The organism is Promicromonospora sp. NPDC052451 (assembly GCF_044547525.1).
In the GTDB taxonomy this organism is placed as follows: Bacteria; Actinomycetota; Actinomycetes; order Actinomycetales; family Cellulomonadaceae; genus Promicromonospora.
In genome coordinates, this window is sequence record NZ_JBIUAP010000001.1 from 286,146 (window position 1) to 400,357 (window position 114,212).

The window sequence follows — 114,212 nt, forward strand, 5'->3', positions numbered from 1 at the left end:
CGCGCTCGGCGCCGCCGTCGACGACGGGACGCTGCTCAAGTCGGCGTCGCCCGGCCGCGAGCGGTCCGTGGCCATCGGGTCGGACGGCGTGGGGCGGCTCGCGCAGCTCTTCCTGGAGGGGTCGGTGCGCTGGGCCGGTGCCGAGGTGCCCGTGAACGGCCTGAACGTCACCGCGCTCCCCGCCGGGGGCGTGGCCGTGTACGACGCCGCGTGGGGCGACTTCACCCGGACCCGTCCGCTCGCGTCCGGCGAGCAGGGCGTCGAGGTGCAGGTAGGTCCGGACGGCACCGTGACCGCCGTCGGGCAGCCGGGCGCAGGACAGCTTCCCGACGGCACGCGTGCCGTCGTGGCCCGCCCCGGTGCGGCGGCCGACGCACTGGCCGGCCTGCGGGCCGGGGACCGGGTGGACGTGGCGTACGGCCTGCGCGAGGACGCGGGCGAGGTCGCCGTCGCGATCGGGGGCGGGACCGAGGACCCCCTGCTGGAGGACGGCGAGGTCACCTCGGCGACCGGCGACCACGTGGAGCTGCGGCACCCGCGGACCGCGATCGGCTTCGACGAGTCGGGCACCCGCGCCTACCTCGTCGTGATCGACGGCCGGCAGACCCACAGCACCGGCATCGACCTCTACGACCTGGGCGAGCTCATGGCCCAGCTCGGTGCCGACGACGCGATCAACCTCGACGGCGGCGGCTCGACCGAGATGGTCGCGCGGTTCCCCGGCGACACGGGCACCACCATCCTGAACAGCCCGTCCGACGGCTACGAGCGCGCCGACGCGAACGGCCTGGGCCTGTTCGTACCCGCCGGCTCCGGCCGCGTCGCGGCCTACGACGTGCGCACCACCGTCCCGGCCGCCGACGCCGGTCGTGTCTTCCCGGGCCTGCACCGCACCCTCACCGGCAAGGGGTACGACGACGTCATGGCGCCGGTCGCCACCGAGCCGTCGTCGTGGCGTGCCCGAGGGTCGGCGGCGTCGGTGCGCGACGGTGTCGTCACGGCACGTCGGCCCGGTACCGCGGTCGTGACCGCCGCATCCCTGAGCCGCTGGGGCCTCGCCACCGGCAGCACGGAGATCGAGGTGCTCGGCGACCTGGTCCGGACCGGGGTGGACACCCCGGTGATCGGGCTGGAGAACGGCGACGCGACCGTACCCCTGGTGCTCACCGGGTACGACGCGCAGGGCTTCTCCGCGCCGGTCGAGGCCCGCGATGTCAGGGTCACCGCGGTCGAGCCGGGTGAGCCCCGGATCGCCGGAGTGCGCGCGACCCGCGAGCCGGTGGCGGAGCTCGTCCCCGCCGCCGACGGCTCCTTCACCGTGCGGGCGCTCGCGGACGTGGGCGCCACGACCTTCGAGCTGTCCGTCCGCGGGCGTGACGGCGAGACCTTCACGACCGAGGTCGCGGTGACCGTGAGCCTGGAGGAGGACGTGGTCGCGGACTTCGCCGACGCGGCCGCCTGGACGTCGGCGCACGACCGCGCCCCGGGCGGTTCGGTTGCCGCCGCGGCCGGGTACGACGGCGCGGCCGGCCTGCGCCTGACCTACGACTTCACGCGGTCCACGGCCACGCGTGGTCAGTACGCCGTGCTGCCGGAGGCCGCGGCGGGCGGGCGTGAGCTGCCCGGCGCGCCGCGGGCCGTGACCCTGTGGGTGGACGGCGACGGGAACGGCGCCTGGCTGCGGCTCCAGGTGCGGCAGGGCGACGGCGTGGTGACGCAGCTCGACGGCCCTGAGGTCACCTGGACCGGCTGGCGGCAGGTCACCTTCCCCGTGCCCGAGGGCGTCGCCTTCCCGCTGCGGTTGCAGCGGGTCCGTGCCCTGGAGACCACGGCGGGCGAGCAGTACGCGGGCGCGCTGACGCTCTCGACGATCGCGGCCCAGGTGCCGCCCGCCGTGGACGCGCCCGAGGTGCCGCGCGTCGAGGACCCGGTCGTCGTGGCCGACGGTGCGACCGACGACGCGCCGCTGCGGGTGGCGGTCATGTCGGACGCCCAGTTCGTCGCGCGCGACCCGGGATCGGGTGCGGTGGCGGGGGCGCGGGACGCACTGTCCGAGATCGTCGCGGCCGAACCTGACCTCCTGGTCATCAACGGCGACCTGGTGGACGAGGCCTCGCCCGAGGACTTCGGCCTCGCCCGGCGCGTGCTCACCGAGGAGCTCGCGGACGCGGACTTCCCCTGGTACTACCTGCCCGGCAACCACGAGGTGATGGGCGGCTCGATCGCCAACTTCGAGGCGGAGTTCGGCGAGCGGACCCGTGTGCTCGACGTGCCCGCGCCCGGCCGGCGCGGCGGCACGACGCGGCTCGTCATGCTCGACTCGTCCTCGGGGCGGCTGGGCACCGACTTCGCGCAGGTCCGGATGCTGCGCGAGGCCCTCGACGACGCCGCGGCCGACCGCGCCGTCACCGGGGTGCTGGTGTTCGCCCACCACCCGCTCGACGACCCGCTGCCCACGAAGGCGAGCCGGCTCACCGACCGGCTGGAGGCGGACACGCTGCGCGGCTGGTTCGAGGACTTCGAGGCGACGTCCGGCAAGTCGATCGCCTCGGTCGGCTCCCACGTGGGCGTGTTCCACGCGAGCACCGAGGACGGCGTGCAGTACCTGGTGAACGGCAACTCGGGCAAGAGCCCGGCCAGTACGCCGGCCGACGGTGGCTTCACCGGGTGGTCGATGCTGGGCGTCCGCCCGGCGCAGGGCACGGCGTCCGGCTCCCGGGATCCGTGGCTGGAGTGGGAGGTCAGCACACGCGCCGAGAACGTCACCGTCACCGGACCGCGGTCGCTCGGGGTCGGTGAGTCGGGGGCGGTCGGCGCCGTCGTGCTGCAGGACGGGACGCGCGAGGTGCCGGTCGCATGGCCGGTCTCCGCGACCTGGGGCGGCGAGGGTGTGTGCGTCACGGACGAGCGGGGCCGGGCCGCCCTGCGGGAGTGCCCGCGCGGTGCGGTGCTCGCCCTCGACCCCGCCACCCACGAGGTGACGGCGCTGCGCTCCGGCGAGGCCACCGTGCGGGTCACGGTCAACGGGCGCGCGGGCGGGCTGGCCGTCACCGTCCCGCGGGCCGGACGGTAGATTTGCCCTCATGAGCAACTTCGAGGTGGCCCGCAGGCAGAAGCAGGAGCCCACGGCGACGCTGGTGGTGCGGTTCGTGGCGTGCTTCGCCCTGTTCCTGGGTGGGTTCGCGCTGATGGCCGTCGGTTCGATCGGTGACTCGGCGTCGTCGCCGTATCTGTTCGTGGGCGGCATCCTGGCCGTCGGGCTCTCGTTCGGGCTGCCGATGATCGGCGCCACGGAGCGCTGAGCCTCAACGTTCCGGTTCTCCCGTCCGTACCGGGTGGTGAGGCCTGACGGCGAGTGATTGCTCGCCGGGACAGGCTCCCTCGACGGACGGGAGAACCGAGATGTCTCAGTACCACCCCACCACGTGGCGCCAGGGCCTGACGGCGTTGGCCGCCGCGGTCGTGCTGCTCGTCACGGCCCTCGTGGTCGCCCCTGCCGCCCAGGCGGCGCTGCCGCTCGTCGATGCGAGCGAACGCGACGGCACGGTCGTCACGACCCGGATGACCGCCGCCGGAGCAACGATCACCGGCAACGCGGCCACCGACAGGATCGAGCCCGTCACGTTCTGGTACGAGCTCGACCTGCGCTGGACCGGCGGCGAGCTGCGGTCGTTCGACGGCGAGGTGACGCTCCAGGGCGTCGGCGCCACGCACGTGCGCCGCTACCCGGTCACCCTCGACGCCGACGGCGACCGGTTCGCGAAGATCCGTCTGCCCAACCGCGTCACCCCCGGCTTCTACGCCGTCGGAATCGAGTACACGGCGGCCGTCGAGCGGCCCGACGGGAAGCTCGTGCTGCACCACGTCGAGGTCGACCGGGCGAAGAAGATCTCGGTCCGGCGCGACGTGCGCTTCCAGGGTGAGATCACCAACCCCAAGGCCACGGACGGGCGGCCTTCGCGGATCACGGGGCAGTTCCAGTGGCTGCGCATCAGCGGCGACGGGGACCTCTCGTGGAGCCCGGTGCGGAACACCACGGTGCGGCTCTACCGCGACCCGGACGGCGTCTTCGAGGACGAGCGCGAGCCGGTGTTCGTGCGCACGCTCACCGCGGGTCCGGGCGGGAACATCTCGACGGTGGTGCCGGCACGGGAGGGGGCCTGGCAGCTGCGGTACGCGGGCAACGCCTGGACGGTCCCGCGGTACGGCGTGATCCTCCAGGGCCGCAGCGGTGGAGGGTGCGGCTGCTGACCGGATCGGCGTCGTCGTCGTCGGGCGGGCGTCGTCGAAGGGGCCGCAGCCGCGTGCTGCGGCCCTTTTCGCTGCCCGCGGTGCGCCCCGCGACGGCTTGATGACCGGTGTGTCACCCGGAGGTCACAGGTTTGTTAGAACCATTGACAGATTACGCGGCCTAGTGAAAACGTGACCTGCACCACCACGAAGGAGAGGGAAGGTCATGGCCCAGTACAAGAGGCTCGGCGGGATCATGGCGATCACGCTGGCCACGGCAACGGGACTCACAGCCTGTGGATTCGGCGGGTCGTCCGGGGAGGAGAGCGGCGGTGCAACGACGCTCGACCTGCTCGTCCCCAGCTACTCCGACGCCACCCAGGGCCTCTGGAACGACGTGATCGCCGGGTTCGAGGAAGAGAACCCGGACATCAAGGTCAACCTCCAGGTGGAGTCCTGGGACAACCTCGAGTCCGTCATCGCCACCAAGATCCAGGGCGGCGACGCACCCGACATCTACAACGGCGGCCCCTTCGCGGGCTTCGCCGAGGACGAGCTGCTGTACCCGGTCGAGGAGGTCACCTCCGAGGAGACCTACGCCGACTTCCAGCCCACGTTCCTCGAGAACGCACAGGTCGGCGGCACCACGTACGGTCTGCCGTTCATCGCGTCGGCCCGTGCGCTCTTCGTCAACGATGCGCTCCTGGAGGAGGCCGGCGCCGAGGTGCCGACCACCTGGGACGAGCTGCTCGAGTCGGCCAAGAAGGTCTCCGAGCTCGGGGGCGGTGTGGCCGGCTACGGCATGCCGCTCGGTTCCGAGGAGGCCCAGGCCGAGGCGGCCGTCTGGCTGTGGGGCGGCGGCGGCTCGTTCGGCGACGCCGAGCAGATCACGATCGACACGCCCGAGAACCTCCCGGGCGCCGAGTTCGTCAAGACGATGATCGACGAGGGCGCCACGCAGGCCGACGCCGGTGCGACCGACCGCAGCCCGCTGTTCGACATCTTCGTGCAGGGCAAGATCGGCATGCAGGTGGGCCTGCCGCCGAGCGTCGGGCAGATCGAGTCCGACAACCCGGACCTGGAGTACTCGATCCACCCCATCCCCACCGAGGACGGCTCGCCGTTCACGCTGGGCGTGGCGGACCACCTCATGGCGTTCCAGAACGACGGCGACAAGCAGGAGGCCATCACCGCCTTCTTCGACTACTTCTACACCGCCGACGTCTACGTGCCGTGGGTCCAGGCCGAGGGCTTCCTGCCCACCACGGTGTCCGGCTCGGAGGAGCTCGCCGACGAGGAGGCGCTCGCGCCATTCCTCGAGGTGCTGCCCGACGCGCAGTTCTACCCGACCACCAACCCCGACTGGAACGCCGCGGACTCCGCGTTCAAGGCGCTCTTCGGCCAGCTCGACAGCACCAAGTCCGCCAAGGACGTCCTGGCCGAGATCCAGGCGCAGGTCGACGCGGGCTGATCGGAAGACTGTCGTGAAGGACCTCGTGAAGGCCCTGCCGTGGATCGGGCCCGCGGTCGCACTCATCGCGGCCGTGGTCCTGTTCCCGGTGGGCCTGATGTTCTGGAACTCGACCCGTGACATCAGCCAGAGCGGTGTCGACGGCGGCGGAGTGGGCCTCGGCAACTTCGCGACCGTGGTCGGCTTCCAGTACTTCTGGCCGATCCTCGGGCGCACCGTGGTGTGGGTGGTGGTGGTCGTCGCGTTCACCCTGCTCGGGTCGCTGGCGATCGCGGCCCTGCTGAACAAGGCGTTCCCGGGCCGCCGGCTGGTGCGCATGGCCGTCATCGTGCCGTGGGCCTCCAGCGTGGTCATGACCACGCTGGTGGTGCACTACGGGCTCGAGCCGTACTTCGGCATCATCAACTCGTTCCTCGTGGACGTGGGGCTGATCAGCACGCCGGAGGGCTACGGCTGGACCCGGCACCCGGGCACGGCCTTCGCGTGGGCCATGGCGGTGGCGGTGTTCGTGTCGCTGCCGTTCACGACGTACACGATCCTGGCCGGCCTGCAGACGGTGCCCGGCGAGACCGTCGAGGCCGCGCGGATCGACGGCGCCGGCGGGCTGCGCACCTACTTCAGCGTGGTACTGCCGCAGCTGCGGGGCGCGATCTCCGTGGCGGTGCTGATCAACATCATCAACGTGTTCAACTCGCTGCCCATCCTGCGCGTCATGACCGGGTCCATCCCCGGGTACGACGCCGACACCGTGATGACCATGATCTTCAAGTACATGCAGAACCAGCGGCAGATCGACCTGGCGAGCGCGCTGTCCGTCATCGCGTTCCTCGTGGTCATCGGCATCGTGGCCGTCTACGTGCGGGTCGTGCGCCCGCTGGAGGAGGTCTGATGGCGGCGCTCACGGAGACGGCCACGACACGGCGTGCGGCCACCCCGCCGCCGTCCGGAGGGCGGCGGGTGCGCAAGTACACCGCCGACCAGGTGCCGCTCGGGTCGTTGCTGCTGCGGATGCTGGCCGGGCTCGTGGTGCTGACGGTGTTCCTGCTGCCGTACCTCATCATGTTCTTCGGCTCGGTGAAGACCAAGGCGGAGATCCGGTCGGTCGACCCGACCTACTTCCCCACGGAGTGGCACTGGGAGAACTACGCCACGATGTGGTCGACGCCCGAGACGCCGCTGCTGCAGAACCTGATCTCCACCCTGGTGATCTCGTTGTGCGCCACGCTGCTGGTGCTCGCGGTGGCACTGCCCGCGTCCTACTACACGGCGCGGTTCCGCTTCCCCGGGCGGCTCGTGTTCCTGTTCCTCGTGATCGTGACCCAGATGGTGCAGCCCGCGGTGCTGACGTCGGGCCTGTTCCGGCAGTTCATCACGTGGGGGATCCTCGACACCTGGGCCGCCATGATCCTGGTGAACGCGGCGTTCAACCTGTCGTTCGCCGTCTGGATCATGCACAGCTTCTTCGCGGGCATCCCGAAGGAGGTGGACGAGGCGGCGCAGCTCGACGGCGCGGGCACCTTCGCCGTGCTGACCAGGATCAACCTGCCGCTCGTCTGGCCGGGGATCGTGACGGCCGTGGTGTTCACGTTCGTCGCGTCCTGGAACGAGTTCGCGGCCTCGCTCGTGCTGCTCACCACGGCGGGCAACCAGCCGCTGTCCGTGGCGCTGACCAAGTTCGTGGGTCAGTACGAGACGTCGTGGCACTACGTGTTCGGCGTCTCCGTCGTGGCGATCGTGCCCGTGGTGATCCTGTTCATGATCATCGAGAAGCGCCTGGTGGGCGGCCTGGTGGCCGGTTCCGTGAAGTAGCGGGCGGCCCGGTCCACGCGGGGTGGACCGGGCCGTCTCGCCCGTCGGACGAATTCTGTCCCATTGCTGGACGACCGCTTAGCATGGTAGCGAACCCCATCCAGAGCGGTCGAGAGTCCTGGCTCCCTGACACCGCAGCAACCTGCCGACCCGCCGCGGTGCGAGGGAGGCAAGGTGCTCACGCCAGGTTCGATGGAGCAGCCATGGTCGCCGAGGTACCCACGCACCGCCCCACCGTCTCGTTCGAGCTGATGCCGCCGCGCCGGCCGGAAGCGGCCCCGAACTTCTGGGAGACGGCCGAGCGGCTGGTGGGCGCGCGGCCGGACTTCGTGTCCGTCACGTACGGTGCGGGCGGGGGCGACCGGGCGACGTCGCGCGAGGTGCTCGCCACGCTGCTGCGGGGTACGCCTGTGCTGCCGGTGGCCCACCTGACCTGCGTGGGCGCGTCCCGGGAGGACGTCTCCGAGGTGATCGAGGAGTTCCTCGAGGCCGGGGTCCGCTCGTTCCTGGCCCTGCGCGGCGACCCGCCGCGCGACGAGCCCGACTGGGTGCCGCCGTCGGACGGCGTGCGGTCCAGCGTCGACCTGGTCCGGCTGCTGCGCCAGGTCGACGAGCGCCGCTGCGCCGCGGACGCCAGCGCCGCGCTGCGCTCGGCCGCCCGCCCGCTCGCGATCGCCGTGGCGACGTTCCCGGACGGCAACCCGGGTGCGGGCACCACGCGCGAGCAGGAGGTGCGGCGGCTCCTGGAGAAGCAGGAGGCGGGTGCGAGCTTCGCGATCACCCAGTTCTTCTACCGCGCCGACTCCTACACCGGGTTCGTCGACGCGGCCCGCGCGGCCGGCGTCACCATCCCGATCCTGGCCGGTCTGCTGCCCACCACGGAGGCGCGCCGGCTGCGCCGCGTCGAGGAGCTCACGGGCGTGGCCGCGCCGTCGGGCCTGCTGCGGGACCTCGACCGGCTCACGGCACCGGACGGCTCCGTCGATGCCGAGGCCCAGCACGAGCACGGCGTGCGCTACTCGGCGGCGCTCGCGCGCGAGGTGCTCGACGCCGGGGCGCCGGGCCTGCACGTGTACACCTTCAACAAGCACCGCCCGGCCCTGGACCTGCTGGACCGCGTCGGACTGACGGGCCGCGCTGCCGCCTGAGGGCGCCGTGCGACCCGCCGTTCCGGTCGCCGCGACACGACCGGACAGGGCTTGGCACTCTCGGGGTGAGAGTGCCAGAATTGGGCTGTAGCCAGGCGGCGGTCCAGGCCGTCGCCGATCGCGCGGCCCTGGAAGGGCCAGGGCCGCATCGTCGTAGGAGGTGGTGCGCGATGGCTACCTACTGGGACCCGTTCCAGGAGATGGACCGGCTGTTCAGCTCGTTCGCGAGCAACGCCCGACAGTCCGGCGCCATGCCGATGGACCTCTTCCGCACGGGTGACCACTACGTCCTGTCGATGGATCTGCCCGGCGTCGACCCCGGCACCATCGACGTCTCGGTCGAGGACCGCACCCTCACCGTGCGGGCCGAACGCACCCAGCGGTCCGACGCCGACGCGCAGTGGCTGGTGCGCGAGCGGTCCACGGGCACGTTCGCCCGGCAGCTCACGGTCGGCCGCGGTCTCGCGCTCGACAGGATCTCGGCCTCGTACGCCGACGGCGTGCTCTCCCTGACGATCCCCGTGAGCGAGGACGCGAAGCCCCGCAAGATCGAGGTGGCGCACGCGGCGGGCTCGACGCCCATCGGCCAGGGTTCGTCCGAGAGCCACCAGACGATCGAGTCCTGAGAGCCCCGACCCGGGCGCCGGGACACGCCGGTCCCCTCCACACCGGCGTGCTCCCGGCGCCCGGTCGGCGCGCGGCCTATAGCGTGCGCTGATGTACCGGATGTGATGTATCGGGGAGCTGTGCGGTCGGCCGATACTACGGATGAAATCGGCACGTTCCAGCGCGACCGACCCGTGGAGGCAACCCGTGCACGACCACGTCCCCAGCTCCACCGATCACCATGACCACGACCACGCCGCACTCGACCGGCGTGACCTGCTGCGCGGCGCCGTCGTGCTCGGCATCGGCGCCGCGGGCGCGACCGTGGCCGCAGCCGCCCCGGCCGCCGCGGCGCCCCTGTCCGGCGGGGCGGCGGCCGTCCGGTCCGGCGACGCCCCGCCGTCCCTGGCGCCCGACCCCGACGCCCCGGCCGACGCGCCCGCAGGAGCACTGGCGGGTGTCGAGGTCGCCGCGCCGACCATCGCGAGCTGCGCCACCTGGGGCGCGGCGGCGGCCCGGGGCACCATCGACACCGTCTCGACCAACCCGAACAAGATCCTGATCCACCACACCGCATCGGCCAACGTCACCGACTACTCGCAGGCCGCCGGGTACCAGATCGCGCGGGACATCCAGCAGTGGCACTTCGCCAACGGCTGGGTGGACACCGGGCAGCACCTCACGGTGAGCCGCGGCGGGTACGTGATGGAGGGCCGGCACGGCTCGCTGTCCCGGCTGCAGAACGGCAGCGGCATGGTGGTGGGTGCGCACGCCCCCGGCCAGAACAGTCAGGCGATCGGCATCGAGAACCAGGGCACCTACACCAGCGCGACGCCGCCCGCGCAGCTCTGGAGTCGACTGGTGGAGCTGTGCGCGTACATCTGCGACCAGTACGGGATCGCGCCCACCCAGATCTACGGGCACCGGGACTACACGGCCACGGCCTGCCCGGGGGACGTCCTCTACTCGATGCTGCCGCAGCTCCGTTCCGAGGTGGCCGCGGCGCTGTCCGGCACGAGCTGGTCCGTGATCGTCGACAACACGTCCGCGGGCTTCTCCGCGGGCTCCTCGTGGCTCACGTCCTCGTTCTCGGGCGAGCGGTACGGCGCCGACTACCGCTATGCGACGCCGGCCGAGGTGAGCGACCTCGCGACGTTCTCGGCGACCATCCCGTCGAACGGCTCCTACCGGGTCGAGGCCTGGTTCCCCGGTATCGCCGGGTACAACACGTCGACGCCGTTCATCGTCTACACCGGCACCGGGTCCTCGACCGTCCGCGTGGACCAGTCCACGGGCGGCGGCGCCTGGCTCTCGCTCGGCACCTACGCGATGACGGCGGGCACCCGCACGGTCGTCGCCGTCAGCCGCTGGACCCAGGGCACGGCATACGTGGTCGCGGACGCGATCCGGATCACCCGCCTCTGACCCCGCACGTGTCAGGCCCGCGGGTCACCCAGGTGACCCGCGGGCCGGACGCATTCGGGAGCCACGTGGCAGCTCAGTCCGCGCGCTCCTGGCCGCTCATCGCCTGGATCGACTGCATGACCTGTTCCGTCAGCTCGCGCCGGGCCTGCGCGGGCTTGGTGCCGGCTGCGATCTGGCGGGACGGGTCGATCGGCGGCCCGAAGTGCACCTCGACGCGCGCCAGGCGCGGCATCTTGCCGATGGGCTTGACCTTGTCGGTGCCCAGGAGCGCCACGGGGACGACGGGCGCCTTGCCGGTCAGGGCCAGCCAGGCGACGCCCGTGTGCCCCTTGTGCAGCTTGCCGTCACGGGAGCGCGTGCCCTCGGGGTAGATGCCGAAGGCGCCGCCACGCTGGAGCACGGCCAGCGCGTCCTCGAGCGAACGCTGCCCGGCGCGCGGGTCGTCGCGCTGCACGGGGATGTCGCCCATCTTGGTGAAGAACCAGCGGGAGAACCGGCCCTTGATGCCCTTGCCGGTCCAGTACTCGGCCTTGGCCAGGAAGGCCACGTGGCGCGGCGCCATGATCGGGATCAGCAACGAGTCGATGAACGACAGGTGGTTGCTCGCGAGGATCACGGCGCCCTGCTTCGGGATGTTGTGCAGGCCGGTGACGCGCGGGCGCAGAAGCACGAGCACGAGCAGCGAGAGGATCAGCTTGAGGAACCGGTACGTCACCGGCCTATTGTGCACCTCTCAAGCGCCTCTGTGGACGAGGTGATATGTGGTGAAAAAGACTAAAGAGAACTGCAAGGTGCCGTGTCAGACATGCAGGTCACCCGGCTGACCTGCATGTCTGACACGTGGCGGAGGGTTCAGTCCGTCGGCTTCTCGAAGGCCGCCGGACGCACCTGCACGGCGCGCACGCGGTCCACGTCGAGCTTCACGCTGCGGTCGAACCGGTAGATGCCGTTCTCCTCCTGGAACACGTCGGTGAGCTGCGTGTAGCAGTAGCCGAACATGAGCGGGTCGTCCAGCAGCGCGTCCGTCAGGCCCGCGAACCGGGTGTGGAACTCCTCCTCGTCCGCGACGCGCTGGCCGTAGCCCCACGAGTCGGGCGAGCTGCCCGAGGCGCTCGCCGCCGTCTCCGGGTTCCACCAGATGCCGCCGTACTCGCTGACGAAATAGGGCTGGCCGTTGTACGGCTGGGAGATCGGCGTGCCGTTGTCCCGCTCGTTCCCGTAGGGCTTGCCGTCCGCCAGCCCGCCCACCAGCTCCGTGAACTTCGCCGGGTCCTGCTCGTACAGGTGCGAGTCCCAGACGTCGGTCTCCGGCACGCGGTGCGCGTAGCCGCTGGCGTCCAGCACCGGCCGCGACGGGTCGGCGGCCTTGGTCGCGAGCCACATGCTGCGGGTCACGTCGTCGAGCTGCGTGATCCGGTCGTGCAGGTCCTGGTGCGTCTCGTTCAGCGGGCACCAGCCGATGATCGCCGGGTGCGAGTAGTCGCGCTGCAGCGCCTCCAGCCACTCGGCCACGTACGACGTCGTGGGCCGCTGACCGTCCTGCGGCGTGCCGTAGCCGCTGACGCCCCAGTCGCCGAACTCGCCCCACACCAGGTACCCGAGACGGTCGGCGTGGAACAGGTAGCGCTCCTCGAAGACCTTCTGGTGCAGGCGGGCCCCGTTGAACCCGGCCTCCAGACCCAGCTCGATGTCGCGCGCGAGGGCCTCGTCGGACGGCGCCGTCATGAGCGACTCCGGCCAGTAGCCCTGGTCCAGCACCAGGCGCTGGAACACGTGCTCGCCGTTGATCCGGATGGCGTGCCCGTCGATCGAGACGGAGCGCAGTCCGCCGTAGGACCGCACCGAGTCCACGACGGCGCCCGACGCGTCACGCAGCTCGACGTCGATGCCGTACAGGTGCGGGTCCTCCGGACCCCAGGTGCGCACCCGGTCCGCGGGGATCACGACGCGCAGCGCCGGGGCCAGGTCGAGGTCGGCGCGCGCGGTGGCGCTCGCGACCTCGCCGTCGGCATCGGTCACCGTCACGGCCACCGTGTGCCCGCGTCGGTTCGCCGACAGCGGCACGACGACGTCGAACGCCGAGCTCGACAGGTCCGGCGTGATCCGCGGGCGGCGCAGGTGCGTGGCGGGCACCGGCTCCAGCCACACGGTCTGCCAGATGCCCGTGGTGCGCGTGTAGTTGCACTCGAAGTTCGCGTAGCGGTTGCTCTGCTTGCCGCGGGCCTGCGGCCCGTGCCGCGTGTCCCGCGCCCGCACGACGACGGTGACCGTGTCGCCCGGGCTCGCGACGCCGTGCAGGTCGGCCGTGAACGGGGTGAACCCGCCGCGGTGCCGCACCACCTCGGTGCCGTCGACCCAGACGGTCGTGTCGTGGTCGACCGCGCCGAAGTGCAGCAGCACGTGCGGGTCGTCGCCCACGGCGGCCCACTCGGCGGGAACCGTGACCTCGCGGCGGTACCAGACCGCCTCCAGGAAGTCGGTGTTCTCGATGCCGGAGAGCTGCGACTCCGGGGCGAAGGGCACGGTGATCTCGTCCCGCAGCGGCTGCTCGACGAGACCCCGCTCGAGCCCGGAGTCGCCCGGGTCGATCTCGAACTGCCAGGTGCCGTTGAGGTTGAGCCAGCGGTCGCGGGCCATCTGCGGGCGGGGGTACTCGGGACGCGGGACGGCGGTGGGTGTCGCCGCGCCGGCGGGCGAGAAGCGGTCGAGGAAGGTCATCAGCTGCTCCATTGCGTCTACGACAGGTGCGCGGCGATTCAACACGCCTTCGCGAAAGAATGCAACGTTGTATCAACCTGGGATCGTGCCGACGACCCGCTCACCCCACCCCACCACGTCAGACGCGGCTGCTCTCGCGGACCAGCAGGCGGTGCGGCACGAGCGCGTCGACCGGCTCGACGGAGGGCTTCTCGACCTGGGCGAGGATGCGGTCCACGGCGGTCTCCGCGATGGCCCGCAGGTCCGGCGCCACGGTGGTCAGGGACGGGTTCGAGAACCGGCCGTCCTCGGTGTTGTCCCAGCCCGTCACGGCCAGGTCGGCGGGCACGCGGACGCCGTTGAGCCGCAGGACGTGCAGGGCGCCCAGCGCCAGCTCGTCGTTGGCGCAGACCAGCCCGTCGATCTGGTCGATCCGCGGCAGCACCGCCTCCACCGTCGCAGCACCCGAGGGCCGGGAGAACTGGTCGACCTGGAGCACCCAGCGCTCGTCCACGTCGACCCCGGCGGCGGCGTGGGCGTCGACAAAACCCTGGACGCGCTGCGCACCGGTGCGGCCGGCGCCGCGCGGCTCGGCGCCGAGGAACCCCAGCCGGTGCCGCCCGGCCTCCAGCAGGTGCGCCGTGACCTGCGCGGCCGCGGCCACGTTGTCGATGCTCACGTGGTCCGTGCGGCGTTCGCGCGACGGGTCGGGATCGGCGCGCTCACCGAGCAGCACGAGCGGCACCGGGCCCCGGACCTCGTCGATCTCGGCCGGGGTGAGCTCCAGCGGGGAGAAGATGATGCCGTCGATCGCCTGCACGTCGAAGCCGCGCGCCACCTCCAGCTCGGTGTCCCGCGAGGAGCGCGTCTCCTCGATGAGCACCCGGTACCCGCGGGCGCCCGCGACGTCGATCAGCTCGTGCGCCAGCACCGAGAAGTAGGGGGCGTGCACCCACGGCACGGCGAGGGCGAGCGTGTTGGTGCGGCCGCGCCGGAGCTGGCGACCAGCCAGGTTGGGCCGGTAGCCGAGGTCCGCGATCACCGCCTCCACCCGGGCCCTGGTGGCCTCGCCCACCCGGCCCGTGCCGTTGACCACGTTGGACACGGTCTTCCAGGAGACCCCCGCGGCAGCGGCGACCTCCTTGATGCCTACCCGACGGCCTGTTCGTTCCGACAACCCTTCACTTCCTTCCGCCCCTTCGCCCCTTGACGGGACGCGCAGCCTAGTCCATCGTGATCCAACGTTGGAGCGCAACGTTGCACCATGGGAGGTCGATGATGACCGTGTTTCGAGGACGCGGCAGCGCGGGGCAAGGAAGCCCCGCGCCCGGGTCGAGTGCCCGCCTTCGCGCGGGCAGTTCTGCAGGAATGAGCCGGCGCGACCTGCTCAAGGCGGCCCTCGTGGGCGCCGGAGGCGTCGCGCTGGGCGGCACGCTCGCCGGGTGTGCCACACCCAGCGCCGCGGGCGCGGGCAAGACCGCGGTGATGATCTGGGACCTCTTCTCGGGCGGTGACGGCGCGCTCATGCAGGAGATGGTCGGCACCGTCGCGGCGGCCAACCCGGACATCGCCGTCCAGTCGACCACCCTCGCCTGGGGGCCGCCCTACTACACCAAGCTCGCCATGGCCTCGTCCGGCGGACGTCCGCCGGAGGCCGCCGTCATGCACATGTCACGGCTCGCCGGGTATGCGCCCGGCGGGCTGCTCGAACCGTTCGACCTCGACGCGCTGGCGGAGCTCGGGATCACCGAGGCCGACTTCGCGCCGGCGGTGTGGGAGAAGGCGCAGTACGACGGGCAGCTCTACGCCCTGCCGCTCGACACCCACCCGTACATCATGTTCAACAACCCGGCGATCATCGCGGACGCGGGCCTCGCCACGGCGGACGGTCTGCTCGACCTCGATGCCGTGGCGGGCGCGGACAACTTCCTCGACGCAGGCCGCGCGATGGCCGAGGTGACCGGCGAGACCGGCGTCGGCTGGGGCTACCAGCGTGACCCCGCCGGCTGCTGGCGCATGTTCTGGGGCCTCTACTCCCAGAACGGCGGCGAGTACGAGCTGACGCCGGGCCGCCCCGCGGCGCTCGACGAGGAGGCCGCCGCCGAGGTCTTCGAGTTCCTCCAGGCGATGGTGGACGGCGAGGTCGCCGCCAAGAACCAGGACGGCAACGCAGCGTCCGCACGGTTCATGTCGAACCGCACCGGCGCGATGTTCGCCGGCGAGTGGGACCTGCCGATGTTCCGCGACGCGAACCCCGACGTCGGTGCCACGCAGTTCCCGGCGATCTTCGACACCCCCGCCAACTACGCCGACTCCCACTCGTTCGTGCTGCCCAAGCAGGGCACGCCCGACCCCGCCGCCCGGGAGGCCACCTACCGGGTGCTCGCCGGGATCCTGAAGGAGGGGCTGACCTGGGCCTCCGCCGGACACATCCCGGCGTACCAGCCCATCGTCGCCGAGCCCGCCTACCAGGAGCTCACGCCGCAGCGCGACTACGCGCCCGCGGCCGAGGTCGCCGTCTTCGACCCCGACGCCTGGTTCACCGGCGGCGGGAGCGACTTCCAGACCCGCATGGCCGACGCCATGACCGACACCCTGGCCGGCGTGGCCCCGCCGCGCACCGCCGTGACCCGGATGCTGAGCGAGATGGACCGCTTCCTCGCCCTGCCCAACCCCGCCTGATCGAGAGGACGACGACGATGACTGTCTCGAACGCCAGCGTCACCGCTGTCCCCGGCCGGGCGGCGTCCGGCCGGCGGACCTCTGCGGACCGGGCCCGTGCGGCCACCGGTCCGACCAGCAAGTCCCTGCGTGAGCGGGACCGTTCCGGCTACCTGTTCGTCGCGCCGTTCGCCGTGGCGACGGGGCTCTTCCTGGTGCTGCCGACGCTCTACGGCCTGTGGATGAGCTTCACGAACCAGAGCCTCACCGGCACCGGCAGCGAGTTCATCGGGTTCGCCAACTACGCCGAGGCCTTCAGCGACCCGCAGGTCTGGCAGACGCTCTGGCACACCGTGTGGTTCACGATCCTCAGCACCGTGCCGCTCGTGCTGGTGGCGCTCGTCATGGCGCTGCTCGTGCACACCGGCCTGCCGGGGCAGTGGGTGTGGCGCATGTCGTTCTTCGCGCCGTACCTGCTGACCAGCGCCGTCGTGTGGCACCTGAGCAACTGGATGTTCCAGCCCGACATCGGCCTGCTCGACACCTGGGTCGCCGCGATCGGCCTGGAGCCCATCGGCTGGCTCACCGACGAGAACGTCGCGATGTTCTCCATCGCCGGGGTCACCGTGTGGTGGACCGTGGGCTTCAACTTCCTGCTCTACCTGGCCGCCCTGCAGGGCATCCCGCAGCAGCAGTACGAGGCGGCCACCATCGACGGCGCGGGCGGCTGGCGTCGCCTGTTCTCCATCACGCTGCCGCAGCTGCGCACCATCACCGGCGTCATCCTGGTGCTCCAGCTGCTCGCCTCGCTCAAGGTGTTCGACCAGATCTACATGCTGACCGCGGGCGGTCCGAACGGCAGCACGCGGCCGATCCTCGAGTACATCTACGACACGGGATTCACGAACTACCGGCTCGGCTACGCCTCCGCGATCTCGTACGTCTTCTTCGCCCTGATCCTCGTGTTCACGCTGGTGCGGCTCCTGCCGACCCGGAAGGAGGCCTGACATGGCCGTCGCCGACATGGCCGTCGCCCGCCGGGCGAAGGCACAGCAGACCCGTGCCGAGAACCGGGCGCTCACCCGGCTGACGATCGGCCCCTCGCCCTGGGCCCGTGCCGGAGCGATCGCCGCGCTCGTGGTCATCGCCGCGGCGTGGCTCGTCCCGATCGTGTGGGGTGCGATCACGAGCTTCAAGCACGAGGCGGAGGCAGCGCTGCCCGCCTCGCTGCTGCCGACGATGGGCTGGACCGTCGAGGCCTACCAGAAGGTGCTCGGCAACAGCGACCTGCCGCTGTGGATGTGGAACAGCCTGGTCGTCGCCGTGCTCGTCACCGCGCTGACCGTGCTGATCTCGGCGATGGCGGCCTTCGCCTTCTCGCAGACGGTCTTCAAGGGCCGGGCGCTCATGCAGTGGCTCACGCTCGCGGCGATCATGATGCCCGGGCAGATCCTCATCGTGCCGCTGTTCCGGGAGATGCAGGTGCTCGGGCTCGTGGACACGTTCGCGGGCATCGTGCTGCCGCAGGTGGTGGCACCCGTCATGGTCTTCATCCTCAAGCGCTTCTTCGACGCCATACCCCAGGAGCTGCTCGACGCCGCCCGCATCGACGGCGCCAACTCCTGGCGGCTGTTCTGGACCATCGTGCTGCCGCTGTCGCGGTCGATCCTGGTGGCCGTGGCGATCTTCGTGTTCATCGGCGCGTGGAACAACTTCCTGTGGCCGTTCATCGTCACGACCGACCCGCAGTTCATGACCCTGCCGGTGGGTCTGTCCACCGTCAAGGACGCCTACGGCGTGCAGTACGCGCAGAACATGGCGTCCGCGATGATCGCGGCGCTGCCGCTGCTCGTGGTGTTCATGCTGTTCCAGCGGCGCATCGTGCAGGGCGTCGCGACGACGGGCATGGGCGGGCAGTAGTACGCCAGAATCGGGACGTGGCCACCCCGACCCCGCATCCCTCGCAGCGTCCGCACCTCGCCGCGGTGGTGGAGGACCGCCTCTACGCCGCGGCGGGGTGGCTGCTCGGCCACCTCGGCTGGCGGCCCCGGCTGGAGACGTACACCGGGTACGGCACGCCGGACCGGGTGCGGGTGCTCGCGCGCGTGCTGCTCGCACCGCGCGGGCACGCAGGCCCGGAACGGGAGCGGGCCCGCGCCGCCCGGCGCGGGTTCCGCCACTTCCTGACCGTCCCGGCCCCGCACCGGACCGTCGTGCTGCGGCTCGGGGACAACATGTCGGAGATCGTCAGCGACCGGGCCGGCTACGTCGACGTCGAGCTGCCCGTCACCGGGCCGCTGTCCGCCGGTAGCCGCACCGCGGTGCTGGAGTGCCCGGACGGTCCCGGACTCGTGCGGGCCGAGGCCGAGATCCTGGTGCTCGGCGACGACGTCCGGTTCGGCGTGGTGAGCGACATGGACGACACGACCATGGTGACCGCGGTGCCGCGCCCGCTGCTCGCCGCCTGGAACACGTTCGTGCGGCACGCCAGCGCGCGCCGCGCGGTGCCGGGTATGGCCGAGCTGTACCGGACCGTGCGCGAGGCGCACCCGGACGCGACCTTCTTCTACCTCTCCACCGGCGCCTGGAACACCGCCGGCACGCTGCGGGCCTTCCTCGCCCGGCACGGGTACCCGGCCGGGCCGCTGCTGCTCACCGACTGGGGGCCGACCCTGACCGGCTGGTTCCGGAGCGGCCCCGCGCACAAGGAGGCGAGCCTCGACCTGCTGATGTCCTGGTTCCCGCAGGTGCGCTGGCTGCTGGTCGGCGACGACGGGCAGCGTGACCCCGAGATCTACGACCGGGTCGTGCGGCGGTGGCCCGGCCGGGTACGAGCCGTCGCGATCCGGCAGCTCACCGGAGGCGAGCAGGTGCTCGCCGGGAACGCGCCGAGCAGTGGTGAGAGCCCTACCGGCGGCGAGCCGGTCCCGACCGTCGCCGGGCGGGACGGCGTCGAGCTCGCGCGGAGGCTGGGCGAGGTGCCGGGGGTGCTCTGAGCGCCTCCGGCCTCGTTCCTCGGCCCCTACCCTGCGCTGCGCCTCCGGCTCAGGCTCTTCTGGTGGCCGCCTGAGCCTGCGGCTTCGCTCCGGGCGGGTGCCTCGTTCCTCGGCCCCCACCCTGCGCTGCGCCTCCGGCTCAGGCGGTGACCAGGTAGTCGTCGGCGTCGTCGTCCCAGGCCAGCGAGACCGTGCCTGCCGTCTCCGCCGCCTTCGCGAACTGGAGGAACCCGCGGAAGCCGAGCGCCTTCTCGGAGAAGTCGGGGCGCCGCTTGCGCACCGCGTTCTTCAGGCCGGACAGGGCGGCGGAGCCGTTGGCCTCCTGCACGACGTCGCGCAGCAGCGCGAACGCGGCGTCCGTGTCGCCCTGCTCCGGCAGCGACACCTCCGGGTCGCCGGCCGACGGGCCCGCGGCGAGCTCGACGAACCCGCGGTCCGCGAGGAACCGCAGGAACTCGCCGAACGTGCGGAAACCGTAGTCCGACTCGCTGAACGTCGGGTCCTTGCGCAGCAGGGTGCGCTTCAGGGCGGAGGCCGTCACGGCCCCGCTCGTAGAGGACTGCAGGTCGGCCAGGGTCTGCGCGACGCGCACCTCCATGGGCACGTCGTCCTCCGGCTCGGGCACGTCGGCCTCCGCCTCCGGCGCGGCCTCGACCGGCGCCGGTGCGGGCTCCGCCTTCTTGCGCCGCCGGGTGGCGGGCCTGGCCTCGGGCTCGGGCGCCGTCTCCGGGGTGGTGGTCTCGGCGACCGCCTCGGCCACGGCTTCCGCCACGGCCTCGGCCGCCTTGGTGCGCCGCGAGGTCGACGGTGCCTTCTGCGTGCCGGACCGCTCGGTCGTCGCGGGGGCCTTGCGCGCCCGCGAGCCGCGCTTGGGGGCCGGGGCACCCTGGTCCTCGTCGGGCACCTCGACGCCCTCGAGGCGGTCGTAGAAGAGGAACTCGTCGCACGCCGCCGGCAGCAGGCGCGACGTCGACTTCTCGACGCCGACACCGATGACGCGCTTGTTCAGCTCGCGCAGCTTGTGGACGAGCGGGGAGAAGTCGCTGTCGCCCGTGCACATGACGAACGTGGAGATGTAGTCGCGCTCGAAGGCCATCTCGATGGCGTCGACCACCATCTTGATGTCGGCGGCGTTCTTGCGGGAGGCGCCCATCCGCTGCGTCATCTCGATCAGCTCGACCTGGTGTCGCGTCAGCATGCGCCGGTCCTCGTCGAAGTACGACCAGTCCGCGTAGGCCCGCCGTGCCACCACGCGCCCGCGCACGGCGAGGGCGTCGGCGATCGGTCCGAAGTCGAACTGCATCCCGCCCAGGTGTTCCCGGGCGCCCAGCGCCAGGTTCTCGTAGTCGATGAAGACTGCCAGGCGTTCCTCGAGGTCCATGTCCGCCACTCTAGGGGGTTTCGTCCACCGGGAGCTGTCGGCGGGCCGGCCCGCCGCCGCCGGAGGCGCTCCGCATGCAGAAATCGGTGAGCGGGTGAAACGTTGTCGCGGGACCCTGTTTCGCCCGCACCGTGACGTGTCCGTTACCTAGGATCGGTACATGGCCGAGACGACCGTGGTGCGTGAGGACCCGATCTCCAGCCGGAGCCGGATCATCGCGGCTGCGGCACGGCTCACGTGCGCCGACGGCTGGTCGAAGGTGACGATGGGCCGCCTCGCCACCGAGGCCGGGGTGAGCCGGCAGACCGTCTACAACGCGGTGGGCAGCCGGGAGGACCTCGCGGAGGCCATGGTGCTGACGGAGTCGGCCAAGTTCATCGTCCAGATCGCCGAGGGATTCGACGAGCACCCGGACTCCTTGCTGTCGGCCATCCGCGCGGTCCTGGAGAAGACGCTGCTCCTCGCCGAGGGGAACGCTCTGCTGCGTGCCGTGGTCTCCGCGACGCACGGGGCCGACACCGAGCTGCTGCCGCTGCTGACCACTCACGCGGAGTCGCTGCTCGGCACGGTCAAGGTCGTGGTGCAGGACAGGGTGGACCAGTACGAGGTCGACCTGGAGCCGGAGCGGGTCGCGGCGGTCATCGACCTCGTGGTGCGGTCGGCGTTGAGCCATGTCATGCAGCCGTCCGGGACTCCGCGCGAGACCGCCGAGCAGATCACCTGGGTCGTGGCCCAGGTCACGGGGCGCCGGGCCGGCACCGTCGCCTGATGGCCGGTCCCGCTTGACGCCGCCGGGCGGCGGAGGAGGATCGAGGCATGCGAATCGGCACACACTTCATGCGCTTCGACTCCATGGACCCCGCCGGCATGCGCACCGAGCTGGCGGACGCCGCCCGGTACGCCGACGACGGCGGCGTCGCGTGGATCTCCGTGATGGACCACTACTTCCAGATGGAGCACCAGGGCTTCCCGGCGTCGGACCCGATGCTGGAGGCCTACACGACGCTCGGCTACCTGGCCGGTGTGACCGAGAAGGTCCAGCTCGGCGCCCTGGTCACGGGCGTGACCTACCGCTACCCGGGCCTGCTGGCCAAGATCGTGGCGTCGCTCGACGTGGTCTCGGGCGGACGGGCGACCTTCGGCATCGGCGCGGCCTGGTACGACAAGGAGCACGCGGCGCTCGGAGTGCCGTTCCCGCCGGTCCGGGAGCGTTTCGAGATGCTCGAGGAGACGGTCCGGATCGCGCGCCAGATGTACGACCCGGACAACGACGGCCCCTTCGAGGGCAAGCACTACCGGCTCGCCGAGACGCTGTGCTCGCCCCAGCCGCTGTCGAAGCCCGAGATCATGATCGGCGGTTCCGGCGAGAAGAAGACCCTCCGGCTGGTGGCGCAGTACGCGGACGCGTGCAACCTCTTCGCCGAGACGCCGGAGCGGCTGCGCCACCTGCTCGACGTGCTGCACCGGCACTGCGACGACGTCGGCCGCGACCCGGCCGACATCCGCGTGACGATGCTGCACCGCGGTGCCCCGATCGGTCCCGGTGACACCGCGGCGTTCGTCGAGGAGATGCGCGGGTTCTCCGGGAACGGCGTCGACACCGTGATCCTGCGGCCGCCCGCCACGTCGCTCGCCGCCTGGGTCCGCGACGCGGTGCTCCCGGTCGTCGAACCGTGCGCCGAGCTGTGACGACCGGCCGGCCCGCCCCTACCCGGTCGTGGTGACGCGGCCGAGCACCACGGGGCACGTGGCCAGGTGGTCGTCCACCAGGCCGCAGGCCTGCATCGCCGCGTAGGCCGTGGTGGGCCCGATGAACCGGAAGCCCTCCTTCTTCAGGGCCTTGCTCAGGGCCTTCGACTCGTCGGTCGACGCCGGTACCTCGCCGAAGGTGGCGGCCCGGCGGCGGTCCGCCGGTGCGGGAGCGAAGGACCAGAACAGCTCGTCCAGCGTGCGGCCCGAGTCGTGCAGGGCCACGACGGCGCGCGCGTTGTCGATCGTCGCCTCGATCTTCATCCGGTTGCGGATGATGCGGCTGTCGGCGAGCAGCCGTTCGACGTCGTCCGTGCCGAACGCGGCCACCCGTTCCGGGTCGAAGTCCGCGAACACCTCCCGGAACGCGGGTCGCTTGCGCAGCACGGTGATCCACGAGAGCCCGGACTGGAAGCCCTCCAGCGCGATCCGTTCCAGCAGGGCGGACTCCCCGTGCACGGGGACACCCCACTCGGTGTCGTGGTAGGTCTCGTAGAGCGGGTCGCCGTCGCCGAAGCAGCGCACCGCGACGGTGGTCTCCGGCCCGGTGCCGGTCAGCTGGTCACTTGTCACGGCACCACTCTGACGCACACCACTGACACTCCGTGGGCTCAGGGCACCTGCCTGTGCACGACGTCCGAAATCCGCTGCTTGTGGACGCACTGGCCCCGGCCCGTCGCCTCAGGACGGTCTCACTCGTCGGCGGGGAGTGCACCGCGCCGTCGTAGATATGCCTCGATGCCGTCGAGCAGCACGGTGATCCCGAACGAGATGTCGTCGTCGGTCGGCGCACTCGCCCCGGACCTGCTTGCCCCGGATCCACCCGGTGCCGCGAACGCCGCGAGCAGGTGCGGATAGGTCGCAGGGTCGGCGAACCGGACGAGCATCGCGTCGAACCCGGCGTAGGGGTCGGCCGCCTCGATCGCCGCGGGGTCCAGGTCGGACTCCGGCGTGTCGTCGGGCAGGCCGGCGGCATGCCGGGCCTGACGCACGGCGGCCCGGCGGGACTCCACGTGCACTCGTGCCTCGCCCAGGACGTGCTGTGCGAGCAGGCCCACGACGGCGAGCTTCTCGTCCGCCGGCAGGTCGACCGTGCGGAGCACGCCGAACGCCTGGTCCATCCAGCGCAGGCGGTTGGGTCCGGGCAGGACGGCGGACAGCGGCAGCTCCAGCATCCACGGCCGGGCCAGGCTGACGTCGATCTGGGCGCGGGTCCAGGCCTCCAGCCCGGCACGCCAGCCGTCGTCGGTCGGTATGTCCGGCAGGTCGGCGGCCACGGCGTCCGCCATGAGGACCAGCAGCTCGTCCTTGTCGGACACGTGCCGGTACAGCGCCATGGGCGTGTAGCCGACGGCCTCGGCGATGCGCGCCATCGAGACGGCGGCGAGCCCTTCGGCGTCGGCCAGCTCCATCGCGGCGCGCACGATCCGCGCCGTCGACAGGGCGGGCCGGGGCCCGCGCCGCCGTGGCGCCGGTGCGCCCCAGAGCCGGCGCAGGACGGCGGGCGGCTCGTCCGCCGGGCCGGCACCGCGCGGCGGTTCGGTGGGTTCGGGCGTGCTGTCGGTGCTCATCGGTTCCCATCCTGCCTCGATCGGACCGCTGACCCGGGACGAAACTCTCTTGACCGCATACTGTTTACGCCCCACACTAAAACGCGTAGGACATAAACAGTAACTGTCGAGAGGAAGACCATGGCTGCCATCGTCACCGCGGAAGGGCTGCGCAAGTCCTTCGCCCGGCGCGGCTCCGCGAGCCCGCCCGTGCTGGACGGGCTCGACCTGGAGCTCGGCGAGGGCGAGGTCCTCGCGCTGCTCGGGCCCAACGGCGCGGGCAAAACCACCACCGTCCGCATCCTGTCCACGCTGCTGCGCCCGGACGCCGGCCGCGCGACCGTCGGCGGGTACGACGTCGTGCGGGATGCACGGCGGGTCCGCGAGATCATCAGCCTCACCGGTCAGCAGGCCGCCGTCGACGACAAGCTGTCCGGGGCGGAGAACCTCACGATGATGGGGAACCTCGCCCACCTGCCGCGCCGGGTCGTGCGCGGCCGGGTCGACGAGCTGCTCACCGCGTTCGACCTCACCGCCGCCGCCGGTCGACGGGTCGGCACCTGGTCGGGCGGCATGCGACGGCGCCTCGACCTGGCGTCGGGCCTGCTGACCAGGCCCCGGGTCATGTTCCTCGACGAGCCCACCACGGGCCTCGACCCGCGGTCGCGGCTCGCCCTGTGGGAGGTCGTCCGCGGCGTGGTGGCCGACGGCACCAGCGTCTTCCTCACCACGCAGTACCTGGAGGAGGCCGACCGGCTCGCCCGGCGCGTGGCGCTCGTCGACGGCGGCCGTGTGGTCGCCGAGGGCGGTCCCGCCCGGCTCAAGCGCGAGGTCGGCGAGGCCGGCGTCGAGCTCGTCCTCGCCTCCGTGCCCGACGCCGCCCGCGTCGCCGCCGGGCTGGCCTCCGGCACGGTCGACGGCGCCCGGGTGCGCGTGCCCACCGACGGTTCCGTGGGACACGTGCGGTCGGTGCTGGCCGCGGTCGAGGCGACCGGCGTCACGCCCGAGCACTGGGAGGTGCGGGCGCCGAGCCTCGACGACGTCTTCCTGGCGCTGACCGGGCACACCGGTCGGGCGCGCCCGGCGAGCTCCGCGGGGGTGGCGGCATGACGTACCTGCTCAGAGACGTCTCGACGATGACCGTCCGCGGGCTGCGGCTCGTCTCGCGGGACGTGGACGCCATGATCACCGCGGTCGTGCTGCCGGTGGTCATCCTGCTGATGTTCGTGCTCGTCTTCGGCGGCGCGGTGGACATCGGCACCGAGTACATCAACTACGTGACCCCGGGCGTGATCCTGCTGGCGGCCGGGTTCGGTGCCGCCAGCACGGCGATGGCGGTCGAGCGGGACATGTCCGGCGGCATGGTGGAGCGGCTCCGGTCGATGCCGGTCACGGCCTGGACGGTCCTGTCGGGGCACGTGGTCGCGAGCCTGGCGAAGAACCTCGTCACCACCGCGATCGTGTTCGGCGTCTCGATCCTGCTGGGGTTCCGGCCCGAGGCCTCCCCGCTGGGATGGCTCGCCGCCGTCGGCATGATCCTGCTGTTCGTCGGCTGGATCACGTGGCTCGCCGCCCTGGTGGGGGTGCTGGTCCGCTCGCCCGACGCCGCGGGTGGGTTCTCCTTCGCCGTGATGTTCCTGCCGTACGTGTCGAGCGCGTTCGTGCCCGTCGACACGTTGCCCCGCTGGTTGCGCGGGTTCGCCGAGCACCAGCCGGTGACGCCCGTGATCGAGACGGTGCGCGGCCTGCTCGCGGGCGACGCCGCGAGCGTGACCGGACCGGGCGGCGCGGCGGTCCTCGCCGTCGTCTGGTGCGCCGGCCTCGGGCTCCTGTTCGCGGTGGCGGCCGGCCTGGCGTTCCGGGCCCGGCGCTGACCCCCCTCCCTCCGACCCCGACCGGGCGTGCGCCCGGTCCCGGCGAAAGCAGGTACGACATGACAACGACGACGTCCGCACCGCCCGGCCCGGCCCGCGCCGCCCGGCAGGTCCGCTGGTGGCGCCGCCCCTGGATCGCGCCGCTCGCGATCGTCACGGGCCTGTTCCTGGTGACGGCGCTGCCGCGATACGTCGGGCTGGATCCGGCCCGTTCCCTGGTGCCCACCGACCGCGGTCCCGCGTTCTACCCCGCCCTCGTGACGCACATCTTCGCGGGGTCGGTCATGCTCACTGCCGCGGTGCTGCAGCTCTGGCCCTGGCTGCGCGCCCGGCACCCGCGGGTGCACCGCTGGAGCGGCCGCACCTACGTGGTCGCGGCGGTGGTGACCGGGGTGGCGGCGCTGGTCACCGCACAGTTCCCGAGCGCGGGCGCGGGACAGCAGGTGGCGAACACGTTCCTGGCGGTGCTGCTGCTGACGTTCACCCTGCTCGGGTTCCGGGCGGTTCGGCAGCGGCGGTTCGGCGACCACCGCGAGTGGATGGTCCGCAGCACCGCGCTGGCGTTCTCGATCGTGACGAACCGGTTCTGGGGTCCCGCGCTCATCATGATCTACGTCCCGGGGGCCTGGACCGACCCCGAGGTCGGCTTCGGCGCACCGGAGATCGAGGGCGCTGCGGTCGCGTCCGCGTGGGTGTCGTGGGTCGTCAACCTGCTGTTCGCGGAGTGGTGGCTGCACCGCAGGCCGCGGAAGCGGACCCGGGTGCCCCGGACCCGGTGAGAGTGTCAGTGGCCCGGTCCAGACTGTCCCCATGACACAGACGACGGACGACCAGGCCGCTGCGGAGCTCGAGCAGAAGCAGATCCTGAAGAAGTACCTCCAGGAGACGCGTGAGGCCCTCGTGTGGAAGCTCGAGGGCCTCACCGAGAAGCAGGCACGCTGGCCGCTGGTGCCGTCGGGCAACAACCTCCTCGGCATCGTCAAGCACTGCGCCAACATCGAGATCGGCTACCTCGGGTCGTGCTTCGGGCGGGAGTGGCCCGACCCGGCGGAGCTCGTCTCCGAGGCGGTCCTCGAGGAGGACCCCCAGGCGGACTGGTACGCGACGGCCGACGAGTCGGTCGCCTCCGTCGTGGACCTCTACCGGCGCGCCTGGGTGTTCTGCGACGAGACCATCGACACCCTGCCGCTCTCCGCGCCGGGGCACGTGCCGTGGTGGCGGGCCGGGGACGTGACGCTGTTCCGCCTGATCGTGCACGTCACCGACGAGATCGCCCGGCACGCCGGCCACGCCGACATCCTCCGGGAGCTGACCGACGAGTCGGTAGGCCTCTACGCGGACAACACCAACATCCCCGACCTGGGGGCGGGCGGGTCCGCGGGGTACGTCGAGAAGCTCAAGAAGCTCGCCGAGCAGGCGGGCGACTAGCGCTCGCGTCCCGGATTCGCCAAACTTCGGCCATGCCCATCGACCCGGAGTCGCCCGAACCTGCCGCGCCGTCGCACGAACCGTCGGCCGGGGACGCTCCGACGGCCGAACCGGATGTATCTCCGCAGGTGGCGACGCCTGGCGAGCCTGTGCCCGGGACATGGCGCCCGCGGTCGGACGGCGGGTCCATGCGCCCCCTCTTCGTCTTCCTGGTGGCGGCCGCGGTGGCCCTGGTGGGCAGCATCGTCTTCGCGCTCGTCCAGGCGGGCAACGGGCGTGAGGCGGAGCAGCTCGCGGACGCGCGCGCCGACGTCGTGCAGGCGGTGGACGAGGGGCGCGCCGCACAGGAGAGCCTGACCGAGCAGATCGCCACCGCGGAGCAGGCGCTCGCATCCACCGAGGGCAAGGTGCTCGACGACGCCGTCCGCGCCGAGCTGGCCGCGCACGTCGCGGCAGCCAAGGAGCTCGGGACCGTCGAACCGCCCGCCGTACCGGAGGCCGGCACCCCCGGCCTGGCGGAGACGGCGGACGCGGACGCGCTGGAGGCGAAGGCGACGGAGTGGGCGATGACCATGCGCACCACCTCGTCGTCGCTCGTCTCGGCCACCCAGGAGGTGCTGGCGTCCAACGAGGGCTGGCAGAAGGCACGCCAGGACGCCCAGGCCAAGGCCCAGGCGGAGGCCGAGGCGAAGCAGCGGACGGCCGCCGAGCTGAAGGAGGCGACGGCGCGGCTCACGGCGGTCAGCGCGCAGCTCAAGATCTCGGTGCGCGACGCCCGGTACACGCTGGACTGGACCAGGAGCGTGGGTGCCCCCGCCGACGTCCGCGCCGCGCTCACCGCGCAGCGGACCGAGGGGCAGGCGGCGCTCGGCACCGGGGCGAACATGAAGGACCCCGCCTCGGTGACGAAGCTGACCCAGCGGCGCGAGAAGGCGCGTGCCGCCATCGAGGCCGCGGCCTGGGACGCGCGGGCCACCGTGGCCGACGGGTCGAACGGACGCCTCGCGCTGGACACGCTGTGCAAGGTGGGCGTGGGACCCGAGGGGCAGGACCAGTACCTGCGGTGCGACGCTGCACGCGCGTGGAAGAAGCTCGGCGTCGCGTTCGAGGCGAAGTTCGGCAAGCCGTTGCGCGTCGAGTACGGTTACCGCCCGTACGACTGGCAGCTCCAGGCGCTCGACGAGTTCGGCAGCGGCCAGGTCGCCGCGCCCGGCACGTCCAACCACGGGTGGGCGCTCGCGATCGACGTCCCGGTGGACGACGGATTCCGGTTCGGGCACCCCGAGTACGAGTGGCTCGCCGCGCACGGGCCGGCCTCCGGCTGGGAGCATCCCGAGTGGGCGCGGGCCGGCGGTGGTCGCGAGGAGCCGTGGCACTTCGAGTACGTCGGCTGAGCGCCGGCCCGCCGGCCGGTCGAGGGCCCGGCCGCCGCGCTGGATAATGGGTGCGTGCAGTGCCCCCACTACGACGCCGGCCGCTGCCACTCCTGCACCCTCCTGGAGATCGACTACCCCACCCAGGTGCTCGACAAGGAGCGGCACGTCGCCGCACTCCTCGAACCCGTATCCGCGGACCTGACCTGGCTGCCTGCCGTCCGCAGCGCGGAGTCCGGCTTCCGGAACAAGGCGAAGATGGTGGTCAGCGGTTCGGTCGCCGAACCGGTGCTCGGCATCCTCGACGGGGCCGGCCGCGGCGTCGACCTCACCGACTGCGGCCTCTACCCGGCAGCGCTCCAGGCGTCGTTCGGTCCGCTGGCCGCGTTCGTCACACGGGCGAACCTGGAGCCCTACCAGGTCTCCGGCCGGGGCAAGCGCGTGCAGCAGCGCGGCGAGCTCAAGTACGTGCTGGTCACCCTGTCGCCCGACGGCGAGCTCATGGTCCGGTTCGTGCTGCGTTCCCAGGAGGCCGTCGCGCGGATCCGCAAGCACCTGGCCTGGCTCCAGGCAGAGCTCCCGGCACTGGCGGTCGCGACGGCGAACATCCAGCCGGCGCACGCCGCGGTCCTGGAGGGTGACCTGGAGATCCCCCTCACGGAGCGCACCACGCTGCCCATGCGCATCGACGACATCACGCTCGACCTACGGCCGCAGAGCTTCTTCCAGACCAACACGGCGGTGGCCGCCGAGCTGTACCGGCAGGCCCGCGCCTGGGTCGACGAGGTGCGCCCGGCGAGCCTCTGGGACCTGTACTGCGGGGTCGGCGGCTTCGCGCTGCACTGTGCGGCGCCGGGCCGGGCGGTCACGGGCATCGAGATCAGCGCGGAGGCCGTGACGGCGGCGTCGGCCACGGCCGCACGGTTGCGCGACGGCGCCGCGGGCGAGCGGTTCGCGGACGTCGGCTTCGCGGCCGGCGACGCGACCGAGTTCGCCGTCGGGCCCGGCGCGCCCGCGCTGCCGGACATGGTCATCGTCAACCCGCCGCGCCGCGGCATCGGTGCCGACCTGGCCCGGTGGCTGGAGTCCTCCGGGATCGACCACGTCCTGTACTCGAGCTGCAACGCGACGACGCTCGCCAAGGACCTTGCCGAGATGCCGTCGCTGCGACCGGCGCGGGGCCGTCTGCTCGACATGTTCCCGCAGACCTCGCACTACGAGGTGCTCGTCCTCCTGGAGCGTTCCTGACCGCTGCCGGGTTCGTGGCCACGCTCCTGGTCGTGACCGTGTCGCCCGTCGGTGCGCTCGCGGTCACCGGTGCGCTCCCGGCTCCGGGGCTGCTCGTGGCCGCGGGTGCGTTGGCCGTCGCGTTCCAGGCCCCAGCGGTCCCCGTGGTTGCCGCCGTGCCCCCGGTTGCCGCCGTCCTGACCCTTCTTCGCCTGGCCGGGCGGAACACCGGTGTGCCCCGCGGGGCTCGACGGCGCGTCCTCCGCCGGCTCCGACACGCCGGATCCGGCCGCCTTCTCCGACTTCTTCGCCTGGCCCGGGGGGACCTCGCCCTTCTTGCTCTGGCCGGGCGGCGGCTCCTTGCCTGCCTGGCCCGGCGGGACGCCGTCGTTCTTGGCGAGGCCCGGCGGGACGCCGTCCTTCTTGGCCAGCCCGGGCGGCACCCCGTCCTCGTTCCCTGTGCCGGATGCTGTGCCGTCCTTCTTCTGCCGGCCCGGCGGCACGCCGTCGCTCTTCGCGAGCCCTGGCGGGACGCCGTTCTTCGTCGCCAGGCCCGGCGGCACGCCGTCGCTCTTCGCGAGTCCCGGTGGCACATCGTCCGCGCCACCCGCCCCGGGCGCCCGTGACACGGGGAGCCCAGGGGCCGCCGCAGGATCCGCCTTCGCCGGACCCGGTGCGGCCCCCCGCGCCTCCGCCGGGGCGTCTCGCGGAGTGCTGACGGAGACGACGCCTGTCTCCGGGAAGGACGTCGACGCGCCTGCGTTCCCGGCGGTCCCGGTGCCGACGGCCGTCGTGATGATGAGGCTTCCCGCGACCGTCGCCGTCAGGGCGACGGGGTCGGTCAGCAGGCCGCGGACGACCAGGGCCGCGCGGCCGCCGGCCCCGGCGAACCAGCCCCCGACCGCCGTCACGGCCGCGGTGATCGTGCCCGTCCCGGCGGCGACCGCGGTGGACGTCCGCACGGCCGTGGCCGCACCGAGCAGCAGGACGGGCGCAGCGGCACGCAGCATCCAGTACGACTCGCGGACGTCGACGAACGCCCGCGTGCAGCCGGCGCACTCCACCATGTGGTCCTCGACCGCCTGCCGGCGGTGCGGCATGAGGCGGTTGCGCACGAAGTCGTGCATCGCGGCGCGCGCCGTCCGGCACTCGACGTTCTCGGCCGTGCCGGCATGCGTCTCCGCGAAGCCGCTCGCGAGCCGGTTCTCGGCCCGGCGCAGACGCCGCCGGGTGGCGTACGGCAGCATGTCGATCTCCTCGGCGATCGCGGACACCGGTCGCGACCCCACGTGGTGGTCCCAGAGGATCTGCTGCTCGGCGGCCGACAGCCGTTCCATCGCCGAGCTCAGGGCCTCGAAGTCGACGGTCCGGGTCGGCACCGTCGCGACGTCGTCCCGGCCGGCGGGCGTCGCGGGTCCCGCTGCCCCGGGCCCGGGAGACTCCGGCCCCGCGGGCTCCGGCTCCTCGCGTGCCATCTCCGCCGCGACGCCCAGTGCGGCGGCGCTCCAGAACGCCACCGGATCGGTGATGCCCCCGGCCTTGAGGAGCTGGGCGCACAGCATCTCGAGGCCGCGGCTCGTGGCCACCTCGGGGTCGACCCCCGGGACCCGCCGGGACACCGCGGCCACCACGGCACGACGATGCGCCGCCCACTGGGCGAGGTCGGCGCTGGTGACGGTCACCTGACCCCCCTCCACCCCACGGTCGGACACCGTGGGAGCACGCCGTGCACGAAACCTCGGGCGTGCATGCTCGCAGAGAACCTGCGCCGAGGGAAGGCGCCGGCGGGTGAGCCGAGCCCAGGGCCGGGCGGAGCCGCGCGGACGCACGGCAGCGAGCGGGTCCGGTCAGGGGCCCGCCGGACCATCAGTCGCCGGCCGCGGACTCGGCGTCGTCGGCGGCCTGGCCGAACAGACCCGTGAGCAGTGCCCACAGCTCGTCCAGCGTGGTGGTCACCAGGTCGATGCCCGGCAGTTCGGACAGCCCGAGGCTCGCGAGCAGGTCGGACAGGGCCGTGCCGAGGCCAGGGGTCTCCGGCTCGACCGGCGGCACCTCGGGCTCCTCGGGGGTCTCCGGTTCCTCGGGCTCGGGCTCCTGCGTCCCCGGGTCCTCGGGTTCCTCGGGCTCCGGCTCGGCCGGCGGCTGCTCGGTCCCGGGGGCGTCGCTCCCGCCGTCGGGCGGGTCGGACGTCTCACCGGGGCCGGGAGTGCTGGGGGTGTCGTCCTCGGGCTCCGGCTGGGGGTCGGAGGCGGGGGCGGTGTCGGCCGGCTCGGGCTGCGGCTCGGTGACCGGGGCGGGCGCCGGGACGGCGTCCTCCTTCGGGGTGGTCGCCGGGCGCGGCTGGGGGTCGGCCGGCGGGATCGACGGCGGCTTGTCCGCGGGCTGCTGCTCGGTCGGCGTCGAGCCGTCGCCGGCACCGCCGCCCCCGCCGGCACCTGCGCCACCACCGGAACCGGCGCCACCGCCTTCGCCGACGTTCTCGCTGGCCTGGACCGGCGGATCGTCCTCCTGGCTCGCGATCATCCCGACCGCGGTGCCCCCGACGGACAGGACCGCGAGCACGCCTGCGGCGACCGCGAGCTCCTTCTTGCCGGGCGTCCGCGGCTGCGGCTTGCCGGCGACCGCCGCCGTGGCCGCCGCGGCTCCTCCGACGGCGCCGGTCACCCAGCCGCCGGCGATGAGGTGTTGTCCGAGGTCGCGGAGCATCCAGGAGACTTCGCGGACGTCGATGAAGGCGCGGGTGCAGTCGGCGCAGCCGTCCATGTGGACCTCGAGGCGGTGCTGGCGGCGGGGCAGCATGCGGCCTTTGAGGTAGTCGTGCATGCCGGCGCGGGTGGTGCGGCACTCGGGTTCGGTCACGGCCTGGGCGTGGGCGGCGGCGAACGCTCCGGCGAGGCGTTCCTCGGCGCGGCGTAGCCGCATGGTCACCGCGTGCGGGCGGACGCCCAGGCCGGTGGCGATGTCGGTGACGGCTTTGTCGTGCACGTGGCGGTCGAACAGGATCTGGCGGTCGTCGTCGGCCAGGTCGGCCAGGGCGGTGCGGAGCATGCCGGCGTCGGCCTGGCGTTCGGCGTCGAGCTCGGCGCCGTCGGCGGGGGGTGTCAGGCCGTCGAGGGTGTCGTCCTCCACGAGGGTGGTGCGGCCTTGCTCGCGGGTCATGGAGATGGCTTCGTTGACCGCGGCGCGTCGCCAGTAGGGGGCGGGGTCGGTGATGGTGCCGCCGGTGGAGACGATGCGGATCATCTTCTCCAGGGCGCGGCTGGTGGCCTCCTCGGCATCGATCCCGGGTACCCGGGCTGCTACCGAACGCACGACGTTACGACGATGCACGACCCAGTCGTCGATGCGGAGATCACCGGTTGTCGTCACGCGGCCTTGCCCCCCTCTGCGCATAGTGTCCCGTTTTGACTCGTTGGCCAATGATGGCACCGTGGCTCCGGTTTCGCACATGTCGCCGGGATCTTCCGGTGTGGTACTCGATCGTTCCATCGGTGCTCATCTCCGCCTCGTCGAGAACGCCGTCGAGACCGCGTCGAGGCCCTGCGGCCCGGACGTCGCGTGAATCACCGCGAGCGCGACCTCGCAGGTGGCGGCGATGAGGTCGCTCGCTCCCCACGCGTCGGCGAGGCGGTACAGCTTGACGGCATCGCCCTCGGCGTAGGCGCGCAGGTATTGGGCGCCCAGACGAACGAGTTCGGGGTGCTCGGTGTGTTCCATGCAGCCCAGACGCGTGAGCCGCCCGGATGTCACAGCACTTGAGGAAATTTCTTCGATTGATCCTCTGGTGTCCGATTAGCACCCCTCGGTTCGCCTGATCAGGTGCCTCGGGCAGCCGTTCACCGTGCGCCAGGTGCCGTTGTCCGGTAGGCCTGTGAGCCAGGCCACATGAAAATGCATCGAGAAGTGCTGTGACTTCCGGGACGTGCGCGCGTCAGAGCTGTGACGCGGACGAAGTTCGGACCTCGCTGGGGGCGGGCCGAGCTCCGGCGCGTCGGGCGGGAGCCGTGGTTCGGAGTGCGCTGGGGGCACGCCGAGCCACGTGCTCCCGCTCACCGGCGCGAGCGCCGGTTCGGACCTCGCTGGCGGCGGACCGAACCGGCGCTCGTTCCTCGACCGGTTCCTCGGCCGGGCGGACGCTCTTTACCCGCCGCGTCCGGCCCACGTATCGTGCTGTCATGCGCACCGCACGCTCGCTCCTTACCTAGCCGCACCGGACAGCCCTCGATCGGGCACACCCGGTGCGGCCGCCCCTCCTCGTGAGGGGCTTTTTCGTGCCCGGACCCGATCGACGCACCGGAGAGCGAGAACGATGAGCGAGACCCTGGGCTTCGCGGCGGCTGACGACGGCGCCCGCCCCCGCCGCTACCTGCTGACGATGTTCCCGTACCCCTCGGGCGACCTGCACATGGGTCACGCCGAGGTGTTCGCGATCACCGATGTCCTGGCCCGCCACTGGCGCGCCAAGGGCTTCGACGTGCTCAACCCCGTGGGCTGGGACTCGTTCGGCCTGCCGGCCGAGAACGCCGCGATCCGCCGGGGCGAGCACCCGGCCGTCTTCACCGAGGCGAACATCGCCACCCAGGCGGCGTCGATCCGGCGCTACGGCGTCTCGTTCGACTGGACCCGGCGGCTGCACACGCACGAGCCGGCGTACTACCGGTGGACGCAGTGGCTGTTCGCCCGCCTGTACGAGCGTGGCCTGGCCTACCGGGCCGAGGCGGAGGTGAACTGGTGCCCGGGCGACCGCACGGTCCTGGCCAACGAGCAGGTGGTCGACGGGATGTGCGAGCGCTGCGGCGCCGCGGTGGTGGCGCGCAGCCTGACGCAGTGGTTCTTCCGCACCACCGCCTACGCGGACCGGCTGCTGGACGACATGACCCTGCTGGAGGACGGCTGGCCCGCGCACGTGCTGACCATGCAGCGGAACTGGATCGTCCGGAAGCACGGTGCCGACGGGCCGACCTACCGTCTGCACGACTGGCTGGTCTCACGGCAGCGCTACTGGGGTGCGCCCGTCCCGGTGGTGCACTGCCCGGACTGCGGCGAGGTGCTGGTGCCCGACGACCAGCTCCCCGTCGAGCTGCCCCACCTGGAGGGCGGCGAGCTGGTGCCCGGGGACGTCTCGCCCCTGGCCGGCGCGCGGGACTGGGTACGGACCACGTGCCCGCGCTGCGGCGGCCCGGCCGAGCGGGACACCGACACCATGGACACGTTCGTGGACTCGTCCTGGTACTTCCTGCGCTACCTGTCGCCCGGGTACGACGCCGGGCCGTTCCGCCCCGAGGACGCCGCTCGCTGGATGCCCGCCGCGCTGTACGTGGGCGGCGTCGAGCACGCCACCATGCACCTGCTGTACGCGCGGTTCGTCACCAAGGTCCTGTACGACATGGGCCTGGTGCCGTCGCCCGAGCCGTATGCCCGCCTGCTGAACCAGGGGCAGGTGATCAACCACGGCCGGGCGATGAGCAAGTCGCTGGGCAACGGCGTGGACCTGGCGGCCGAGCTGGACCGGTACGGGGTGGACGCCGTCCGGCTGGCGATCCTGTTCGCCGGACCGCCGGAGGACGACGTCGACTGGGCGGACGTGTCGCCCGACGCGATGCGGAGGTTCCTGGCCCGGGTGCAGCGGCTGGCGGACGCCGGCCCGCCCGCAGCGGTCGACGCCCGTGGGGCCGCGCCGTCGCACCTGCGACGGGCCGTGCACCGCGCCGTGCACGACGTCGACGAGCTGGTCGAGGCAGGCCGGCTCAACGTCGCCGTCGCGCGGCTGATGGAGCTGGTGGGCCAGGTGCGCCGGGGGCCGGTCGCCGGGCCGGAGCGCGACGAGGCGGTCGCCGCGGTCGCCGTCCTGCTGAGCCTGTTCGCGCCGCACGCGGCGCAGGAGCTGTGGGAACGACTGGGCCGCACGACGCCGGTCGCGGCGCAGCCGTGGCCGGAGGTCGACCCGGCGCTGCTGGTGGTGTCCGAGGTCGAGGCGGTGGTCCAGGTGGACGGGAGGGTGCGCGACCGGCTGACCGTGGCCGCCGACGTGACGGCCGAGGACCTGGAGCGGGCCGTGCTGGGCCGGCCGGCCGTGGTCCGGGCCCTGGGGGACCGGGTGGTGCGACGGGTCGTGGTGCGACCGCCGCACCTGGTCAACGTGGTGCGGGGGTAGCGGCGTCGCCGTCCTCGTCGAGCCGCGCGCGGACGGCGCGCAGCTCGGCGAGGATCTCGCGGTTCTGTGCCGCGAGGGCGTCCAGGCGCTCGTCCTTCTGCAGGTCGTCCTCGCGCTCCTCCTCCGACATCTCCTCCATGCCGTTGACGATCACGGCGATGAAGAGGTTCAGCACCGCGAAGCTGACCACCAGGATGTAGAGCACGAAGAAGATCCACGCTGACGGGTGGGTCTCCATCACGACGCGTGCGATGTCGGGCCAGGCCTCACCGGTCATGGCCTGGAACAGCGTGAAGAGCGTGGTCCAGAGGTTGCCGAAGTACTCCGGCGCGGCCTCGCCGAACAGCCCGGTCGCGATGACGGCGGACACGTACATCACCAGCACGAGCAGCGCCCCGACGGCGCCCATGCCCGGCACCGCCCGCAGCATGCCGTCGACCACGCGCCGCAGCGCCGGCACGGCCGTGACCACTCGCAGCACCCGCAGCACCCGCAGGGCACGCAGCGCGGACAGCGACTCGGTGGCCGGCAGCAGCGCGACGCCGACCACGACGAGGTCGAACACGTTCCACGGGTCGCGGAAGAACCGCCGTCCCGTGGCGACCAGCCGCAGCGCCAGCTCGACCACGAAGAACGCGAGCATGGCGTGGTCGATCCCGCGCAGCACCTCGAACGCCGTGCCGGTCACCATCGTCTCGGCGCCGAGCACCAGGGCGTTGGCCAGGATCACGCCGAGCACCAGCCGGGTGAACCACCGCTGCTCGAGGAACGCCCTGAGCGCGTCCCGCCAGGTCCGCCGCCCGGCCGACGCGCTGATCTCCCGGTTCATCCGTCGTCATCTCCTCGTGTGCCCGGAGCCCCCTGCCCCGGCCTTGCCCGCCGCGTGCCCGGCCGAACTATAGCCGCTGACGTATCGCGACCTGGTGCGCGTAATGTCCCGATATAGACCTGATTCGGCGGGTCCGGTGGCAAGTCGGCGGGATCAGTGCTGAGGTAGTCGCACGTAAGCCATACCACTCTGGAGGAAAACGCCATGGGCTTCTGGGCCTTTCTCATCCTCGGCCTGATCGCGGGCGTCATCGCCCGAATCATCCTCCCGGGCAAGCAGCCGGGCGGTTTCTGGGTCACGCTGCTGCTCGGCGTGCTCGGCGCCATGCTGGGCGGCTGGCTCGGTGGGCTCATCTTCAACATCAGCTTCGACGCGTTCTGGTCGTGGCAGAGCTGGCTGTTCTCGGTGATCGGCGCGATCATCGTGATCCTGATCGTCCAGGCGATCTTCGGTCGGCGTCAGAACGCTTGATCGCAGGACTTCGCACCGCGACGCACCGCGGCCGCGCCGGCACCGTCGTCCTCCTGGCGACGCTGATCGGCGCGGCCGCCGTCGCATGCACGTCCGGCGGCCCCGGGCCGTCGTCCACCCGGGGCCCTGTACCCGACGACGTGGTCGGGCACCTCGGCGTCGCGGTGGCGCAGGGGCGTGAGCAGTACGCGACGCGGGAGATCCGGCTCGAGGTCACCAACGACTCCGACGAGACCCTGACGCTGCTGTCCGGGGCGTTGCGTGCCGACGGCTTCGGGCCGTCCCACCCCACGAAGGAGGGGCGCACGCTGGTGCTGCGTCCCGGGACGACGCGCGCCGTCTACGTCGGGCTGGGCGAGGCGCGCTGCACGGATCCGGCGAGCACGCCCGCGCCGGCCGGCTCACCGCGGCCGGAGCCGTCCCCCACGGCAAGCAGGACGCCGTCCGCCACGATCACGCTCGCCCTCGGCGAGGGGGACGACGCGGGACCGCCCACCGAGGTCGTCGTCGACGACGTGGGCGACCCCGTGGGCCACCTGGCGCGCAACCACGAGGCGGACTGCGCGGTGGCCGCCGTGGCGGCGGGCGTGCGCCTCGCCGTCGACGACGAGGTGCGCGTCGAGACCCGTGACGGGGAGCTGACCGCCCTGGTCACCCTCCGGATCGAGCCGGTCGACGGCGGTCCCGCGGTCACCGTCGACCGGATCGCGGGCACCACCCTGATGAGCAACCCCGACCCGGCGGACGGCGCCTCCGGCTGGGTGGGACGCGACCTGGCGGGGCAGCGGTCGGGCGCCGTCGTGCTCGCCGTCGTCCCCGCGCGCTGCGACGTGCACGCCGTGGCCGAGGACAAGCGCGGCACGTTCCTTCCCGTGTCGGCCAGCGTCGACGGCGTCCCGCAGCGCACGGTCTACGTGCCGATGCCGGACGCCGCGCGCTCCGCCTTCTACGACTTCGTCGGGGAGCACTGCGCCTGGCCCGGATGAGCCGGCCCGCCGGTGTGGCGGTGCGGGAACGCGTGAGGCGCCGCCTCCGGCACCGGGCGGGGACCCGGTACGGAGGCGGCGCCTCACGAGCGGTGCGTCAGACGACGCGGATGAAGGTCGGGCTGTTCTGCCACATCTCGGTGTAGCGGACCGGCATGCCGGCGGCCCAGGCCTCGATGATCATGCCGTCGCCCGCGTAGAGGGCCACGTGTCCGGGCGTCCAGACGATGTCGCCGGGCTCCGGGTAGGTGACCTGGTAGCCGGAGCCGAGCAGCGCGCCGGACTGGTGCGGCAGCGAGACGCCGAGCTGCGCGTACACGTACTGGATGAGGCCCGAGCAGTCGAAGCCCGCGGACGGCGAGGCGCCGCCCAGGACGTACGTGATGCCCAGGTAGTTGAAGGCGATGTTGACGGCCTGCGTGCCGACCGGGACCGGGTCCGGCGCGTCGACGGAGACGACGGCGGGGCCCTCGCCCTTCTCGCCGTCGGCACCCAGGGCTTCCATCTCGATCGGCATCTTCGCGTCGGCCGGGACGGTCACGGTGGGGGCTGCGGCCACGGCCTGCTTGGCCACGGCGGTGAGGGACTGCAGGTCGGTCGAGTTCAGCTTGGCCGTCTTGACGTCCGTCTTCAGGTCCATCGCGGGCGCCGCGTGCGCGGTGGTGGCGATGGTCGAGATGAGGACGCCGCCGGCGGCGGCGGCGATGGCGCCACGGCGGGCAACGGTGCCGGCATTCTCGGTGGCGGTACGAGCGAGGATGGTCAGCGGTGTCTGAGCGGGCCGGCTGTCACGATGCCGGCCGCGGGTGGAGTTCGTCACCTAAGGTCTCCTGTACCGCCTGCGAGGTCAGCTGTCGGATTCGGGTGAGGAGTGCACACCCGGCCGCACGGCTACTGGGGGGTTTCCGTCCGGCTTCACCCCGAGGGCGACGATGGTGCTGTCGCCCGGAAGTGGGTCCCCCGCTCCTGTCTCGACGTCTGGTCATGAGCCGGTGACAGGATTCGGCGCCCGGCTCACGGCTCCACCGATGCGGTGGAGCAGAAGTCAAAGTACACACGTTCACCGAAAAAGTCACGATCGGGTTACGCATTACGGTCTGACCCAACGAAGGCGCAGATTTACGCCGTTTCGGTCTTCCTGCGTTATGACCGACATCACATAGATCCGCTACGGTTCGGCGGCATGGGCGACAGCGAGCATCGGATCTCCGCCTGGTGGGTCGTTCCCCTCAGCGCACTCGCCTGGTGGGCCGGAGGTTTCCTGCCGTGGATCGTGCAGGTCTCCTACCAGGTCACAGGCCTGGCCGAGGGTGTGGCGCCCGGGCCGGCCGGCTTTCTGCCGCTTCCGTTCGAGGGCGACGACGGCGTGGTCGGCCTGGTCGTCATGGCCCTGATGGGCGGGCTCCTCGCGGGTGTCACCGCGCGTGTCCCGGCGTCCGCCGGCGCGGGTGCGGGCGCCGCGATCACCGGCACCCTGCTCGCCATGGGGGCCGCGGGCAGCGCCTCCTGGTGGCTCGTCACCCGCGAGGGCCTGCCCGACGACGACGCACCGCTCGGGATGCTCGTCGTCACCGGCGTGGCCGGTGTCGTGGGCCTCGGTGCGGGGCTGCCGGCAGGGCTCGGTCCCGGCCCCCTGCGCGGCCTCGCCCTGGCGCTGCCGGTGGTGCTCCTCGACGCGTGGGTGTGGGGCTTCGTCCCGGGCCATCCGGTGTCGCCGGTGGGCACGTGGTGGATCCTGGCCGTGGCGCTGGGAGTCGCGTTCGGTCTCGCCGTGGACAGCCGTCCCATCGAGCTGCTGGGGTGGCTGCCCACCGCCGGTGCCGTCTGGGTGCTGCAGGCGGCCGGGCCGGCCCTCCTGGCCGTGCAGGAGAACATCTGGCCGGGCTCGCCGCTGACCGAGGACCCGCTGCTGGCCGTGCGCATCGTCTGGCGTGAGATCGCACCGGCGGCGATCGACTCCGAGGGGCACCAGCTCGGCGCCTGGGTGGTCGCCCTGCTGCTGGGGGCGGCCGTCGCGGCACTGAGGCTGTCCCGGGAGGCGTCGGACGAGGCCGAGCTCACGGAGGCCTGGGCCTGACGTCGACGCCGCGGCGGTCCCGGCCGCTACTGATTGCGATTGGGTAAATTTCACCCGCGGTGCCCGAACTGCCCTGTTCTATCCCGGTCTGCTGGCCCTAGGTTTGCCCCAGTTCAGGGGCAAACCAGTCCCTGTGCGAACAATGGGGGCATACATGAACAGGAAGTCACTCGTCGGCGCCGCCACCTCCGCGGCACTGGCCGTGGCGGCGCTGGTCGCCATGGCGCCGGGTGCGCAGGCCGCCACCAACGACCCGTTGCGGGACAAGCAGTGGGGCCTGGACCAGATCAACGCGGAGGCCGCCTGGCCCGTCTCCACCGGCAAGGGCGCGGTGGTGGCGGTGGTCGACACCGGGGTCGACCTCAGGCAGCCCGACCTTGCCGGGCAGCTCCTGCCCGGCGCCACCTTCACCGGCTGCGCCGACGTCCGCCCCTGCGGGAACGGGGACTACCGGGGACCGGACGGGAAGAACGACGGGGACGAGCACGGGACGCACGTGGCGGGCATCGTCGCCGCCGCGGCGAACAACGGGATCGGCGTCGCCGGCGTGGCGCCGGGCGCCAAGGTCCTCCCGGTCAAGGTGCTCGAGGCGGGTTCCGGCTCGTCCCAGGACATCGCGGACGGCATCCGCTGGGCCGCGGACCACGGCGCCGACGTCATCAACCTCTCGCTGGGCACCGCGCCGGGCGGGCAGCTGCTGACGATCCTGGGCGTCGACACCCTGATGCGCGACGCCATCGCGTACGCGCGCCAGCAGGGTGCGCTCACGGTGGCGGCGGCCGGCAACTCGTCGACCCCGCTCTGCAGCGACCCCGCGTTCACCAGCGTCGCACTCTGCGTCGGGGCCACGGACTCGGCCCGTGTGCACTCCTACTACTCGGAGCTCCCGATCAAGCTCGACCTGAAGAGCGTCTCGGCCCCGGGTGGCTCGGGCGGTCTCACGGGATGCGACGGCGACGTGTGGTCGACGGTGCCGGTGGGCACGGGGTCGAGCACGTGCGGTGCGGGCAGCTACGACTCGTACGCGGGCACGTCGATGGCGACGCCGCACGTGGCGGGTGTCGCGGCGCTGCTGTACGGCCAGGGCCGGAGCATGCACGAGGTCGAGAGCGCCATCCTGTACACCTCGCGCGACCCGCTCCTGGGGCTGGTCGGTGTGTGGACGCCGCTGTACGGCTACGGCATCGTCGATGCGGCGGCCGCCGTCGCGTACTGACGCGCACCGGTCGTGTCAGACGCCCAGGTCCCGCGCGGGACCTGGGCGTCTGACATCACCGGGGGGTCGGTCAGTAGGGGCGGATGTAGACCGCGTAGTCCTGCCACTGGGCGGTGTGGCGCACGGGGGTGCCGTAGTTGGCGGCCTCGACCACCATGCCGTCGCCCGCGTAGAGCGAGACGTGGCCCTGGGTCCACACGATGTCGCCGGGGATGGGTGAGGCGACCTGGTAGCCCGCCGAGACCATCGAGGACGAGGAGTGCGGCAGCTCGACGCCGAGCTGCGCGTACACGTACTTGATCAGGCCGGAGCAGTCGAACCCGGAGGAGGGCGACTCGCCGCCGTACGTGTAGGCGATGCCGATGTACTGCAGGGCGATCGCGACGGCCTGGGCGCCGATGGAGCCGTCGGACGCGTAGTCCGGCGTGGCCGGCTCGGCCTCCTGGGCCACGGCCTCCGCCTCCGGCTCGGAGTACGCGGCGGTCTCCACGACGGGCTCGGGCTCGGGCTCCGGGGCGGGCGTGACCTTGACGGCCTTGCTCTCGATCCGCAGCTTCGCGTCGGTCGCGACCTGCACCGCGGGTGCCGTCGCGATCTCCGTCTTGTCGACGCTCGCGAGGCGGTGGGAACCGTCTCCCACGACGGCGTGTGCGCTGGGTGCGAGGGCCGTCGCGAGAAGTCCGGACGATGCCGCGATCAGCGCGCCCGAGCGGGCGGCCGTACGGGTCACGGTCATCAGGGGAGTGCTAGGAGCGTGAACGGCGCGGTGTCGACCGCGTCGGACGGTGGTACTCACCGAAGTTCTCCAAGTCGCCGGTTTCGCGGACCCGTACCGGTCTGGGGAATGGGGACCGCGGCTGCGCCTCCGGTGGCGCAACGGATCCGACGCTACATACGGGTCCCCACCTTGTCTCGATCAGATAACGGTTGTTGTGAAGTATCGAGCTGTCCGAAACGCGCGTAACTTTTCGCCTCAATGCCTTTTCGCAGTTCAAGGGTCATTCTTGGTGGCGAAATGGCGTTCTGGGAGGCGTACGGAAACACCGGAGGAAATGATGTGACACGCCGGTAGCGCGCGGTGTGTCAGTCCTTTTCGCGGACTATGCGCTCCGACTCGGCCACCAGGCCGGCCAGCTCCGTGTCCACCAGCTCGCGCATCCGGGAGCCGAGGGCGAGGTTGGTCAGCCCGGCGAGCATCCCGCTCTGGGCGACCACGAGCGTCACCTCGCACGTCTCGCAGTCCTCGCCCGGCACCGGGGCGATCAGGTGGGCCGCGCCCGTGCGCACCCCGGGCGTGCTGCTCGACCAGGAGAAGCCGCGGCCCTCGGTGAGGCCGTCCACCTCCCACGTCGCGCGGGGCAGGCCGGGCTGCTCGATCTCGACCCGGGAGCCCACGGCCAGCCGGGTCCCGTCGAGGATCGACACGCGCGTCATGGACCGCGTCCAGGCGGGCATGCGCTCGACGTCGGACAGGACCTGCCAGACGACGGCGGCGGGCGCGTCGACAGGGGCGCTGGTGCGGTAGGCATGGGCCACGGGCCCAGGCTACGCGGAGACGAGGAGCGTCCCGCGCGGCCCGGGCCCGTGGCGGGCCTCCGCGTGGTCGGCCGGTCAGGGGCCGGTGGAGAGCACGATCGTGACGGGGGCGCCCCAGGTGACGAGCGCGCCCTGCGCCGGGTCGGAGGAGAGGACCGTCCCGTCGGGCACGGTGTCCGACCGCTGTTCCTCGAAGGAACAGGCGAGATGCTTCTGCAGGCAGACGACCTCGACGTCCTCGCGAGTCATCGCCGTGAGGTCGGGGATCTCGATGGCGCTGTCGGCGACGGCGTCGGGCAGGCGGGTGAGCTCGGTCGTCAGGTAGATGTCCGTGCCGTGCTTCGTGTCCCGTGTCTCGAGCGGCAGGTTGCGCGTCTCGTCGTAGATCACGGTCCGCATCCTGTCGTCGTCGCCGTACTGGTACGTGGCGGCTGTGCCCCGGCGGTCCTCCGAGTCCCGGACGCCCTGCTCGACCTCGACGCCGTCGAGGTCGGTGAGCAGCTCCCACGCCGCGGCCCGCAGCTCCGGGGCGGCCGGCGCCTGGGTGGCCAGCCGGGCCGCGACGTCTCGCAGCTGCTCCATGCCGTGGCTCGACGGCGCGTCGACGTCGTCGTAGTGGGCGAGCAGGGCGTCGTGCAGGGCGTCCGGCTCGGTCGGGAGCGCCGCCATCGCCGCCCAGGAGTAGCTGCGGGCGTGCCCCTCGATGTTGATGTGGTCACCGAGGTGCATGAGTGCCGGGCCCTGCGCGGTGAGCTCGAAGCTGACGCCGTCGCCGTACCAGCTCTCGCTGCCGAGCTCGCTGCCCAGTGGCGCCTCGGCCTCGGACCCCGCGCCGGCCTGACCGGGTGCCCCTCGGGTCACGACGTGGAAGTAGGTCGCCTCACGCCAGCCGTGCGGCGGGACCACCGGTTCCAGGGCCGGGTAGGTGGGCAGCTCGGGCAGCGGGTCCCCCTCGCTCGACGTACGGGGCGGCCCGGTCGGCGACGGCGAGGGCTCGACCGGCATCGTCGTCGAGCCGCCGGGCAGGACGGTCCCCGGCTCCAGCGTGGTGGCCGCCCAGGCCCCGCCGCCGAGGGTCAGCGCCAGGGCCAGCCCGACGCCGCCCGCCCGGACGGCCCGGTGCCGCCGGGCGGCGGGGACGACGCGCGCGACGTCGACGTCGATCCGCGGCGCGACCCGCGCGACCTGCGCCCGCAGGTTCTCGGCGAACTGCTCCTCGTCGTTCATGACCCGCTCCTCTCGTGGTTCGTGTGCTCTGGGGCCGCGTCGCCCGTGCCGTCGGCCCGCAGGATCTCGCGCAGGCGGACGATGCCACGGGACGCCGTGGACTTGACCGTGCCGACCGAGACGCCGAGCGCGTCGGCGACCTCGCGCTCCGCCAGGCCCTCGAGGTGCCGGAGCACCACGATCCGGCGCTGCTTGGTGGGAAGCAGCCGGAGTGCGCGGACCAGCCGGTCGCGTTCGGCGTGCACGTCGGCGGGGCTCCGGCCGTCCTGTGCCCGCTCCGGCAGGGTGTCCGCGGCCATGAGGACCTCTCGACGCCGTCTGCGCCAGCCGTCGACCCGCAGGTTCGCCAGGACGCGCCGGGCGTAGGCGAGCGGTTCGCCGCTGCGGGCCTTGGGCCAGGCCAGGTACGTCTTCATCAGGGCCTGCTGCACCAGTTCCTCGGCCTGGTGCGTGTCGCCGCACAGCAACCAGGCGGTGCGCGCCAGCGCCGGGGCGGACCGGGACATGAAGGCGGCGAACTCCGCCTCCTTGTCGCCGGCGACCACGACGTCGAACGGGCCGGCCACGTGGGCCGCCTCGCGACCGTGGACCGGGTCGGGGCTCGAGCGCCCCGCGACCATTGGCATGCTCATGCCTCCTTCACGGTCGGGGGGCGGCGAAAGGTTGAGCGGGTCACCCGGCGCGGTGTGTCGGTGTGCTTCCGTATCCTCACCGCATGGCCACGCACCGGCTCACCGTCCAGCAGGCACGCCGCATCGTGCTGCGCGCCCAGCTGCTCGACGCGCACCGTCCGGTCGACCTGGTGCACCTGGTGGAGGACCTCACCTTTCTCGCCGTGGACCCGACGTCGGCCGTGGCGCCGGCGGTGGACCTCGTCGCCTGGTCGCGGCTCGGCGGGGAGTACTGGGTGGGCGCCGTCGACGACGCGATCACCGACCGCATGCTGTTCCAGCTCCGGGGCACGGTGCGGTCCATGGGCGACCTGCCGCTGTACCTGGAGCAGATGGCCCGGTGGCCGCAGAACGAGACCATGCGGCAGTGGCTCGCGGACAACGCCGGGTTCGAGCGGGAGGTGCTGGCGCTCGTCGAGGCGGAGGGCCCGGTGCTCGCCAAGGACGTGCCGGACACGGCACGCGTGCCGTACACGTGGGGCGCCGAGGGCTGGAGCAGCCGGCGCAGCGTGGCCGAGATGCTCGAGGCGCTGAACATGCAGGGCAAGCTCGCGATGGTGGGTCGCAAGGGCCGGCAGCGGTTGTGGGACCTGGCCGAGCGCGTGTACCCGCAGGTCGATCCGGTTCCGTTCGAGCAGGCGCTCACGGAGCGGGTGGAGCGGCGGCTCGCGGCCGAGGGGATCGCGCGCAAGCGCGTGCAGGGACGTTCGGGGGACGGTGCCTGGTGGGTGGACCTGCCCGGCGAGGTGGTCGAGGTGGAGGGTGTCGACGGGCAGTGGCGGGTCGACCCGGAGCTGCTGGACCGCGCGGACGACGAGATCGAGCCGCGCACCGCGCTGCTGTCCCCGTTCGACGCGATGATCGCCGACCGGACCCGGCTCCTGGACCTGTTCGACTTCGAGTACACGCTGGAGATGTACAAGCCGAAGGCAGCGCGGCGCTGGGGCTACTTCGCGCTGCCGATCCTGCACGGGGAGCGGTTCGTCGGAAAGCTCGACGCCAAGGCCGACCGCAGGAGGGGAGTGCTCGACGTGTTCGCGGTGCACGAGGACCTGCCGTTCGACGGGGCCGCCATGGACGCCGTGCACGCCGAGATCGAGAGCCTCGCGTCCTGGCTGGGCCTGGGCCAGGTCGACTACGCCCGGGACTCCTGACTCCCGGTCAGGTGGTTGAAAGTTTCACAAACCACGGATGTCACGTCATGCGGCTATCATCCGCGAGGTGACGTCGCAGATGATGGTCGACCTCCTCCCCGTGGGTGAGGACGTGCTCGAGGACCTGCTCGCCGTGGCCGTGACCGAGGCGCAGCCCGGTGAGGTGATGCCGCCCGCCGCGGGCGAGTCGGCGACCGAGGCCCGCACCGCCTGGACCGAGCCGCGCAAGGGCGCCTTCCGGGAGTACCACCGGCGGTGCCGGGTGAGCCTGGACGCCCCCGTGCCCGAGGTGACGTGGGCCGTCACGGCCGGCGGCAGGGTCGTGGGCGCCGCCCGGCTCGCCCTGGTCGACGGCGATCCCGGGGCGCGCGAGGTGGGTCTGTGGCTGGGCCGCTCCTCTCGCGGGCAGGGCATCGCGGGCGAGGTGGCCTACTGGGCGCTCGCCGCGGCGCGGACCATGGCCGCGGAGCGCCTGGTTGCCCGGTCGGTGCCGGGCAACGTCACGGCTCGCCGTTCGCTGCAGCGCATCGGCTTCGAGCTGGTGGAGCAGGACGGCGTGCTGATCGGGACCATCGCCGTGCCCTGATCTCGCCGGACGATTCGACCGGGCATCATGGACAAAGCGGGCATCTCAGAAAAGACTGTGCCTGACCGGTCGTTCGTCGTGAGGAGAGCTCGTGGAAACCCTGGTGCTGGACGCTGCCGGCAGGGCGCCGCTGGAGGAGGTGGCGCGGCTGCGTGCCAAGGGCCCCGTCACCCGGGTGGGGCTGCCGGGCGGCGTGGCCGCCTGGGCTGTGACCGACCTGGCCCTGCTGCGCCCGATGCTGGTCGACCCGCGGATCTCCAAGGACTCCCACCAGCACTGGACCGCCCTCGTCAACGGCGAGATCACGCGCGAGTGGCCCCTGTTCACCTGGGTCACCAGCAGGTCGATGTTCAACTCGTACGGGGCCGAGCACCGGCGCCTGCGCAAGGTCGCGGCGCGGGCCTTCACCGCACGGCGCACCCGTGCCATGCGACCCAGGATCGAGGCGGCGACCACCGGCGCCCTCGACCGGCTCGCCGCCGCGGGCGCCGACGGCGTCGTCGACCTGCGCGAGCAGTTCGCCTACCCCATCCCGATCGAGGTGATCTGCGACCTGCTCGGCGTGCCCGACGGCCAGCGCGGCGACATGCGGCGGTACGCCGACGTCCTGATGGACACCAGCGCGACGGCGGAGCAGGCGCTCTCGACCCAGGTGGCGCTGCGCGCGCTGATCACCCAGCTCGTCGAGGCCAAGCGCGAGCAGCCGGACGAGGACCTGACCAGCGTGCTCGCCGCCGAGCTCCCCGCTGCCGAGGCCGCCGGCACGGCACAGCTCGCGCTGATCGCCGGCCACGAGACCACCGTGAACCTCCTGGCCTCGGCCGTACGGCTCCTGCTCACCCACCCCCACGTCCTGGCCGCGGCCCGCGCGGGCGAGGTGGCGTGGGCGGACGTGGTCGACGAGACCCTGCGCGTGGCCCCGCCGGTCGTCTACATCCCGCTGCGGTTCGCGGTCGAGGACCTGGAGCTCGGCGGCGTCCCCATCACCAAGGGCGACCCCATCATCGCGGCGTTCGGAGCCCCGGGCCGCGACCCCGGTCTGCACGACGAGCCCGCCCTCTTCGACCCGGCGCGCCGGGACCGTACCCACCTCGCGTTCGGCGCGGGCGCCCACCACTGCCCGGGGGAACCGCTCGCCCGGCTGGAGGCCGAGATCGCCCTGCCCGCCCTGTTCGACCGGTTCCCCGGCCTCCGGCTCGCCGACCCGGACGCCGACCTCGGCCAGGTCCCCGGCTTCGTCGCCAACGGCCCCGTGCGGCTGCCGGCCGTCCTGGGCTGACGGGTGTCGCCGTCCGGCCACCACGCCGGGCTCACCGGCAGGCGCTCACCCGTCGACGTCGCCGTACGCCGTGGCCCGCCGGTACGTGACCGGCATCCGCGCCGGGTGCCGCACCCACGGCGACGGCGCCCACGGCAGGCCCTCGTCGGGCACGTGCAGCGTCACGTCCATGTTCCGCAGGAGCTCGTCCACGGCGACGCCCGCGATCAGCCGGGCCTGCCGCGGCGCCGGGCACCGGTGCAGCCCGGTGCCCCAGGACAGGTGGGCCCGGTTGTCCACCTGGTCCCACGGGTCGTCGCTGTGCACGGCGGGGTCGGCGTTCGCCGCGGCGATCGACAGCACCAGGGCGTCGCCCTTCCTGATCAGGCGCCCACCCAGCTCGACGTCGTTCCGTGCGAACCGCAGCGCCGGAGACTGCGCGATCGGCGACTCCCGCCACAGCACCTCGTCCAGGGCACCGTCCAGCGTCAGCCGTCCGCCCGCGACGCGCGCGGCGAGCGTGCGGTCGGACAGGACCAGGTGCACCGTCTGCGTGATCCACGCCGTCAGGAAGATCGCCGCGGCGTGCATCGGCACCACGGCGCTCGCCGCGATCTCCCCGTCGTCCGCGAAGTTGCGGTGCACCGCGAGGTGCGCGATCAGGTCCCGGCCGCCGTGGGCGCGGCGCTCGCGGATGTGCTGGAGGATCGTCCCGGCCACCCGTGCCTGCGCGGCGGCGACCTCCTCCCCGTCGCCGACGACGACCTTCGCCGAGTCGGTCATGAGTCGGCCGCCCGTCTCCAGGTCGAAACCGAGCAGCGTGGTCATCGCGAGGAACCCGGCGGGCTGGCAGTACGTGCGCACCAGGTCCACGGTCCCGGACTCGCCCATCCGGTCGATGATCCGCTCGCACATGTCCTTGGTCTGGTCGCGCACACGGCGTTCGTCGAGCGCCTCCAGCGCGTCGTCCAGCGGTGTGCGCAGCCGGCGGCGCTCCTCGCCGTCGTGATGGAACGACGCCGGACGCGGTTGCGCGGGAGCGAAGGTGGCGATGGCGGTACCCGCGGGCAGCAGGTCCTCGGAGTTCCAGCGCCAGGTGCGCGGGTCCTTGGCGAACTGCGCCTCGGAGCGCATCACGTGGCAGTTCTCCTGGTGGCCCATGACCAGCCACCCCGGTACCACCTGGTCGCCGGCGCTCTCGATCTCGACCGGGGCGACGGGTCCCCACCGCGCCTGCAGGGCGGCGTAGGCCCCCGCCTGGTCCGGGCTGCTGGTGAGCTCTGTGAGGGAGACGAGTCCCGACAGCTCCTCCAACACGACCGTCTCGTCCTGAATTGTCCGGTGAGCCATGGCTGCATCCGACCACAGCCGCCCCGGATCCGGAAGGGCCGCGGGGCCCATCGGGAGACGGACACTTCCGCGACGTGAAAACTCGGTCCCCGAAGTGCTGTGACATCCGCGCGACCGCCGCGTCTGCAGGGCATGACGCAGACAACGAGCAGGACCTACGGCCTCGCCTCGAACCCCGCGGAGTGGGCGGCGCACCGTCGCGCGGTCGTCTTCTCGGTGCACCGCATGTTCCCCGGTGTCGACGCCGAGCGGGCGGCGACCGAGGGCCTGGGCGAGCTCTGCCGGCAGATCGTGGTGCACGGCGCCGTCGACCGTCCGGCCGTCGTGTGGTGCGAGGCAGCCATCGCCGCGGCCGCGCGGCTGCGCACCGCATGAACCGGCGGTGGTGCGTCCCGGCCCCGGCTCTGCGGCCGCACGTGCGCCTGTCGGACGCACAGGCCACGGGGACCTGTGCGCCCGACGCGAAGGTCAGCGCGTGCTGCCGACCTCTGCCACGAACCGCGCGGCGCGTTCGCGCAGACCGGCGATGCGGCGGTCGGTGATCAGCTCACGCACGGCCGGGTCGTTGCCCGCCTCCGTGAACGTGGGCGTGCGCCGCACGTTGCGCGAGCACACGAACTCGGTGCAGATCAGCGTGCCGATCGTGTTGCCGTTGCGGCCGGACGCGCCACCGCGGCGGGCGACGTACATCGAGACCTCGTCGGTCACGACCACGTCCTCGCACCACGCGCACACGCCCTTGGCGCGGGCGCGACCCGTCTTGGCGTCGGTGGAGCGCAGCAGCACCCCGGTCGGGGTGCCGTCGAGCTCGAGCACCACGTACGAGGACAGCGGCGCCTTGCGGTCGTGCCAGCCCAGGTAGTCCAGGTGCTCCCAGTCGAGGGTGTCGAGGTCGGGCAGGGTGGCCTGTGCGGCCTCCCGCTTGCTCGCGTTCAGGAAGGACGCGCGGATCTGCTTCTCGGTCAGGGGGTTCATCAGGTATCGGCTTCCGGTCGTTCGGAGCCGCCGCCGGCATCAAGCCGTCGGCACGGACGTGCACGACGACGCCGCGGTCACCTCGACACGGAGGCCACCGGGCCGGCGGGCGGCAGGGCAGGGGACGACGCCGCGCCCGCCCTCCGACGTCCCGCCCAGGCGCACACGACCGTTGAACGGTCGGTGAGTGCGCGGCAGGGAAGCTCAGAGAGTCGTGACGCGGGTACGGGTGCTGCCCGAGCAGGCCTGGACGGCCGCCCCGCATCCCGCGGTGAGTTCCCGCATCTCTCGCTCCTGTGTCCGGTGGAGCCGGCCGGGCGAGACGCCACGGGGCCGACCGTTCGATGCTACGACACACGCCCCGCGAGGGACACGTGCTTTTGCCCACAGGCCAGTCCGGGTGCCGGTCCCAGCTCCACCCCTGGCTCCACCCCTAGGTCCACGTAGCAGTCTCCGGGTCGACGCCGTGCGCCCGGGCGTTGGCGTCCACCGCGTCCCGGAGCCACCCGGCCAGGCCCGGTGCGATGCCGTCGTAGAACGAGCGGTAGCCGGGATCGGTGACGTACGTGCGGCCGAGGCAGACGTGCATCGAGTGGGTGCAGTCGAAGTAGGCGCCGATCGACGCCCGGTGCCGCTCCGCGAGCGCGCGGGCCCGCGCGCTGTCCGGTGGCACGCCCTCCCGGACGGCGGCGCCGAGGTCGGCGTGCAGCACCTCCAGGTCGGCCACGATCCGGCGGTAGTCCTCCGGGCCACGGTCGGCCGCGCGCTCGGCGTACTGCGCCCACTGCGCGGTGTCGCCCCAGCGCTCGCGGGCCTCGGCGGTCCAGGCGGGCTGCCAGTCCGCGCCGAAGATCTTCGCCTGATCCTCGGGCGTGAGCAGCACGCCGGACCGGCGGGCCTCGATGAGCCGGTCCAGGGCCTCGGCGGACCGCTCCAGGTGGCGGATGCGGTCCCGTACCTGGTCGCGCTGCCGCAGCAGCGACTCCTCCGCGTGCTCGGCCGGCGCGTCGAGCAGGGCCGCCACGTCGGAAAGCGGTACGCCGAGCTCGCGGTAGAGCCGGATCCGGTGCAGCCGGGTCACGTCCGCGGCGTCGTACAGGCGGTGGCCGCCCGTGGTGCGGCGGGACGGGCTGGCCAGGCCCAGCTCGTCCCAGTGGTGCAGGGTGCGGACGGTGACGCCGACGGCGGACGCGGCGCCGCCGACGGTCAGGCCGTCCGGCGGCACCGCGCCGGCAGCGCGCACGTGGGTCATCCGACCCAGTCTCGCAGCCGGGACCGCGGCCCGCGGTGTCACTCCGCGGGCGCGTCGATGCCCACGTCGCGCAGGTTCCGGGCCGCGGCGCTGTCCGGGTCCCAGGGCTGGGCCGCGGTCATGGTCACGCGGACGTTCTCGGGGGTGACCACGTCCACGTCGACGGTGCCCCACGGCATGGTGCGGGGGCCGGTGGTGCAGCCGGGCACGAGCTCCTCGCAGGCCGTGGCGATCTCGCCGGCCTGGCCGAGCACGCACGAGAAGCTCACGCTCAGGGCCGGCCCGGAGCCCGGAGCGGGTGCACCCGCCGCCGGGTCCGCGGGCACCAGCAGCACGTCCTGGAACATCCAGCGGCGCAGGTGCACGACCTGGCCCGGCGCCGAGTAGAACTCGAAGAAGCCGAGCCCGCGGACCCAGAAGTCCGTGGACGCGGCCAGGTCGGTGGTGGGCACGGTCACGAACATCGGCATGCCGTAGATGCCGCGGAAGAGCTCCGGAGCACGGACGTCCGGTCCGGGCACGGGGACGGGGCTGACGTCGAAAGCGGGGTAGATGTCGGTCATGCCGTCAGGCTGCCCCCTCACGTCGCGTGAGGTTCAAGCCGGCCCCGGGTCTTTTTCGCGGGGCCGGGGCCTGGGGCCGGCGTCGAGCTAGCGCGTGAGCTGCGGTTCTGCGGGCTCCTGCGTGGCCGCCGCACGGTCCGCAGGTTCGGCGAGGTGCCCCGTGCGCTTCAGCCACCACTCGGCGAGCAGCGTGGTCAGCGGGGGCACCGACGACGCCAGCGCCACCAGCGTGCGGAACCAGCCCCAGCGCAGCCGCACGGCGACGACCAGCGTGACCACGACGAACAGCACGAACGCCCCGCCGTGCAGCCGCCCGAACAGCCACACCCCCGCCTCGGTGGTCTCGGTGACGTACTTGAGGAACATCCCGACCAGCAGCCCGGCCCAGGTGAACGCCTCGATCCAGGCGACGACGGCGAACAGGCGGCCCAGACGGGACATCGGGGGCATGCGGGGTTCCTTCCGGAGGCGGGACGGGACGTGCGCCCCAGTCTGCCCGACGCCCGGCGGTGCGCCTCAGCCGGGCTGCCGCAGCCGGGACCGCACGGCGACGCCCGCGCAGACGATGACCGCCGCCCCGCCGAGCACCGTGGGCCAGCCCACCTGCTCGTGCAGCAGCAGCGCCGCCCAGCCGATACCCAGCACGGGCTGGACCAGCTGCACCTGGCTGACCTGCGCCATCGGCCCGATCGCGAGCCCGCGGTACCAGGCCACGAAGCCCAGGAACATGCTCACGGTGCCCAGGTAGCCGAACAGCGCCCAGTCGAGCGGGCTGCCCGACGGCGGCTGCCGCACCACCGAGACCGCTGTGAGCAGCGCCATCGGCACGGCGGCGAGCACGAGCGCCCAGGAGATCGTCTGCCAGGAGCCGAGCTCACGGGAGAGCAGCCCGCCCTCCGCGTAGCCGAACCCGCACGCGAGGACGGCGGCGAGGAGCAGCAGGTCGGACCCGTGCAGCCCGCCGAGCCCGCCACCCTGGACCGAGGCGAAGGTGATCGCCGCGACCGCGCCCAGCGCCGCCATGACCCAGAACGAGGTGCGGGGCCGCTCGTGCCCGCGCAGCACCACCAGCACCGCGGTCACCGCGGGCAGCAGCGCGACCACCACCGCGGCATGGCCGGCCGGTGCCGTGGTGAGCGCGAACGACGTCAGCACCGGGAAGCCGACCACCACCCCGCCCGCGATGACCGCGAGCCGGGCCCACTGCGTGCCACGCGGCCGGCGCTGCCGGGTGATCGCGAGGGCGGCCGAGGCCAGCACCGCCGCGACCACGGCCCGCCCGCAGGACACGAACAGCGGCGACATGGCGCCGCCGCCGACCACCACGCGCGTGAAGGGGAGGGTGAACGAGAACGCCAGGACCCCGAGGAGCCCCCACCAGAGCCCGGCACGAGAGGTCGATAGCGGCCTGCGCACCGCGAGGGTAGCGCTACTGTTGGCTGTCATGTATGACGATAGCAGCGGTCGCATCGTCGCCGGGCTGCGCGAGTGGATAGCGGACGCCGCACCTGGCGCGCGGCTGCCCTCCAGCCGGGAGCTGGTGACGCGGTACGGCGCGAGCCCGGTCACCGTGCAGAAGGCGCTGCGCACCCTCGTGGCGCAGGGAGTCGTGGAGACCCGGCCCGGCGTCGGGGCGTTCGTGCGAGCCGTGCGGGTGGCCCGCCCTCACGACTTCGGCTGGCAGACGGCGGCGCTCGGGCCCCGGCCGAAGCCCGCCCAGCAGCTCTCCCGCGCGCAGCACACCGTGCCGAACGACGTCGTCGCGCTGCACTCCGGCTATCCGGACCGCGAGCTCCTGCCCGAGCGCCTGGTCCGCGCCGCCTTCATCCGGGCGGCGCGCACCGACGCCGCGGTGACCCGGTCGCCCGCGGCGGGCGAGCCCGCGCTCCAGGCCTGGTTCGCGGCCGAGGTGGGTGGTGCCGCACCCGTCGGCGTCGCACCGCCCGCGCCGAGCGACGTCGTCGTCTTTCCCGGTAGCCAGAGCAGCCTGAGCATCACGTTCCGGGCCCTGGTGGGCGAGGGTCGCCCGCTGCTGGTGGAGTCGCCCACCTACTGGGGCGCCCTGCTGGCCGCCGAGCAGGTGGGCGTGCAGGTGGTGCCGGTGCCCAGCGGCCCCGGCGGCCCCGACGCGGAGGCACTCGCGCGTGCGTTCGAGCAGACCGGGGCACGGGCCCTGTACGCGCAGCCGCACTTCGCCAACCCGAGCGGGGCGCGCTGGACGGCGGCGCTGTCCGACGAGGTGCTGCGCCTGGCCCGGCAGCACGGCGCGTACGTGATCGAGGACGACTGGGCGCACGACTTCGGCCTGACCGAGGACGTGGTGCCGCTCGCCGCCCGCGACGACGCCGGGCACGTGGTCTATGTGCGCTCGCTGGCCAAGAGCGTGTCGCCGGCGGTGCGGGTGGCCGGGCTCGTCGCGCGCGGGCCCGCGCGCGACCGCATCCTCGCCGGCGCGCAGGCCGAGTCGATGTACGTGAGCGGCATGCTCCAGGCCGTGGCGCTCGACGTCGTGACCCAGCCTGCCTGGCGCACCCACCTGCGTGGTCTGCGTCAGCAGCTCGCGGGACGCCGTGACCTGCTGCTCGCGGCGCTGCGCGAGCACGTGCCGGAGGCGCAGGTCGAGGCGGTGCCGCAGGGCGGCCTCAATCTGTGGGTACGGCTCCCCGACACGACGGACCTCGCCCGGCTGGTCCGGGACTGCGAGGCGGCGGGCGTGGTGGTCGCGGCCGGTGACGAGTGGTTCCCGGCCGAGCCGACGGGGGCCTTCCTGCGGCTCAACTACTCCGGCCCGAACCCGGGGGCGTTCCCCGAGGGGGCGCGCGTGATCGGGGAGATGCTGGCGCGGCAGCGGAGCTGACCGGCGTCGGGCACTGCCGGCAGCACTACGTGGCCGGCAGCGTCCGGGCCCAGGCCACCCCGCGACCCACCCACGCGGTCACCTCCGGCTCGGAGCCGAGCGCGTCCGCCGGGACGTCCAGCCAGCCCGCCATCGTCCGGGCGCCCATCACGGCGCGGCGGGCGGCCGTGGTGCGGGCCAGCTCCTCGGCGGCGTCCGTGCCCACCCGGACCAGCAGCCCGTCGCCGCGCACCGCCACGGCGAGGGTGCCGTCCACCAGGAACGACAGCCCGCCGAACATGCGCTTCTCGGAGAGCCCGGGCTCGCCGGCCAGGGCGTGCCGCACCTCGTCGGCGAGGGTCTGGTCGTAGGCCATACCCCCGAGGTTACGTCCGGGGCAGCCGTTCCAGGCGGAACAGGCGCACCACCCGCCCGGACGTCCGCTCGTACTGCCGGTACCCCGGCCACTGCCGCTCGATCTGCGCCCACACGGCGTCGCGCTCGCCGTCCTCGACGGGCGTGGCCCGCACCGGGATGCGACGGCCGTGCACGCTGATGCTCGCGTCCGGGTGGGCCAGCAGGTTGTAGGTCCAGGCGGGGTGCCGATCCTGGGCGAACGCCGAGCCCGCGACGATCGCGCGCCCCGGTCCGTCGGGGGTGTACATGAGGTACGTGTCCCGCTGTCGGCCCGACCGCGCCCCGGTCGAGTGCAGCACGAGGGAGGGCACGAGCAGCGCGCTGACCTGCAGGCGCCCGCCGGAGCACCAGGCGACCGCCCGTTCGAGGGGCGGCAGCAGCACCGGGCCGACGGCACGGAAGGCCCGTGTGCGCGTCAGCGGCGCGATCAGGGAGCGAACGGTGTCCAGCAGGCCGGCCATCTGCTCATGGTGGGTCCGGACGGCCTCGGTCGCCTGCGGAGCCGGTGTCCCGCGAGCGGGCGACGGCCGGTGATCACGGCCTGCAACGTTGAACACCCGCGGGTGTAGCGTCTCGACCGGCGCTCCCGCTCGTGCGCTTCCCCGACCGACGTCGCCTGGAGGAGTCATGACCATCACCCACGAGACCGTTGCCGTGCCGGACGGCGTGGTCGCGCCGCGGTTCCGCCCGCCGGCCGGAGCGTCGAGCGCCGTGACGGTATCCCTCGACGGGGAGTGGCGGTTCCGGCTGTTCCCGCACCCCGACACGGGCGTGGACCGCGCGGACCCGGGGGACGGCTGGGACCGTCTGGCCGTGCCCGGCCACTGGCAGCTCGCGCAGGCCCCGCACGCCTGGCCGTACGGCGTGCCCGAGTACAACAACGTGACCTTCCCGTTCCCGATCGAGCCGCCCCACGTGCCCGACGACAACCCGACCGGCGAGTACCGCACCACGCTGCGGCTCCCGGCGGACTGGCCCGAGGGCGGCCGCACCCTGCTGCGCTTCGAGGGGGTGGACTCGTGGTTCCAGGTGGCGCTCGACGGCGAGCTGCTCGCGACGTCGCACGGCTCCCGGCTGCCCACCGAGGTGGACCTGACCGGCCGGCTGCGGCCCGGCACCGACCACCTGCTCGCGGTGCGGGTCACCAGGTGGTCGGCGATGTCGTACGTCGAGGACCAGGACCAGTGGTGGCTCTCGGGCATCTTCCGCAGCGTGTCGCTGGAGCACCGTCCCGACGGCGCGCTCGACGACGTGCGCGTGCAGGCCGCCTACGACCACACGACCGGCACGGGCACGCTGCGCGTGGACGCCTTCACCGTGGACGCCATCCCCCAGGACGGCCGCACCGCGGGCGACGGCCGGGACGCCGTGGCCGCCCGGGTCGCCGTGCCGGAGCTCGGCGTCGAGGCGGCGTCGGGCGAGGAGGTCCAGGTGGCCGTCGAGCCCTGGAGCGCCGAGCGCCCGCGGCTCTACGACGTCGTGGTCACGACCGAGACCGAGACGGTGACGCTCGCCGTCGGCTTCCGCACCGTCTCGATCGAGGACGGCGTGTTCCTGGTCAACGGCCGGGCGGTCACGTTGCGCGGCGTGAACCGGCACGAGTTCGACCCGCTGCGCGGTCGCTCGGTGACCCCCGAGCGGATGCTCGAGGACGTGCTGCTCATGAAGCGGCACCACATCAACGCCGTCCGCACGAGCCACTACCCGCCCCACCCGCACTTCCTGGACCTGTGCGACCGGTACGGCCTCTACGTCATCGACGAGAACGACCTGGAGACGCACGGCTTCACGGACGACCGTGGCTGGGAGGGCAACCCGGTCGACGCCCCGGACTGGACCGAGGTGCTCGTGGACCGTGTCACCCGGATGGTGCGCCGCGACGGCCACCACGCGAGCATCGTCCTGTGGTCGCTCGGCAACGAGGCGGGCAGCGGCATCAACGTGCCCGCCATGGCCGCCGCCGTGCGCGCGCTCGACCCGAGCCGCCCGATCCACTACGAGGGCGACTGGTCCAGCGAGCACGTGGACGTCTACTCGCGGATGTACGCCGAGACCGAGTACGTGAACCTCGTCGGGCAGGGCATCGAGCCCGAGCTGGAGCGCGCCGACGCCGACGCCCGCCGCAGGGGCATGCCGTTCCTGCAGTGCGAGTACGCGCACGCCATGGGCAACGGCCCGGGCGGCCTGTCCGACTACGACGCGCTGTTCGACCGGTACCCCCGCCTGATGGGCGGGTTCATCTGGGAGTGGATCGACCACGGCCTGACCCGCACGGACGCCGACGGCAACCTGTTCTCGGCGTACGGCGGCGACTTCGGCGAGCGGTTCCACGACGGCACGTTCATCGCCGACGGCCTGCTCCTGCCCGACCGGACCCCTTCCCCGGGTCTGCTGGAGACGGCGGCGGTGTTCTCGCCGGTCCGGATCGACCCGCAGCCGGACGGCACCCTGCTGGTGCGCAACCGGTACGTGTTCCGGGACACGAGCCACGCGGAGCTGCGCTGGACGCTGCACCGCGGCGACGAGGAGCTGGCCACGGGCACCCTCGACCTGGTGCTGGACGCCGGGGCGGAGGCCGTCGTCCGCCCGCCGGCCGACCTGACCCTGCCGGAGCCCGGCGCCGCGCCCGTCTGGTGGACGCTGCGGGCCGTGCAGGAGAAGGCCGACGCGCTGGAGGAGGCGTGGCTGGAGCCCGGGTTCGTGCTCGGGTCGGGGCAGCTCCTGCTCGTGGAGCCGGCGCCGCTGCCCGCGCCGTCCGGCCGGGTGGCCGTCGAGGCCGACGGCGGGTACTCGGCGGGCCCGGCGCGCTTCGACCGCCGCGGCGACCTGCGGTCGCTCGCGGGCCGCGAGGTGCACGCCTTCCGGGTGGACGCCTGGCGCGCACCCACCGACAACGACCGCCGCGCCGGCATGTGGCGCGGCCTGTCCGACGCCGACGTGTGGCGCAGCGCCGGCCTGCACCTGCTGTCCGAGCGCAAGGCCGGGGTCGTGGTGCGGGAGGACGGCGCGCTGGAGATCGACGCGCGCGTCGCGGGCCCGGCGACGCGCGCGGGCTTCGCCACGCGCTCCACGTGGCAGCCGGTCACGGACGCGCCGGACGCCGTCGACCTGCTCCTGGACGTGCGCCCGGAGGGGCGCTGGCCGCAGAGCGTCGCGCGCCTCGGTCTGCTGCTCGCGCTCGACGAGCCGCGGGCCGCCGACGCCGGGGTGCGCTGGACCGGACTCGGCCCGGACGAGTCGTACGCGGACTCCAGGAAGGCGGCGCTCGGCGGGGCGTGGCAGCACACGGTCGCCGACTGGCAGACCCGGTACACGCACCCGCAGGAGAACGGCGCACGACGGGGCGTGACCAGCGCCGTCCTGTCCTTCGCGGACGGCTCGGGCCTGCGGGTCGACTCGGGCGGGACGAGCGTCGGGGGTCGTCCGCAGGTCGGCTTCGAGCTGTCCCTGCGCCCGTGGTCCGACGAGGCGCTCGACCGGGCGGCGCACCCGCACGAGCTCGTGCCGGACGGCCGGCTGTGGCTGCACCTCGACGTCGCGCAGCACGGCGTCGGCAGCGCGGCGTGCGGTCCGGGCGTGCTGCCGAACGCTCAGCTCCACGCGGCACCCTTCCGGATGCGCCTGCGCCTCACCGCGCTCTGAGCCGCGCCCGGCCAACCACTCCGTGGGCACCGTGCCCGCCCCGCTCGCCGGGGCGGGCATGATGTATACAAGAGCGGCTGGACAACGACGACGAGGAGAACCGCTGTGAAGATGGGCTTCCGCTGGTACGGCGAGGGCAACGACACCGTGACGCTGGATCACGTGCGCCAGATCCCTGGCGTGGAGACCATCGTGTGGAGCCTGCACCACAAGCAGGCCGGCGAGGTGTGGGAGCAGGCCGAGATCGACGCCGAGATCGCCAAGATCCAGGGCCTGTCCGACGCGGCGCGGGCCCAGGGCATCACGAAGACGTTCGATGCTGAGGTGGTCGAGTCGGTCAACGTGCACGAGTCGATCAAGCTCGGCCGCACCGTGCTCGGCCTGAGCCGGGACGAGGCGATCGAGAACTACGTGACCACGATCCGCCGGCTCGGCCGGGCGGGTGTGAAGGTGGTCTGCTACAACTTCATGCCCGTCTTCGACTGGCTGCGCACCGACCTGTGGCACCCGCTGCCCGACGGTTCGACCGCCCTGTACTACGAGAAGGCAGTGGTCGACCAGATGTCGCCCGAGAGCCTGATCGCCGACATGGAGGCCAACACCCACGGCCTCACCCTGCCGGGCTGGGAGCCCGAGCGGCTCGCGAGCTTCCATGAGCTCAACGCCGCCTACGAGGGCGTCACGCACGACGACATGTACGTCAACTACAAGTACTTCCTGGACGCGGTGATCCCCGTGTGCGAGGAGGTCGACGTGAAGCTCGGCGTGCACCCGGACGACCCGCCCTTCGACGTGTTCGGCTGGCCGCGCGTGGTCTCCACCACGGAGGGCATCGCCCGCGTGCTCGACCTGAACCCCAGCCCGTACAACGGCCTGACGCTCTGCCTGGGCAGCTTCTCCGCCAACCCGGAGCACGACGCCGTCGACGCGGTGCGGACGTTCATGGACCGCATCCACTTCAGCCACGTGCGCAACATCAAGCACTTCGACAACGGCGACTTCACCGAGGTGGCGCACCGCGCGTGCGAGGGCAGCGTCGACACCACCGGGATCATGAAGGCGTACGCCGAGGCGGACTACCAGGGGTACATCCGGCCCGACCACGGCCGGCACCTGTGGGACGAGAACACCACCAACAAGCCCCGCCCCGGCTACGGCCTCTACGACCGGGCGCTGGGCATCGAGTACCTGCTCGGCGTGTGGGACGCGTACCGCTACCAGGCGTGACCGGCAGCCCTCGCCCGCTCGCGGCGGGCGAGGGCGGCCGAATTCCCGTGGCGGCCGGTCCTGCCGCGGGGCCACTCTGGTGGCATGGAGCCACAGGAACGGGCCGAGGAGCCCGAGACGACCCGCTGGACCGACGCCACGGTCTTCCCTGACATGTGGACCGACCCCGACGACGACCCGCGCGAGACCGACACCCCGCTCACCGACGAGCGCGGCATGCTGCTCGAATACCTCCGCTACTACCGGCTCACCCTCGAGATGAAGTGCGCAGGGCTCGACGCCGAGCAGCTCGCCCGCCGCTCCGCGCCGCCGTCCACCATGTCCCTGCTCGGGCTGCTGCGGCACCTCACCGACGGCGAACGCCACATCCGGCGTGTCCTGGCCGGCGAGGACGCGCCGGCGATCTACCGGACCGACGAGGACCGCGACGGCGATTGGAACGGCGCCGTGGCCGAGCAGTCTGTGGTCGACGACGCCTGGCGCCGCTGGCGTGCCGAGACGGCGGCCACCGACCGGTACCTCGACGGCGTCACCGACCTCTCGGCGTGGAACGCCGGAGCCTCCGACCTCGGCCCGGAGGGCGCCGACCTCCAGCTCCGGGACGGCATCATGTCGCACGTCGTGGAGTACGCGCGACACTGCGGCCACGCGGACATCCTTCGCGAGCGCGTCGACGGCCGCGTGGGCCAGTGATCACCGTCCGGCCCGCCAACGAGGTGTCCTGGGACGACCTTCAGGTGGTGCTGGGCGACCGCGGGGCCCCGGAATGGTGCCAGTGCCAGTGGTTCAAGGCACCCAGCGCTGAGTTCGACGCCCTGGACGGACCGGAACGCCGGCGGCGGTTCGCGGAGCAGACGGCCTGCGGACGCCCGGCCGCGTCGTCGACCAGCGGGCTGGTCGCCTACCTGGACGACGAGCCCGCCGGATGGTGCGCGGTCGAGCCGCGCACCGCGTACCCACGGCTGCGTACGTCGCGGCTGGTCTGGGCCGGCCGGGACGAGGACCCGGAGGACCCGTCCGTGTGGTCGGTGACGTGCTTCGTCACGCGGAAGGGCTACCGGCGCCAGGGCATCGGTACCGCGCTCGCCCGCGCCGCCGTCGACCACGCCCGCGGGCACGGCGCGACGGCGGTCGAGGGCTACCCGCTGCTGCCGCGGGCCGACCGGAAACCCGGCAGCGATGAACTGTTCGTCGGCACGGTAGGCATGTTCGGGTCCGCTGGTTTCGTGGAGGTGAGCCGGCCCACGGACCGCCGGGCGGTGATGCGCGCCGAGACCTGGGGGTGAAGTCCCGGCCGACGGCTCCCGGCCCCTTGCGCCCGAGCCGGGCGGTGCCAACCTGGAAGTGTCCGGCGCGCAGGGGGCCACCTCGCCGGCGGTCACGAAGGAGTGAGACGACATGGTCACCACACGGCGCGGGTTCTCCAGCTTCTCGGCGGACGACCTCGACGCGGCACGCACTTTCTACGCGGACACCCTCGGGCTCCCCGTCACGGTGGTCGGCGACGGCGGCGGCCTCGTGCTGCACCTGCCCCACGACATCCCGGTGTTCGTCTACCCCAAGGAGAACCACCGGCCGGCGACGTTCACGGTCATGCACCTGCTGGTCGACGACGTCGACCCGGTCGTGGACGAGCTCGCCGCCCGCGGCGTGACCTTCGAACGGTACGAGGGGTTCGACCAGGACGAGAAGGGCATCGCCCGCGGCTTCATGGAGGGCGGTGACGGTGCCTGGTTCACCGACCCGGCGGGCAACATCATCGGCCTCGCGGACGGGACCAGCATGGACCGGCTCGTCAGGGGGACGAGCGACTGACCGTCCCCGGCCTCGGCTAGCATCGGGCCCCATGTCTCCGACCTTCGTGCTGGTCCACGGCGCGTTCGCCAACTCGTTCTCGTTCGCGCCCCTCCAGGCGGAGCTCGCGCTGCTCGGCCACCGTTCGGCCGCCGTCGACCTGCCGGGCCACGGGTTCGAGGCGACCTACCCCGCCGCCTACCAGGCCCCGCAGGACGGCGCGGCTCTCGCGACCACGCCCGGCAGCATCAAGGGGGTGACTCTGGCGGACAATGCGGCACGCGTGATCGAGGTGCTCGAACGCGCTCGGCGCAACGGGCCCGTCGTGCTGGTGGGCCACAGCCGGGGCGGGATCACGCTGACCGCCGTCGGCAACGCCCGCCCCGACCTGGTCGACCGGATCGTGTACGTCTCCGCCTGGGCCCCGGTGGACCTGCCCGTGGGCGACTACTACGCCGAACCGGAGATGGCCTCGGTCGACGCCGCGGCGCTCGCGGGCGCGCTGGCCGCAGACCCGGCCGCCGTCGGCCTGCTGCGGTCCAACTTCCGCACGGCCGACCCGGCCGTGCTCGCCGGTCTCAAGGAGGCGTTCCTCGCCGACGGCACCGACGACGAGTTCCGGGTGTTCCTCAACTCCTTCCAGCCGGACGAGAACCTGGACGTGGGCTCGTCGGCGGACCGGGCTCGGGCGGACACCTGGGGCACGATCCCGCGGACCTACGTGCGTCTGAGCGCGGACACGAGCATCCCGCCCGCGATGCAGGACCGGATGATCCGCGAGGGGGACGTGCTCACGCCGGGCAACCCGTACGACGTGCACACCCTGGAGTCGAGCCACCTGATGTGGCTGGTGCGGCCCCGCGCAGCGGCGGAGCTGCTGGCAGGGCTGACGGTCGGCGAGCCGGCCGCAGCGGACTGAGCCGGCGTCCCGCCCTCACCGGCGCGGGCGTCGCGTGCGAATTCAGCCGAAATGCGCGACTGTTGATCGCGTCGCGACCCATGCGGCCCACGGAGGTGTCGACGTGTCCCAGAGTTCCTTCGCCGACGGCGCGGACGCCGTGCGACGGGCCCGGGCGAGCGGTACCGTCCGTGCCCTGGCCCGCGCGGGTTACGTGGCCTCGGGTGTGCTGCACCTGCTGGTCGCGTGGCTCGCCGCGCAGATCGCGCTCGGTCGTCCGGCCGGTGAGGCGGACGAGTCGGGTGCCTTCCGGACGCTCGCCCGGGCGCCCGGCGGCGACGTGCTGCTCTGGGCCGTCGCCGTGGGCTTCGCCGCGCTCGCCCTGTGGCAGCTCGCCACCGCTCTCCTCGGTGCGCCCACCGTGCGGAACCAGGTGGGCGCCCGCACCAAGAGCGTGGCGAAGGCCGTGCTCTACGGCGCGCTGGCGACGAGCGGGGCCCGGATCGCGCAAGGTGCCGGCGGATCCGGCAGCAGCGAGGAGAGCCTGACGGCCCGGGTGCTGGCGGTGCCGGGCGGGGTGCTGCTGGTGGGCGCCGTGGGCCTGGCGATCGTCGGCGTCGGTGCGTACCACGTCGTCAAGGGGGCCCGGAAGACGTTCCTGCGCGACCTCGTCGGGACGGGCGGGAGCGCGGTGGCCCCGGTCGTGGTGCGGCTCGGACAGACGGGGTACGTCGCCAAGGGCATCGCACTCGGCGTGGTCGGCGCCCTGGTGGTGGCCGCCGCCGTCACGACCGACCCGGAGCAGGCCGGTGGCCTGGACGAGGCCCTGCGCACCCTGCGCGACCAGCCGTTCGGCCCGGTGCTGCTGCTGGTGACCGCCGTGGGGATCGCTGCGTACGGCGGGTACTCGTTCGCACGGGCGCGCCTCGCACGCCTCTAGCGCGGAGGGAGCTCCTCGCCGTGGCCTGGGCCTGGCCCGGTCGATCTGCCAGGATTCGGGCATGAACAGCCCGGACACGTCCCCGAGCCGGACGGGCGGCCACGTAGTGTCCGACGTCGTGCCGGACACCGCTCTCCTGCCGACGGGCCACCCGCGGCCGACCTACGCGGCGTGGTGGCAACGTGTCCTGGCCGCAATGCTCGACGACGCCGTCCTGGCCGGCGTCACGTGGTTGGCGCTCGGCACGGGTGTCGCTCAGCCGACGCTCACGCCGTACCTCGGGCCGGACGGCGACGGCTGGCCGAGCAGCCCGCTGGTCCTGGTTCCCGTGGGTGCCGTCGCGCTCCTCCTGGTGCTGCAGGGCACCACCGGGTGGACGCCGGGCAAGCTCGTCGTCGGTATCCGTGTCGTCGACGAACGGTTGGCCGGCCCGGCCGGCGTGTGGACGACCCTGGCGCGGTGGGCGCTCCACCTGCTCGACGCGCTGCTGCTCATCGGATACCTGCGCCCTCTCTGGCACCGGAAGCGGCAGACGTTCGCCGACGCGATCGTCGGCACCGTGGTGGTACCCGCGCTTCCCGACCTGCCGCACAGGCCCCGGGTCCTCGTGCACGCGGCGGCGCTCGTCGTCGTCGTGCTGGGGCTGGGGTACGGGTGCGTGCCGCTGAGCAGCGCCAGCGTGTCGACCGTCGTGGAGCCTGCCGCGTGCGACGCGGACGGCGCCGGGCCCGCGTTGACGACGGGCGAGATCCGGCTGGGCGGGTCCGTCGCGGTGGACCAGGAGCGCCGGCTGTGGACCGTGCGGGAGCACCGCACGGCCCTCCCTGGTGCGATGCTCACCTGGGTGAGTGCTCCGTCGGCACGCGACGTCAGGTACCGCGTCGAGCTCGACGCCCGCCCCGCCTCGGGCGACGGTCCCCGGGTGTCACGCTCCTGGAACCTCGGCACCGGTGAGAGGGCCGACCTGTCGGAGTCCGGTCAGATCACGCACAGCCGCCGGCTCGCGCCGGACGGCGACCTCCACGAGGCACAGGTCGAGGTCGCCGAGGCCGCCGGTCTGCCCGGCCCCCGCAGCACGGAGCTGTGGATCCGGGTGCGCCTGCTCGCCGACGGCGCGGTGGTGGCGGACTGCGAGCGCCCGGTCGGCTACGCGCACTGAGCTGAGCCCCCCGGCGCGTCGGGGCAGGCGCCGTCAGACCGTCTCGGCCCTCTTCTGCCGGGCGAACTTCGCCGGCAGGTCGGGCCCGTCCCACACCTGGATCGCGCGCCAGAGCGACGCGGCGATCGGCACCGCGAGCACCGCACCGGTGATGCCTGCGAGCACCGTGCCCGCCGTCAGGGCGAACAGGATGACGAGCGGGTGCAGGCGCAGGGTGCGGCCCATGACGATCGGCTGGAGGAAGTCGCCCTCGAGCTGGTTGACGGCGACGACGATCGCGACCACGATCAGCGCCTCGATCGGCCCGACCGCCACCAGCGTGACCAGGGCCGCGAGGATGCCGGCCACGGTGGCGCCGACCAGCGGGATGAAGGCGAGCAGGAAGACCAGCACGGACAGCGGGATGACGAGCGGCACGCCCACGATCGCCAGGCCGATCCCGATGCCGACGGCGTCGACCAGCGCCACGATCGCCGTCCCGCGCACGTAGCCGCCCAGGGTGCTGACGGTGGCCGCGCCGACACGCTGCCCGCGCTCGTACCGGTGGCCCTCGAACGGCCGCAGCAGGAACTCCCACATCGCCGGGCCGTCCTTCAGGAAGAAGAACAGGACGACGATCATGATGAAGAACCCCGCGACGAAGTCGGCGGTCTGGGAGACGCCCGCGATGGCGCCGGACCCCACGGCGTCGGACTGCAGGAAGCTCACGGCGGTCTCGCGCAGCGACGCGATCTGCTCGTCGCCGATGTCGAAGGGCAGGTCCTGGACGTAGGTCTGCAGCGAGTCGAAGCCGTCGAGAGCCTGCGTCTGCAGCTCGTCCCACTGGTCGACGACGGCGCGCACCACGAGCCAGACGATCGCCGACAGCAGTGCGACCAGCGCCAGGAGCGAGACCCACGTCGCGAGCAGCGACGGCCAGCCGTGCCGGCGGAGGAACGAGACCAGCGGGAAGATCGCGGCCGCCAGCACCAGCGCGATGAGCACGGGGATCACCACGAGGGTCAGCCGGGTGCCGACGAACACGACCACAGCGACGACCGCGAGGACGGCGAGGATCTGCAGCGACCGGGTGCCGACCCGGCCGAAGCCGTCCGACCACAACCGGGACGACCTGCTCTCGGCGGGGGCGGCGGGCACGACAGGTCCCGTCGTCGGTGCGTTCTCGGCGCTCGGTCGGGGGCCGCGCGTGCCTCGGCGGAAGAGACCCATCGTCCGTCCTCCTCGTGCAGGTCCAGCGGGTGCCTGACGTGCCGACGTTAGTGTGCCGCGGCCTCGGTCGCGCGGCGGCCGGGCCGGCCCGGGCCTGTGCCCGGACCGGCCCCGCAGTGTCACACCGGCGGTCCCCCGGTCATCCCTGGGCGGTGAGCTGGGCCTGCAGTGCGACCCCGTCCATCAGGTACCACATGTGCTTGAAGCGGCCGTCGACGACCTCGTAGAACGCGGTCTCGGCGAAGGTGACGGTCGCTCCGGTGGGTGCGAGGCCGTTCCACTCGGCGACCGGTGTGCCGGTGTCGACGAGGCGGGCCGCCACGTGGGTGCCGTCGACCAGCAGCTCCTGGACCTCCCAGGAGAGGTCCGGGACGGCATCCGTGTGCCGGCGGAACTCCGCCACCATGTCGTCCCGGGAGACCGGGGTGCCGTTCATGATGACCTCGTCGTGCGCGAACTCGGCCATGCGGTCGAAGTCGCGGTTGTTCGCCAGCTCGATGTACCGGCGGTAGAAGTCGCGCAGCTCGTCGGGGGTCATCCCTGCGGTCTGCGGAGCCGTTCCTGTCGTGTCAGTGCTCATGCCGACGAGTCTTGTTGCGTGCCCGCCGCGGCAAAAGGGACCGCACGAGGGGCGTACCGACAGGGCTACCCTGCGTGGCACCGCCGCGTGGTACGACTGGTGCTGTGGTCGTGAACTCCCGGGAGCTTGCCGGCAGCCTGCGTGTGTGGCGCGACAGGGTGTCGCCGGCCGAGGCCGGCCTGACCGCGGGGCCGCGCCGCCGCGTACCGGGCCTGCGCCGTCAGGAGGTCGCGGAGCTCGCGGGTCTCTCGGTCGAGTACCTGGCACGCCTGGAGCAGGGGCGCGCCGGGCAGCCGTCGGGCTCGGTGCTGATGTCGCTGGCCCGCGTGCTCCGGCTGTCCGACCAGGAGCGTGCGCACCTGTTCCGGCTGGCGGACCAGGCCGAACCGCTGCCGGGGCAGATCAAGCGGCACATCACGCCGAGCGTGCAGCGCATCCTGGACCGGCTGACCGACACGCCCGTCACCGTGGTCGACGCGTCGTGGCAGTGCGTGGTCTCGAACGCCATGGGCTACGCCCTGACCGGTGACACGACGATGCTGCCGCTGCGGGAGCAGAACCTCGCGTGGACGACGTTCATGAACACGCCCACCCGGTACGTGCGGACCGACGAGGAGGAACGGCTCCTGCGGCTGGAGGTCGTCGCCGACCTGCGTGAGGCGTGGGTGCGCTACCCGCAGGACACCCTGCTGCGCGGCCTCATCGCGGAGCTGCAGGAGGTGAGCCCCGACTTCGCGCAGCTGTGGGAGCAGCGGGTGCCGCCGCAGCCCGCGCCGGTCAGCCGGACCTTTCTGCACCCCGACATCGGGCCGATCACCCTGGAGTGCGACATCCTCACCGTCCGCGACAGCGACCTGCGCCTGCTCGTCTACACGGCCGCGCCCGGCAGCGAGGCCGCCGGACAGGTCGAGCTCCTGGCGGCGATCGGTCTCCAGCAGTTCAGCTGACGCCGCAGGTCACACCTGCATGTCGACGAACCGCTGGTAGTGGCCCTGGAACGCCACGGTGATCACGTCGGTGGGGCCGTTACGGTGCTTGGCCACGATCAGGTCGGCCTCGCCGGCGCGCGGCGACTCCTTCTCGTAGGCGTCCTCGCGGTGCAGCAGGATCACCACGTCGGCGTCCTGCTCGATGGAGCCCGACTCACGGAGGTCGGACATCTGCGGCTTCTTGTCGCTGCGCTGCTCGGCGCCGCGGTTCAGCTGCGAGATGGCGATCACGGGCACCTCGAGCTCCTTCGCGAGCAGCTTGAGCGACCGCGAGAACTCGGAGACCTCCTGCTGGCGGGACTCGACGCGCTTGCCGGACGACATGAGCTGCAGGTAGTCGATGACCACCAGCTTGAGGTCGTGCTTCTGCTTGAGCCGCCGGCACTTGGCGCGGATCTCCATCAGCGACATGTTCGGCGAGTCGTCGATGAACAGGGGGGCGTCCGACACCTTGCCCATGGTGGCGGCGAGCTTCTGCCAGTCGCCGTCGTCCATGTTGCCGCTGCGCATCTTGGTGAGCGGCACGCGGGCCTCGGCCGCGAGCATACGCATGACGATCTCGTTGCGGCTCATCTCCAGGGAGAAGATGACCGAGGCCATGTTCTGGTGGATCGCCGCGTGCGAGGCGACGTTGATCCCCAGCACCGACTTGCCCACGGCAGGCCGGGCCGCCACCACGATCATCTGGCCCGAGTGCAGGCCGTTCGTCAGCCGGTCGAAGTCGGAGTACCCGGTGGGCACGCCGGTCAGGCCCTCGCCGCGGCCCTGTGCCGCGTCGATCTCGTCGAACGTGGGGCCGATGATGTCCGCGAGCGGCAGGTAGTCCTCCGCCGCGCGGCGCTCGGTCACGGCGTAGACCTCGGCCTGGGCGTTGTTCACGACGTCGTCCACGTCGCCGCCGTCGGTGGCGTAGCCCATCTGCACGATGCGGGTGCCGGCCTCGACGAGGCGCCGCATGATCGCGCGCTCCCGCACGATCTTGGCGTAGTACCCGGCGTTGGCCGCCGTCGGCACACCCGCCATGAGGTCGTGGATGTACGGGGCGCCGCCGACCCGGCCGAGCTCGCCGCGGCGCTGGAGCTCCGCCACCACGGTGATGGCGTCCGCCGGCTCGCCGCGGCCGTAGAGGTCGATGATCGCGTCGTAGACGGCCTCGTGGGCCGGGCGGTAGAAGTCGTTGCCGCGGATCTGCTCGATCACGTCGGCGATCGCGTCCTTGGACAGCAGCATGCCGCCCAGCACGCTCATCTCGGCGGCGACGTCCTGCGGCGGTGTGCGGTCGAAGCCGGGGCCGCCCCCGGAATAGCTCGACTCGAGCTCTTCGATCGACATCCGGCCCTCCAGCTTTCGTCAGTTCATGACACCGTCGCGCACGCCGCGCGTACGCACCGCCGTCCTACACCTGTTCTACCCTCGACCACTGACACCCTGCGGGACGTCGGCTCCGACACGCCCTCGTGCCGCACGCCACAGCCCCGCCGGGCACCCGGCCGGTCGGCAGGCTCCGCTGACGCTAGGCCCCTGCGCTACCGAGCGCAACGAGACCTGTGGACGGGCCTGTGTACAGCCATGTGGAAAGGTGGCCCAGGGCTGTGCACAGCGGGTGGACAACCCTGTCCCCAGATGTGGATAACCCCTGTGTAAAACATCGACATGCCTCTTGACCTGCATCGACGCTAATCCCAGCCTGTGGAGGAAAGAAAGTTGGGCGAGCCTCGCCACACCCCGGTCCAGCGCCGGTCCATCGACCGGGAGATCCTCGCGCTGGCGGTCCCGGCGCTTGGTGCGCTCGTCGCCGAACCCGTCTTCGTGCTCGTCGACAGCGCCGTGGTGGGCCACCTCGGCACCGCCGAGCTCGCCGGCCTCTCGCTGGCGAGCAACGTGCTGCTCACGCTCGTCGGGCTCTGCATCTTCCTCGCCTACACGACGACGGCGTCCGTGGCCCGGCTGACCGGCGCCGGCAAGGAACGCGCGGCGCTGCAGTCAGGGATCGACGGGATGTGGCTCGCGCTCGGCATCGGAATCGTCCTGGTCGTCGCCCTCCTGCTCGCCGCCCCGCTGACCGTGACCGCCCTGGGGGCGCAGGGCGAGGTCGCGCGGCAGGCCGTGACGTACCTGCGGTGGTCGGCGCCGGGCCTCGCCGGGATGCTCGTGGTGCAGGCCGCGACGGGTGTGCTGCGCGGCCTGCGCGACACCCGCACGCCCCTGGTCGTCGCGGCGGCGGGCGCGCTGCTCAACACGGTGCTGAACATCGCGCTCGTGTACGGCGCGGGTCTGGGGATCGCGGGCTCGGGTCTGGGGACGGCCGTCACGCAGCTCCTGATGGCCGTCGTGCTCGGGGTGATCGTCGTGCGCGGTGCCCGGGCCCGCGGCGCGAGCCTGCGCCCGCACCGGGCGGGCATCCTGTCGGGAGCGCGGGCCGGCCTCCCGCTGGTGATCCGGACCCTGAGCCTGCGCGCCGCGATCCTCGTCACCGTGGTCGTGGCCACCGACCTGGGCGCGGTCGCGCTCGCGGGACACCAGGTCGTCAGCTCGCTGTGGGGTCTCGCGGCGTTCGCGCTCGACGCCCTGGCCATCGCGGCGCAGGCGCTGGTGGGTCACGGGCTCGGCGCGGGCGACGTCGGGCACGTGCGCTCGGTGCTGGGCCGCTGCCTGCGGTGGGGCGTCGGGGCGGGCGCGGCGATCGGCGTGGTGCTCGCGGCCGCCGGGTGGTGGATCGCGCCGCTGTTCTCGCCCGACCCGCAGGTGCGCGTGGCCATCGCGCTCGGCATCGCCGTGTGCGGCGTGCTGATGCCGATGGCCGGCTGGGTCTTCGTGCTCGACGGGGTGCTCATCGGGGCCGGCGACGGGCGCTACCTCGCCTGGGCCGGCATGGCCACGCTGGTGGTGTACCTCCCGTTCGCGGCGGCCGTGTCCGCCTGGGCGCCCGACGGCGCGCACGGTCTGGCCTGGCTCTGGCTCGCGTTCGCGGGCGTGTTCATGGCGGCCCGCGCCGTCACGACGGGCTGGCGGGCCCGGGGCGACCACTGGCTGGTGACCGGCGCCTGACGCCGGTCGGCGTCACCCCTGCACCGTCAGCCGGTAGCCGACGCCGCGTACCGACGCGACCTCCACGTCCCGGACCGGCGCTAGCCGCTTGCGCAGGCGCTTCACCGCGGAGGTCACGGGGTCGGAGTCGCCGAGGTAGGGCAGCTGCCAGACCTGCGCCGTGAGCTCGGCGAACGACCACACGCGCCCGGCCTCCAGCGCGAGCGTCGCGAGCAGGTCGAACTCCCGCGCGGACAGGTACACGCGCCGGCCGCGTGCCGTGACCTCGCGGCCCGCGAGGTCCACGAGCAGCGGTCCGGCGACCAGCGGTTCCGGGGTGGGCGGGGCGACCATGGGGATCGCACCCGTGACGACGGGCACGGCGCCGCTCGTCGGGACGACGCCGGAAGACGCCGCAGGGCGGCCGGCCCGGCGACCGCCCGCCGCCCACCGGGTCGCGGGGGCGACCTGCGCCAGGACGCCGGTCGTCGGCCGGAAGCGTCGGCCAGGAGTGGTGGCCGCGGCGTCGGGTGCCGTCGAGAGCGCGACCGGTACCAGGTCCAGCGGCGGGCGGGACGGGAGGCCCTCGTTCCCGGGCTCACCGGGACGGTCGGGCATGTGACGGCCGTAGCCGGGCTCGTCCGGCGGGCCGGGGTTGGTGAACCGGCCCGGCGTCTCGCCGCGCCCGCGCCCGGCCGTTCCTGGCAGCGGGCCCGGGTGCTGGGCCGGGGCGGGGTTCGGGTTCGCGAGGACGGCGCGGGCGCCCTCGGCGTCGGGGGTGGCGAGCACCGTGGCGCGACCGCGCAGGAGGTGCGCTATCTCGATGATCTGGTCGGACGGGAGGCCTACGCACACGACGAGGCCGGAGGCGGAACCTGGTGCGGGGTCGAGCGTCACGTGCGTCACCCTCCATGGGTCGGCCGTTCGAGTGCCTACCGGGTTAAACCTGGACAGCGGCGACAGTTTGCTCCCGGGGCGTACCGGTTGGGTCAATTTTTCGTTACCTGCCCGTTGCGTGCGTGAAATGACACATTCCCGCCGAGTTGACGCTTTTATGCCAGGCAAGGACCCCATAGGGTGAATTTCAGGAGGGTTGGGGTGAAATGTAATCGAACCCATTGACACAGGCAAGGCCCGACCTCCGGCCGCGTTTTGACCGGGAAATGACCGAGTCCTGACCGTGAACCGACCTTGTTCCGCCGACCCGCGCACCCGACGGTTGGAGGCGGTCCACAGCAAGTGGATCGCCGTCGCGCGCTCCCGTGCCATCGCTACGGGGACGCCCGAGCATGGAGGCCCCATGTACCGTCGCAGGAAAATTGCAGGGAGGGCGACGACTGCCGTCACAACGGCGCTCGCGCTCCTGGCAACCTCAGCGGTGACCGTTGCGCCAGCAGCGTTCGCAGCAACATCCCCGACAACAGCGCTCCCTTCCACCACGACGAAGAGCGTCGCGTCCGACCCCGACGACAAGTTCACGAGCTTCGCCCGGGAGATGCTGACCGAGCGCAAGACCGCGGACTTCTGGGTCGTGCTCGCGGAAGAGGCCGACCTGACGGCCGCCAAGAAGATCGCCGACTGGGACGAGCGCGGCCAGTACGTCTACGACGCGCTCACCACCACGGCCAAGACCTCGCAGGCCAGCCTGGTCAAGGAGCTCAAGGCCGCCGACGTCGACTACGAGAGCTACTGGATCAGCAACCGCATCCTCGTCGAGGACGGCACGCTGGAGCTCGCCAACGAGCTCGCGGCGAGTACCAAGGTCGAGGCCATCCGTGAGACCGTGAAGCTTGACCTGGTCGACCCGGTCAAGCGCGCACCGGTCAGCGACAAGGCGCCGCAGGCCGTCGAGTGGGGCCTGGACTTCATCAACGCGCCCGAGGCGTGGGAGCAGGGCTACACGGGTCAGGGCATCGTCGTGTCGAACATCGACACCGGCGTGCAGTACGACCACCCGGCGCTCGCCGAGCAGTACCGCGGCCTGCAGTCCGACGGCACGGTCGTGCACGACTACAACTGGCAGGACACCAGCGGCTCGGCCCCCGCGCCGTTCGACAACAACGGCCACGGCACGCACACCATGGGCACCATGGTGGGCGACGACGGCGCCGGCAACCAGATCGGCGTCGCCCCCGACGCCGAGTGGATCGCCACGAACGGCTGTGACAGCTGCTCTGACTCCGCACTGCTCGAGTCCGGCCAGTGGATCGTCGCTCCGACGAAGGTCGACGGCAGCGACCCCGACCCGTCGAAGCGGCCGAACATCGTCAACAACTCGTGGGGCTACACCGCCGCGGGCTTCATCGACGACTGGTACGAGGAGACCACCGCTGCGTGGGCCGCCGCCGGCGTGTTCGGCGCCTGGGCCTCCGGCAACGCCGGCTCCAGCTGCCAGACGACCTCGTCGCCGGGTGCCAACACCAGCTCGTACTCGGTGGGCGCATTCGACTCCTCGGGCAACATCGCATCCTTCTCGTCGCGTGGTGCCGGCGAAGACGGTCTGATCAAGCCCAACATCGCCGCTCCCGGCGTGAACGTCCGCTCGTCGGTCCCCGGCGACGGCTACGCCGCCTTCAACGGCACGTCCATGGCCACCCCGCACCTCGCGGGCGCCGTCGCCGTGCTGTGGAGCGCCGCTCCCGCGCTCGTCGGTGACATCGAGGGCACGCAGGCGCTGCTCAACGAGGCCGCCGTCGACACCGACGACACCACCTGCGGTGGTACCGCCGAGAACAACAACGTGTGGGGCGAGGGCAAGCTCGACCTCGCCGCGCTCATCGACGCCGCGCCGATCGGCGCCACCGGCTACGTCACGGGCACCGTGACCGACGCTGCCGGCGACCCGATCGCCTCGGCCGATGTCACCATCGACGGCGAGCGGGACCGCACCGTCTCCACGGACGCCGACGGCACCTTCTCCGCCCGCGTCGCCACCGGCGACTACACGGTGTCGGCGTCGGCCTTCGGTTACCTCCCTTCGGCACCGACCTCTGCGGTCGTCACCGAGGACGGGACCACGGACGTGTCCATCGCGCTCGAGGCCGCTCCGTCGCACGCCGTGACGGGCACCGTCACCTACGCCGGGTCGGGCGACCCGGTCGTGGGCGTCCCGGTCAGCCTCGGCAGCCACTTCGAGGACGTCGCCACCGGCGCGGACGGCACCTTCGCGTTCGCCGACGTGCCCGAGGGCACCTACACCCTGAGCGTCGAGACGGGCGGTTGTGCCGCTCCGTACGAGGGTGACGTCGTGGTCGACGGTGCGGAGGACGTCCCGGTCGAGATCACCGCGGTGACCGACGACTTCGGCTACTCCTGCTCCACCTCCACGGGTGACTACCTGCAGGGCGACACCGAGTCCTCGCTCACGGGCGACGACGTCCAGACGTCGCTCGACCTGCCCTTCACCTTCCCGTACTACGGCGAGGGCTACGACTCCGCGTTCGTCACGTCGAACGGCCACCTGAACTTCCTGGCGGCCAGCACGTCGTACGCGAACGGGGCCATCCCGAACAGCGCGGTGCCGAACGCGGCACTGTTCCCCTTCTGGGACGACCTGGTCCTCGACGGTGAGTCGGGCCTGTACACGGGTGAGACGACGGTCGACGGCGAGGACGCGTTCGTCGTCGAGTGGCGCAACGTCCGCAAGTACAGCCCGGCCACGGACCGGCTGAGCTTCTCGGTCACGCTCGTCGCCGACGGCACCGTGCTCTTCGGGTACGGCGACGTCACCGACACCAGCTCGGCCAAGGGCGACTCGGCCTCGGTCGGCATCGAGAACGCGACCGGCACCGTCGGCCTGCAGTACTCGAACGGCACGCCGTCGATCTCGTCCGGTCTCTCGATCACCTACACGGCCCCCGTGCTCTCCTTCCTGGAGGGGACGATCACCGACCAGAACACCGGTGACCCCGTCAAGGGCGCCACGGTCACGGCCACGTCCGACGCGGCGACCCGCACCGCGACCACCGGGGAGGACGGCACCTACTCGGTCATCGCCCTCCCGGGCGACTACACCGTCGACGTCACGGCGCCGGACTACGAGTCCGCGTCGGGCACGCTGAGCCTCGCACCCGAGGCCACCGGCACGTTCGACGCGTCGCTCGCGGCCGGTCTGGTCACCGTCAGCACCGAGTCCCTCGCCGCCACGATTCCGATGGGTAGCACCACGACCAAGCGGTTCACCGTGAAGAACGAGGGTTCGGCCCCGGCCGACGTCGAGCTCGCCGGCTCCGGTGGCGGCTTCGACATCCTGGGCACGGACGGCCTCGCGGCCATCCAGCACCCGCAGGGCGAGGTCACCACGGTCAAGTCCACCAAGCCGTCGGTCAAGCTCGGTGGATCCGGCATCGGCGGGTCCAGGACGCAGCTCCAGGCCGCCGGCAAGGGCACCGCGGGCGAGGGCGTCACGCCCGAGTCCATCCCGGTCGCGCCGAACGCCACGACGATCACCCACTCGGCGTCGCAGGAGATCGTGGCCGTCAACTCCGCCTCGTGCGGTGGCCTGGCGGGCACCACGGAGAACCGCTTCCTGCGGACCTTCACGCTGAGCGACTTCGGCATCGAGGACGACTTCGAGGTCTCGGAGGTGTCCTTCGGTATCGAGGAGGCCACCGCCCAGACCCTGACCGTCAACCTCTACACGCTGGACGGCGCGTTCACCTACGCCAACCTGACCGAGATCGGGACGGCGGACCTGACCATCCCCGCGTCGACCCTGACGATGGTCTCGGTGCCCGTGACGGGCGAGGTGCCCGCGGGCGCCACGCTCGTGGTCGAGGTCGTCTCGCCCAACCAGCAGTCGAACGGCGGCGTGTTCTACATCGGGTCGAACGGTGCGGGCCAGTCCGCGCCGTCGTACCTGGCCGCCACGGACTGCGGGATCTCGGAGCCGGCGACCACCGACTCCATCGGCTGGCCCGACATGCACATCGTCATGAACGTCTCCGGTGACACCGCCGGCGGCGACCTGACCTGGCTCACGGTGGACCCCTCGGAGTTCACGCTGCAGCCGGGTCAGAGCAAGACGATCACGGCGTCGCTGAGCGGCGTCGTGGCGCAGCCGGGCACCTTCACAGGCTCGCTCCTGGCCAAGGCGGAGACGCCGTACGAGACGCCGTCGATCGACCTCTCGCTGACGGTCAACCCGCCCAAGAGCTGGGGCAAGCTCTCGGGCACCGTGGGTGGCTTCACGCCTGACGGCGCCGTGCCGCTCGACGACTCCGTGGTCCAGATCAACGGGAAGCTCTCGTCGGTCACGCTGGTCACCGGGGCCGACGGGGTCTACGAGTACTGGTTCGACAAGTCGGAGCGCACGGCACAGATCATCGCCACGGCCAGCGGGTACGTCCCGCAGGTCGGCTCCGCGAAGGTGACGGCGGGTACCACCGTCGTGACCGACTTCGAGCTGGACCCGATCAAGTAGCGGGTCCCGCCTGACAGGTCAGGCCCCCAGGTCACTGCGGTGACCTGGGGGCCTGACGCGTCAGGCAGGGATGCCGGTCAGCGCTCGACCTCGCCGCGGATGAAGGCCTCCAGCTGGGCGCGCCCGGCCGTGTCCTCCATCTGCACCGGCGGCGACTTCATGAAGTACGTCGCGGCCGACAGGATGGGCCCACCGACGCCGCGGTCCTTCGCAATCTTCGCCGCGCGCACGGCGTCGATGATGATGCCCGCCGAGTTGGGCGAGTCCCACACCTCGAGCTTGTACTCCAGGTTCAGCGGCACCTCGCCGAACGCGCGACCCTCCAGCCGCACGTACGCCCACTTGCGGTCGTCCAGCCAGGCCACGTAGTCCGACGGGCCGATGTGGACGTTGCGGTCCTCCTTCTTGCCGGCCAGGGGGCCGGTGAGGTTGGACGTCACCGCCTGCGTCTTGGAGAGCTTCTTGGACTCCAGGCGGTCGCGCTGCAGCATGTTCTTGAAGTCCATGTTGCCGCCCACGTTGAGCTGGTACGTCCGGTCGAGCACGACGCCGCGCTCCTCGAACAGCTTGGCCAGCACGCGGTGCGTGATGGTGGCACCGACCTGCGACTTGATGTCGTCACCGACGATCGGCACGCCGGCCTCCTCGAACTTCGCGGCCCACTCGGGGTCGGACGCGATGAACACGGGCAGCGCGTTGACGAAGGCGACGCCCGCGTCGATGGCGCACTGCGCGTAGAACTTGGCGGCCTCCTCGGAGCCCACCGGCAGGTAGCAGACGAGCACGTCGACCCGGGCCTCGCGCAGCGCGGCCACGACGTCGACGGCGTCCTTGGTGGACTCGTCGATCGTCGCGCGGTAGTAGTCGCCCAGGCCGTCGAGGGTCGGGCCGCGCTGGACCGTCACGCCGGTCGGCGGGACGTCCGCGATCTTGATGGTGTTGTTCTCGGACGCGTTGATGGCCTCGGCCAGATCGAACCCGACCTTCTTCGCGTCCACGTCGAACGCCGCGACGAACTCGAGGTCCGACACGTGGTAGTCGCCGAACTGCACGTGCATGAGGCCCGGCACGGTGCCCGCCGGGTCGGCGTCACGGTAGTAGTGCACGCCCTGGACCAGGGACGAGGCGCAGTTGCCTACGCCGACGATGCCCACGCGGATGGAGGTCATCCTCGCTCCTTCTTCGGTTGTTCCTGCTGGGGCGAGCGGTGCTGCGCCACGGCGCGGCCCCGCTCGGTGGAGATGAGGCCGTCGAGCCAGTGCACCTCGCGCTCGACCTTCTCGAGCCCGAAGCGCCGCAGCTCCAGCGCATATTCGTCGAGCCGCGAGCGCGGGTGCGCCGTGGACTCGCGGATGGCCTCCAGCCGCTCGGTCAGCCGGGTGCGCCGGCCTTCCAGGACGCGGAGGCGCGTCTCGGCGTCGGTCTGCCCGAAGAGCGCGAACCGCACGTCGAAGTTGTCGTCCTCCCAGGCGGCCGGGCCGGCGGTGGCCAGGACGGTCTGGAGGTGCTCCTTGCCCTCGGCGGTCAGCTCGTAGACGACGCGGCGCCGTCCGAGGGGCTTGGGCTTCGCGGTCCTGCCCGGTATCCCGGCCTTCGCCTTGCGGGCGGACGGCGGCGGCTCGCTCTCGGTCGTCGCGATCAGGCCGCGGGTGACGAGCCCCTTCAGGGCCGGGTAGAGCGTGCCGTAGGAGAAGGCGCGGAACGAGCCGAGCACCAGGTTGAGGCGCTTGCGGAGCTCGTACCCGTGCAAGGGGGACTCGTTGAGCAGACCGAGGACGGCGGTCTCCAGCACGTCGGACCGGCTGCGCACGGTGGCCTCCTCCCGGGCTCCGCCGCGGGGACGCGGACGGCTCGGTGTCGATCGATGTATCGAGTCGATACATCGAGAGCATAAACATGCCCGTTCCGGCGGCGCAACACCCCGGAGGTGACGCCGTCGTCGGCCCGGATGCGGCGGGTGAGCCGCCGTCGTGGCGGCGAGAACGTGGACAAAGTGTGAAGCAGGGGCAGACGGTCTGGGCTGACCCTGGGTGAAATGTCCTAGGGTGCGGTCCGTGCGCCGCTGGTGTGACAGAGCTATCAGCCCGATCCCCTATGGTTTCGGGTGGTTTGCCGTGGCTAGTGCGTCAACCGTGGCGGCAGGCCCAAGTCCGAACCGAGGAAGAGGCTGACGTGTCGAACTGGAGTCCCCCTCCGATCTGGCCGCACACGCCCCGACGCAGGCAGGGAATCTGGAACTATCCCCGTCCGTACCGCACCGGCATCCGCGCGTGGATCCCCTCGTGGCGGTTCGTGGTCGGGTCGATCCTGACGGGCACGTCGCTCGTGGCCGGTGTGGTCATCTCGGCCTGGTTCGACATGGACGTGCCGGACGAGCTGGGCAGCGTGCACTCCGAGACCACGACCGTCCTGTACGCCGACGGCAAGCCGCTGGGCAAGTTCGCGGCCGAGAACCGCACGATCGTGGCGCTGGCCGACGTGCCGGCCCACGTCCCGGCCGCGATCATCGCGTCCGAGGACCAGTCGTTCATGACCCACATGGGCATCAACCCCCTGGGCATCGTCCGGGCGGCGCTGAACAACGTCACCGGCGGCGACCAGCAGGGCGCCTCCACGCTGACCCAGCAGTACGTCGAGAACTACTACATCGGCGTGGGCGAGGCGACCTACGCGGACAAGTTCCGCGAGGCGATCCTCGCGCTCAAGGTGACGCAGGAGCAGTCCAAGGAAGAGGTGCTGGAGGGCTACCTCAACACCATCTACCTCGGGCGTGGTGCGTACGGCATCGAGGCGGCCTCGCAGGCCTACTTCGGGCACTCCGCGAAGGAGATGACCATCTCCGAGTCGGCCTTCATCGCCGGGATCATCCCGAACCCCACGTACTGGGACCCGCGTCAGGGCGAGGACGCGCGTGCCCAGGCCGAGGCGCGATGGAACCGCACGCTCGACTTCATGGTGGAGCAGGGGGCGATCTCGGCGCAGGACCGGGCCGGCGTCCAGTTCCCGAAGCTGAAGAAGTACACCCAGGGCAGCGGCAACGCACAGAGCGCGTACCTGCTCCAGGAGGTGGCCAAGGAGCTCGCCCGGGAGGGGATCTCCGAGGACCAGCTCACCAAGGGCGGCTACACGATCAAGACCACCCTCGACTCGAAGATGCAGGCCGCGGCCGCGGAGTCGATGAAGCTCCCCGAGGACGCCGACCCCCGCATCCGCGCCTCGCTCACCTCGATCGACCCGGCCACGGGCGCGATCAAGGCGCTCTACGGCGGCCCCGACTACGCCAAGTACCAGACCAACGCCGCCACCCAGGACATCGCCCAGGCGGGTTCGACGTTCAAGCCGTTCACGCTGGTGGCCGCGCTGGAGCAGAACGTCTCGCTGTACAGCCGGTGGGACGGCACGTCGCCCCAGGAGATCGAGGGCTACACCAACTGGAACGACGAGACGCAGGAGGAGGAGCAGGCGACCCTGACCAACTTCGGCACCCCGCCGTACGGCGAGAGCTACCCGAACGTCACCCTGCTCGACGCCACCGCCAACTCCGTGAACACGGCCTACGTGCACCTCAACAAGGAGGTGGGCCCCGACGCCACGAAGGACGTCGCCACGCGCGCGGGCATCCCGGAGACCGACGCGAAGGGCAACGAGATCGTCGGGTCCAACCTGGCGAACGTGCTCGGCACGGCGAGCGTGCACAACATCGACATCGCGCACGCCTACTCGACGTTCGCGGCGCAGGGCATCCGCACGACCCCGCACCTGGTGCAGGAGGTCAGCGACGGCGACAAGCTGCTCTTCCAGGGCAGCACCGAGGCGACGAAGGCGTTCGAGCCCGAGGTCATGGCCGCCACGACGTACGCGCTCGAGGGCGTGGTCGAGGACGGCTCCGGCGAACCTGCCTCGCACCTGGTGGGCCCGGACGGCTACACGGAGCGCCCGGTGGCCGGGAAGACCGGTACGTCGAACAGCAACCGCTCGGCGTGGTTCGCGGGGTACGTACCGCAGCTCGCGACGGTCGTGGGCATGTACCAGTACGACCTCGAGTCCGGCCAGTACATGCAGATCACGCCGTTCGGGGAGTGGAAGGAGATGGGCCTGACCGGCATCACCGGCGGCAGCTGGCCCGTCACCGCCTGGGCGGACTACATGGCCAAGGCGACCGAGGGCATGGACGTCGAGGAGTTCCCCGAGTACGAGCCGCCCGCCCCGCCGTCGCCCACCCCCTCGCCCACGCCGTCGCCGTCGAGCAGCCCGTCCGAGTCGGCGGAGGTGTTCACCGTCCTGGTGCCCGAGGGGTTGATCGGCCAGCAGTACGTCGCCGCGGCGTCGGCCCTCGCCGGTGTCCAGCTGGTCCCGCAACAGATCAGTGTCGACAGCGAGGAGCCCGTGGGCACGGTGCTCTCGCTCGACCCGGGCGAGGGCACGGAGGTCGAGGTGAACTCGACGGTCCGGGTCGAGGTCTCGAACGGCTCCGCCGCCGAGGAGGAGGAAGAGGAGACGACGACGGTGCCCTGGGGACTGACCAACCAGGACCAGGGCGACGCCGAGGCGGCGCTCCAGGACGCGGAGCTGACGCCGGTGGTCCAGGAGGCGCCGTCGGACACCGTGGCCGAGGGCCGGGTGATCTCCGTGGACCCGGGTGAGGGGACGGAGGTGCCGATAGGCAGCGAGGTGACGCTCGTCGTGTCCACCGGCCCTGAGGAGGGTGGCGGCGGCGACCCGTCGCCCGACCCGTCCGACGACGGTGGCGGCATCTTCGGATAGGTCGCGCGGCTTCGACGGGTTCTGCCGGTAGCGGGTGAATGTCACCATCTGCGCTGGTAGAACCCGTCGTGGCCCCGGTCACGAACACGGGGCGTACACAGAGAAACCGCGTTTGTGCTACTTGCCGCGGACATCGATCCTCTATCGTTTCGACGGTTCAGTGCCCTCACTGAACGGATTTCGAGGAACGAGGAAGACGTGGCGAACAGGAGCCCTTCTCCGATCTGGCCGCACACGACCCGGCGTCGGAAGGCCGTGTGGAACTACCCCCGGCCGGACCGCACGGGGATCCGCGCGTGGATCCCGTCGTGGCGCGTCGTCGTCGGCACGCTGCTGACCGGGACGTCGCTCGCGGTCGGTGTCTTCACCGCCGGGTGGATCGGCTGGTCGGTCCCGGCGGAGCGTGGGGACATCGGGTCGGAGTCGACCACCGTCTACTACGCGAACGGCCAGGTCATGGGCAAGTTCGCGGCGGTCGACCGCACCATCCGGTCGCTCGACGAGCTGCCCGACTACGTCCCGGAGGCCGTGCTGGCGTCCGAGGACCAGAACTTCCGCAACCACATGGGTGTCGACCCCCTGGGCATCGTGCGCGCGTTCGTCAGCAACGTGACCGGTGGTACCCGGCAGGGCGCGTCCACCCTGACGCAGCAGTACGTGGAGAACACCTACTTCGAGCCGGGGCAGACATCGTACGCGGACAAGTTCCGCGAGATCATCCTCGCGCTCAAGGTGGACCAGCAGAAGTCGAAGGACGAGATCCTCGAGGGCTACGTCAACAGCATCTACCTCGGCCGCGGTGCCTACGGCTTCGAGGCCGCGGCCAAGGCGTACTTCAACAAGCCCGCGGCCGAGCTGACCGTCTCCGAGACGGCGATGCTCGTGGGCATCATCCCGTCGCCCTCCTACTGGGACCCCCGCTTCGGTGAGGAGTCGCGCGCCGTCGCCGAGGAGAAGTGGGCGCGCGTGCTGCGCAACATGGCGGAGATGGGCACCATCACCGAGGAGGAGCGCGCGTCCGCGAAGTTCCCCGAGCCGATCGAGTACAAGCAGGCGTCGCGTGCGGGTCAGGCCGGGTACCTGCTGGAGGAGGTCCGCAAGGAGCTCGCCAAGGAGGGGATCGCGGAGGAGGACCTCATGACCAACGGTTACGAGATCCAGACGACGATCAACCCGAAGTGGCAGCAGGCGGCGGTCGAGACGGCGAACACCATCCCGTACAAGGGTGAGGGCGCGGCGTCCAAGCGGCTCGGCGTCTCCATCGTGTCCATCGACCCGAAGGACGGCGCGATCCGTGCGCTGTACGGCGGCAAGGACTACTCGAAGGTCCAGTTCAACTCCGCGACCGACGGCAAGGCGCAGGGTGGCTCGACGTTCAAGCCGTTCACGCTCATCGGGGCGCTCGAGGAGGGGCACGAGCTCAACGAGTACTACAACGGGAACAGTCCGATGCAGATCCCGGGCTGGAGCGTGCTCAACCAGGAGACGGGTGTCGAGGAGGAGGTGGAGCTCACCAACTTCGGTACCGAGGAGGGTGGTGAGTCGTTCGGTGACATCGACCTCGTCGAGGCCACCGCGCACTCCGTGAACACGGTCTACGCCCAGCTCAACGTGGAGATCACCCCCCAGAAGTCCCAGGATGTCGCGATCCGGGCGGGCATCCCCGAGGACTCCACCAACGCCACGCTGTCCAACGTGCTCGGTACCGAGCCGGTGCGCGCCGTCGACCTCGCCGGTGCCTACGCGACGTTCGCCGCCCAGGGCACGCGAACGATCCCGCACATGGTCACGTCGGTGAAGAACGGCGAGAAGCTCGTCTACGAGTGGGACAGGCTGCCGCAGACCGGCGTCATCCCGCCCGACGTGATGACGAAGGCGACGTACGCGCTGCAGCACGTGGTCACCGAGGGCTCGGGCGCGCCCGCGCAGGAGCTGCTCGGCCCGGACGGCACGCCGCGACCGGTCGCCGGCAAGACCGGGTCCACGAACGGCAACAAGGCGGCCTGGTTCGCCGGGTACATCCCGCAGCTCACGACGGTGGTGGGCCTCTACCAGACCGCCGAGGACGGCGTCAGCCAGGAGTCCATCACCCCCTTCGGCGAGTGGGCCAACTACAGCCTGACCGGTGGTACGTGGCCGGTCACGGCCTGGACCCACTACATGCAGAAGGTCACGGAGGGCATGCCGGTCGAGAAGTTCCCGGACTACGAGCCGCCGGCCCCGCCGGAGCCGTCCTTCTCGCCGTCGCCGTCGACCAGCCCGACGCCGTCGGAGACGCCGGACGACAAGGTGATGGTGCCGAGGGGCCTGGTGGGGCAGCAGATCGCCTACGCCCTGTCCCAGCTTGCCGGCGCCGGGCTGAGCCCGGTCATCGACGAGGTCGAGAACGAGGCGCCGCAGGGCACGGTGCTCTCCGTGCAGCACGAGGGCCAGGAAGTGCGCCGCGGTACGGAGATCAGGGTCGTGGTGTCGACCGGGCCGGGAGAGCAGACGGTGCAGGTGCCCGGTGGCCTCGTGGGCGGTGACGAGGGCAACGCCCGCGGCCAGCTCCAGAGCGCGGGACTCCAGCCGGTCGTGGAGTACCAGGAGTCCAGCGACTACGCCGAGGGCATCGTCATGCAGGTCGAACCCGGTGAGGGCAGCGAGGTGCCCGCCGGGAGCCAGGTCCGGGTCATCGTGTCGTCCGGGCCCGGGGAGATCACCTTCCCGAGCGGCGAACCGACGGGCGGCAACGGCGGTGGCGGCGGTGGCGGCGGCGGTGGCGGCGGTGGCACCGGCGGCTAGCCCGTGCCGTCCGTGAGCACGTGACCGAGGGGTCGTCTCCACACCGGAGACGGCCCCTCGGCGCTGCTCCGAACGTTGTGAGGGGTCTCTCGCCCGCTCGATTCCGCCGATTCGCGCAGGGCAGGTAGGCTTGGCCCTTGCTGTGAACCCTCCTGTCACGGAACGACCGTGACCGCTGAGACCAGAGGAGGTGGGTATACACATGCGTCAGTACGAGCTGATGGTGATCCTGGACCCGGAGGTCGAGGAGCGCACCGTGGCCCCGTCGCTCGACAAGTACCTGTCGGTCATCACGACCGAGGGTGGCTCCGTCGACAAGGTGGACATCTGGGGGCGCCGCCGTCTCGCCTTCGACATCGCCAAGAAGTCCGAGGGCATCTACGCCGTGGTCGACTTCACCGCGACGTCGGACACCGCCAAGGAGCTGGACCGCCAGCTCGGCCTCAACGAGGTCGTGCTCCGGACCAAGATCCTGCGCACCGGCGACAAGTGAGTCGTCCGAACTGAGCTCTCTGCGCCCGCGCGAGTGTCAGTGTCTCGTGGTTGCATTCACCGCGAACCCGGATACCGCGTACGGAACGTCGACTGAATCGAGGAATTGGCATGGCTGGTGAAACTGTCATCACAGTGATCGGGAACCTCACCGGGGACCCGGAGCTGCGCTTCACCCCTTCAGGTGCTGCGGTCGCCAACTTCACGGTGGCATCGACCCCGCGGACCTTCGACCGCCAGAGCAACGAGTGGAAGGACGGGGAGACCCTGTTCATGCGCTGCTCGATCTGGCGCGAGGCCGCGGAGAACGTCGCGGAGTCGCTGACCAAGGGCACGCGCGTCATCGTGCAGGGCCGCCTGGTCCAGCGCTCCTACGAGACCCGTGAGGGCGAGAAGCGCACCGTCGTCGAGCTGCAGGTGGACGAGATCGGTCCGTCCCTGCGCTACGCCACGGCCAAGGTCACCCGGGCCCAGCGGTCCGGTGGTGGCGGCGGCTTCGGTGGTGGCGGCGGTGGTGGCTTCAGCGGCGGCGGCCAGCAGGGCGGCGGAGGCTTCAGTTCTTCCGGTGGCGGTCAGAGCAACGACGACCCGTGGGCCACGGCAGGCCCGGCGTCGTCCGGTGGTTCGTTCTCGGACGACCCGCCGTTCTGATCGGCACCCCCCAAGTTCACACTTTTGCTCGTGCGGCCCGCCAGGCCGACGGGCAGCACCTGACGAAGGAGCAACACCATGGCGAAGCCTGTGGTGCGCAAGCCCAAGAAGAAGATCAACCCGCTGAAGTCCGCGAAGATCGCCAACATCGACTACAAGGACACGGCGCTGCTGCGCAAGTTCATCTCCGACCGCGGAAAGATCCGTGCCCGTCGCGTCACCGGCGTCTCCGTCCAGGAGCAGCGCCAGATCGCGAAGGCCGTGAAGAACGCCCGCGAGATGGCCCTGCTGCCGTACACGTCGACGGCTCGCTGAGGAAGGGATCGAGAACCATGGCAAAGCTGATCCTGACCCACGAGGTGACCGGCCTGGGCGAGCCCGGCGACGTGGTCGAGGTGAAGGACGGGTACGCCCGTAACTTCCTCATCCCGCGTTCGCTGGCGACCCCGTGGACCAAGGGCGCCGAGTCCGACATCAACGCGATCCGCAAGGCTCGCAAGAGCCGCGAGATCGCCTCGCTCGACGAGGCGAAGGCCCTGGCCGACTCGCTGTCCGCGAAGCCCGTGACCGTCACGGCGAACGCCGGCCCCGGTGGCCGTCTGTTCGGTGCCGTGACGACGGCGGACATCGCCGGCGCGGTCGCCGAGGCCGGCGGCCCGTCGGTCGACAAGCGCAAGATCGAGATCGGTCAGTCCATCAAGACGACCGGTGACTACACCGTGGCGATCCGCCTGCACCCCGAGGTGTCGGCGAAGATCGGCGTGAAGGTCGTCGCCGGCTGAGCGACTGCTCGACGGTGAGCAGGCCCCGGTTCCCCGCGTGGGGACCGGGGCCTCGCTCTGTCCGACGGCGGTCGGCTGCCTCCGACGGCGGTCAGGCCGCCGTCAGACAGCGATCCGGCCGAAGGTTGCCTTCTACCCAGCGATTACGCCCACAATCGGCCTGGTTCATGGGCGTAATGACTGGGTAGAAGCATGTGGAAGCAGCTCAGCCTCCGTCGAGAGGTGGGTGTCCAGCGTGAGGGCTGCGGTCCAGGAGAACTGGCGGGTGCCGCGTCCGGCTCCCGTGTCCGGGTCCGTGTACTCGGGAAAGCCCTGTGGCGCGGTGGTGAAGTGCTCCCGCAAGCGCGCGTCCAGGTCGTCACGGCCCAGTGCCCGGACGGCGCGCAGCAGCAGCCAGGACATGTTGAACCACGACGGCCCGCGCCAGTACAACGCCGGGTCGAATGCGCGATCGCCCCGCGACGTGCTGGGCAGGAACGGACCGCCGCCCAGGAATCCCGGACCGGTCAGGGTTGCGAGCAGCCGGTCGGTCCTCCTCGCGTCGTACGCCGCGGACGTGTCCAGACCGGACAGGAGCAGCGGGACCAGACCGTTCACCGTCGCACGGCGGACGCGTTCCCCCGCCGTGAGGTCGAGCGCCACGTAGAGCCCGAGGTCCTCGTCCCACAGGTGCTCGTCCATCGCGGCGATCACCCGGTCGGCGGCCCTCCGGTGCTCGCGTTCTGTGGCCGGGGCGAGGACGCCGTCGAGCGGCCCCGGCTCGCCCGTGGGCGGGCCGGGCTTGCCCGTGGGCGAGCCTGGCTCGCCCGCGGGCGGCGCCGGCCGGCCGCCGGGAGCCTCGCCCGCAGCGTCGCGCAACCCGCCCGCCCCGTCACCAGCCCCGCCTGCACCATCCGGCCCGTGCCCCTCGTCGGCCAGCGCTGCCACGATGCGCCCCAGAGCAACCTCCGAGACCGCCAGCACCGTGCTGAACAGGGGGCACACCATGGCGAAGCCGATCGGCACGTCGTCGGCGCAGCCTGCGTCCCGGTAGTTCTCGGCGAGCCGGTAGTAGCGCCGGTAGTCGCGGCTGCCGGGGCGCTCACCCGCGCCGGCGTGCTGGAGGTCGGGGCGCCGGATGGGCGTCCGGGCCTCGGGCGGAACCCGTTCGAGGGCGGTGTCCCACAGCGGCGAGTTGTCCGTGCCGGTCTCCCACGGATGCTTCGCCACCGGTAGGCCGACCCGGCCCGAGCGCCGCCCGTGCAGGTACGCGTGCCAGCGGGTCAGCCGGGGGTACACCCGCGCGAGAAACCCTTCCTGCGCGGAGCCGACAGGGTCCGCGCAGTGCACCAGCCACGCGGCCCAGGCGTGCACGGGCGGCTGCACCAGCCCGGACGTGGCCGGCCCCGCGTGCGGCCCCGACTGCCAGAACTCCGCGCCCGGCGCGTAGTCGTCGTCGCGCCCCACGTCGTACACGATCTGCGGTACCCGCCCGTCGGTCCACTGGGCCTCCAGGAGCGTGACCAGCTCTCTCCGGGCACGGGAGGCCTCACGGTGCCGGTTCCCGATCGCGACGAACGCCGAGTCCCAGCTCCACTGGTGCGGGTACAGGCCGGTGGCGGGCACCGTGTAGCTGCCGGTCCAGTTGGTGTCGAGCACACGGGCGGCGGCGTCGGCGGCGTCTTCCCGTAAGTCCTTGTGCATCTTTCGACAATAGGCTAGACATAAGTGCCCGATCCACTCACTCGACGACGAGGAGAAGCCATGAGGCTCCGGCACGGCTGGGCGCCCGCCGCCCGCCTGACGATCGCGGCGTCAGCGGTGACCGCCGCGGCCCTGACGCTCACCGCCTGCGGCAGCGGCGGACCCGAGTCCGACGGCACCATCACCGTCTGGACGGTCGAGACCCAGCCCGAGCGGCTGGCCATCCAGCAGGCGGCGATGGACGCGTGGGCCGAGGACTCGGGCCTCGAGACCGAGCTGGTACCGGTCGAGGAGGACCAGGTCTCCCAGCTCCTGTCTGCCGCGGCGCTCTCGGGCGACGACATGCCGGACGTCGTGAACGCGATCAGCCCCGGCCTGGTGCGGTCCTTCGACCGGGACGGCTACCTCGACCGCGACGCCGCCACCGAGGTGGTCGAGGCGCTCGGCGAGGACACGTTCTCCCCGGTGGCGCTCGACCTGAGCAGTGACGGCGACGAGCTGCTCGCCGTGCCGTCGGACGCCTGGCCGATGATGGTCTACTACCGCACCGACCTCTTCGAGGAGGCGGGCCTGGCGCCCCCCGCCACGTACGACGACCTGCGCACCGCCGCCGAGGAGCTCACGGCCGACGGGCGCTACGGCATCACGCTGTCCACGGACGCGGCCGACCCGTTCACCCAGCAGACCCTGGAGTTCCTGGCCCAGGGCAACGGCTGCGAGCTGGTCGACGACGCGGGCGAGGCCACGCTGGACAGCCCCCAGTGCACGGAGACGATCGAGCTCTACGGCGACCTGGCCGCCGACTTCTCGCCCGACGGCACCGAAGGCGTCGAGTCGACGCGTGCCTCCTACTTCGCGGGGCAGGCGGCGATGACCGTGTGGTCCTCGTTCCTGCTCGACGAGCTGGCCGGGCTGCGGGAGGAGTTCACGCCGTCGTGCGACGAGTGCGCCGACGACCCGGCCTGGCTCGCCGAGAACACCGGTGTGGTCCCCGTGGTCGAGGGTCCGTCCGCGGGCGGGGACGCCGCCGGGTACGTCGAGCTCGTGTCCTGGGGCATCACCGACGGCGCAGACCCCGAGGTGACCGACTTCGTCGAGTACATGATGTCCGACGCGTACGTGGACTGGCTGTCGATGGCGCCCGAGGGCAAGGTGCCGGTCCGCACCGGGACGGCTGAGGCGCCCACCGAGTACACCGACGCCTGGACGGACCTGCAGATCGGCATCGACGAGAAGGCGACGTTCTCCGACGTCTGGCCCGCCGAGGTGACCGACACGCTCGCGGCGGCACCCGAGTCCGCGAACCGCTGGGCGCTCCCGCAGGGGCAGGGCGCCATCCTCGGCCCGCTCACGAGCGAGCTGCCGCTCGCCAAGGCCGCCGCCGACCTGGGTTCCGGCAGCACCGATGCCGCCGGGGCGCAGGCGACGATGCAGGACGCGGTGTCGGAGATCGCCGGGCGCGAGTAGCCGTTCGTCCCGGGCGCGGCCGTGCCGGTCGCGCCCGGGAACCGGGAGGGAGGTGTGGTGTGGGGTCCAGGCTCCGGGGATACGAGAACCGCGACGGGATAGCGCTGGTCGTGCCCGTGACGCTCGTCGTGGCCGCGATCATCGTGGTGCCGATCGTGTGGACGGTGGTGCTGTCGTTCCAGGACGCGCGGTACGTCGACGTGGCACGCAACGGCCTGTTCAACGAGCTCACGCTCGACAACTACGCCGCCGTGCTCACCGCGCCCGCGTTCTGGCGGTCACTGCTCACCACCGTCGAGTACTCGGTGGCGACCACCGTCGGCTCGATCGCGGTGGGCCTGGTGGCGGCCCTCGCGCTGCGGGACCGGTTCCGGTTCCGTGCGCCCGTGCGTGCCGTCATGCTGCTGCCGTACGTGGCGCCCGTCGTGGCCACCACGTTCGTGTGGCAGGTGGCGCTGAACCCGCAGTACGGCGTGGTCAACGCGTTCGGCACCCAGGTGCTCGGGTGGGAGCACCCCGTCAACTTCCTCTCGTCCGCACCCACGGCGCTCCTGACCGTGATCGTCTACGACATCTGGCGGTACTTCCCGTTCGCGTTCATGTTCCTCGGCGCGGCCCTGACGGGCCTCAGCCGTGAGATCGAGGAGGCCGCGGTGGTCGACGGCGCCACCCCGCTGCAGAAGTTCTGGTTCGTGGTGCTGCCCCAGCTCCTGCCGACGGTGGGCCTGCTCGTGCTGTTCCGCATGGTCATGGCGTTCAACGAGTTCGACGACGTCTATCTGCTCACCGGCGGCGCCGCGGGCACGCAGGTGGCGTCGGTGCGGGTGTTCGAGCAGCTCACCGGGTCCAGCGACATCGGCGGCGCGAGCGCGACGGCCGCGGTGATGGCCGTGTTCCTGGGCGTCGCCCTGGCGGTCTACCTGCGGCTGACGGCCCGGCGGAGGGAGTCGTGATGACCACGGAGACGACCGGCCGCCGTGCGACGACCCGGCGCGGGCCGAGCGCCGTCGTCGTGCAGACCCGGGTGCTGCGGGTGCTGCGCGTGGTGGTGATCGTGGCGCTCGTGCTGGCCACGGTGCTGCCGTTCCTCTACATGCTCAGCCTCAGCTTCGTGCGGATCGACGACCTGCTGCGCGATCCCTTGCGCGTGCTGCCCGCGCTCGACCGCATCACCACCGAGACGTACCGGGAGGTCCTGGCCCCGGAGCAGGAGGGCGGCTACGGGTTCGCGCGGTTCATGCGCAACTCGGCGGTCGTCGCGGTCGCGGCGTCGGCGCTGACCGTGGTCCTGGTGGTGCCGGCGTCGTACGCGCTGACGCGGCTGCGGTTCGCGGGGCGCAGGCAGGTGTCGTGGCTGTTCCTGGCCGTGTACCTGTTCCCGACGATCATCATCGCGGTGCCGGTGTTCGTCGGGTTCCAGGTGCTGGGGCTCGGGTCGTCGCTCGTGGGTCTGGTGATCGCGTACGTCGCGCTCACGGTGCCCGTCTCGGTGCACATGCTGCGCAACTACCTGTCCGGCATCCCGGAGTCCATCGACGAGGCGGCGGTGATCGACGGTGCCTCCCGGCTCCAGATCCTGACCCGCATCACGGTGCCGCTCGCGATGCCCACCATCATGTCGACGGCGCTCTACTCGTTCATGATCGCGTGGAACGAGTTCCTGTTCGCGCTCCTGTTCCTCTCGGCGAAGCAGGACCTGTGGACGGTGTCGCTCGGGCTGACCCGGCTCGCCGACGGGCAGGAGGTGTCCAAGACCGTCCTCATGGCGGGCAGCGTGCTCCTCACGGTGCCGATCGTGATTCTGTACGGGATAGCCGAGCGCGCCCTCACCGAGGGGCTGACCGCCGGGGCCGACAAGGGCTGACCGCCGACCGACCGGTGCCGACGCAGGCAGAGAAGAAAGAACCGAGGAAGAACGTGGCAGCAGGCGCGGGCGAGATCCTGCAGCTCATCCGGACGGGGCGCGCGACCACGCGGACGCAGGTGCTCGACGTGACCGGGCTGTCCCGTGTCACCGTGGCGCAGCGGATGGACGCGCTCCTCGCGGCGGGCATCATCCGCGCGGCGGGCGACGGCGGGGCCACCGGCGGGCGGCGTGCCGAGCGGTTCGTGTTCGACCCGGAGGACTCGCTGGTGCTCGTGGCGGCGCTGGAGCTGGCCGAGCCCGTCCCGGCGCCCGGCGGCTCGCGAGCCACCGACACGGCGGCGCTCGCCGTCGTCGACCCGCACGGGGCCCTGGTGGCGCGCGCGTCCCTGGACGTGCGTCTCGCGGACGGTCCGGAGACCGTATTGCCACGGCTGCTCGACGCGTTCGACGCCCTCCTGGCTGACGCGGGGATCAAGCCGGCCGCCGTCGGCGGGGTGGCGCTGTCGGTGCCGGGCCCGGTCGACCCGCACGACCACCGGCTCTCCGACCCGCCCGTCATGCCCGGCTGGGGGGCGTGGCCGGTGGTGGAGACGGTGCGTGCCCGGTTCGACGTGCCCGTGCACCTGGAGAACGACGCCGACGCGACGGCCTACGGCGAGTACACCGAGCTGGCCGCCCGGCACGAGGGCCCTCCGCAGCCGTTCGTGCTGGTCAAGGCATCGGGATTTCTCGGGGCAGGGCTTGTCGTCGACGGCCGCATCTACCGGGGGACCGACGGCGGGGCGGGCGACATCGGCCACGTCGACGTGGGTGGTGACGCCGTCTGCCGGTGCGGCCGCCGCGGGTGCCTCGCGGCGGAGGCGGGGGGCGCGGCGCTGCTGCGGCGGCTCGCGGAGGCGGGGGCCGACGTCGGCTCGCTCGCCGGGCTGCGCGCGCTCGCCGAGCGAGGCGACCCGCTGGTGACGGCGGAGCTGGACCGGGCTGCGGCCCTGATCGGCCGGGTGCTGGCCGTGCTGGTGGGGGTGCTCAACCCGGCCGACCTGGTGGTGACCGGTGAGCTCGCGGTGCCGGCGGTGATGGCGGGGATCCGCGCCGGCGTCTACGCGGGTGCCCAGCCCCGGGCCACGGCGCGGCTGCGCATCCGGCCGGCGGTGCTGGGGCCGGACGCCGTGCTCGTCGGGCTGGCGCGGGTCGCCGTCGACGAGCGGTTCTCGGCCGAGGCGGTGGACGCCCGGCTGGGCTGACCGCGTCCCGTCGGGCGGGCGGGTGATCTTCGTGCACTTTACTGAGTTGTAATCAGTAGAAGCGTTTCGCGTGGTCCCGCCGCGGGTACCTTCGGCCCAGACGCCCGCGATGTCGGGCTTCGTGCCCGCCAACGGCGGCGGGCCCGGCGGACGCCGGTCGGACAACTTTCGCGGGTGACGACGCCCGCGGAGCGAGAGGTGAACCGATGACGCAGTTGCACGCATCACCGAGACCACGATCAGGACCTGGACCCACCATCCTCACGGCGGTCGGCGTCGCCATGCTGCTCGTCGGAGCGATCGTGGCCACCGCCTTCCTGCTCCTGTTCCAGAGCAGCGTGGCCGACGGCGCCGTCCGGCTCTCCGACGGTGCCGGCCGGCTGAACGACGGCGTCCAGGCCGACCTGGTCTCCGGCGTCGGCGACCTCAGCGCCGGGGCGACAGAGCTCAACGACGGCGTGCAGAACGAGGTGGTGCCCGGCGTCGAGGCGCTCGCGGACGGGGCGGGGCAGCTCGACTCCGGGGCGGCACGGCTGCGCGAGGGCGTGATCAAGCTGCACGACGGGTCCAAGAAGATCGCGGACGGGACGGCGGAGACGGCGTCGGACGTGGCTGATCTGGCGGACGCGTCGCTGCTGCTGACGGCGGGGTCGACGAAGCTGGAGGACGGGCTGGGGAGGCTGGACTCGGGGCTCGGCACGCTGAGCACGGCGGCGCCCGACCTGGCGGACGGTGCCGCGCGGCTGGCGGACGGTGCACACCAGGTGCAGGGCGGCGTGTCGCTGCTCAGCGAGCGCGCAGCCCCGCTGGACGACGGCGCGAAGCGGCTTGCCGACGGTTCCGCACAGGTCCACGCCGGGACCCAGGAGCTCAACGGCGGACTGTCGCGGCTCGCTGCGAACAACGGCCTCATCCTGGGTGGTACCAGCGACGTCCGGTCCGGTGCCGCGAGGCTGGCCGCGGGTGCTGTCTCGCTGGACGACGGCGCCGACCAGCTCGCGGCCGGGGTGCAGCAGCTCGACGCGCAGGCTCCGGTGCTCGCCGCCGGAGCCCAGAAGGTGGCTGCGGGTGCGAAGAGCGTCGCTGACGGCGCCGCTCCGGTGGCAACCGGCGCGGGCGCGGCTCAGGCCGGTGCCGCGGAGCTGGCGACAAAGCTCGGTGGCCTCGTCGACGGTGCCAGGCAGGTACAGGGCGGAAACGCTGCGCTGAAGCAGCAGCTCGCTGCTCTGGCCGAGGCCACCGAGGACCCGGCGCTCAAGGAGAAGCTCCAGGCCCTGGCGGGCGTCGCGGGAGGTCTCGAGACGGGCGCGGGACAGGTCGTCGGCGGAGCCACTCAGGCGCAGGGAGGTGCGGCTCAGCTCAGCGAAAGGCTGGAGCAGCTCTCGGTGGGTGCCGCGCGGGTCGCCGCCGGTTCGGCCGAGGTGGCAGCAGGCGCCACGGACGTCTCGGGTGGCGCACAGGCGCTGACCGGCGGCATCGACACCCTGGCGGCCAAGGTGCCCGGCCTCACCGCGGGAACCGAGCAGCTCAGGTCCGGAAGTGCCGACCTGCAGGCCGGGCTCGGCCACCTGGCACCCGGCATCGAGCAGTACGTGGCCGGCGTCGGGAGCGCGTACCAGGGCAGCACCAAGCTCGTTGCGGGCTCGGCACGGACCGCATCGGGTAGTGCGGAGCTGGCGGCCGGGACCGGTCTCCTGAAGGGCCGCCTGCCTGCGCTGCTCGCCGGCGCCACGAAGGTCGCCGACGGCAACACCAGCCTCGCCGGCAAGACGCCTGGTCTCGTGTCCGGTGTGCAGCAGCTCCACGACGGATCAGGGCAGCTTGTCGACGGCTCCGGCCGTCTCGTCGACGGCATCATCGAGGTCCGCGACCGCGTCGTCCCCAAGGTCGAGAAGTCCCAGCGCCTGGCCGACGGTTCGGTGACCTTGCGCGACGGGCTGAGGGACGCCCGCAAGGGCACCCGAACGCTGGTCGACGGAACCAGCGTGCTCGACGACGGCACCCAGACGCTGGCCACGGGTGCCACGGACCTGGCCGACGGCACCCAGCGGCTCGCGGACGGCTCCGCGCAGCTCGCCTCCGGGACCACCACGGTGGCGGACGGGACGATGCAGCTGTCGGCCGGCACCGGGAAGCTCCGCACCGACGTGGACGCCGCCCCGGCGGGGGCCATCGGCATCGGCGTGATCCTCGCGGCGGCGCTCGGTGTGCTGGCGGCCGTCGCGGGCCTGATCCTGCTGGGCCGCCGTCGGGCCTGACCGAGCGCCGACGGCGGGCCGTCTCGGGGGCTGATCCGACCGGGTGCCTGCCCGGACGCGCACAGGACACCGAGTCAGCCGGTTGGCTCTACCAACCGGCTGACTCGGCTTCGCCGCTCAGCCTCGTCGAGTGCCGCCTCACAGCTCGGCGAGCATCTGGTCCAACCGGTCGATCTCCGCCATCTGATCGGCGGCGATGTTGTTGGCCAGCTCCAGCACCCGCTCCTCGCTGCCCGAGGCCGCGACCTCCTTGCACATGGTGAGGGCGCCCTCGTGGTGCTTGATCATGCCTTCGAGGTACAGGCGGTCGAACTCCTCGCCCGACGCCCCCTCAAGAGCTGCCATCTCGGCCTCGGTCAGCATCCCGGGCATGGCGGCGTCGTGCCCGTGCTCCGGGGCGCGCGGGCCGGAGCCGTCCCCAGGCTCGGCGGTCACGGGCACGGGATAGTCGTTCTCCTCCAGCCAGCCGGCCATGAGGTCGATCTCGCTGCCCTGCACCACGTCGATGCGGCTCGCGAAGGTCTTCAGCTGCTCCGACTCGGCGCGCTCCGGCGCCAGCACGGACATGTCGATCGCCTGGCCGTGGTGCCAGATCATGTCGGTCAGGAACTGGGCGTCGGCCTTCGAGAAGGGTGCCTGGGCGGGTGCCCCCTCGTAGTCCTCGGGCGCGACGGTCTTCGCGGGCTCTCCCGGCTTGCCCGGCTGCACCACCACGGAGCTCGGGGTCGAGATGGCCTCCGGTTCCTCGTCCGGGCCGCAGGCGGACAGCACGAGGGCGGGCGCGAGGACCGCCAGGCCGATCGCGACCGAGCGGGCGCGCGATCGTCGTCCGGCACCTGTCAGCATCTCCACGGTGGTCCTCTCGTGCGGCAAGCCTGTGTCATCGGCCGGTCATCGACACCCCTGCCCGGGGTCGCGGACCATGCTTGCGCCGGAATCTACCAAGCCCCCATGACGCCGGATACCACCCGGCCCGCGCCCCTTCCGCACCACTCGGTGACGGTTTGTCACCACCATGTTAAAGATCACGAAACTCCTGGTCCTGGGAGGTCCCTGTGAGGAACACTGCCCTCAACCGACCTAGGAGGTGTGACGCCCGTGCGTCGTCCAACCTTTACCCGACCTCGTGCGCGGGGCGCCGCAGGCGTCGCCCTGACCGCGATCTTCGCCGCCGCGGCGGTGGCGCTCGCGGGGCCCGTGGCCTCGGCGTCCGTCGCGGAGCCGGACGTCCCGCCGGGCGAGACCGCGTCCTACAACATGACCCACCTCAGCAACCAGCCCAAGAACGGCGCGCTGCAGGGGACCGGTTCGGACATCGCCTTCCAGGGCAAGTACGCGTACGCCGGCAACTACGACGGCTTCACGGTCTACGACCTGACGGACAAGGAGAACCCGGAGCAGGTCGTCCAGGTCTACTGCCCGGGCTCGCAGAACGACGTCTCGGTCTACAAGAACATCCTGGTGCTCTCCACCGACTCGTCGCGCAGCGACGACTCGTGCGCCTCGACGTCGCTCCCCGCGACCGAGAAGAGTGCGTGGGAGGGCATCAAGATCTGGGACATCTCCAACCCGCTGTCCCCGCGCTACGTGAAGTCGATCGAGACCGAGTGCGGCTCGCACACCCACTCGCTGGCCCCCTCCAAGGACGGCCGCAACCTGTACGCGTACGTCTCGTCGTACTCGCCGAACGCGACGTTCCCGGACTGCCAGCCGCCGCACGACTTCATCTCGATCGTGAAGATCCCGGTGCAGAAGCCGACGGCGGCCAAGCTGGTCTCCACGCCGGTCCTGTTCCCGGACGGTGGCTACGAGGGTGACCCGAGCCGCAGCGCCTCCACGACGAGCGGCTGCCACGACATCACCACCTACGCCAAGTACGACCTGGCCGCCGGTGCGTGCATGGGTGACGGCATCCTCATGGACATCTCGAACCGTGAGCGTCCGCGCGTGATCAGCCAGGTGCGCGACACGGAGAACTTCGCGTTCTGGCACTCGGCCACGTTCAACAACGACGCCACCAAGGTGGTCTTCACCGACGAGCTCGGCGGCGGCGGCCTCGCGACCTGCACCGGTGAGTTCGCGCCGGAGCTGGGCGCCAACGGCATCTACGACATCGAGCGTGGGCGTCACGGCAAGAAGACGCTCGAGTTCGCCTCGTACTACAAGATCCCGCGCATCAACACGGCCGACGAGAACTGCGTGGCGCACAACGGCTCGCTGATCCCGGTCAAGGGCAAGGACCTCATGGTCCAGTCCTGGTACCAGGGCGGCGTCTCGGTGTTCGACTTCACGGACTCCTCCAACCCGCGTGAGGTCGCCTGGTTCGACCGCGGCGAGGGCGTGAGCAGCGGCGGTACCTGGTCGACGTACTACTACAACGGGTACGCCTACTCGAACGACCTCGGCATCGGGTTCGACACGTTCGACATCGACGACTCGATCGACGGTCCGGCCGAGCGGGTGCGGCTGAACAGCCTCAACCCGCAGATGCAGGAGTCGTTCGGCCGCTGACGCCCCGCGCGTCGTCGAACGACGAAGGACCGAGGCCCACCGGCGACCCGCCGGTGGGCCTCGGCGTCTGGGCCGAGCCGCACGGGTGAGGGATTTCCGTGATAGCGCTGCCAGGCCTTTCTGTGGGAACCTCCCGGACATGACACGCCAGGACTCGACGACCGAGGACACCACCCCGCCGTCGGGCACCGGAGCCGACGAGCGCGGGACGGCGTCGTCCCGCTACGACCTGGGCCGCCGCCTCCGGATCATGGGGGCCGTGCTCGCGGGCGGCCTGGCCGTGGTGCTGGCGCTGCTCCTGTGGCTCGGCGTGCTGGTGCCGGCGAAGCAGGAGGCCGCCGGGTACTCGGAGGCCGACTCCCGGTACGCCGCGCTCTCGATCGAGCACAACGCGCAGGCCGTGCAGCTCGCGGCGCTCGCGCCCGGGCGGTCGGACGACGACGAGGTGCTCGCCCTGGCCGTCGAGGTCGGCGAGGCGTCGGCGGGGCGGGTGCGCGAGCTCGCCGACTGGCTGGAGGCGCGCGACATCCCCGTGCCCGCCGCGGGCCGCGAGGCGCTCGCGCTGGCGGACGCCGGCCTGACCACCGAGCTGCCCGACGACGGCAGCGGCCCCCGGGCGGGCAGCACCGCACACTCGCACGAGGGCGGCAACCACGGCATGCTCACGGACGCGCAGGTCAACGGCATCGCCGCGCTGCAGTCGACCGACTTCGACATCGCTCTGCTCGCCGCGCTGGTCGAGCACCACTACGGCGGGCTCCAGCCGGCCGACGAGGAGATCGAGGGCGGCGAGGACGCCGAGGCCAAGGCCCTGGCGCAGGCCGAGGCCGACGCGATCCGCGTCGAGGTGGAGGACGTGCGCGACCTGCTGGCCGACGTCGGCGGGCCGGGGTCGACGAACGACCAGACGAGCTGACGGGCGGTGCCTCAGGGCGCCGTCACGAAGATGTCGAACAGCTCCGGGTGGTGCCCGTGCACCAGCACGCCGAACACCACGGCGTCGAACAGCAGGTGCACCGTCACCACGTAGGTCAGCGACTTGAACTTCGCGAAGATCCAGCCCTGGACCAGCGCGAACGGGATCGTCAGCAGCGGCCCCCACTCGCGGTAGCCGAGCTCCCACAGGAACGACACGAAGATCATCGACTGCAGCACGTTGGCCTGCCACGTCGGGAAGTGCTTGCAGTACAGGGCGAACACCACGCAGATGAAGAACAGCTCGTCCCAGATGCCCACGGCGTTGACACCCACGAACAGCCGCCAGATGTCCTGCGTCCCGTCCAGGTCGGGCCAGTTGAGGTACGCGCCCGAGCCCAGGAAGTAGAAGGGCAGCACCAGGTAGCCCACCGCCACCACGACCACGAGGTAGGTCCACTGGCCGCGGCCCCAGCGGCGTCCGGTCGCGACCGGGAACTGGATCGTGTCCTGCCGGAGCACGAACCGCGACAGCGCCCACGGCACCAGCACCGCTCCGCCGAGCGCCAGCGTGAACCGCAGCATGCCGGCGTCGGACAGGTCGGCCTCCAGGGAGATCAGCGAGATGATCCCCATGCCGACGCCGATCAGCGCGAGGTCGCGGCCGAGCGCCCGGTCGGCCCAGAGGCCGAGCGCGATGCCCAGCACCAACGGCAGGTACGCCACGGGGCGGATGTGGACGGCGAACAACAGGATGGCCGACGCCGACACCAGGAAGGCGGCGGTGAGCCGCGCCGGGCCGGTCAGCGAGGCGGGCAGGGTGAGGGTCACGGGGACGAGGCTCCCACACCCCGCGGGCCGGACGTACAGGTCACACCAGGGTTCTGTGCATCCGACACCCGGTTTCACGGACGTCGGGGCTGGTCCTTGGTGTTCTTCGCCGTCTAGGGTCGGGGCACGGTAACGATTCATCAAGGATCCGGCCCCCTGACGGGCCGGCCACCCCGGCAAGGAGGCCGTCGTGCGCTCACCCGAGCACGTTGAGCTGGTCCGGAACGACCCGGACCTCCCCCCGGTCGCGGTCATCGACCGCAGACCCATGACCACCGGCAAGAAGCTGGTCTTCGCCGCGATCGGGCTCCTCGCGGCGATCGCGTGGGCGCTCGTCGCGTTCGCGCGCGGCGAGTCGGTCAACGGCGCGTACTTCGTGGTCGCCGCCGTCGGCACCTACGTCATCGCCTACCGCTTCTACGCCCGGCTCATCGAGTACAAGGTGGTGCGGCCGCGCGACGACCGGGCCACCCCCGCCGAGGAGCACGAGAACGGCCGCGACTTCGCGCCCACCGACCGGCGCGTGCTGTTCGGCCACCACTTCGCGGCCATCGCGGGCGCGGGCCCGCTGGTCGGCCCGGTGCTGGCGGCCCAGATGGGCTACCTGCCCGGCACCCTGTGGATCATCATCGGCGCCGTGCTGGCCGGCTGCGTCCAGGACTATCTCGTGCTGTGGCTGTCCACGCGCCGCCGCGGCCGCTCGCTCGGTCAGATGATCCGCGACGAGATGGGCTCGGTCGGCGGTGCCGCCGGCCTGATCGGCGTCTTCGTCATCATGATCATCATCCTGGCGGTCCTCGCACTCGTGGTGGTGAACGCCCTGGCCGAGTCGCCGTGGGGCGTGTTCTCCGTGGGCATGACCATCCCGATCGCCCTGTTCATGGGTGTGTACCTGCGGTACATCCGGCCCGGCCGGGTGTCCGAGGTCTCCGTCATCGGCGTGGTGCTGCTGGTGCTCGCCATCGTCGCGGGTGGCTGGGTGGCCGACACCCCCTGGGGCGCCGAGACGTTCACGCTGGAGCCGGTCACGGTCGCCTGGCTGATCGTGGGCTACGGGTTCCTCGCGTCCGTGCTGCCCGTGTGGCTGCTGCTCGCCCCGCGCGACTACCTGTCCACGTTCATGAAGGTGGGCACCATCGTCCTGCTCGCCGTGGGCGTGATCGTGGCGCAGCCCGCCGTGCAGGCGCCCGCGATCTCCAGCTTCGCGATCGAGGGCAACGGACCTGCGTTCGCCGGGTCGCTCTTCCCGTTCCTGTTCATCACCATCGCCTGCGGTGCGCTGTCCGGCTTCCACGCGCTCATCTCGTCCGGCACCAGCCCCAAGCTGGTGCAGAAGGAGAGCCAGCTCCGGCTCATCGGCTACGGCGGCATGCTCACCGAGTCGTTCGTGGCGATCATGGCGCTGGTCACGGCCATCTCCATCGACCAGCACCTGTACTTCACGATGAACGCCCCCGCCACGCTCACCGGCGGTGAGCCGGGTACCGCCGCCGACTACGTCAACGGCCTCGGCCTGGCCGGCCCGCCGGTCACGGGCGAGGAGATCCAGGCCGCCGCCGACGGCGTGGGCGAGGAGTCGATCATCTCCCGCACCGGCGGCGCCCCCACGCTCGCGTTCGGCATGTCCCAGATCCTGGGTTCGTTCCTCGGCGGCTCCGCGATGACGGCGTTCTGGTACCACTTCGCGATCATGTTCGAGGCGCTGTTCATCCTCACCACGGTGGACGCCGGTACCCGCGTGGCCCGCTTCATGCTCTCCGACACGCTGGGCAACCTCGGTGGCCCGCTCAAGAAGTTCCGCGACCCGTCCTGGCGGGTGGGCGCGTGGATCTGCTCGATCGTGGTCTGCGGCCTGTGGGGCGCGATCCTGCTCATGGGCGTGACCGACCCGCTGGGCGGCATCAACACGCTGTTCCCGCTGTTCGGCATCGCCAACCAGCTCCTCGCCGCCATGGCGCTCGCCCTGGTCACCGTGGTGGTGGTCAAGAAGGGTTACCTCAAGTGGGCGTGGATCCCGGCGGTGCCGCTGGTGTGGGACCTCGCGGTGACCATGACGGCGTCGTTCCAGAAGATCTTCTCGCCCGAGCCGAGCCTGGGGTACTGGGCCCAGCACAACGCGTTCCGCGAGGCGCGGGCCGCGGGCGAGACGTCGTTCGGCACCGCCGCCGACACGACGGCGATGGACGCCGTCATCCGCAACACGTTCCTGCAGGGCACCCTGTCGATCGTGTTCGCGCTGCTCGTGCTGATCGTGGCCGTGGTGGCGCTGTGGGTGTGCGTCAGGGCGATCCGGGCGGGCGGCCTGCCGACCACCGAGGAGCCGGACACGCCCTCGTCGACGTTCGCGCCGTCGGGCCTCGTGTCCACCGACGCAGAACGGGAGGTGGCCGCGCAGTGGACCACCTACTACGACGAGAACCCGGACAAGCTCCCGACCGGGACGCACGCGTGAGTGTGCACCCGGTCGCCGGCCCGACGGCGGACGGCGGCGTGCTCGCCGTCGTCCGCCGGGGCTGGCGCGCCCTGGCCTGGTACGTCACCGGCGTGCTCGGCGAGAGCGACTACCAGCGGTACGTGGCGCACCTGCGCCGCGTGCACCCGGACGCTGCGGTGCCGACGGTCCGGGAGTACTGGCGGGAGCGCTACGCGGCCCAGGACGCGAACCCGGGCGCCCGCTGCTGCTGAGCCGGGCCGGCTGCCCGGCGGTCCCGCCCGGGGGGGCGTGATCGGTAGAAGGTCAGGTGATCGGCAGCCCGGGCTACCGATCACCTGACCTTCTACCGATCACCCGGACCGGCACCGCCGGCACCCGAGCGCCCGTCACGTCAGGTGGTCGTACGCCCCGCTCGTCCACGCCGCATGCCTTTCCGCCGAGCGCAGCACCACCTCGCGGGCGTCGACCGGGATCACGCCCCGGAAGTTGTTGTAGAGCCGGTCGAACGCGAACCGGCTGACGTGGTGCGCCACCCGCTGCACCACCGGCCCCGACAGCGGGATCCGGTTGGGATAGCTACGCATGAACGACACCGACGTCCGGTCCGGGTTGGCGAAGATCGTGTCCCCGCTCAGCAGCACACCCCGGCCCCCGGCCCCGGGAGCCCAGTGCGCCACCGCGGACCCCGGGAAGTGCCCACCCGGCTGGCTCAACGTCACCCCGGGCAGGATCTCCCGGTCACCCTTCCACAGCTCCACAGCCTCGTCGGTGCGGGCCAGCCACCCGGCGTCCGCCTCGCTGACCAGCACGGGGACACCGCCCAGGCGCCGGCTCCACTCGACCTGCACCCCGTACATGTGCGGGTGGCTGGCCACGATGTACGCCAGCCCACCCAGGTCCCGCACCGCGGCCACGGCCTCGTCGTCCAGGTAGCCGGGCACGTCGAACATCAGGTTCCCGCCCGCGGTGCGCACGATCTTCGCCGTCGGGCCGATACCCACGTCCGGCACCGTCGTCAGACCGAACAGATCCGGCTCCAGCTCCTCCACGGCGATGCTCTGCCCCTGGGCCGCGAGCTCCTCCAGGGTGGTCCAGTGCTGGCCGTCGGCGGGCACCCACTGACGCTCGTCGGCGCAGACGGCGCACACCTCGGGACGGGACTCGTGCTCCACACCGCAGGTGCGGCAGATCCAGAACGTCATCGGACGGCTCCCCTTCGTCGGGCTGATGGTCGCCACGATGCGGCACCCGGGCGGCGGTGTCCAGCATGTTCGGCGTCGGCCCGTGGCCACTTCTCCGCCTCCAGGTGGAAGCGCCGGCGCGCGCGGGTTCCTAGGCTGGGGCCATGTCCGACGCACCACCGCAGCCCGAGGACGGGCGGTCCGCCGCGCCGCCCGTCGCACCGCGCCCCGACGACGGCGTGGCTGCCCGCGTGCTGGACTGGTTCGGCGTCGACTCCGACTGGGAGCGGCTGCCCGCGGGCCGCGACGCCTACCGGCGGGACCTGCTGCTGGGCGCCGGCTTCGCCGTGCTGGCGGCCGTCTCGGTCGAGCTGGGCCGCAGCATGGGCCTCTTCGAGGAGGTGCGGGAGCCGCTGTGGCTGATCTTCCTGCTGGGCGTGGTCAGCATGGTGCCGCTGGCGTGGCGCCGGCGCTATCCGCTGGTGTCGCTCGTGGTCGTGTACGCGTTGTGGCTGGGCATCGGGCTGACGATTCCCCAGATCACCGTGCTCATGCCCATGCAGATCATGTACTTCGTGGCCCTGTTCACCGCGCTCGCGTGGGCGCGCGACCGCCGGGCGATGCTCGTGGTGGTCAGCGCCTGCGTGCTCGCGATGTTCACGTGGCTCATCTGGATGTTCGCCGTGCAGCAGGGCGTCGAGACCATCGTGCAGGACTATCCGACGCGCGCCGACTGGCCGGGCGCGATCGAGCCGTACCTCGCCAACGCCGTCTACCAGATCGTCGTGAACATCGCGTTCTTCGGCGGTGCGGTGGTGGCCGGGCAGATGCAGTGGAACGCGGCCCGGCGGCGCGAGCAGCTCGCCGACCAGGCGGTGACCATCGAGAAGCAGGCGGACGCCCTCACGGACCAGGCAGTCGTTGCGGAGCGGGTGCGCATCGCGCGCGAGCTGCACGACGTCGTGGCGCACCACGTGTCCGTGATCGGGATCCAGGCGGCGGCCGCGCGCCGTGTCCTGGGCCGCGACCCCGAGCTGGCCGCCGAGGCCCTCGTCACCATCGAGCGGGAGTCGCGCGAGGGCGTCGCGCAGATGCGCACCCTGGTGGGCACGCTGCGCGCGGTGCCCGACGGCGACGCACACGGCGCCTCGCGAGCCCCTGAACCGGGCCTTGCCGACCTCCCGGCCCTGACGGCAGCAGACCACGACGGCCTCGACACCACGTTCCGCCAGGTCGAGGAACCACCGGGCGTCGCGGCCGCAGTGCCCGACCCGATGGGGCTGAGCCTGTACCGCACCGCGCAGGAGGCGATGGCGAACGTGCGCAAGCACTCGACGGCGCGGTCCGCGACGGTGACGCTCCGGGTGGTCCGCGACGGCGCCGACGCGTCCGACCAGCGGTTCGCGCACGGTTTCGCCGAGGTGGAGGTGCTCGACGACGGCCGGCCCCGCCGCGGGACGTCGGGGTCAGGGCTCGGGCTGCTCGGGATCCGGGAGCGGGCGGCGACCCACCAGGGCATGGTGGAGATCGGGCCGCGGGCGACCGGAGGGTTCCGGGTGCGGATGCGGCTGCCACTGCCGGCGCCCGACACAGCGGGCGTGACGGGTGAGGCGGGCGCGGCCGATCAGGAGGGCGCGGTCGGGGGGCCCGGTCTCGCCGGGACCAGGTCGGAGGTGGCGCGATGACACGCGTGCTGCTGGTCGACGACCAGGCGCTGGTGCGCTCGGGCTTCTCCCTCATCCTCTCGGTGGAGGACGACGTCGAGGTGGTCGGCCAGGCCGGAGACGGCGCCGCCGCGATCGAGCTGGCCCGGGAGCTGCGGCCCGACGTCGTGCTCATGGACGTGCAGATGCCCGTCATGGACGGCATCGAGGCCACCCGCCGGATCGTCGCGGAGGACCTGGCGAAGGTGCTGGTGCTGACGACGTTCGACCACGACGAGTACGTGTTCGACGGGCTCGCCGCAGGGGCTTCGGGGTTCCTGCTGAAGAACTCGGACGCGGAGCACCTCGTGGACGCCGTGCGGACGGTGGCCGCCGGGCACGCGCTCCTCGCCCCGCAGATCACACGGCGCGTGATCGAGCAGATGGTGGCCGGGGAACGTCAGCCGGCGGACGGTTCGGCGGCGCCGGGCGGGAGCCCAGGCGGAGGCCCGGTCGGGACGGCCTACGCCGGAGGACCGGCCGGGCCTGCAGGGAACCGGGGCGCGAGCCCGGCCCCGGTCCCCGCGGGCCTCGCGCTCCTCACCCCGCGCGAGCGTGAGGTGCTGGAGCTCGTGGGTACCGGTCTGTCTAACGGGGAGATCGCGTCGACCCTGTACCTCGGTGAGGCGACGGTGAAGACGCACGTCTCGAACGTGCTGGCCAAGCTGCACCTGCGTGACCGGGTCCAGGCGGTGGTGCTGGCGCACCGGGCGGGCCTGGTGTGAGCGGTCAGCGGATCGCGTAGAACTCGCGCAGGTGCACGTCGCGCCAGTTCGTGTGCACGCGCGTGAACCGGATGTCGCCCCGGGCCAGCGCGGGCGCGCGGAGCGTGACCCACTTGGTCCCGGGTTCCGGAGCCCAGGTGTGGACGACGCCGAACGAGGTGCGGCCGACCGAGACCCGCACCGTCCCGCGGTCCGGGCCCGTCACGAACTTCGCGCGGATCGCCCTGGCCGCGTCCGGGTTGTTCGACTGGACGGTGCCGGAGTACCCGTCGATGACGTACGAGTAGCGCCCGGTCTGGCGCCCGCCGTTGACGTACGTGTCGTTCTGGTCGAACGGCATGTTGGTGCACTTCCAGCCCGACCACGCGCTCCAGTTGCCCGCCTGGTCCCTGGCGCGGACGCGGTTGCAGTTCTGTTCACCGGTGTAGAGCTTGAAACGCACCGTCGTCCCGGTGTACGCGCTGGGCGCCCACGTGAGGGTCTCGCCGTACTCCCACTCGCGCCGCTGCACCTCGTAGCCCACGACCCCCCGTTCGTCGGAAGCCCCGTAGGTATAGGCGGGCTTGGAGACCATCATGTTGTCCCTGGTGCTCAACCACGTCTGGCTCGGCGTGACCCATCGCGGGTACGAGGTCCACCTGACGGTCGGCCGGGTGCCGTCCATGTAGGTGCACCGCAGCGGAGACCAGCCCGACACGTTGCCCACGACGTCACGCGCGCGAGCCTGGAAACAGGTGATGGTGGACTTCGTCGAGTATGCCGTCGCCGACGTCGCCGTCGTCCCCTGGTAGGACTTCGGGTAGACCCAGGCGCCGGTCTCGCCGCCGCGCGGCGTGCGGCGCCACCGGACGTCGTAGCTCGCTACCTTGCCGTTGTCCCTGGCCTGATACCGGAAGGTGATCCCGGTGCTCGTCGCCGTCGACCTGGTCGACGACGGGAGCGCTGATGCCGTGATCACCGGGGCCGTCGAGTCGACCACGACACACCGGTCCGCCGACCACGCGCCGATATTGCCTGCCGTGTCCGTGGCACGAACACGCCAGCACGTCTCGCTGCCCGGTGCCCCGGTCTGTGCCCGGAAGCTCCCGCTGTAGTAGCGCGCCAGGTCGCGCGGCTGCAAGGTCGGTCCCGGAGTCCATGGGCCCGGCGTGGCACTGCCTCTGGCCCGGACGCGGTACTCCGACTCGACCAGGGCGATGTCGGCCGGGTAGAAGGCAGGGCCGTTGTCGCCGTCCGTGGCGGTGAGGGCGACCACGTAGGACGTCGTGGTGACGACGTTGCTCGCAATGCGCATGCCCGCCGTCGGCGGCGTGAGGTCCTCGGGGACCGTCCGCATCTGTGACGACCACCCGGACAGGTCGGCTGTGCGTACGTCGCCTGCAGGATCGACGAGGACGGCTGTCCGGCCAGCATCGTCCAGGTCCACGTCGGAGGCGGCACCGAGGGTGCCCGGCTCGGCATCGGCGAGCGGCGTCACACGGAGGCTGCCGGTGCCGAGGTCGGTGCCGAGCACGAACCCCGCTCCGATCCGGAGCTCCTCGGCCGAGTAGTGCCCGGACAGGGTGAACGGGTAGTACACCTCCGCATGGTCCTGCAGCCAGACCTGGCCGTCGGCGCAGCGGGCGAGAGCAAAGCGCTCGTTCGCGTCGATCACCCGGGTCAGGGCGTCGGACCCGCCAGTGCACCGCACACCGCCCCGGGTGTACTGACCGTCCCGGATGTCGTCCCGCCACACGGTGGTCCCGCTGAAACCGTTGCTCGCCGTGATCACCTCGTCCTCGTACATCGCGATCCCGGCGCGTCCCCACACGTACGACCACACGTCTCCGGCGGAACCTACCGCCTGCACGTGCGCCTCTCCGTCGGTGTACGCCACGTACTCGGCCCCGTGCCCCAGCACGGACCCCACCGGCACGCTCCGCCTACCACCGCCGACCCCGTCGCCGTCGTGGTCCCGTGTCCAGGTGAGCGACTCGCCCTGGGCAGTGCGCAGGTGCACGACGTCGTTCTCCGCCGCGATCAGCTCGCCCGTCAGCTCGTGGCCGCCCCAGGTGGTGGACCACTCGCCGCCCGCGAGCGGGCGCCAGTACGTGACGGCGGTGCTGCCCGTGCCCGTCTGGACGAACAGGTTCTCGCCGGTGAGCGCGACCTGCTGCGCCGCGCCGGGGAGGTCGCTCGCCGCGGCGACGACGGTGCTGGGTACAGGCTCGGCGGCGGACGCCGTCCCGAGAGCCGTCCCTGTCGGCTCGTCGGCCGCGGCGCTGGTCGCCATGAGGCCCGTCCCGACGAGGACCGTTGCCGTGAGTGACGCGGTCCAGCGGGTCAGACGGGTCGGCCCCGACTCGGGGCGCGCGGAGGTTCCGCGACGATGCATGGTGGTGTGCCCTCCCGGCCGCCACGCTGCTCCACGAGACCGGCCCGGACGGACTCTAGGGTCCGTCGTGCCTGGCCGGAGCCGGATTCACCCCGACGATGCGGGTGAACTTCGCGGGCGGCGGGCGGGTGCGCCGCAACGGATGTCGCCGAACGTCGACATCGGTGCCGATGTCAGCGATCGACGACACGTGTCCCCGATGCCTGTGCCGATGTGGTCGACGACGGAGCGGCGATCGGTGGCGCGGAGGGCCAAGGCGGTATTTCCCGGCCAGGTGAACAGATCACGTCGATCTGACCGATTTGCCTATCTGCGCGTGAGCCCTCGACAAAGGAAGGAATGCGCGCTGAAGCGAGGGGCGAGAAACGCCCCCCGCTTCAATTCCGGAGAACCGGACTATTTAGCGCATTACGCCGAAGGGCTCGCCGAGGGTTCCGGCGTGGTGCCCGGCGTGCTCCCGTCCGTGGGCGGGTCCGACGGCTCCGGCGACGGCTCGGTCGACGGCTCCGGGGTGGGCTCCTCGGACGGCTGGGTCGGCTCCGGCGTCGGCTCCTCGGACGGCGGTGTCGTCGGCTCCTCCGACGGCGGGTCCGTGGGCTCCGGCTCTGGCGTCGGGGTCGGCGTCGGCTCCGGAGTGGGCGTCGGGGTCGGCTCCGGCGTCGGCTCGGGAGTCGGCGTCGGGCTGGGCGTGGGTGACGTCGACGGCGGAGGCGTCTGCGTGGGCGGCGGCGTCGTCGGGTGGACGGGCCGCGGCGTGACGGTGGTCGGCGGCGTCGGCCCGGCGGGGGTCGGCGCGGAGCCGTTGCCGAAGTCGATGCCCGGCAGCGGGGCGTGGGTGAACGAGCTGCCCGGGGTGGCGGGCCGGTCGGCCATGTGCCGCGGCACGTACTCCTGCGCGGGCGGGGTGTAGGTGAAGGGGCTCGGCTGCGCGTCCGGCCTGGAGCGCACGTCGACCGTGCCCTTCTCCCCGGGCTGGGCGGCAGGGTCGCGCTTCACCATCATCGGCGGCATGCCCTGCAGCACGTCGGGCAGCGCGGCGGGCGCGGCCGTCGTGTCCCGGTCCTGCGACTGCCCGGACGGTTGCACGGCCACGGCACCAACGATCCCCGCCGTCAGCACCATGGCCGCGGCTGTTCCTGTGACGATCAGACGGTTGCGCACGCTTAGCTCCCCCTGCGGGTTCAATGACTGCGAGACGTCCTCCGGAGAGCGGTGCTCATTCGTCCGTGGACGGGATGTCGAACCATTCAGCGCCGCGCACACTTCTCGCGACGTTCCGCTGGGGACAATACGTGGCAGAACGGCATCGGCAACCGGGGCCTGTAATACCAGGTCAATGCAGGTGCAAGAACTCGGCGCGGCAGAATCGGCGCTGCGAAATGTCGTTCTTCAGGCATTTCTCCAGCCACTCCGGCCACGCCGTCGTCGGCGGCCCGCCCCGAGGTGGAGACGGGTCCGCCTCGCGGCGGATCCCTGCCCGCGCCAGGCCACCTAGCGTGGCCGCCATGAGCGATCTGGAGGTGCGGGACCTGACCCGCGTGTTCGCCTCGGGCGGCACACCCCGGCGCGCCGTGGACGGCGTCAGCTTTACGGCGGCGTCGGGCCTGCTCACCGGGTTCGTCGGGGGCAACGGCGCGGGCAAGACGACGACCATGCGGATGATCATGGGAGTCCTGGCGATCACCTCGGGCGAGGTGTTGTTCGACGGCGACCCGGTCACCCGGGCGGACCGCCGCCGGTTCGGTTACATGCCCGAGGAGCGGGGCCTCTACCCGAAGCAGCCCGTGCTGGACCAGCTCGTCTACCTCGCACGGCTGCGCGGCATCGCACCCGGGGCCGCCCGGCGGGAGGTGCTGGAGCACCTCGACCGGCTGGGGCTCGCGGATCGCGCCAAGGAGCACGTCGAGAAGCTCTCCCTCGGCAACCAGCAGCGCGTCCAGATCGTCGCGGCGATCATGGGCGAGCCGCAGGCGCTGGTCCTGGACGAGCCGTTCAGCGGTCTCGACCCCGCGGCCGTCGACGCGATGGCCGACCTCCTGCGCGAGCACACCCGCCGCGGTGTGCCCGTCCTGTTCAGCTCGCACCAGCTCGACCTCGTGGAGCGCCTGTGCGAGCGCCTGGTCATCCTCGGCGGGGGCCGGGTGCTCGCGAACGGCACCCCCGACGCGCTGCGCTCCCAGGGAGTGACGCGGCACCGTCTGGTGCTGTCCGGCGACGCGGGCTTCGTCCGGGAGGTGCCGGGAGTGCGCGCCGTCGACGTGGACGGCTCGACCGCGCTCCTCGAGGTGGACGACGCCGCCGCCGCGACCCGGCTCCTGGCCGCCGCCCTGGACCGCGGTGCCGTCCAGGAGTTCTCCCCCGTCCGGCCGACGCTGGCCCAGATCTACCGTGAGGTGACCGCATGAGCCGGAGGCGCAGCGCAGGGTGGGGTCCGAGGGACGAGGAACGCGCCCGGAGCGGAGCCGCAGGGTCAGGCGGACAGCAGCACCGCATGAGCCGGAGGGACGACGGCGTGCGCAACGCCTGGATGGTCGTGGCCACGCGCGAGATCGTCGTGCGAGCGCTCAACAAGGGCTTCCTGATCGGCCTCCTCGTGACGATCGCGCTGATCGGCGGGCTCATCGGCTTCTCCGCCTACATGGAGAACCGCGCAGAGTCGTTCGACGTCGCGGTCGTGGCCGGGGACGATGACGCCGCCGCTGCCCTCCAGGCCGCCGCCGAGGGGCGTGGCACGACGGACGAGCCGGACCAGGAGCCGGACGACACGGTCGGGCTGACCGTGGTGCGCGTGGCCGACGCGGACGCGGCCGAGGCAGCCCTGCAGGAGGAGACCGCGGACGCGTGGCTCAGCTCCGGCACGCCCGGCAGCCCCGGCTGGACCCTGTCCGGCTGGCGCGAGCCCGACGGCACCCTCGCGCGGCTGATCGATGCCACGGTGCGCGACCAGGTGCTGGCCGAACGGGCTACCGAGGCCGGGACCAGCGTGGACGCGCTGACGGCAGGCAGCGAGGTCGAGACCGAGCGCCTCGACGGCAACCCCGTGGACCCGCAGGTCGCCCTGGTGGCCGGGTTCCTGCTCGCGTTCCTGTTCTTCATGGGCGCCGTGGGCTCCGGCTCGATGATCGCGGGCAGCGTGATCGAGGAGAAGCAGTCCCGGCTGGTCGAGATCATCGCGACCGCCGTGCCGCTGCGGCAGCTCCTGGCGGGCAAGATCGTCGGCAGCTCGGTGATCGCGCTCGGCCAGAACCTGGTGCTCGCCGCCGTCGGGCTCGTCGGGGCGTCGTTCACGGACCTGTCGGCGATCCTCCCGTCGATGACCGCCACCATGCTGTGGTTCGTCGTGTTCTTCACCGTCGGGTTCGTCGCGGTGGCGGCCCTCTACGCGGTCGCCGGCTCGCTCGCGTCGCGCACCGAGGACCTCCAGTACACGACCAGCCCCCTGATGATGCTGCTCATGGGCGTGTACGTGGTCACGTTCTCGGCCGACGGCGTGCTGGAGCGCGTGCTGTCCTACATACCGCCCGCGTCGATCGTGTCGATGCCGGTGCGCGTCCTCGACGGCGACGCGCTCTGGTGGGAGCCGCTGGTCTCCCTCGGCATCCTCGTCGTGGCCACGCTCGGTGCGGTGCTGCTCAGCGAGCGTGCCTACCGCGGGGCGCTGATGCAGACCGGCGGCCGGGTCTCCTGGAGGTCGGCCATCGCCGCGGAGCGGGGCACTACCCTCGGGGCGTGACCGAACGCACCCAGCACGACGACGCCGCGCCCGGGAGCCCCGACCCGAAGAAGGTGCACACCTTCGACCTGATCGACGAGGTGCCCGGGGTGTCCGCGGGCACGGCCGGCCCGGACGACGCGGGCGACGAGCCCGCCTCCGAGCCGGACCCGGAGGAGGCCGCGCCGCGCGAGCCCGGCCGGGTGGCCCGGGCAGTCACGGCCGTCCGTGGTGCGGTGGGCCGGACGGCGCGGCGTGGTGCCGCTGCGGTCCGGCGGCGCGTGCCCGCGACCCGGCGCGGCCGCGTGCTGCTGGTGGGCGGCGTGGCGGCCGCCGTCGTGCTGGTGGTCGTGGCGGGGGCGCTGCTGGACGCGCAGCTGCGCCACCGCGACCTGATCGCCGCGCCGGGTGGCGTGCGGAGCCTGGCGGAGCGGCCGGCCGAGCAGTGGTCGGTCGACCTCGACAACCCGATCGCCTCGACGCTGGTCGAGATGCCGGGCGTGCTCGCAGTGATCGGTGACGGGACGGTCCAGGGGGTCGACCCGGAGTCCGGTGCGGTGCGGTGGACCGTCGACGTCGGCGAGGGGGCGCGGTGCGGGCCGACGCCGTGGCTCGGCATCGGCGGCCCGGCGACGACGATGCCGGCCGACCCGCTGGTCTGCGTCACGACGTCGGAGGGCGGGCAGGCCGACGTCACAGTCGTCGACGCGGACGGCGCCGTCACCACGCGGGAGCTGGACCCGGGCACCATCGTGCTGCCCGGTTCCGACGGTGCGCTGATCCGCCTGCAGCTCGCGGGTGACGGGCACGGTCCGGAGCCCGTGGTGGTCGACAAGGTGGGCACGCCGCACCTCCCGAAGGGTTTCACCGCGCCGGACCTGACGGTCCGGGTCGAGGACGCCGTCACGGGGACGGAGCGCTGGAGCGCGACCGTCGCGTCCGGCAGGCCCGACCCCAACTACTGCCTCACCTACCACCAGGAGGTCGACGACGACTCCCCGACCCCCGTGCTCGACGTCGAGGGCGTGCTGAACGCGAACCTGCAGCAGGGCATCCTGGAGATCGAGGGCTGCGGTGTGTCGGCGGCCTTCCTGCTCGACGGCACGCGTCTCGACGACCCGGACGATGCCACCGACCTGACGGACGCGACCGCGGCCGGGCAGTTCACGGCCCTGCCCGGCGGCGGCTGGGTGGGGCCCGACCCGGCCGGCGGGCCGGTGGACGAGACCGGCCGGCCGAGCCAGGTGGTGCACCTCCCGGACGGTCGCACCGTCCCGCTCGACGGCCGGGTGCTCGTCCCGTGGGCCACCGACGGCCGCGACCCGGGGCTGCTGCTCGTCCGCGCCGGCGTGCACACCGAGGCGGTGTCCACCGACGAGCGCGACGCCGGGAGCAGGCTCTGGACGTCGTCGCCCCGGCTCCGGGCCACGGACCTGATCGCGAGCGTCCGGGGTACCGCGGTGGTCGTGGACGAGCTCGGGCCGGTGCGCGCCGTCGACCTGGGCACGGGAGCGGTGCGCTGGACGCTCGACCCGGAGGTGCTGGGTTTCGAGGAGGGCGTCTGGGACGCGGCGTCGACCATCTTCGGGGCCTACACCGACGGCGACGTGCTGCTGCTGCCCGTGACCGCCGACCCGCAGGGCGGCGCGTCGGGGCTGCGCATGGTCGCCGTCGACCTGCGCGACGGCTCGGTGCGCTGGGAGATCGAGCAGGAGACGCCCTACACCCAGATCGTCAGCGTGGACGGCTACCTGGCGCAGATCACGCAGCACGGCGTGGTGGGCCTCGGCTGACAGGGGGTGCGGCCCGGGTAGGCTCCCGGCATGTCGCGGCCGGACGAGGGGGATCCTGTTGTCTTCGACCTGGTCGGAGGCGGTCCGGACGACGACGGCCCAGAGGGCTCGGGCGGACCGGAGGGCGACGGTTCTGCCGTCGGCCGCCTGGCCGGTGGTGAGGGCGCGGACGCCGTCGGCGGATCCCCGGCCCGACGCCGCCTCCTCCCGCACCTGTCCCGGCGGACGCGGCTCCTCGCGGTGGCGGCGGCGGCCGTGGTGGCCGTCGCGCTGACCGCGGTCGACCTCGTGCGCGACCACCGGCGCGAGGACCTGATGCGGACGTCCGCGGTCGGTGTGGCATCCCTGGCCGACCCGCCGGAGGAGACCTGGACGGTCCCGTACGACGTGCCCTTCGGCAGTGCGGCCTTCGTGCACCAGCCGGTGGTGGTCATGGACGGACTGCTTGTGCTGCTGCCGAGCACCCTGCGGGACGTGTACCTCCAGGACCCCGCGACGGGTGAGACCGGCCCCGCCCCCGCAGGGTTCAGCGACGTGACCGCCGTGGACCCGGCCTCGGGAGCCGTGGCGTGGCGCGTGCCGCTGGGCGAGGACGCGGTGTGCGGGCCCACGGGGTACGACGCATCGGTCACGACGGACCGGCTGACCTGCCTCCAGGGTCCGGAAGACGCCCGGGAGGTGCTGACCGTGGAGCCTGACGGCGGCACGGGGGTGCGGTCCGCGGAGCAGGCCGGTGACGAGCGGGTGTTCCCGGGCCCGGAGGGCATGGTCGTCCGGGTGCGGCCGATCGAGGAGCCTGCCGGGTCCGAGGAGTGCGACGACCCGGCGGGCTGCGGGAACGGGACGCCCACCGCACGCCACGAGGTCCGGGTGGTCGCGGAGGACGCCGTGACCGGTGCCGAGCGCTGGACCGAGGACGTCGACCTGACCGCCCCGGACGGGGTGATCTGCAGGGACGCGAGCGATCCCGGGTCGGCACCCGTCGGGGACACCGAGGCGCTGCACGTCGCCGCGGGCACCGAGAGCGTCGTCGTGCAGGGGTGCGGCACCGACGCCACGCTGTCGACGGACGGGACCCGCCTGGACCTGGCGGCCGCGGAGGGCTCGGGGTCGCCGGCCTGGGTCACGGAGCTGGGTTCGGGGCGCTTCGCCGTGCAGACCGGTCCCGCGGGGATGACCGTCGTGGACGGCGCCGGACGCGTGCTCGGCACCCTGGAGGGGCTGGTGCAGCCTGTCGCCGTCGCCCCGGACGCCCCCGACGACCTGTGGTTCGCCGGGCGCACGGGCGGCACCGGGTTCGACGCGGTCCGCGAGGACGGTTCGACGGCCTGGACCGAGCGCTCCGGGACGCGCGTGCTGCTCGCGGCGCGGGACGTGGTGGTCATGGAGCGCGGGAGCCGGCTGATCGGCCTGGACCGCGACACCGGTGCGGAGCTCTGGGAGCGGACCGGCGACGACACATCGGGCCTGGCGAACTTCCGCACCGTGACGGACGGCGAGACGGTGGCCGGGGTGTACCTGCCCCCGGAGGGCGGCGGTGCGGGGATGCTCGTCGCGGTCGGGCTCGCCACCGGCGCCGAGCGGTGGACCGTGCCGGTCACGGGCATGGTCGTCGCCGTCGGCGGCCACCTCGTCGAGGTCACCGCGGACGGCCTGCGCGGGCTGGGGTGACCTTCCGCGGAGGGGCTGTCCCGTGCGGCGGCCCGCACTACGCTCGGCCGCATGGCGCGCGACCCGGCGGAGGGCGACGCGTTCGTCTTCGACCTCGTCGGGGACGACGCGCCACCTGACGACGCGTCTGCCACGCCGGCCACCGGGGTACCCGGCACCGTCCACCCGGGATCCGGCACCGGGCACCCCGCAGCCCCGTCGGCGCCGGACGAGGCGGCCACCGACGCCGGCGTGCCCCCGCCGTCGGACGGCCGCGGGCGCCGCCGTCGCCTGGCGGCCCAGCTCGCCGCGGTGCTGGCG

At 72.2% G+C, this 114,212-nt stretch carries 99 protein-coding genes and 2 riboswitches (2 of these 101 cut by a window edge); of the genes, 64 read left to right on the top strand and 35 right to left on the bottom strand.

Going from position 1 to position 114,212, the window contains the following annotated elements; all coding sequences use genetic code 11:
* From ACIG47_RS01240 to ACIG47_RS01280, 9 genes are all read left to right on the top strand, one after another.
* On the top strand, nucleotides 1-3,073 hold the 3' portion of the coding sequence (locus tag ACIG47_RS01240; RefSeq protein WP_397429282.1) for a phosphodiester glycosidase family protein. 530 nt of this gene lie to the left of the window's left edge; 3,073 of the gene's 3,603 nt are visible here — the last part of the coding sequence; its start codon lies beyond the left edge, outside the window; it ends in the stop codon at nucleotides 3,071-3,073.
* A 10-nt stretch (nucleotides 3,074-3,083) separates the two neighbouring features.
* Entirely contained in the window at nucleotides 3,084-3,302 is a 219-nt protein-coding gene (locus ACIG47_RS01245; protein WP_397412287.1) for a hypothetical protein, read from the top strand.
* A gap of 100 nt (nucleotides 3,303-3,402) precedes the next feature.
* Nucleotides 3,403-4,251, top strand: coding sequence for a hypothetical protein (locus ACIG47_RS01250; RefSeq protein WP_397429283.1), 849 nt, complete (start codon nucleotides 3,403-3,405; stop codon nucleotides 4,249-4,251).
* A gap of 205 nt (nucleotides 4,252-4,456) precedes the next feature.
* Nucleotides 4,457-5,701, top strand: a complete 1,245-nt coding sequence (locus tag ACIG47_RS01255; RefSeq protein WP_397412291.1) for an extracellular solute-binding protein — start codon at nucleotides 4,457-4,459, stop codon at nucleotides 5,699-5,701.
* A 13-nt stretch (nucleotides 5,702-5,714) separates the two neighbouring features.
* Nucleotides 5,715-6,590 (top strand): carbohydrate ABC transporter permease, encoded by an 876-nt coding sequence (locus ACIG47_RS01260; protein WP_397412292.1) that lies wholly within the window; start codon nucleotides 5,715-5,717, stop codon nucleotides 6,588-6,590.
* Nucleotides 6,590-7,510 carry a carbohydrate ABC transporter permease gene (locus ACIG47_RS01265; protein WP_397412294.1) on the top strand — a complete coding sequence of 307 codons (921 nt, stop codon included), beginning with the start codon at nucleotides 6,590-6,592 and terminating at the stop codon, nucleotides 7,508-7,510. The genes ACIG47_RS01260 and ACIG47_RS01265 overlap by 1 nt, the downstream gene beginning before the upstream one ends.
* A 93-nt stretch (nucleotides 7,511-7,603) precedes the next feature.
* Nucleotides 7,604-7,709: riboswitch (SAM riboswitch) on the top strand.
* A gap of 4 nt (nucleotides 7,710-7,713) precedes the next feature.
* Nucleotides 7,714-8,658, top strand: a complete 945-nt coding sequence (locus ACIG47_RS01270; protein ID WP_397429284.1) for a methylenetetrahydrofolate reductase — start codon at nucleotides 7,714-7,716, stop codon at nucleotides 8,656-8,658.
* A gap of 170 nt (nucleotides 8,659-8,828) precedes the next feature.
* Nucleotides 8,829-9,284 carry an Hsp20/alpha crystallin family protein gene (locus ACIG47_RS01275; RefSeq protein ID WP_397429285.1) on the top strand — a complete coding sequence of 152 codons (456 nt, stop codon included), beginning with the start codon at nucleotides 8,829-8,831 and terminating at the stop codon, nucleotides 9,282-9,284.
* 187 nt (nucleotides 9,285-9,471) lie between these two features.
* A complete protein-coding gene (locus tag ACIG47_RS01280) occupies nucleotides 9,472-10,689 on the top strand; it encodes an N-acetylmuramoyl-L-alanine amidase (protein ID WP_397429286.1) in 1,218 nt (405 codons plus the stop codon).
* Nucleotides 10,690-10,762: 73 nt separating this feature from the next.
* On the opposite strand, the gene ACIG47_RS01285 is transcribed toward ACIG47_RS01280, so the two are convergent.
* From ACIG47_RS01285 to ACIG47_RS01295, 3 genes are all read right to left on the bottom strand, one after another.
* A complete protein-coding gene (locus tag ACIG47_RS01285) occupies nucleotides 10,763-11,404 on the bottom strand; it encodes a lysophospholipid acyltransferase family protein (protein ID WP_397412302.1) in 642 nt (213 codons plus the stop codon).
* A 137-nt stretch (nucleotides 11,405-11,541) separates the two neighbouring features.
* Complete coding sequence (locus tag ACIG47_RS01290; protein ID WP_397429287.1) at nucleotides 11,542-13,407, bottom strand: glycoside hydrolase family 2 protein; 1,866 nt, start codon at nucleotides 13,405-13,407, stop codon at nucleotides 11,542-11,544.
* Nucleotides 13,408-13,525: 118 nt separating this feature from the next.
* A complete protein-coding gene (locus tag ACIG47_RS01295) occupies nucleotides 13,526-14,563 on the bottom strand; it encodes a LacI family DNA-binding transcriptional regulator (protein WP_397412306.1) in 1,038 nt (345 codons plus the stop codon).
* Nucleotides 14,564-14,754: 191 nt separating this feature from the next.
* Between ACIG47_RS01295 and ACIG47_RS01300 the strand changes: the two genes are divergently transcribed.
* The 4 genes from ACIG47_RS01300 to ACIG47_RS01315 are packed head-to-tail and all read left to right on the top strand — an operon-like array spanning nucleotide 14,755 to nucleotide 19,043.
* Complete coding sequence (locus ACIG47_RS01300; protein ID WP_397429288.1) at nucleotides 14,755-16,068, top strand: extracellular solute-binding protein; 1,314 nt, start codon at nucleotides 14,755-14,757, stop codon at nucleotides 16,066-16,068.
* 17 nt (nucleotides 16,069-16,085) lie between these two features.
* Nucleotides 16,086-17,054 (top strand): carbohydrate ABC transporter permease, encoded by a 969-nt coding sequence (locus ACIG47_RS01305; protein ID WP_397412310.1) that lies wholly within the window; start codon nucleotides 16,086-16,088, stop codon nucleotides 17,052-17,054.
* 1 nt (nucleotide 17,055) lies between these two features.
* Nucleotides 17,056-17,967 carry a carbohydrate ABC transporter permease gene (locus ACIG47_RS01310; RefSeq protein WP_397429289.1) on the top strand — a complete coding sequence of 304 codons (912 nt, stop codon included), beginning with the start codon at nucleotides 17,056-17,058 and terminating at the stop codon, nucleotides 17,965-17,967.
* A 17-nt stretch (nucleotides 17,968-17,984) separates the two neighbouring features.
* Nucleotides 17,985-19,043 (top strand): App1 family protein, encoded by a 1,059-nt coding sequence (locus ACIG47_RS01315; protein ID WP_397429290.1) that lies wholly within the window; start codon nucleotides 17,985-17,987, stop codon nucleotides 19,041-19,043.
* Nucleotides 19,044-19,182: 139 nt separating this feature from the next.
* Here the strand turns inward: ACIG47_RS01315 and ACIG47_RS01320 are convergent, their stop codons facing one another.
* Nucleotides 19,183-20,424, bottom strand: coding sequence for an NYN domain-containing protein (locus ACIG47_RS01320; protein ID WP_397429291.1), 1,242 nt, complete (start codon nucleotides 20,422-20,424; stop codon nucleotides 19,183-19,185).
* Nucleotides 20,425-20,584: 160 nt separating this feature from the next.
* Between ACIG47_RS01320 and ACIG47_RS01325 the strand changes: the two genes are divergently transcribed.
* On the top strand, nucleotides 20,585-21,193 hold the full coding sequence (locus ACIG47_RS01325; RefSeq protein WP_397429292.1) for a TetR family transcriptional regulator: 609 nt from the start codon (nucleotides 20,585-20,587) through the stop codon (nucleotides 21,191-21,193).
* Nucleotides 21,194-21,240: 47 nt separating this feature from the next.
* Nucleotides 21,241-22,113, top strand: coding sequence for an LLM class F420-dependent oxidoreductase (locus ACIG47_RS01330; protein ID WP_397412320.1), 873 nt, complete (start codon nucleotides 21,241-21,243; stop codon nucleotides 22,111-22,113).
* 18 nt (nucleotides 22,114-22,131) lie between these two features.
* Here the strand turns inward: ACIG47_RS01330 and ACIG47_RS01335 are convergent, their stop codons facing one another.
* Together ACIG47_RS01335 and ACIG47_RS01340 are read right to left on the bottom strand one after the other, a co-directional pair.
* Nucleotides 22,132-22,746: a DNA-3-methyladenine glycosylase I gene (locus tag ACIG47_RS01335; RefSeq protein ID WP_397429293.1), complete on the bottom strand. Its 615-nt coding sequence runs from the start codon at nucleotides 22,744-22,746 to the stop codon at nucleotides 22,132-22,134.
* A 119-nt stretch (nucleotides 22,747-22,865) separates the two neighbouring features.
* A complete protein-coding gene (locus ACIG47_RS01340; protein WP_397412324.1) occupies nucleotides 22,866-23,744 on the bottom strand; it encodes a TetR/AcrR family transcriptional regulator in 879 nt (292 codons plus the stop codon).
* 120 nt (nucleotides 23,745-23,864) lie between these two features.
* Here ACIG47_RS01340 and ACIG47_RS01345 point away from each other — a divergent pair, with 120 nt between their 5' ends.
* From ACIG47_RS01345 to rlmC, 6 genes are all read left to right on the top strand, one after another.
* The gene (locus ACIG47_RS01345) at nucleotides 23,865-24,833 is read left to right on the top strand and encodes an ATP-binding cassette domain-containing protein (protein ID WP_397429294.1); all 969 of its coding nucleotides are present in this window, start codon (nucleotides 23,865-23,867) and stop codon (nucleotides 24,831-24,833) included.
* A complete protein-coding gene (locus ACIG47_RS01350) occupies nucleotides 24,830-25,597 on the top strand; it encodes an ABC transporter permease (protein WP_397429295.1) in 768 nt (255 codons plus the stop codon). Before ACIG47_RS01345 ends, ACIG47_RS01350 begins: the two co-directional genes overlap by 4 nt.
* 59 nt (nucleotides 25,598-25,656) lie before the next feature.
* Complete coding sequence (locus ACIG47_RS01355) at nucleotides 25,657-26,376, top strand: DUF2306 domain-containing protein (protein WP_397412329.1); 720 nt, start codon at nucleotides 25,657-25,659, stop codon at nucleotides 26,374-26,376.
* A gap of 31 nt (nucleotides 26,377-26,407) precedes the next feature.
* On the top strand, nucleotides 26,408-27,025 hold the full coding sequence (locus ACIG47_RS01360) for a DinB family protein (protein WP_397429296.1): 618 nt from the start codon (nucleotides 26,408-26,410) through the stop codon (nucleotides 27,023-27,025).
* Nucleotides 27,026-27,213: 188 nt separating this feature from the next.
* The gene (locus ACIG47_RS01365; RefSeq protein ID WP_397429297.1) at nucleotides 27,214-28,419 is read left to right on the top strand and encodes a M15 family metallopeptidase; all 1,206 of its coding nucleotides are present in this window, start codon (nucleotides 27,214-27,216) and stop codon (nucleotides 28,417-28,419) included.
* A gap of 54 nt (nucleotides 28,420-28,473) precedes the next feature.
* A complete protein-coding gene (gene rlmC, locus ACIG47_RS01370) occupies nucleotides 28,474-29,646 on the top strand; it encodes a 23S rRNA (uracil(747)-C(5))-methyltransferase RlmC (protein ID WP_397429298.1) in 1,173 nt (390 codons plus the stop codon).
* Here the strand turns inward: rlmC and ACIG47_RS01375 are convergent.
* The 3 genes from ACIG47_RS01375 to ACIG47_RS01385 all read right to left on the bottom strand — a co-directional run bounded on the left by ACIG47_RS01375 (nucleotide 29,613) and on the right by ACIG47_RS01385 (nucleotide 33,342).
* A complete protein-coding gene (locus ACIG47_RS01375; protein WP_397429299.1) occupies nucleotides 29,613-31,307 on the bottom strand; it encodes a hypothetical protein in 1,695 nt (564 codons plus the stop codon). The two genes, rlmC and ACIG47_RS01375, sit on opposite strands and share 34 nt — an antisense overlap.
* Before the next feature lie 184 nt (nucleotides 31,308-31,491).
* A complete protein-coding gene (locus tag ACIG47_RS01380; protein ID WP_397429300.1) occupies nucleotides 31,492-32,994 on the bottom strand; it encodes a hypothetical protein in 1,503 nt (500 codons plus the stop codon).
* Between the two features lie 126 nt (nucleotides 32,995-33,120).
* On the bottom strand, nucleotides 33,121-33,342 hold the full coding sequence (locus ACIG47_RS01385; RefSeq protein ID WP_397412340.1) for a hypothetical protein: 222 nt from the start codon (nucleotides 33,340-33,342) through the stop codon (nucleotides 33,121-33,123).
* Between the two features lie 592 nt (nucleotides 33,343-33,934).
* On the opposite strand from ACIG47_RS01385, the gene ACIG47_RS01390 reads away from it, so the two are divergent.
* Complete coding sequence (locus ACIG47_RS01390; RefSeq protein ID WP_397429301.1) at nucleotides 33,935-35,779, top strand: class I tRNA ligase family protein; 1,845 nt, start codon at nucleotides 33,935-33,937, stop codon at nucleotides 35,777-35,779.
* Here the strand turns inward: ACIG47_RS01390 and ACIG47_RS01395 are convergent.
* On the bottom strand, nucleotides 35,760-36,608 hold the full coding sequence (locus ACIG47_RS01395; protein WP_397429302.1) for an ion transporter: 849 nt from the start codon (nucleotides 36,606-36,608) through the stop codon (nucleotides 35,760-35,762). The genes ACIG47_RS01390 and ACIG47_RS01395 overlap by 20 nt on opposite strands.
* 204 nt (nucleotides 36,609-36,812) lie before the next feature.
* On the opposite strand from ACIG47_RS01395, the gene ACIG47_RS01400 reads away from it, so the two are divergent.
* Nucleotides 36,813-37,079, top strand: a complete 267-nt coding sequence (locus ACIG47_RS01400) for a GlsB/YeaQ/YmgE family stress response membrane protein (RefSeq protein ID WP_397412346.1) — start codon at nucleotides 36,813-36,815, stop codon at nucleotides 37,077-37,079.
* Nucleotides 37,076-38,065: a hypothetical protein gene (locus ACIG47_RS01405; RefSeq protein ID WP_397429303.1), complete on the top strand. Its 990-nt coding sequence runs from the start codon at nucleotides 37,076-37,078 to the stop codon at nucleotides 38,063-38,065. Before ACIG47_RS01400 ends, ACIG47_RS01405 begins: the two co-directional genes overlap by 4 nt.
* A gap of 97 nt (nucleotides 38,066-38,162) precedes the next feature.
* Here ACIG47_RS01405 and ACIG47_RS01410 read toward each other — a convergent pair whose 3' ends face one another.
* On the bottom strand, nucleotides 38,163-38,885 hold the full coding sequence (locus ACIG47_RS01410) for a C40 family peptidase (protein ID WP_397429304.1): 723 nt from the start codon (nucleotides 38,883-38,885) through the stop codon (nucleotides 38,163-38,165).
* A 1-nt stretch (nucleotide 38,886) separates the two neighbouring features.
* A riboswitch (cyclic di-AMP (ydaO/yuaA leader) is annotated at nucleotides 38,887-39,083 on the bottom strand.
* Between the two features lie 165 nt (nucleotides 39,084-39,248).
* Here ACIG47_RS01410 and ACIG47_RS01415 point away from each other — a divergent pair.
* Both ACIG47_RS01415 and ACIG47_RS01420 read left to right on the top strand, forming a co-directional pair.
* Nucleotides 39,249-40,142: a hypothetical protein gene (locus ACIG47_RS01415; protein ID WP_397429305.1), complete on the top strand. Its 894-nt coding sequence runs from the start codon at nucleotides 39,249-39,251 to the stop codon at nucleotides 40,140-40,142.
* Between the two features lie 154 nt (nucleotides 40,143-40,296).
* Nucleotides 40,297-41,358 (top strand): S8 family serine peptidase, encoded by a 1,062-nt coding sequence (locus ACIG47_RS01420; RefSeq protein WP_397429306.1) that lies wholly within the window; start codon nucleotides 40,297-40,299, stop codon nucleotides 41,356-41,358.
* 70 nt (nucleotides 41,359-41,428) lie between these two features.
* Here ACIG47_RS01420 and ACIG47_RS01425 read toward each other — a convergent pair whose 3' ends face one another.
* The 4 genes from ACIG47_RS01425 to ACIG47_RS01440 form a co-directional block, all read right to left on the bottom strand.
* Complete coding sequence (locus ACIG47_RS01425; protein ID WP_397429307.1) at nucleotides 41,429-42,094, bottom strand: C40 family peptidase; 666 nt, start codon at nucleotides 42,092-42,094, stop codon at nucleotides 41,429-41,431.
* Between the two features lie 347 nt (nucleotides 42,095-42,441).
* Entirely contained in the window at nucleotides 42,442-42,894 is a 453-nt protein-coding gene (locus tag ACIG47_RS01430; RefSeq protein WP_397429308.1) for an SRPBCC family protein, read from the bottom strand.
* A 75-nt stretch (nucleotides 42,895-42,969) separates the two neighbouring features.
* The gene (locus ACIG47_RS01435; RefSeq protein ID WP_397429309.1) at nucleotides 42,970-44,121 is read right to left on the bottom strand and encodes a PASTA domain-containing protein; all 1,152 of its coding nucleotides are present in this window, start codon (nucleotides 44,119-44,121) and stop codon (nucleotides 42,970-42,972) included.
* Complete coding sequence (locus tag ACIG47_RS01440; protein ID WP_397429310.1) at nucleotides 44,118-44,753, bottom strand: SigE family RNA polymerase sigma factor; 636 nt, start codon at nucleotides 44,751-44,753, stop codon at nucleotides 44,118-44,120. The genes ACIG47_RS01435 and ACIG47_RS01440 overlap by 4 nt, the downstream gene beginning before the upstream one ends.
* An 83-nt stretch (nucleotides 44,754-44,836) precedes the next feature.
* On the opposite strand from ACIG47_RS01440, the gene ACIG47_RS01445 reads away from it, so the two are divergent.
* From ACIG47_RS01445 to ACIG47_RS01455, 3 genes are all read left to right on the top strand, one after another.
* Entirely contained in the window at nucleotides 44,837-45,946 is a 1,110-nt protein-coding gene (locus ACIG47_RS01445; protein ID WP_397429311.1) for a DNA glycosylase AlkZ-like family protein, read from the top strand.
* A 67-nt stretch (nucleotides 45,947-46,013) separates the two neighbouring features.
* Nucleotides 46,014-46,532, top strand: a complete 519-nt coding sequence (locus tag ACIG47_RS01450; RefSeq protein ID WP_397429312.1) for a GNAT family N-acetyltransferase — start codon at nucleotides 46,014-46,016, stop codon at nucleotides 46,530-46,532.
* Nucleotides 46,533-46,623: 91 nt separating this feature from the next.
* Nucleotides 46,624-47,811, top strand: coding sequence for a cytochrome P450 (locus ACIG47_RS01455; protein WP_397429313.1), 1,188 nt, complete (start codon nucleotides 46,624-46,626; stop codon nucleotides 47,809-47,811).
* A 45-nt stretch (nucleotides 47,812-47,856) separates the two neighbouring features.
* On the opposite strand, the gene ACIG47_RS01460 is transcribed toward ACIG47_RS01455, so the two are convergent.
* Nucleotides 47,857-49,140 carry a cytochrome P450 gene (locus ACIG47_RS01460; protein ID WP_397429314.1) on the bottom strand — a complete coding sequence of 428 codons (1,284 nt, stop codon included), beginning with the start codon at nucleotides 49,138-49,140 and terminating at the stop codon, nucleotides 47,857-47,859.
* A 132-nt stretch (nucleotides 49,141-49,272) separates the two neighbouring features.
* Here ACIG47_RS01460 and ACIG47_RS01465 point away from each other — a divergent pair, with 132 nt between their 5' ends.
* On the top strand, nucleotides 49,273-49,515 hold the full coding sequence (locus ACIG47_RS01465) for a hypothetical protein (RefSeq protein WP_397412370.1): 243 nt from the start codon (nucleotides 49,273-49,275) through the stop codon (nucleotides 49,513-49,515).
* A gap of 93 nt (nucleotides 49,516-49,608) precedes the next feature.
* Here the strand turns inward: ACIG47_RS01465 and ACIG47_RS01470 are convergent, their stop codons facing one another.
* From ACIG47_RS01470 to ACIG47_RS01490, 5 genes are all read right to left on the bottom strand, one after another.
* Nucleotides 49,609-50,115 (bottom strand): FBP domain-containing protein, encoded by a 507-nt coding sequence (locus tag ACIG47_RS01470; RefSeq protein ID WP_397412372.1) that lies wholly within the window; start codon nucleotides 50,113-50,115, stop codon nucleotides 49,609-49,611.
* 433 nt (nucleotides 50,116-50,548) lie between these two features.
* Entirely contained in the window at nucleotides 50,549-51,367 is an 819-nt protein-coding gene (locus tag ACIG47_RS01475; RefSeq protein ID WP_397429315.1) for a MerR family transcriptional regulator, read from the bottom strand.
* Between the two features lie 38 nt (nucleotides 51,368-51,405).
* Complete coding sequence (locus tag ACIG47_RS01480; RefSeq protein ID WP_397429316.1) at nucleotides 51,406-51,930, bottom strand: VOC family protein; 525 nt, start codon at nucleotides 51,928-51,930, stop codon at nucleotides 51,406-51,408.
* A gap of 87 nt (nucleotides 51,931-52,017) precedes the next feature.
* On the bottom strand, nucleotides 52,018-52,380 hold the full coding sequence (locus tag ACIG47_RS01485) for a DUF3817 domain-containing protein (RefSeq protein ID WP_397412378.1): 363 nt from the start codon (nucleotides 52,378-52,380) through the stop codon (nucleotides 52,018-52,020).
* Nucleotides 52,381-52,446: 66 nt separating this feature from the next.
* Entirely contained in the window at nucleotides 52,447-53,376 is a 930-nt protein-coding gene (locus ACIG47_RS01490) for a DMT family transporter (protein WP_397429317.1), read from the bottom strand.
* On the opposite strand from ACIG47_RS01490, the gene ACIG47_RS01495 reads away from it, so the two are divergent.
* Nucleotides 53,375-54,787 carry a PLP-dependent aminotransferase family protein gene (locus ACIG47_RS01495; RefSeq protein WP_397429318.1) on the top strand — a complete coding sequence of 471 codons (1,413 nt, stop codon included), beginning with the start codon at nucleotides 53,375-53,377 and terminating at the stop codon, nucleotides 54,785-54,787. The two genes, ACIG47_RS01490 and ACIG47_RS01495, sit on opposite strands and share 2 nt — an antisense overlap.
* Before the next feature lie 25 nt (nucleotides 54,788-54,812).
* On the opposite strand, the gene ACIG47_RS01500 is transcribed toward ACIG47_RS01495, so the two are convergent.
* The gene (locus tag ACIG47_RS01500; protein ID WP_397429319.1) at nucleotides 54,813-55,142 is read right to left on the bottom strand and encodes a TfoX/Sxy family protein; all 330 of its coding nucleotides are present in this window, start codon (nucleotides 55,140-55,142) and stop codon (nucleotides 54,813-54,815) included.
* A gap of 10 nt (nucleotides 55,143-55,152) precedes the next feature.
* Nucleotides 55,153-55,644, bottom strand: a complete 492-nt coding sequence (locus ACIG47_RS01505; protein WP_397429320.1) for a nitroreductase family deazaflavin-dependent oxidoreductase — start codon at nucleotides 55,642-55,644, stop codon at nucleotides 55,153-55,155.
* Nucleotides 55,645-55,810: 166 nt separating this feature from the next.
* Between ACIG47_RS01505 and ACIG47_RS01510 the strand changes: the two genes are divergently transcribed.
* The 8 genes from ACIG47_RS01510 (at nucleotide 55,811) to ACIG47_RS01545 (ending at nucleotide 64,843) form a co-directional block, all read left to right on the top strand.
* A complete protein-coding gene (locus ACIG47_RS01510) occupies nucleotides 55,811-58,825 on the top strand; it encodes a glycoside hydrolase family 2 TIM barrel-domain containing protein (protein ID WP_397429321.1) in 3,015 nt (1,004 codons plus the stop codon).
* A 111-nt stretch (nucleotides 58,826-58,936) separates the two neighbouring features.
* Nucleotides 58,937-60,052 carry a mannonate dehydratase gene (uxuA, locus tag ACIG47_RS01515; protein ID WP_397429523.1) on the top strand — a complete coding sequence of 372 codons (1,116 nt, stop codon included), beginning with the start codon at nucleotides 58,937-58,939 and terminating at the stop codon, nucleotides 60,050-60,052.
* Between the two features lie 84 nt (nucleotides 60,053-60,136).
* Nucleotides 60,137-60,745, top strand: coding sequence for a DinB family protein (locus ACIG47_RS01520; RefSeq protein ID WP_397412390.1), 609 nt, complete (start codon nucleotides 60,137-60,139; stop codon nucleotides 60,743-60,745).
* Nucleotides 60,742-61,338, top strand: coding sequence for a GNAT family N-acetyltransferase (locus ACIG47_RS01525; protein ID WP_397412392.1), 597 nt, complete (start codon nucleotides 60,742-60,744; stop codon nucleotides 61,336-61,338). Before ACIG47_RS01520 ends, ACIG47_RS01525 begins: the two co-directional genes overlap by 4 nt.
* A 112-nt stretch (nucleotides 61,339-61,450) precedes the next feature.
* Nucleotides 61,451-61,867: a VOC family protein gene (locus ACIG47_RS01530; RefSeq protein WP_397412394.1), complete on the top strand. Its 417-nt coding sequence runs from the start codon at nucleotides 61,451-61,453 to the stop codon at nucleotides 61,865-61,867.
* A gap of 31 nt (nucleotides 61,868-61,898) precedes the next feature.
* Entirely contained in the window at nucleotides 61,899-62,765 is an 867-nt protein-coding gene (locus ACIG47_RS01535) for an alpha/beta fold hydrolase (protein WP_397429322.1), read from the top strand.
* A gap of 103 nt (nucleotides 62,766-62,868) precedes the next feature.
* Entirely contained in the window at nucleotides 62,869-63,684 is an 816-nt protein-coding gene (locus tag ACIG47_RS01540) for a DUF1206 domain-containing protein (protein WP_397412398.1), read from the top strand.
* A gap of 61 nt (nucleotides 63,685-63,745) precedes the next feature.
* Nucleotides 63,746-64,843 (top strand): RDD family protein, encoded by a 1,098-nt coding sequence (locus ACIG47_RS01545; RefSeq protein WP_397429323.1) that lies wholly within the window; start codon nucleotides 63,746-63,748, stop codon nucleotides 64,841-64,843.
* A 33-nt stretch (nucleotides 64,844-64,876) separates the two neighbouring features.
* Here ACIG47_RS01545 and ACIG47_RS01550 read toward each other — a convergent pair whose 3' ends face one another.
* Complete coding sequence (locus ACIG47_RS01550; RefSeq protein ID WP_397429324.1) at nucleotides 64,877-66,052, bottom strand: AI-2E family transporter; 1,176 nt, start codon at nucleotides 66,050-66,052, stop codon at nucleotides 64,877-64,879.
* 139 nt (nucleotides 66,053-66,191) lie between these two features.
* The gene (locus ACIG47_RS01555; RefSeq protein ID WP_397412404.1) at nucleotides 66,192-66,632 is read right to left on the bottom strand and encodes an ester cyclase; all 441 of its coding nucleotides are present in this window, start codon (nucleotides 66,630-66,632) and stop codon (nucleotides 66,192-66,194) included.
* 104 nt (nucleotides 66,633-66,736) lie between these two features.
* On the opposite strand from ACIG47_RS01555, the gene ACIG47_RS01560 reads away from it, so the two are divergent.
* A complete protein-coding gene (locus ACIG47_RS01560; protein WP_397412406.1) occupies nucleotides 66,737-67,579 on the top strand; it encodes a helix-turn-helix transcriptional regulator in 843 nt (280 codons plus the stop codon).
* Between the two features lie 9 nt (nucleotides 67,580-67,588).
* Here the strand turns inward: ACIG47_RS01560 and dnaB are convergent, their stop codons facing one another.
* Nucleotides 67,589-68,953 carry a replicative DNA helicase gene (dnaB, locus tag ACIG47_RS01565; protein WP_397412408.1) on the bottom strand — a complete coding sequence of 455 codons (1,365 nt, stop codon included), beginning with the start codon at nucleotides 68,951-68,953 and terminating at the stop codon, nucleotides 67,589-67,591.
* A 372-nt stretch (nucleotides 68,954-69,325) separates the two neighbouring features.
* Between dnaB and ACIG47_RS01570 the strand changes: the two genes are divergently transcribed.
* Nucleotides 69,326-70,669 (top strand): MATE family efflux transporter, encoded by a 1,344-nt coding sequence (locus ACIG47_RS01570; RefSeq protein ID WP_397429325.1) that lies wholly within the window; start codon nucleotides 69,326-69,328, stop codon nucleotides 70,667-70,669.
* Between the two features lie 12 nt (nucleotides 70,670-70,681).
* On the opposite strand, the gene ACIG47_RS01575 is transcribed toward ACIG47_RS01570, so the two are convergent.
* Nucleotides 70,682-71,545, bottom strand: coding sequence for a winged helix-turn-helix domain-containing protein (locus ACIG47_RS01575; RefSeq protein ID WP_397412412.1), 864 nt, complete (start codon nucleotides 71,543-71,545; stop codon nucleotides 70,682-70,684).
* A 481-nt stretch (nucleotides 71,546-72,026) separates the two neighbouring features.
* On the opposite strand from ACIG47_RS01575, the gene ACIG47_RS01580 reads away from it, so the two are divergent.
* On the top strand, nucleotides 72,027-76,070 hold the full coding sequence (locus tag ACIG47_RS01580) for a S8 family serine peptidase (RefSeq protein WP_397429326.1): 4,044 nt from the start codon (nucleotides 72,027-72,029) through the stop codon (nucleotides 76,068-76,070).
* A 77-nt stretch (nucleotides 76,071-76,147) separates the two neighbouring features.
* Here the strand turns inward: ACIG47_RS01580 and ACIG47_RS01585 are convergent, their stop codons facing one another.
* Entirely contained in the window at nucleotides 76,148-77,239 is a 1,092-nt protein-coding gene (locus ACIG47_RS01585; RefSeq protein WP_397429327.1) for an inositol-3-phosphate synthase, read from the bottom strand.
* On the bottom strand, nucleotides 77,236-77,880 hold the full coding sequence (locus ACIG47_RS01590; protein WP_397412418.1) for a PadR family transcriptional regulator: 645 nt from the start codon (nucleotides 77,878-77,880) through the stop codon (nucleotides 77,236-77,238). The genes ACIG47_RS01585 and ACIG47_RS01590 overlap by 4 nt, the downstream gene beginning before the upstream one ends.
* 482 nt (nucleotides 77,881-78,362) lie before the next feature.
* Here ACIG47_RS01590 and ACIG47_RS01595 point away from each other — a divergent pair, with 482 nt between their 5' ends.
* The 6 genes from ACIG47_RS01595 (at nucleotide 78,363) to rplI (ending at nucleotide 85,543) form a co-directional block, all read left to right on the top strand.
* Nucleotides 78,363-80,834, top strand: coding sequence for a transglycosylase domain-containing protein (locus tag ACIG47_RS01595; RefSeq protein WP_397429328.1), 2,472 nt, complete (start codon nucleotides 78,363-78,365; stop codon nucleotides 80,832-80,834).
* A 198-nt stretch (nucleotides 80,835-81,032) separates the two neighbouring features.
* Nucleotides 81,033-83,618: a transglycosylase domain-containing protein gene (locus ACIG47_RS01600; protein ID WP_397429329.1), complete on the top strand. Its 2,586-nt coding sequence runs from the start codon at nucleotides 81,033-81,035 to the stop codon at nucleotides 83,616-83,618.
* Between the two features lie 202 nt (nucleotides 83,619-83,820).
* The gene (gene rpsF, locus ACIG47_RS01605) at nucleotides 83,821-84,111 is read left to right on the top strand and encodes a 30S ribosomal protein S6 (RefSeq protein WP_182485702.1); all 291 of its coding nucleotides are present in this window, start codon (nucleotides 83,821-83,823) and stop codon (nucleotides 84,109-84,111) included.
* A 110-nt stretch (nucleotides 84,112-84,221) separates the two neighbouring features.
* Nucleotides 84,222-84,761, top strand: coding sequence for a single-stranded DNA-binding protein (locus ACIG47_RS01610; RefSeq protein WP_397412424.1), 540 nt, complete (start codon nucleotides 84,222-84,224; stop codon nucleotides 84,759-84,761).
* A 78-nt stretch (nucleotides 84,762-84,839) separates the two neighbouring features.
* Nucleotides 84,840-85,076: a 30S ribosomal protein S18 gene (gene rpsR, locus ACIG47_RS01615; RefSeq protein WP_020013532.1), complete on the top strand. Its 237-nt coding sequence runs from the start codon at nucleotides 84,840-84,842 to the stop codon at nucleotides 85,074-85,076.
* A 17-nt stretch (nucleotides 85,077-85,093) separates the two neighbouring features.
* A complete protein-coding gene (gene rplI / locus ACIG47_RS01620; RefSeq protein WP_397412426.1) occupies nucleotides 85,094-85,543 on the top strand; it encodes a 50S ribosomal protein L9 in 450 nt (149 codons plus the stop codon).
* 165 nt (nucleotides 85,544-85,708) lie between these two features.
* Here the strand turns inward: rplI and ACIG47_RS01625 are convergent, their stop codons facing one another.
* Nucleotides 85,709-87,226 (bottom strand): MGH1-like glycoside hydrolase domain-containing protein, encoded by a 1,518-nt coding sequence (locus ACIG47_RS01625; protein WP_397429330.1) that lies wholly within the window; start codon nucleotides 87,224-87,226, stop codon nucleotides 85,709-85,711.
* A 60-nt stretch (nucleotides 87,227-87,286) separates the two neighbouring features.
* On the opposite strand from ACIG47_RS01625, the gene ACIG47_RS01630 reads away from it, so the two are divergent.
* The 5 genes from ACIG47_RS01630 (at nucleotide 87,287) to ACIG47_RS01650 (ending at nucleotide 94,062) form a co-directional block, all read left to right on the top strand.
* Nucleotides 87,287-88,693: an ABC transporter substrate-binding protein gene (locus ACIG47_RS01630; RefSeq protein WP_397412430.1), complete on the top strand. Its 1,407-nt coding sequence runs from the start codon at nucleotides 87,287-87,289 to the stop codon at nucleotides 88,691-88,693.
* 59 nt (nucleotides 88,694-88,752) lie between these two features.
* On the top strand, nucleotides 88,753-89,646 hold the full coding sequence (locus tag ACIG47_RS01635; protein WP_397429331.1) for a carbohydrate ABC transporter permease: 894 nt from the start codon (nucleotides 88,753-88,755) through the stop codon (nucleotides 89,644-89,646).
* Nucleotides 89,646-90,557, top strand: coding sequence for a carbohydrate ABC transporter permease (locus ACIG47_RS01640; RefSeq protein WP_397412434.1), 912 nt, complete (start codon nucleotides 89,646-89,648; stop codon nucleotides 90,555-90,557). Before ACIG47_RS01635 ends, ACIG47_RS01640 begins: the two co-directional genes overlap by 1 nt.
* Nucleotides 90,558-90,610: 53 nt before the next feature.
* Nucleotides 90,611-91,804, top strand: coding sequence for an ROK family protein (locus tag ACIG47_RS01645; protein ID WP_397429332.1), 1,194 nt, complete (start codon nucleotides 90,611-90,613; stop codon nucleotides 91,802-91,804).
* Between the two features lie 206 nt (nucleotides 91,805-92,010).
* Complete coding sequence (locus ACIG47_RS01650) at nucleotides 92,011-94,062, top strand: hypothetical protein (protein WP_397429333.1); 2,052 nt, start codon at nucleotides 92,011-92,013, stop codon at nucleotides 94,060-94,062.
* A 138-nt stretch (nucleotides 94,063-94,200) separates the two neighbouring features.
* On the opposite strand, the gene ACIG47_RS01655 is transcribed toward ACIG47_RS01650, so the two are convergent.
* Nucleotides 94,201-94,908, bottom strand: a complete 708-nt coding sequence (locus ACIG47_RS01655; protein ID WP_397429524.1) for a DUF305 domain-containing protein — start codon at nucleotides 94,906-94,908, stop codon at nucleotides 94,201-94,203.
* A 252-nt stretch (nucleotides 94,909-95,160) separates the two neighbouring features.
* Between ACIG47_RS01655 and ACIG47_RS01660 the strand changes: the two genes are divergently transcribed.
* The gene (locus ACIG47_RS01660; RefSeq protein ID WP_397429334.1) at nucleotides 95,161-96,573 is read left to right on the top strand and encodes an LVIVD repeat-containing protein; all 1,413 of its coding nucleotides are present in this window, start codon (nucleotides 95,161-95,163) and stop codon (nucleotides 96,571-96,573) included.
* A gap of 139 nt (nucleotides 96,574-96,712) precedes the next feature.
* Nucleotides 96,713-97,489, top strand: coding sequence for a DUF305 domain-containing protein (locus ACIG47_RS01665; RefSeq protein WP_397429335.1), 777 nt, complete (start codon nucleotides 96,713-96,715; stop codon nucleotides 97,487-97,489).
* A gap of 11 nt (nucleotides 97,490-97,500) precedes the next feature.
* Here the strand turns inward: ACIG47_RS01665 and ACIG47_RS01670 are convergent, their stop codons facing one another.
* Complete coding sequence (locus ACIG47_RS01670; protein WP_397412444.1) at nucleotides 97,501-98,319, bottom strand: type II CAAX prenyl endopeptidase Rce1 family protein; 819 nt, start codon at nucleotides 98,317-98,319, stop codon at nucleotides 97,501-97,503.
* Between the two features lie 190 nt (nucleotides 98,320-98,509).
* Here ACIG47_RS01670 and ACIG47_RS01675 point away from each other — a divergent pair, with 190 nt between their 5' ends.
* Nucleotides 98,510-100,771, top strand: coding sequence for a carbon starvation CstA family protein (locus tag ACIG47_RS01675; RefSeq protein ID WP_397429336.1), 2,262 nt, complete (start codon nucleotides 98,510-98,512; stop codon nucleotides 100,769-100,771).
* On the top strand, nucleotides 100,768-101,004 hold the full coding sequence (locus ACIG47_RS01680; protein ID WP_397429337.1) for a YbdD/YjiX family protein: 237 nt from the start codon (nucleotides 100,768-100,770) through the stop codon (nucleotides 101,002-101,004). The genes ACIG47_RS01675 and ACIG47_RS01680 overlap by 4 nt, the downstream gene beginning before the upstream one ends.
* Before the next feature lie 135 nt (nucleotides 101,005-101,139).
* On the opposite strand, the gene ACIG47_RS01685 is transcribed toward ACIG47_RS01680, so the two are convergent.
* Entirely contained in the window at nucleotides 101,140-101,955 is an 816-nt protein-coding gene (locus ACIG47_RS01685; RefSeq protein ID WP_397429338.1) for a hydrolase, read from the bottom strand.
* Nucleotides 101,956-102,098: 143 nt separating this feature from the next.
* Here ACIG47_RS01685 and ACIG47_RS01690 point away from each other — a divergent pair, with 143 nt between their 5' ends.
* Nucleotides 102,099-103,619 (top strand): sensor histidine kinase, encoded by a 1,521-nt coding sequence (locus ACIG47_RS01690; protein ID WP_397429339.1) that lies wholly within the window; start codon nucleotides 102,099-102,101, stop codon nucleotides 103,617-103,619.
* Entirely contained in the window at nucleotides 103,616-104,362 is a 747-nt protein-coding gene (locus tag ACIG47_RS01695; protein WP_397429340.1) for a response regulator, read from the top strand. Before ACIG47_RS01690 ends, ACIG47_RS01695 begins: the two co-directional genes overlap by 4 nt.
* A 4-nt stretch (nucleotides 104,363-104,366) precedes the next feature.
* Here ACIG47_RS01695 and ACIG47_RS01700 read toward each other — a convergent pair whose 3' ends face one another.
* Nucleotides 104,367-106,634 (bottom strand): hypothetical protein, encoded by a 2,268-nt coding sequence (locus tag ACIG47_RS01700; protein WP_397429341.1) that lies wholly within the window; start codon nucleotides 106,632-106,634, stop codon nucleotides 104,367-104,369.
* Between the two features lie 510 nt (nucleotides 106,635-107,144).
* The gene (locus tag ACIG47_RS01705) at nucleotides 107,145-107,897 is read right to left on the bottom strand and encodes a hypothetical protein (RefSeq protein WP_397412456.1); all 753 of its coding nucleotides are present in this window, start codon (nucleotides 107,895-107,897) and stop codon (nucleotides 107,145-107,147) included.
* 344 nt (nucleotides 107,898-108,241) lie between these two features.
* On the opposite strand from ACIG47_RS01705, the gene ACIG47_RS01710 reads away from it, so the two are divergent.
* The 5 genes from ACIG47_RS01710 to ACIG47_RS01730 form a co-directional block, all read left to right on the top strand.
* Complete coding sequence (locus ACIG47_RS01710) at nucleotides 108,242-109,141, top strand: ABC transporter ATP-binding protein (protein WP_397429342.1); 900 nt, start codon at nucleotides 108,242-108,244, stop codon at nucleotides 109,139-109,141.
* Nucleotides 109,142-109,227: 86 nt separating this feature from the next.
* Nucleotides 109,228-110,469: an ABC transporter permease gene (locus ACIG47_RS01715; protein ID WP_397429343.1), complete on the top strand. Its 1,242-nt coding sequence runs from the start codon at nucleotides 109,228-109,230 to the stop codon at nucleotides 110,467-110,469.
* Nucleotides 110,466-112,241: a PQQ-binding-like beta-propeller repeat protein gene (locus ACIG47_RS01720; protein ID WP_397429344.1), complete on the top strand. Its 1,776-nt coding sequence runs from the start codon at nucleotides 110,466-110,468 to the stop codon at nucleotides 112,239-112,241. The genes ACIG47_RS01715 and ACIG47_RS01720 overlap by 4 nt, the downstream gene beginning before the upstream one ends.
* A gap of 30 nt (nucleotides 112,242-112,271) precedes the next feature.
* Entirely contained in the window at nucleotides 112,272-113,912 is a 1,641-nt protein-coding gene (locus ACIG47_RS01725; protein WP_397429345.1) for a hypothetical protein, read from the top strand.
* 51 nt (nucleotides 113,913-113,963) lie between these two features.
* On the top strand, nucleotides 113,964-114,212 hold the 5' portion of the coding sequence (locus ACIG47_RS01730) for a PQQ-binding-like beta-propeller repeat protein (protein ID WP_397429346.1). 1,482 nt of this gene lie beyond the right edge of the window; 249 of the gene's 1,731 nt are visible here — the first part of the coding sequence; its start codon is at nucleotides 113,964-113,966; its stop codon lies off the right edge, out of view.

Excerpts from the sequence above, each read along its gene's own strand:
- ACIG47_RS01245 (WP_397412287.1), top strand. The coding sequence starts at position 3,084 with ATGAGCAACTTCGAGGTGGCCCGCAGGCAGAAGCAGGAGCCCACGGCG.
- ACIG47_RS01250 (WP_397429283.1), top strand. The coding sequence starts at position 3,403 with ATGTCTCAGTACCACCCCACCACGTGGCGCCAGGGCCTGACGGCGTTG.
- ACIG47_RS01255 (WP_397412291.1), top strand. The coding sequence starts at position 4,457 with ATGGCCCAGTACAAGAGGCTCGGCGGGATCATGGCGATCACGCTGGCC.
- ACIG47_RS01265 (WP_397412294.1), top strand. The coding sequence starts at position 6,590 with ATGGCGGCGCTCACGGAGACGGCCACGACACGGCGTGCGGCCACCCCG.
- ACIG47_RS01270 (WP_397429284.1), top strand. The coding sequence starts at position 7,714 with ATGGTCGCCGAGGTACCCACGCACCGCCCCACCGTCTCGTTCGAGCTG.
- ACIG47_RS01275 (WP_397429285.1), top strand. The coding sequence starts at position 8,829 with ATGGCTACCTACTGGGACCCGTTCCAGGAGATGGACCGGCTGTTCAGC.
- ACIG47_RS01290 (WP_397429287.1), bottom strand. The coding sequence starts at position 13,407 with ATGACCTTCCTCGACCGCTTCTCGCCCGCCGGCGCGGCGACACCCACC.
- ACIG47_RS01300 (WP_397429288.1), top strand. The coding sequence starts at position 14,755 with ATGAGCCGGCGCGACCTGCTCAAGGCGGCCCTCGTGGGCGCCGGAGGC.
- ACIG47_RS01305 (WP_397412310.1), top strand. The coding sequence starts at position 16,086 with ATGACTGTCTCGAACGCCAGCGTCACCGCTGTCCCCGGCCGGGCGGCG.
- ACIG47_RS01310 (WP_397429289.1), top strand. The coding sequence starts at position 17,056 with ATGGCCGTCGCCGACATGGCCGTCGCCCGCCGGGCGAAGGCACAGCAG.
- ACIG47_RS01320 (WP_397429291.1), bottom strand. The coding sequence starts at position 20,424 with ATGGACCTCGAGGAACGCCTGGCAGTCTTCATCGACTACGAGAACCTG.
- ACIG47_RS01325 (WP_397429292.1), top strand. The coding sequence starts at position 20,585 with ATGGCCGAGACGACCGTGGTGCGTGAGGACCCGATCTCCAGCCGGAGC.
- ACIG47_RS01330 (WP_397412320.1), top strand. The coding sequence starts at position 21,241 with ATGCGAATCGGCACACACTTCATGCGCTTCGACTCCATGGACCCCGCC.
- ACIG47_RS01340 (WP_397412324.1), bottom strand. The coding sequence starts at position 23,744 with ATGAGCACCGACAGCACGCCCGAACCCACCGAACCGCCGCGCGGTGCC.
- ACIG47_RS01345 (WP_397429294.1), top strand. The coding sequence starts at position 23,865 with ATGGCTGCCATCGTCACCGCGGAAGGGCTGCGCAAGTCCTTCGCCCGG.
- ACIG47_RS01350 (WP_397429295.1), top strand. The coding sequence starts at position 24,830 with ATGACGTACCTGCTCAGAGACGTCTCGACGATGACCGTCCGCGGGCTG.
- ACIG47_RS01355 (WP_397412329.1), top strand. The coding sequence starts at position 25,657 with ATGACAACGACGACGTCCGCACCGCCCGGCCCGGCCCGCGCCGCCCGG.
- ACIG47_RS01360 (WP_397429296.1), top strand. The coding sequence starts at position 26,408 with ATGACACAGACGACGGACGACCAGGCCGCTGCGGAGCTCGAGCAGAAG.
- ACIG47_RS01365 (WP_397429297.1), top strand. The coding sequence starts at position 27,214 with ATGCGCCCCCTCTTCGTCTTCCTGGTGGCGGCCGCGGTGGCCCTGGTG.
- ACIG47_RS01385 (WP_397412340.1), bottom strand. The coding sequence starts at position 33,342 with ATGGAACACACCGAGCACCCCGAACTCGTTCGTCTGGGCGCCCAATAC.
- ACIG47_RS01390 (WP_397429301.1), top strand. The coding sequence starts at position 33,935 with ATGAGCGAGACCCTGGGCTTCGCGGCGGCTGACGACGGCGCCCGCCCC.
- ACIG47_RS01395 (WP_397429302.1), bottom strand. The coding sequence starts at position 36,608 with ATGAACCGGGAGATCAGCGCGTCGGCCGGGCGGCGGACCTGGCGGGAC.
- ACIG47_RS01400 (WP_397412346.1), top strand. The coding sequence starts at position 36,813 with ATGGGCTTCTGGGCCTTTCTCATCCTCGGCCTGATCGCGGGCGTCATC.
- ACIG47_RS01415 (WP_397429305.1), top strand. The coding sequence starts at position 39,249 with ATGGGCGACAGCGAGCATCGGATCTCCGCCTGGTGGGTCGTTCCCCTC.
- ACIG47_RS01420 (WP_397429306.1), top strand. The coding sequence starts at position 40,297 with ATGAACAGGAAGTCACTCGTCGGCGCCGCCACCTCCGCGGCACTGGCC.
- ACIG47_RS01425 (WP_397429307.1), bottom strand. The coding sequence starts at position 42,094 with ATGACCGTGACCCGTACGGCCGCCCGCTCGGGCGCGCTGATCGCGGCA.
- ACIG47_RS01435 (WP_397429309.1), bottom strand. The coding sequence starts at position 44,121 with ATGAACGACGAGGAGCAGTTCGCCGAGAACCTGCGGGCGCAGGTCGCG.
- ACIG47_RS01440 (WP_397429310.1), bottom strand. The coding sequence starts at position 44,753 with ATGAGCATGCCAATGGTCGCGGGGCGCTCGAGCCCCGACCCGGTCCAC.
- ACIG47_RS01445 (WP_397429311.1), top strand. The coding sequence starts at position 44,837 with ATGGCCACGCACCGGCTCACCGTCCAGCAGGCACGCCGCATCGTGCTG.
- ACIG47_RS01460 (WP_397429314.1), bottom strand. The coding sequence starts at position 49,140 with ATGGCTCACCGGACAATTCAGGACGAGACGGTCGTGTTGGAGGAGCTG.
- ACIG47_RS01465 (WP_397412370.1), top strand. The coding sequence starts at position 49,273 with ATGACGCAGACAACGAGCAGGACCTACGGCCTCGCCTCGAACCCCGCG.
- ACIG47_RS01470 (WP_397412372.1), bottom strand. The coding sequence starts at position 50,115 with ATGAACCCCCTGACCGAGAAGCAGATCCGCGCGTCCTTCCTGAACGCG.
- ACIG47_RS01475 (WP_397429315.1), bottom strand. The coding sequence starts at position 51,367 with ATGACCCACGTGCGCGCTGCCGGCGCGGTGCCGCCGGACGGCCTGACC.
- ACIG47_RS01480 (WP_397429316.1), bottom strand. The coding sequence starts at position 51,930 with ATGACCGACATCTACCCCGCTTTCGACGTCAGCCCCGTCCCCGTGCCC.
- ACIG47_RS01485 (WP_397412378.1), bottom strand. The coding sequence starts at position 52,380 with ATGCCCCCGATGTCCCGTCTGGGCCGCCTGTTCGCCGTCGTCGCCTGG.
- ACIG47_RS01495 (WP_397429318.1), top strand. The coding sequence starts at position 53,375 with ATGTATGACGATAGCAGCGGTCGCATCGTCGCCGGGCTGCGCGAGTGG.
- ACIG47_RS01490 (WP_397429317.1), bottom strand. The coding sequence starts at position 53,376 with ATGACAGCCAACAGTAGCGCTACCCTCGCGGTGCGCAGGCCGCTATCG.
- ACIG47_RS01500 (WP_397429319.1), bottom strand. The coding sequence starts at position 55,142 with ATGGCCTACGACCAGACCCTCGCCGACGAGGTGCGGCACGCCCTGGCC.
- ACIG47_RS01505 (WP_397429320.1), bottom strand. The coding sequence starts at position 55,644 with ATGGCCGGCCTGCTGGACACCGTTCGCTCCCTGATCGCGCCGCTGACG.
- ACIG47_RS01510 (WP_397429321.1), top strand. The coding sequence starts at position 55,811 with ATGACCATCACCCACGAGACCGTTGCCGTGCCGGACGGCGTGGTCGCG.
- uxuA (WP_397429523.1), top strand. The coding sequence starts at position 58,937 with ATGGGCTTCCGCTGGTACGGCGAGGGCAACGACACCGTGACGCTGGAT.
- ACIG47_RS01520 (WP_397412390.1), top strand. The coding sequence starts at position 60,137 with ATGGAGCCACAGGAACGGGCCGAGGAGCCCGAGACGACCCGCTGGACC.
- ACIG47_RS01530 (WP_397412394.1), top strand. The coding sequence starts at position 61,451 with ATGGTCACCACACGGCGCGGGTTCTCCAGCTTCTCGGCGGACGACCTC.
- ACIG47_RS01535 (WP_397429322.1), top strand. The coding sequence starts at position 61,899 with ATGTCTCCGACCTTCGTGCTGGTCCACGGCGCGTTCGCCAACTCGTTC.
- ACIG47_RS01545 (WP_397429323.1), top strand. The coding sequence starts at position 63,746 with ATGAACAGCCCGGACACGTCCCCGAGCCGGACGGGCGGCCACGTAGTG.
- ACIG47_RS01550 (WP_397429324.1), bottom strand. The coding sequence starts at position 66,052 with ATGGGTCTCTTCCGCCGAGGCACGCGCGGCCCCCGACCGAGCGCCGAG.
- ACIG47_RS01555 (WP_397412404.1), bottom strand. The coding sequence starts at position 66,632 with ATGAGCACTGACACGACAGGAACGGCTCCGCAGACCGCAGGGATGACC.
- dnaB (WP_397412408.1), bottom strand. The coding sequence starts at position 68,953 with ATGTCGATCGAAGAGCTCGAGTCGAGCTATTCCGGGGGCGGCCCCGGC.
- ACIG47_RS01585 (WP_397429327.1), bottom strand. The coding sequence starts at position 77,239 with ATGACCTCCATCCGCGTGGGCATCGTCGGCGTAGGCAACTGCGCCTCG.
- rpsF (WP_182485702.1), top strand. The coding sequence starts at position 83,821 with ATGCGTCAGTACGAGCTGATGGTGATCCTGGACCCGGAGGTCGAGGAG.
- ACIG47_RS01610 (WP_397412424.1), top strand. The coding sequence starts at position 84,222 with ATGGCTGGTGAAACTGTCATCACAGTGATCGGGAACCTCACCGGGGAC.
- rpsR (WP_020013532.1), top strand. The coding sequence starts at position 84,840 with ATGGCGAAGCCTGTGGTGCGCAAGCCCAAGAAGAAGATCAACCCGCTG.
- rplI (WP_397412426.1), top strand. The coding sequence starts at position 85,094 with ATGGCAAAGCTGATCCTGACCCACGAGGTGACCGGCCTGGGCGAGCCC.
- ACIG47_RS01625 (WP_397429330.1), bottom strand. The coding sequence starts at position 87,226 with ATGCACAAGGACTTACGGGAAGACGCCGCCGACGCCGCCGCCCGTGTG.
- ACIG47_RS01630 (WP_397412430.1), top strand. The coding sequence starts at position 87,287 with ATGAGGCTCCGGCACGGCTGGGCGCCCGCCGCCCGCCTGACGATCGCG.
- ACIG47_RS01640 (WP_397412434.1), top strand. The coding sequence starts at position 89,646 with ATGACCACGGAGACGACCGGCCGCCGTGCGACGACCCGGCGCGGGCCG.
- ACIG47_RS01650 (WP_397429333.1), top strand. The coding sequence starts at position 92,011 with ATGACGCAGTTGCACGCATCACCGAGACCACGATCAGGACCTGGACCC.
- ACIG47_RS01655 (WP_397429524.1), bottom strand. The coding sequence starts at position 94,908 with ATGCTGACAGGTGCCGGACGACGATCGCGCGCCCGCTCGGTCGCGATC.
- ACIG47_RS01665 (WP_397429335.1), top strand. The coding sequence starts at position 96,713 with ATGACACGCCAGGACTCGACGACCGAGGACACCACCCCGCCGTCGGGC.
- ACIG47_RS01685 (WP_397429338.1), bottom strand. The coding sequence starts at position 101,955 with ATGACGTTCTGGATCTGCCGCACCTGCGGTGTGGAGCACGAGTCCCGT.
- ACIG47_RS01690 (WP_397429339.1), top strand. The coding sequence starts at position 102,099 with ATGTCCGACGCACCACCGCAGCCCGAGGACGGGCGGTCCGCCGCGCCG.
- ACIG47_RS01695 (WP_397429340.1), top strand. The coding sequence starts at position 103,616 with ATGACACGCGTGCTGCTGGTCGACGACCAGGCGCTGGTGCGCTCGGGC.
- ACIG47_RS01700 (WP_397429341.1), bottom strand. The coding sequence starts at position 106,634 with ATGGCGACCAGCGCCGCGGCCGACGAGCCGACAGGGACGGCTCTCGGG.
- ACIG47_RS01710 (WP_397429342.1), top strand. The coding sequence starts at position 108,242 with ATGAGCGATCTGGAGGTGCGGGACCTGACCCGCGTGTTCGCCTCGGGC.
- ACIG47_RS01715 (WP_397429343.1), top strand. The coding sequence starts at position 109,228 with ATGAGCCGGAGGGACGACGGCGTGCGCAACGCCTGGATGGTCGTGGCC.
- ACIG47_RS01725 (WP_397429345.1), top strand. The coding sequence starts at position 112,272 with ATGTCGCGGCCGGACGAGGGGGATCCTGTTGTCTTCGACCTGGTCGGA.